This window comes from Paenibacillus sp. sg306046, from assembly GCF_059821225.1.
This window is the reverse complement of the sequence record NZ_JCAMRT010000002.1, coordinates 1-115,343: the sequence shown is the minus strand read 5'-3', so window position 1 is coordinate 115,343 and position 115,343 is coordinate 1. Positions and strand designations below refer to the sequence as shown.

General features: G+C 55.9%; 90 protein-coding genes, 1 tRNA gene, 5 pseudogenes and 1 riboswitch (1 of these 97 running past the window's edge). Of the genes and pseudogenes, 25 read left to right on the top strand and 71 right to left on the bottom strand.

All coding sequences use genetic code 11. The annotated features are described in order from the left end of the window. Positions 1-1,006, bottom strand: partial view of an ABC transporter ATP-binding protein gene (locus tag AC6ROY_RS02515; protein WP_500098385.1) — the 5' portion only. 626 nt of this gene lie to the left of the window's left edge; 1,006 of the gene's 1,632 nt are visible here — the first part of the coding sequence; it begins with the start codon at positions 1,004-1,006; the stop codon falls past the left edge of the window. 98 nt (positions 1,007-1,104) lie between these two features. Next, positions 1,105-2,148 (bottom strand): BMP family lipoprotein, encoded by a 1,044-nt coding sequence (locus AC6ROY_RS02510; protein ID WP_500098384.1) that lies wholly within the window; start codon positions 2,146-2,148, stop codon positions 1,105-1,107. Between the two features lie 353 nt (positions 2,149-2,501). Here AC6ROY_RS02510 and AC6ROY_RS02505 point away from each other — a divergent pair, with 353 nt between their 5' ends. Next, the gene (locus tag AC6ROY_RS02505) at positions 2,502-4,076 is read left to right on the top strand and encodes a flagellar assembly protein A (protein WP_500098383.1); all 1,575 of its coding nucleotides are present in this window, start codon (positions 2,502-2,504) and stop codon (positions 4,074-4,076) included. A gap of 32 nt (positions 4,077-4,108) precedes the next feature. Further along, positions 4,109-6,004, top strand: a complete 1,896-nt coding sequence (locus tag AC6ROY_RS02500; protein WP_500098382.1) for a GAF domain-containing protein — start codon at positions 4,109-4,111, stop codon at positions 6,002-6,004. Between the two features lie 127 nt (positions 6,005-6,131). Here AC6ROY_RS02500 and AC6ROY_RS02495 read toward each other — a convergent pair whose 3' ends face one another. Together AC6ROY_RS02495 and AC6ROY_RS02490 are read right to left on the bottom strand one after the other, a co-directional pair. After that, positions 6,132-6,698 (bottom strand): nitroreductase family protein, encoded by a 567-nt coding sequence (locus AC6ROY_RS02495; protein ID WP_500098381.1) that lies wholly within the window; start codon positions 6,696-6,698, stop codon positions 6,132-6,134. Between the two features lie 27 nt (positions 6,699-6,725). Beyond that, complete coding sequence (locus tag AC6ROY_RS02490) at positions 6,726-7,178, bottom strand: FecCD family ABC transporter permease (RefSeq protein ID WP_500098380.1); 453 nt, start codon at positions 7,176-7,178, stop codon at positions 6,726-6,728. Here AC6ROY_RS02490 and AC6ROY_RS02485 point away from each other — a divergent pair. Both AC6ROY_RS02485 and AC6ROY_RS02480 read left to right on the top strand, forming a co-directional pair. Beyond that, the gene (locus AC6ROY_RS02485) at positions 7,143-7,625 is read left to right on the top strand and encodes a helix-turn-helix domain-containing protein (RefSeq protein ID WP_500098378.1); all 483 of its coding nucleotides are present in this window, start codon (positions 7,143-7,145) and stop codon (positions 7,623-7,625) included. The genes AC6ROY_RS02490 and AC6ROY_RS02485 overlap by 36 nt on opposite strands. Then, on the top strand, positions 7,597-8,241 hold the full coding sequence (locus AC6ROY_RS02480; RefSeq protein ID WP_500098377.1) for an ABC transporter substrate-binding protein: 645 nt from the start codon (positions 7,597-7,599) through the stop codon (positions 8,239-8,241). Before AC6ROY_RS02485 ends, AC6ROY_RS02480 begins: the two co-directional genes overlap by 29 nt. Positions 8,242-8,340: 99 nt before the next feature. Here the strand turns inward: AC6ROY_RS02480 and AC6ROY_RS02475 are convergent, their stop codons facing one another. The 10 genes from AC6ROY_RS02475 to AC6ROY_RS02430 all read right to left on the bottom strand — a co-directional run bounded on the left by AC6ROY_RS02475 (position 8,341) and on the right by AC6ROY_RS02430 (position 20,092). Beyond that, positions 8,341-9,381, bottom strand: coding sequence for a glycoside hydrolase family 88/105 protein (locus AC6ROY_RS02475; RefSeq protein WP_500098376.1), 1,041 nt, complete (start codon positions 9,379-9,381; stop codon positions 8,341-8,343). 331 nt (positions 9,382-9,712) lie between these two features. Further along, complete coding sequence (locus AC6ROY_RS02470) at positions 9,713-10,597, bottom strand: C40 family peptidase (RefSeq protein ID WP_500098375.1); 885 nt, start codon at positions 10,595-10,597, stop codon at positions 9,713-9,715. Continuing rightward, positions 10,598-10,739: riboswitch (cyclic di-AMP (ydaO/yuaA leader) on the bottom strand. Positions 10,740-10,948: 209 nt separating this feature from the next. Continuing rightward, positions 10,949-11,098 (bottom strand): 50S ribosomal protein L33, encoded by a 150-nt coding sequence (rpmG, locus tag AC6ROY_RS02465; protein WP_500098373.1) that lies wholly within the window; start codon positions 11,096-11,098, stop codon positions 10,949-10,951. Then, positions 11,095-12,309 carry a GTP-binding protein gene (locus AC6ROY_RS02460; RefSeq protein WP_500098372.1) on the bottom strand — a complete coding sequence of 405 codons (1,215 nt, stop codon included), beginning with the start codon at positions 12,307-12,309 and terminating at the stop codon, positions 11,095-11,097. The genes rpmG and AC6ROY_RS02460 overlap by 4 nt, the downstream gene beginning before the upstream one ends. 188 nt (positions 12,310-12,497) lie before the next feature. Then, the gene (locus tag AC6ROY_RS02455) at positions 12,498-14,126 is read right to left on the bottom strand and encodes a response regulator (protein ID WP_500098371.1); all 1,629 of its coding nucleotides are present in this window, start codon (positions 14,124-14,126) and stop codon (positions 12,498-12,500) included. Next, positions 14,123-15,937 (bottom strand): cache domain-containing sensor histidine kinase, encoded by a 1,815-nt coding sequence (locus tag AC6ROY_RS02450; RefSeq protein ID WP_500098647.1) that lies wholly within the window; start codon positions 15,935-15,937, stop codon positions 14,123-14,125. The genes AC6ROY_RS02455 and AC6ROY_RS02450 overlap by 4 nt, the downstream gene beginning before the upstream one ends. Positions 15,938-15,973: 36 nt before the next feature. Beyond that, positions 15,974-16,816, bottom strand: coding sequence for a carbohydrate ABC transporter permease (locus AC6ROY_RS02445; RefSeq protein WP_500098370.1), 843 nt, complete (start codon positions 16,814-16,816; stop codon positions 15,974-15,976). Positions 16,817-16,819: 3 nt separating this feature from the next. Further along, positions 16,820-17,770: a carbohydrate ABC transporter permease gene (locus tag AC6ROY_RS02440; RefSeq protein WP_500098368.1), complete on the bottom strand. Its 951-nt coding sequence runs from the start codon at positions 17,768-17,770 to the stop codon at positions 16,820-16,822. Positions 17,771-17,862: 92 nt separating this feature from the next. Then, entirely contained in the window at positions 17,863-19,203 is a 1,341-nt protein-coding gene (locus AC6ROY_RS02435) for an ABC transporter substrate-binding protein (protein WP_500098367.1), read from the bottom strand. Between the two features lie 202 nt (positions 19,204-19,405). Next, positions 19,406-20,092, bottom strand: a complete 687-nt coding sequence (locus AC6ROY_RS02430; RefSeq protein WP_500098366.1) for a queuosine precursor transporter — start codon at positions 20,090-20,092, stop codon at positions 19,406-19,408. A 267-nt stretch (positions 20,093-20,359) separates the two neighbouring features. On the opposite strand from AC6ROY_RS02430, the gene AC6ROY_RS02425 reads away from it, so the two are divergent. After that, positions 20,360-20,992 (top strand): TetR/AcrR family transcriptional regulator, encoded by a 633-nt coding sequence (locus tag AC6ROY_RS02425; RefSeq protein ID WP_500098365.1) that lies wholly within the window; start codon positions 20,360-20,362, stop codon positions 20,990-20,992. 43 nt (positions 20,993-21,035) lie between these two features. On the opposite strand, the gene AC6ROY_RS02420 is transcribed toward AC6ROY_RS02425, so the two are convergent. Continuing rightward, positions 21,036-21,155: a YjcZ family sporulation protein gene (locus tag AC6ROY_RS02420; protein WP_500098363.1), complete on the bottom strand. Its 120-nt coding sequence runs from the start codon at positions 21,153-21,155 to the stop codon at positions 21,036-21,038. A 150-nt stretch (positions 21,156-21,305) separates the two neighbouring features. On the opposite strand from AC6ROY_RS02420, the gene AC6ROY_RS02415 reads away from it, so the two are divergent. Beyond that, positions 21,306-21,803, top strand: a complete 498-nt coding sequence (locus AC6ROY_RS02415) for a CBO0543 family protein (protein ID WP_500098362.1) — start codon at positions 21,306-21,308, stop codon at positions 21,801-21,803. 138 nt (positions 21,804-21,941) lie between these two features. Here the strand turns inward: AC6ROY_RS02415 and rbsK are convergent, their stop codons facing one another. Next, a complete protein-coding gene (gene rbsK / locus AC6ROY_RS02410; protein WP_500098361.1) occupies positions 21,942-22,838 on the bottom strand; it encodes a ribokinase in 897 nt (298 codons plus the stop codon). 230 nt (positions 22,839-23,068) lie between these two features. Here rbsK and AC6ROY_RS02405 point away from each other — a divergent pair, with 230 nt between their 5' ends. Beyond that, on the top strand, positions 23,069-23,431 hold the full coding sequence (locus AC6ROY_RS02405) for a c-type cytochrome (RefSeq protein WP_500098360.1): 363 nt from the start codon (positions 23,069-23,071) through the stop codon (positions 23,429-23,431). An 80-nt stretch (positions 23,432-23,511) separates the two neighbouring features. Here AC6ROY_RS02405 and AC6ROY_RS02400 read toward each other — a convergent pair whose 3' ends face one another. Then, complete coding sequence (locus AC6ROY_RS02400) at positions 23,512-24,156, bottom strand: hypothetical protein (RefSeq protein WP_500098359.1); 645 nt, start codon at positions 24,154-24,156, stop codon at positions 23,512-23,514. Positions 24,157-24,291: 135 nt separating this feature from the next. After that, on the bottom strand, positions 24,292-24,627 hold the full coding sequence (locus tag AC6ROY_RS02395; RefSeq protein ID WP_500098358.1) for a DUF6262 family protein: 336 nt from the start codon (positions 24,625-24,627) through the stop codon (positions 24,292-24,294). A 239-nt stretch (positions 24,628-24,866) separates the two neighbouring features. Here AC6ROY_RS02395 and AC6ROY_RS02390 point away from each other — a divergent pair, with 239 nt between their 5' ends. Further along, positions 24,867-25,484, top strand: coding sequence for an SCO family protein (locus AC6ROY_RS02390; RefSeq protein WP_500098357.1), 618 nt, complete (start codon positions 24,867-24,869; stop codon positions 25,482-25,484). On the opposite strand, the gene AC6ROY_RS02385 is transcribed toward AC6ROY_RS02390, so the two are convergent. Then, positions 25,481-26,332, bottom strand: a complete 852-nt coding sequence (locus AC6ROY_RS02385; protein WP_500098356.1) for a cytochrome c oxidase assembly protein — start codon at positions 26,330-26,332, stop codon at positions 25,481-25,483. The two genes, AC6ROY_RS02390 and AC6ROY_RS02385, sit on opposite strands and share 4 nt — an antisense overlap. 276 nt (positions 26,333-26,608) lie before the next feature. Here AC6ROY_RS02385 and AC6ROY_RS02380 point away from each other — a divergent pair, with 276 nt between their 5' ends. After that, positions 26,609-27,988: a PepSY-associated TM helix domain-containing protein gene (locus AC6ROY_RS02380; protein WP_500098355.1), complete on the top strand. Its 1,380-nt coding sequence runs from the start codon at positions 26,609-26,611 to the stop codon at positions 27,986-27,988. A 14-nt stretch (positions 27,989-28,002) separates the two neighbouring features. After that, the gene (locus AC6ROY_RS02375; protein WP_500098354.1) at positions 28,003-28,491 is read left to right on the top strand and encodes a FixH family protein; all 489 of its coding nucleotides are present in this window, start codon (positions 28,003-28,005) and stop codon (positions 28,489-28,491) included. A 167-nt stretch (positions 28,492-28,658) separates the two neighbouring features. Here AC6ROY_RS02375 and AC6ROY_RS02370 read toward each other — a convergent pair whose 3' ends face one another. After that, on the bottom strand, positions 28,659-30,239 hold the full coding sequence (locus tag AC6ROY_RS02370) for a glycoside hydrolase family 43 protein (protein ID WP_500098353.1): 1,581 nt from the start codon (positions 30,237-30,239) through the stop codon (positions 28,659-28,661). Between the two features lie 145 nt (positions 30,240-30,384). Beyond that, positions 30,385-31,977 (bottom strand): glycoside hydrolase family 28 protein, encoded by a 1,593-nt coding sequence (locus AC6ROY_RS02365; protein WP_500098352.1) that lies wholly within the window; start codon positions 31,975-31,977, stop codon positions 30,385-30,387. A 333-nt stretch (positions 31,978-32,310) separates the two neighbouring features. Here AC6ROY_RS02365 and AC6ROY_RS02360 point away from each other — a divergent pair. Next, positions 32,311-32,382: transfer RNA gene (locus AC6ROY_RS02360), tRNA-Lys, on the top strand. 46 nt (positions 32,383-32,428) lie between these two features. Here AC6ROY_RS02360 and AC6ROY_RS02355 read toward each other — a convergent pair. Then, on the bottom strand, positions 32,429-33,544 hold the full coding sequence (locus tag AC6ROY_RS02355; protein ID WP_500098351.1) for a saccharopine dehydrogenase family protein: 1,116 nt from the start codon (positions 33,542-33,544) through the stop codon (positions 32,429-32,431). Between the two features lie 146 nt (positions 33,545-33,690). Then, positions 33,691-34,569 (bottom strand): class I SAM-dependent methyltransferase, encoded by an 879-nt coding sequence (locus AC6ROY_RS02350; RefSeq protein ID WP_500098350.1) that lies wholly within the window; start codon positions 34,567-34,569, stop codon positions 33,691-33,693. Positions 34,570-34,791: 222 nt separating this feature from the next. Between AC6ROY_RS02350 and AC6ROY_RS02345 the strand changes: the two genes are divergently transcribed. After that, positions 34,792-36,066, top strand: coding sequence for a helix-turn-helix domain-containing protein (locus AC6ROY_RS02345; RefSeq protein WP_500098349.1), 1,275 nt, complete (start codon positions 34,792-34,794; stop codon positions 36,064-36,066). Between the two features lie 106 nt (positions 36,067-36,172). On the opposite strand, the gene AC6ROY_RS02340 is transcribed toward AC6ROY_RS02345, so the two are convergent. Together AC6ROY_RS02340 and AC6ROY_RS02335 are read right to left on the bottom strand one after the other, a co-directional pair. Next, the gene (locus AC6ROY_RS02340; protein WP_500098348.1) at positions 36,173-36,448 is read right to left on the bottom strand and encodes a hypothetical protein; all 276 of its coding nucleotides are present in this window, start codon (positions 36,446-36,448) and stop codon (positions 36,173-36,175) included. A 10-nt stretch (positions 36,449-36,458) separates the two neighbouring features. Beyond that, a pseudogene (locus tag AC6ROY_RS02335) lies at positions 36,459-37,123 on the bottom strand (ATP-binding cassette domain-containing protein); the annotation flags it as partial. Here AC6ROY_RS02335 and AC6ROY_RS02330 point away from each other — a divergent pair. Further along, positions 37,119-38,039, top strand: a pseudogene (locus tag AC6ROY_RS02330) (ABC transporter substrate-binding protein); the annotation flags it as partial. The pseudogenes AC6ROY_RS02335 and AC6ROY_RS02330 overlap by 5 nt on opposite strands. Positions 38,040-38,394: 355 nt before the next feature. Here the strand turns inward: AC6ROY_RS02330 and AC6ROY_RS02325 are convergent. Next, the gene (locus AC6ROY_RS02325; protein ID WP_500098346.1) at positions 38,395-39,207 is read right to left on the bottom strand and encodes a squalene/phytoene synthase family protein; all 813 of its coding nucleotides are present in this window, start codon (positions 39,205-39,207) and stop codon (positions 38,395-38,397) included. Between the two features lie 236 nt (positions 39,208-39,443). Further along, complete coding sequence (locus AC6ROY_RS02320; protein WP_500098345.1) at positions 39,444-40,496, bottom strand: CotH kinase family protein; 1,053 nt, start codon at positions 40,494-40,496, stop codon at positions 39,444-39,446. A 639-nt stretch (positions 40,497-41,135) separates the two neighbouring features. Here AC6ROY_RS02320 and AC6ROY_RS02315 point away from each other — a divergent pair. The 6 genes and pseudogenes from AC6ROY_RS02315 to AC6ROY_RS02290 all read left to right on the top strand — a co-directional run bounded on the left by AC6ROY_RS02315 (position 41,136) and on the right by AC6ROY_RS02290 (position 45,473). After that, on the top strand, positions 41,136-41,561 hold the full coding sequence (locus AC6ROY_RS02315; RefSeq protein ID WP_500098646.1) for a YwrJ family protein: 426 nt from the start codon (positions 41,136-41,138) through the stop codon (positions 41,559-41,561). 119 nt (positions 41,562-41,680) lie between these two features. Further along, positions 41,681-41,833: a hypothetical protein gene (locus AC6ROY_RS02310; RefSeq protein WP_500098344.1), complete on the top strand. Its 153-nt coding sequence runs from the start codon at positions 41,681-41,683 to the stop codon at positions 41,831-41,833. 38 nt (positions 41,834-41,871) lie between these two features. Continuing rightward, positions 41,872-43,244 (top strand): annotated as a pseudogene (locus tag AC6ROY_RS02305) (arsenic transporter). A gap of 169 nt (positions 43,245-43,413) precedes the next feature. After that, a complete protein-coding gene (locus AC6ROY_RS02300) occupies positions 43,414-44,001 on the top strand; it encodes a hypothetical protein (RefSeq protein ID WP_500098343.1) in 588 nt (195 codons plus the stop codon). Positions 44,002-44,343: 342 nt separating this feature from the next. Beyond that, entirely contained in the window at positions 44,344-45,084 is a 741-nt protein-coding gene (locus AC6ROY_RS02295) for a hypothetical protein (protein WP_500098342.1), read from the top strand. A gap of 104 nt (positions 45,085-45,188) precedes the next feature. Further along, on the top strand, positions 45,189-45,473 hold the full coding sequence (locus AC6ROY_RS02290; RefSeq protein ID WP_500098341.1) for a hypothetical protein: 285 nt from the start codon (positions 45,189-45,191) through the stop codon (positions 45,471-45,473). A gap of 230 nt (positions 45,474-45,703) precedes the next feature. Here the strand turns inward: AC6ROY_RS02290 and AC6ROY_RS02285 are convergent, their stop codons facing one another. The 20 genes from AC6ROY_RS02285 to AC6ROY_RS02190 form a co-directional block, all read right to left on the bottom strand. Then, entirely contained in the window at positions 45,704-46,771 is a 1,068-nt protein-coding gene (locus tag AC6ROY_RS02285) for an RCC1 domain-containing protein (protein WP_500098340.1), read from the bottom strand. 170 nt (positions 46,772-46,941) lie between these two features. After that, entirely contained in the window at positions 46,942-49,071 is a 2,130-nt protein-coding gene (locus AC6ROY_RS02280; RefSeq protein ID WP_500098339.1) for an S-layer homology domain-containing protein, read from the bottom strand. After that, a complete protein-coding gene (locus AC6ROY_RS02275; RefSeq protein WP_500098338.1) occupies positions 49,055-50,911 on the bottom strand; it encodes a glycosyltransferase family 2 protein in 1,857 nt (618 codons plus the stop codon). Before AC6ROY_RS02275 ends, AC6ROY_RS02280 begins: the two co-directional genes overlap by 17 nt. Positions 50,912-51,784: 873 nt before the next feature. After that, positions 51,785-52,807: a LacI family DNA-binding transcriptional regulator gene (locus AC6ROY_RS02270; protein ID WP_500098337.1), complete on the bottom strand. Its 1,023-nt coding sequence runs from the start codon at positions 52,805-52,807 to the stop codon at positions 51,785-51,787. 87 nt (positions 52,808-52,894) lie between these two features. Then, positions 52,895-53,710 carry a 5-deoxy-glucuronate isomerase gene (gene iolB, locus AC6ROY_RS02265; RefSeq protein WP_500098336.1) on the bottom strand — a complete coding sequence of 272 codons (816 nt, stop codon included), beginning with the start codon at positions 53,708-53,710 and terminating at the stop codon, positions 52,895-52,897. A gap of 32 nt (positions 53,711-53,742) precedes the next feature. Continuing rightward, complete coding sequence (gene iolG / locus AC6ROY_RS02260; RefSeq protein WP_500098335.1) at positions 53,743-54,789, bottom strand: inositol 2-dehydrogenase; 1,047 nt, start codon at positions 54,787-54,789, stop codon at positions 53,743-53,745. 22 nt (positions 54,790-54,811) lie between these two features. Further along, positions 54,812-55,675: a class II fructose-1,6-bisphosphate aldolase gene (gene fba, locus AC6ROY_RS02255; protein ID WP_500098334.1), complete on the bottom strand. Its 864-nt coding sequence runs from the start codon at positions 55,673-55,675 to the stop codon at positions 54,812-54,814. A 57-nt stretch (positions 55,676-55,732) separates the two neighbouring features. Further along, on the bottom strand, positions 55,733-57,178 hold the full coding sequence (locus AC6ROY_RS02250; RefSeq protein WP_500098332.1) for a CoA-acylating methylmalonate-semialdehyde dehydrogenase: 1,446 nt from the start codon (positions 57,176-57,178) through the stop codon (positions 55,733-55,735). 77 nt (positions 57,179-57,255) lie between these two features. Next, on the bottom strand, positions 57,256-58,266 hold the full coding sequence (iolC, locus tag AC6ROY_RS02245) for a 5-dehydro-2-deoxygluconokinase (RefSeq protein ID WP_500098331.1): 1,011 nt from the start codon (positions 58,264-58,266) through the stop codon (positions 57,256-57,258). A 5-nt stretch (positions 58,267-58,271) separates the two neighbouring features. Then, positions 58,272-59,186: a myo-inosose-2 dehydratase gene (iolE, locus tag AC6ROY_RS02240; protein ID WP_500098330.1), complete on the bottom strand. Its 915-nt coding sequence runs from the start codon at positions 59,184-59,186 to the stop codon at positions 58,272-58,274. Between the two features lie 67 nt (positions 59,187-59,253). Next, positions 59,254-61,113, bottom strand: coding sequence for a 3D-(3,5/4)-trihydroxycyclohexane-1,2-dione acylhydrolase (decyclizing) (iolD, locus tag AC6ROY_RS02235; protein WP_500098329.1), 1,860 nt, complete (start codon positions 61,111-61,113; stop codon positions 59,254-59,256). A 160-nt stretch (positions 61,114-61,273) separates the two neighbouring features. Beyond that, positions 61,274-61,951, bottom strand: coding sequence for a hypothetical protein (locus tag AC6ROY_RS02230; RefSeq protein ID WP_500098328.1), 678 nt, complete (start codon positions 61,949-61,951; stop codon positions 61,274-61,276). Between the two features lie 262 nt (positions 61,952-62,213). After that, complete coding sequence (locus AC6ROY_RS02225; protein ID WP_500098327.1) at positions 62,214-63,404, bottom strand: MFS transporter; 1,191 nt, start codon at positions 63,402-63,404, stop codon at positions 62,214-62,216. A 1-nt stretch (position 63,405) separates the two neighbouring features. Beyond that, positions 63,406-65,703, bottom strand: a complete 2,298-nt coding sequence (locus AC6ROY_RS02220; RefSeq protein WP_500098326.1) for a glycoside hydrolase family 88/105 protein — start codon at positions 65,701-65,703, stop codon at positions 63,406-63,408. Then, positions 65,704-67,464 (bottom strand): hypothetical protein, encoded by a 1,761-nt coding sequence (locus AC6ROY_RS02215; RefSeq protein WP_500098325.1) that lies wholly within the window; start codon positions 67,462-67,464, stop codon positions 65,704-65,706. Further along, positions 67,461-68,435: a sugar phosphate isomerase/epimerase family protein gene (locus tag AC6ROY_RS02210; RefSeq protein ID WP_500098324.1), complete on the bottom strand. Its 975-nt coding sequence runs from the start codon at positions 68,433-68,435 to the stop codon at positions 67,461-67,463. Before AC6ROY_RS02210 ends, AC6ROY_RS02215 begins: the two co-directional genes overlap by 4 nt. A 91-nt stretch (positions 68,436-68,526) precedes the next feature. After that, entirely contained in the window at positions 68,527-69,399 is an 873-nt protein-coding gene (locus tag AC6ROY_RS02205) for a carbohydrate ABC transporter permease (RefSeq protein WP_500098323.1), read from the bottom strand. A gap of 24 nt (positions 69,400-69,423) precedes the next feature. Continuing rightward, entirely contained in the window at positions 69,424-70,353 is a 930-nt protein-coding gene (locus AC6ROY_RS02200; RefSeq protein WP_500098645.1) for an ABC transporter permease, read from the bottom strand. A gap of 130 nt (positions 70,354-70,483) precedes the next feature. Then, positions 70,484-72,148 carry an extracellular solute-binding protein gene (locus AC6ROY_RS02195; RefSeq protein ID WP_500098322.1) on the bottom strand — a complete coding sequence of 555 codons (1,665 nt, stop codon included), beginning with the start codon at positions 72,146-72,148 and terminating at the stop codon, positions 70,484-70,486. 530 nt (positions 72,149-72,678) lie between these two features. Continuing rightward, positions 72,679-74,910, bottom strand: coding sequence for a helix-turn-helix domain-containing protein (locus tag AC6ROY_RS02190; RefSeq protein ID WP_500098321.1), 2,232 nt, complete (start codon positions 74,908-74,910; stop codon positions 72,679-72,681). Between the two features lie 195 nt (positions 74,911-75,105). Here AC6ROY_RS02190 and AC6ROY_RS02185 point away from each other — a divergent pair, with 195 nt between their 5' ends. Further along, positions 75,106-75,219, top strand: a complete 114-nt coding sequence (locus AC6ROY_RS02185; RefSeq protein WP_500098320.1) for a YjcZ family sporulation protein — start codon at positions 75,106-75,108, stop codon at positions 75,217-75,219. 375 nt (positions 75,220-75,594) lie between these two features. Then, positions 75,595-75,972, top strand: a complete 378-nt coding sequence (locus tag AC6ROY_RS02180; RefSeq protein ID WP_500098319.1) for a hypothetical protein — start codon at positions 75,595-75,597, stop codon at positions 75,970-75,972. Between the two features lie 170 nt (positions 75,973-76,142). Here AC6ROY_RS02180 and AC6ROY_RS02175 read toward each other — a convergent pair whose 3' ends face one another. From AC6ROY_RS02175 to AC6ROY_RS02135, 9 genes are all read right to left on the bottom strand, one after another. After that, entirely contained in the window at positions 76,143-77,258 is a 1,116-nt protein-coding gene (locus tag AC6ROY_RS02175) for a glycoside hydrolase family 88/105 protein (protein WP_500098318.1), read from the bottom strand. Between the two features lie 12 nt (positions 77,259-77,270). Further along, the gene (locus tag AC6ROY_RS02170; RefSeq protein ID WP_500098317.1) at positions 77,271-78,248 is read right to left on the bottom strand and encodes a pectinesterase family protein; all 978 of its coding nucleotides are present in this window, start codon (positions 78,246-78,248) and stop codon (positions 77,271-77,273) included. Then, positions 78,245-79,324 (bottom strand): alpha/beta hydrolase family protein, encoded by a 1,080-nt coding sequence (locus tag AC6ROY_RS02165; protein ID WP_500098316.1) that lies wholly within the window; start codon positions 79,322-79,324, stop codon positions 78,245-78,247. The genes AC6ROY_RS02170 and AC6ROY_RS02165 overlap by 4 nt, the downstream gene beginning before the upstream one ends. A 47-nt stretch (positions 79,325-79,371) precedes the next feature. After that, on the bottom strand, positions 79,372-80,193 hold the full coding sequence (locus AC6ROY_RS02160; protein ID WP_500098315.1) for a carbohydrate ABC transporter permease: 822 nt from the start codon (positions 80,191-80,193) through the stop codon (positions 79,372-79,374). Beyond that, the gene (locus AC6ROY_RS02155) at positions 80,193-81,089 is read right to left on the bottom strand and encodes a carbohydrate ABC transporter permease (protein WP_500098314.1); all 897 of its coding nucleotides are present in this window, start codon (positions 81,087-81,089) and stop codon (positions 80,193-80,195) included. The genes AC6ROY_RS02160 and AC6ROY_RS02155 overlap by 1 nt, the downstream gene beginning before the upstream one ends. A 114-nt stretch (positions 81,090-81,203) precedes the next feature. Further along, positions 81,204-82,481, bottom strand: coding sequence for an ABC transporter substrate-binding protein (locus AC6ROY_RS02150; RefSeq protein WP_500098313.1), 1,278 nt, complete (start codon positions 82,479-82,481; stop codon positions 81,204-81,206). Positions 82,482-82,641: 160 nt separating this feature from the next. Continuing rightward, a complete protein-coding gene (locus AC6ROY_RS02145) occupies positions 82,642-84,261 on the bottom strand; it encodes a response regulator transcription factor (protein WP_500098312.1) in 1,620 nt (539 codons plus the stop codon). After that, the gene (locus AC6ROY_RS02140; RefSeq protein ID WP_500098311.1) at positions 84,258-86,135 is read right to left on the bottom strand and encodes a cache domain-containing sensor histidine kinase; all 1,878 of its coding nucleotides are present in this window, start codon (positions 86,133-86,135) and stop codon (positions 84,258-84,260) included. The genes AC6ROY_RS02145 and AC6ROY_RS02140 overlap by 4 nt, the downstream gene beginning before the upstream one ends. Positions 86,136-86,288: 153 nt before the next feature. Next, positions 86,289-86,486: an ATP-binding cassette domain-containing protein gene (locus AC6ROY_RS02135; protein WP_500098310.1), complete on the bottom strand. Its 198-nt coding sequence runs from the start codon at positions 86,484-86,486 to the stop codon at positions 86,289-86,291. 53 nt (positions 86,487-86,539) lie between these two features. Here AC6ROY_RS02135 and AC6ROY_RS02130 point away from each other — a divergent pair, with 53 nt between their 5' ends. Then, a complete protein-coding gene (locus AC6ROY_RS02130) occupies positions 86,540-87,151 on the top strand; it encodes a Crp/Fnr family transcriptional regulator (protein ID WP_500098309.1) in 612 nt (203 codons plus the stop codon). A gap of 140 nt (positions 87,152-87,291) precedes the next feature. Here AC6ROY_RS02130 and AC6ROY_RS02125 read toward each other — a convergent pair whose 3' ends face one another. Continuing rightward, positions 87,292-95,355, bottom strand: a complete 8,064-nt coding sequence (locus AC6ROY_RS02125; protein ID WP_500098308.1) for an S-layer homology domain-containing protein — start codon at positions 95,353-95,355, stop codon at positions 87,292-87,294. Then, entirely contained in the window at positions 95,352-95,930 is a 579-nt protein-coding gene (locus tag AC6ROY_RS02120) for a hypothetical protein (RefSeq protein WP_500098307.1), read from the bottom strand. Before AC6ROY_RS02120 ends, AC6ROY_RS02125 begins: the two co-directional genes overlap by 4 nt. A gap of 238 nt (positions 95,931-96,168) precedes the next feature. Here AC6ROY_RS02120 and AC6ROY_RS02115 point away from each other — a divergent pair, with 238 nt between their 5' ends. Both AC6ROY_RS02115 and AC6ROY_RS02110 read left to right on the top strand, forming a co-directional pair. Further along, positions 96,169-98,331 carry an ATP-binding protein gene (locus AC6ROY_RS02115; RefSeq protein WP_500098306.1) on the top strand — a complete coding sequence of 721 codons (2,163 nt, stop codon included), beginning with the start codon at positions 96,169-96,171 and terminating at the stop codon, positions 98,329-98,331. An 18-nt stretch (positions 98,332-98,349) separates the two neighbouring features. Continuing rightward, positions 98,350-99,018: a response regulator gene (locus AC6ROY_RS02110; RefSeq protein WP_500098305.1), complete on the top strand. Its 669-nt coding sequence runs from the start codon at positions 98,350-98,352 to the stop codon at positions 99,016-99,018. Positions 99,019-99,127: 109 nt separating this feature from the next. On the opposite strand, the gene AC6ROY_RS02105 is transcribed toward AC6ROY_RS02110, so the two are convergent. The 9 genes and pseudogenes from AC6ROY_RS02105 to sigK all read right to left on the bottom strand — a co-directional run bounded on the left by AC6ROY_RS02105 (position 99,128) and on the right by sigK (position 106,890). After that, complete coding sequence (locus AC6ROY_RS02105; RefSeq protein WP_500098304.1) at positions 99,128-100,282, bottom strand: glycoside hydrolase family 88 protein; 1,155 nt, start codon at positions 100,280-100,282, stop codon at positions 99,128-99,130. Positions 100,283-100,667: 385 nt separating this feature from the next. After that, positions 100,668-100,886, bottom strand: a complete 219-nt coding sequence (locus AC6ROY_RS02100) for a hypothetical protein (RefSeq protein WP_500098303.1) — start codon at positions 100,884-100,886, stop codon at positions 100,668-100,670. Between the two features lie 27 nt (positions 100,887-100,913). After that, positions 100,914-102,344 (bottom strand): PH domain-containing protein, encoded by a 1,431-nt coding sequence (locus tag AC6ROY_RS02095; RefSeq protein ID WP_500098302.1) that lies wholly within the window; start codon positions 102,342-102,344, stop codon positions 100,914-100,916. Then, positions 102,337-102,828 carry a PH domain-containing protein gene (locus tag AC6ROY_RS02090; RefSeq protein WP_500098301.1) on the bottom strand — a complete coding sequence of 164 codons (492 nt, stop codon included), beginning with the start codon at positions 102,826-102,828 and terminating at the stop codon, positions 102,337-102,339. Before AC6ROY_RS02090 ends, AC6ROY_RS02095 begins: the two co-directional genes overlap by 8 nt. A 280-nt stretch (positions 102,829-103,108) precedes the next feature. Continuing rightward, positions 103,109-103,477, bottom strand: a pseudogene (locus AC6ROY_RS02085) (transposase); the annotation flags it as partial. A gap of 76 nt (positions 103,478-103,553) precedes the next feature. Next, positions 103,554-105,200 (bottom strand): IS1634 family transposase, encoded by a 1,647-nt coding sequence (locus AC6ROY_RS02080; RefSeq protein ID WP_500098300.1) that lies wholly within the window; start codon positions 105,198-105,200, stop codon positions 103,554-103,556. A 159-nt stretch (positions 105,201-105,359) separates the two neighbouring features. After that, entirely contained in the window at positions 105,360-105,587 is a 228-nt protein-coding gene (locus AC6ROY_RS02075; RefSeq protein ID WP_500098661.1) for a hypothetical protein, read from the bottom strand. After that, positions 105,548-105,940: a transposase family protein gene (locus AC6ROY_RS02070; protein ID WP_500098644.1), complete on the bottom strand. Its 393-nt coding sequence runs from the start codon at positions 105,938-105,940 to the stop codon at positions 105,548-105,550. Before AC6ROY_RS02070 ends, AC6ROY_RS02075 begins: the two co-directional genes overlap by 40 nt. Before the next feature lie 251 nt (positions 105,941-106,191). After that, positions 106,192-106,890 (bottom strand): RNA polymerase sporulation sigma factor SigK, encoded by a 699-nt coding sequence (gene sigK / locus AC6ROY_RS02065; RefSeq protein ID WP_500098299.1) that lies wholly within the window; start codon positions 106,888-106,890, stop codon positions 106,192-106,194. Between the two features lie 370 nt (positions 106,891-107,260). On the opposite strand from sigK, the gene AC6ROY_RS02060 reads away from it, so the two are divergent. Beyond that, positions 107,261-108,283, top strand: coding sequence for an S-layer homology domain-containing protein (locus AC6ROY_RS02060; RefSeq protein ID WP_500098298.1), 1,023 nt, complete (start codon positions 107,261-107,263; stop codon positions 108,281-108,283). An 88-nt stretch (positions 108,284-108,371) separates the two neighbouring features. Here AC6ROY_RS02060 and AC6ROY_RS02055 read toward each other — a convergent pair whose 3' ends face one another. The 4 genes and pseudogenes from AC6ROY_RS02055 to AC6ROY_RS02040 form a co-directional block, all read right to left on the bottom strand. Beyond that, entirely contained in the window at positions 108,372-110,435 is a 2,064-nt protein-coding gene (locus AC6ROY_RS02055) for an alpha-glucuronidase family glycosyl hydrolase (RefSeq protein WP_500098297.1), read from the bottom strand. Between the two features lie 181 nt (positions 110,436-110,616). Further along, a complete protein-coding gene (locus tag AC6ROY_RS02050) occupies positions 110,617-111,963 on the bottom strand; it encodes an Ig-like domain-containing protein (protein WP_500098296.1) in 1,347 nt (448 codons plus the stop codon). Positions 111,964-112,781: 818 nt separating this feature from the next. Then, a pseudogene (locus AC6ROY_RS02045) lies at positions 112,782-114,356 on the bottom strand (glycoside hydrolase family 43 protein); the annotation flags it as partial. Between the two features lie 369 nt (positions 114,357-114,725). Next, positions 114,726-115,343: dockerin type I domain-containing protein (locus tag AC6ROY_RS02040; protein WP_500098295.1), on the bottom strand; the 618-nt coding region annotated here is incomplete at its 5' end.

Below are 115,343 nucleotides of genomic sequence, written 5' to 3'. Positions count from 1 at the left end.
CGTTGCCGGAAATGCCTGCGACGCCAACGATTTCGCCGGCCCGCACCTGCAGGCTGACGCCGTTCAGCAACGGCTTCCCGGCCGCGCCCGGCTGCTTCGAGCCGTGCGGCTTGGCTTGGGCTTGCGGCGATCCCGCGCCGGACAGCCTTGCCTCCGGCGGCTTGGCCGCCGCGCGCCGCGCGGTCGCCGCCTTTCTGCGCGTCCCGCTCCGGCCGCCGCCATGCAGCGTGGCCTCGTAGACGTCCAGCACAACCTGGCCCGGCTGCGACTGCGGCTTGACGTTATCTGCCAGCTCGCGGCCGACCATCAGCCGCGACAGCTCCTCAACCGTCGTGGCTGCGGTGTCCACGGTGCCGGTCACCCGGCCGTCGCGCAGCACCGTCACGCGGTCGGCCACCTCCATCACCTCGTGCAGCTTGTGGGTGATGATGATAAAGCTTTTGCCGCGGGCGGCCAACGCCTTCATCGTCGCCAGCAGCTCGCGGGCTTCCAGCGGCGTCAGCACGCCGGTCGGCTCATCGAGAATGATCAGGTCCGCGCCCTGGTACAGCACCTTCAAAATTTCTACCCGCTGCTGCAGACCAAGCGGGCAATTCGCCACCTTCAGCAGCGGATCAATCGGCATCCGGTAGTCGGCGCACAGCTGCTCCACCAGCCGCGCCGCCTGCTTGCGGTTGAAGGAGGGTCCGCGGGAAGGCTCGCGGCCGATCACGATATTTTCCGCCACGGTGAACGACGGGAACAGCATGAAGTGCTGATGCACCATCCCGACGCCTGCGGCAATCGCATCAACCGGCGAGGCAAAGGACACCGTCTGTCCGCGCAGGCGGATCGTGCCTGAGGTCGGCTGCTCCATGCCGTACAGCATCCGCATCAGCGTCGTCTTGCCCGCCCCGTTTTCACCGACCAGCGCATGAATCTCGCCTTCCCGCAGCGTGAATTCGACCCCCGCATTTGCCGTTATCGTTCCATAGGTTTTTGTGATTTGACTCATCTGTAGCAGCATGCAGGCTCCCAGGCTCCTCTCCCCGGACATGCGGAAACTGCCTACGTCGCCGTAAACAGTTTCCGTTGTCGCGTTATGCAGTTGCAATCGTTTGACCGTTATTTCAACGGATCACGCACTGTAATTTTACCCGCTACGATATCGTCGCGGATCGCCTTCACTTTGTTCACAACGTCCTGGCCGATGAACGGGCTAAGCGGCGACTTGCTGTCCTTCGTTACGAAGGTCAAGCCTACGCCGTCCTCCTTCAAGCCGTAATCAACAGCGCCGAATTTAAAGGTGCCGGCGGCAAAATCCTTCACCGTCTGATATGCAGCCGTATCCGTGCCCTTCAGCTGGGACAATACGATATGCTCCGGATCGGTAACCGTCCGGTCGATATCTTGTCCGGAGGTGTAGAAGCCCTTCTCCTTGGCAGCTTCGAATACGCCGAGATCGCCCACGGCCGCCGCGCCTGCGATAAAGTCAGCGCCTTGCGCGAACTGGGTCAGCGCCAGCTCCTTCGCTTTCGCCGGGTCAGAGAAGCCGCCGACGTAATTCACGATGAACTTCGCGTTCGGGTTCGTCGATTTCAGCCCTTCCTGGAAGCCGACGGTATATTTTTTGATCAATGGAATATCAACGGCCGCGACCATGCCGACAACATTTTTCTTCGTCGCCAGGCCAGCCGCTGCGCCGAGCAAATACGCGGCTTCATATTCACGGAATACAACGCTGCGCACATTCGGCAAATCAACGACGGTGTCGATAATCGCAAACGATTTTTTCGGATTTTCCGCAGCCACCTTCTTCAGCGCATCCTCCGACTCGAAGGAGCTGGTCATGATCAGATCGTAGTTGTCGGCGACAGCGGCGCGCAAATTTTGCTCAATCGCACTGTGATCGGCCGATTCAACCGTCTTCACTTCAACGCCGAACTCCTTGCCCGCTTTTTTCGCTCCTTCATCCTGCTGGGCGAAAAACGGGTTCAAGCCGATTTTCTCCGGTGTGATCAAAATAATTTTTTTGGCCGACTTCGTGTCCGGCGCTTTGGTTTCAGTTTGTGTGCCAGCCGCAGCGCCTTCGGGCGCAGCAGGCTTGGCCGACGAGCAGCCGGTCACCAGCAAGGCAACGGCGAACATGGACAGTATTGCTTTTTTCATCTTGGTTTCTCTCCCCGGTCCGATATAGAATGGTTGCTTTCATATAACCTAGCAAATAACTCGGATATAGTCAACGGATATTTATATCAATCGACAAATTCAGACAAGCAACCTCTCTACCATACCATAACTGAACGTCAAGCTCCAGCTTTTGTCCTGCCGTGAACAAAGGCGCCCGGACCCTTTCGGACCTTTTTCTTACCTTTGTTTACGATCCCTTTACCATATATAGGGTTAACATCCTGATTATCTCGCGATTCTAAAATTTTTTTGATATTTACGTTTTTTTTGTGTGACAAAGTACCCCCTGATGATGGAAAATAAAAGTATGATATCCGAATTGGAGGAACACCATGGAGTTGTTTCGCAATGACTGCTTCACTCTGCAGGCCCAGAATCAACAAGTGTTTATGACCGTGTTTGCCGCGGGCTTCCCGATCAAGGATTTCGAGCTTGTGCTCAAGCAGCAGCCCCGTGTGCAGATGACCAGCTTCGCCAAGCTGCGCGATGCGCTGCTGCAGGCTGCCTCCGTTCCCGTCGAGATCGGCGTGCTTCGTCCGCAGATCGAGGTCCAGATTAGCCGCGACTGGATGGAAGCAACGCTCAAGCTGAACATGACCGCCGAGGAGCTGGAACAGCAGCAGGCCAGCATCGTCGATCAAGCCGCAGCCGAGCTGAAGCGGCAGCATATTACGGAAGGCATTTTGTTTGACGCGCTGCATGATCTGCCGGTTCAGCAGCCCGTTGTTATTGCCCGGGGCATCGAGCCGGAGGCCGGACAGGATGCGGTGCTGACCTATTACAGCTTATCCGACCGCAAGCCCGCACTGCGCCAGGACGGGAGCGCCGACTATTATGAGATGAGTTTTATTGACGAGGTGCAGCCGGGCGAATGGCTCGGCGAGAAAATACCCGCTACGGACGGAATCGACGGCCGCAATCTCAAGGGGGACCGGCTGCCCGCCGCCAAGGGCATGGACAAGCCGCTCCAATACGACAAGCAATATATTAGCGAGCAGTGGGAAGAAGACCGGTTTGTTCTCCGTTCCCAGGTGGTCGGCTCGGTGTACAAGGTCGGCACGCAGCTCAAGGTCGAGGAGCTGCTGCTGGTGCAGGGGGATGTCGGTCCGGAAACCGGCAATCTGGAATATGACGGGGCCATTAAAATAACCGGCACGGTGCATGACGGCTACTCGGTTAAGGCCACGAAGGATATCAGCATTTTAGGCGAATCCGGCATCGGGGCGGTTGACCTGATTTTGTCGGAAGCCGGCGATATTTACATCAAGGGCGGCTGCTTCGGCAAGGAACGCGCTGTACTGCGCGCTGCGCGCCATGTGTATATCAAGCACGCCAAGGACTGTACGATCGAAGCCGAGGACCATATTCACATCGGGCTGTACGCGATCGGCTGCCAGCTGAAGGCCAAGCATATTTTGCTGGATAAAAAACGCGGCAAGCTGATCGGCGGCCATGTGCATGCCCGGGTTCAGCTGACGACCGGCTACATCGGCAATGAATTCGAACGGCCGACCAAGGTACAGGTCGAAGGCTTCGACCGCAGCAGCATCGTCAAGCAGATCGACGAGGTGCTGGCCGAATACAAGCGGCTGTTGCAGGAGCTGGAGCATTGCCGCCGGGAGGTTGTCATGTACGAAGGCTACGCCGAGCTGCTTACCGAGGAGCAGCAGCAGGAGTTTGCCGACTACAGCAAGCGGTACGAGCAGACGGCATCTGACCTGCAATATTTGGAGGAGCGGCGGCTCAGCCTGATGGCTTATATGAACGCGAAGGGCGACGGCGAGGTTGCCGTCTTTCAGAAGGCGTACCCGCGAACGATGCTGCAGATCAAGGAAATCGAAAAGCTGATTTTGGACAGCACAGGCGGCTTTTTCTACGTTGACAAGGACAAGTTTGTTCAGGAATAAGGAACAGCCACTGCGAGGAGGGCTCAGCACTTATGGAACAGCAAAGCATGTCGTACCGGTTCGAAGGACTCTTGCACGCCATCGAGTTTTTTACCCAGCGCTTTGATACGGAACAGCTTTCGAACTATTCCTTTGAATTCGTCAATGAAATTTTGACGCTGAACGCCTCTGCCCTGTTTGTGCATGACGGCTACAAATTTGCGCTGCGGCAAAAACGGCTGTACGCGCAGATCGGCAGCAGCTATGTCATTCCGGATACGGATAAAATGAAGCAGCTCGTACTGTTCCGCGGGCATACGATGACCCGGGGCTTCGAGCATTTTCTGGAGCCGGGCGACATCGAACGGCTGCAGATCAAATGGCTGATGCCGCTGATGGTCGACGAACGGCTGCACGGCTTTATCGTGTCCAACGGCAACATTTCCGGCCACTTCTCCGACAACGATCTGGTTATGTCCAATACGCTGATGCGGCTGATCAGTAACTCGCTGGAAAACAGCTGTCACCTGGCGCAGCTGCAAGCCTCCAATACCAAGCTTGATCAAAAAAACTTCAATCTGTTCGCCATCAATCAAAGCACCAAGGTGCTGCTGTCGGAAATGTCGCTGGACAACCTGTACGCCATCGCCACCGATGTATTCAGCGAAGTGACGGCCAGTCAGGTAACCTCGTTTGGCATTGTCGACCCGCTAACCGGCAAATTAAAGATTACCGGCTTCCGGGACGTGTTATCCTACAACCGTTACTACGGCGAATTCGAGCTGCGGTCGAGCCAGTATACGGGGCCGGTTGTGCTGCACACCGGGCAGGACCGCGACCGGCTGACTGACTTGTTTGCCGATCCGCAGCAGCTAAACGAGCTTCAGGCGGAATACGTCATCCTGATTGTCCAGCAGCGCCTTGTAGGCATGGTGACGCTCAGCAAGCCTGTCAATGACGAACGAAGCTACGACGAAGCGACCTTCGAGCTGATCGAGTCGCTCGCCAATTCCAGCCTGATTGCCTTATCCAACGCTAATCTGTTCGCCGAAGCGAATCTGCAGCGCAACCGCGCCGAAAGCAAGCTCCGCCTGCTGATGCAGTTAAACCGGCTGGTCGGCAATGTGAACGAATCGGACAACCCGGAGGAGCTGTGTTACTTCACGCTCAAGACGCTGCGCCTCGCCTTTGGCGTCCGGAAGGCGCTGATCTGTCTGCGCGAGGGCGAGGTGTACCGGGTAGCCGAGCACATCGGCTTCACGCCCTCTGCCGAGCCATTCGCCAGCTCAGGCGCTGCTCTGAAGGGACAAGCCGTGCTGCGGCTTGACGAGCTGTCGCCTTCGCTGCTGGACGGGCAGCTGCTGTGCGACTATACGAGCCGCGGAGCCGACCGTTACCTGCCTGCGTTCGCTGCGGATTGGCTGACCGCCGATGCGTCCAATTGCTGTGTCATCGCTCCGCTGCGGGTGGCGAACGAACGCGTTCGCCGGGAAAATCCGCATCCGCTTGGCTTGCTGCTTATTTTGGAAACCGATAACAGTCTCCAGGAGGAAGACACGCTGCTGCTCGATACGGTCGCCAAAAATATTTCCCCCATTCTGCATCAGATGCTGGCTGCCCGTGCCGTCCAGCAGTCGCACAAGCGCGACGACCGGCAGGCGCTGCTCGGCGCGCTCAAGCAGCGGATCGCCGATTGGGAGGCGCTCGGACTGGATTACTACTTGTACTATAAGCCCTATCGGCTGCATCCGTTTGCCCCGGACAGCTGGCTGGAGCAGGAGCAGGACGAGCTGAGCGCGCAAACGATTGACGCCAGCGGCCGGGAGCCGGAGCTGTACGCCTTCGACGGGCATTTGTTTGCCATCACCTATGCCCCCGCGCTGGACGGCCGCTGGCAGGAAATTGCCGGCAAGCGCGAGCTGGATCAGGTGCAGGCTTTTGCCTATTAAGCCTACTAAAAAACCAGCCCTGTCCGCGTTCAGCGAACAAGGGCTGGTTTCAAGTTTTACGTTTTAAATCCTGCGTTTTGCGTTCTACGTTTTTTCGTTCTACGCTTTTCGTCCCACATTCCGCCAACTACGCGTCAATCACGGTCAGCTTTTCCTCCGCAGCCGTACGCAGGCGCGGGGCCGGGACCACATCGGGATAGCCGATATGCAGCACGCCGATCACCTTTTCGCCAGGTCCGATGCCGACCGCCTCCCGAAAGGCCGGAGCGTGGATATACGTGTTCGTTTTCCAGACGACGCCAAGCCCCCGCTCACAGGCAGCCAGCTGAAAGCATTGAATCCAGCTGCACACGGCGCCGAAATCCTCTTCCCGCTGCTTCTGCCGGGGGTCCTCCTGCATCGTCACGATGAGATGGACCGGAATAAGCTGAAAATCGCGCAGCCGCTGCTCGGCGTACTTGTCCTTTTCTTCCGCCGACATCGCCCCGATCACAGCGCTGGCGAGCCGGTCGCGCCCCGCCCCGACATATTGCACAAACCTCCACGGCTCGCGCAACCCGTGATTCGGAGCCCAGTTGGCGATGTTCAGCAGTTCCAGCAGCAGCTCCTGCGGCACAGGGTCTCCTTTAAACTGCCGAATCGTTCGCCGCTCCTGAATAAGCCGGGCCATCGCCGGCAGTTGAGCTGTTTCCATAGCGCCTCCTCCTTCATCCGTTCTGCTTTAATCATTACGTCGCTTGTACAGCAAATACAACATATATGGAGCGCCGATGACGGCAATCATGATGCCGCACGGAATTTCCGCCGGCGCAAACAACGTGCGGTCGAGCAGGTCAGCCAGCATAACCAGCAACCCGCCTATCAAGGCGGCAGCCGGCAGCAAGCGCTTCGATGAAGCACCGGCCATGTAACGGGACAAATGCGGAGCCATCAGGCCAACAAATCCGACGGTGCCCGCCATCGCCACGGAAGCGCCGGCCAGCCCGACGCTGATCAAAAGCAGCAGCAGACGGACGCGCTCCAGCCGGGTTCCAAGTCCGACCGCAATCGCGTCGCCGAGCCGGATCACCTCAAGCTGTCTCGCCAGCAGCATGCATACCGGGAACAGCACAGCCAGCCACGGCAGCAGCGGCCATACATGCTCCCAGCTCCGGCCGTACACGCTGCCGCTCATCCGAAGCTTCAGCTGCCCTCCGGCTCCGACTGGTCCGGACAGCTCGCTGCCCTGCATCAGACGTACCAGCAGGAGCCAGTCGGTTCATTGGCGTTAAACGCCCATTTCCAGCAGCTTGTTCATCAGCTCATGAACCAGACCGAGCCTGCGGACGACAGCCAGAACGCCGGGATCGAACGTTCTCTGGACTACATCCACCTGCATTACGCCCGGAAAATCAGACTGGACATCTTGGCTGACCTGGCAGGGTTCAGCAATACCGGCTATTCCCGGGAATTTAAAAAAATACTTGGCGTATCGCCCGTTGAATATGTGAACCGTTACCGACTGCGCCAGGTCCAGCATATGCTGGCAAGCCAGGCTTATTCAGTCAAAGAAGTGGCGGCAGCGAATCGCCAGCCCGCAGGAGCAGCAGAATTTGCTGGCCGAAGCGATCACCAAGCTTGAGCAAGCCCGACCGGACCTGATTTTGTGCGATGAGCGGCACCATGGCTTTGAAGAGCAGCTGAGCCGGATCGCTCCCGTCTTTTTGATTCCTTCCCAGACGATGAACTGGCGGCTTGTCCACCAGAGGCTGGCCGAAGCTGTCGGCCGGGAACGGAAAGCGGAGCTGCACTTCCGCAGTCTGGACAACAGGCTCAGGCGCGCGCGAACGCTGCTGCAGCGCAGCTTCGGCAGCGAGACGGTCACCGTGATGCGGGTCGTCAACCGGCTGATCCGGATTCAAGGCTTGCGCAACCATCCGTTAAATGAATTGCTGTGCGAGCAGCTCGGGCTGCGGCCCGGCTATTATGTGCATCCGAGTTTGATGAATTTGGAGTTTTCGCCTGACCAATACCAGGACCTTGGAACCGATTATCTGTTTATTTTTGAGCCGGAAGCCGGAACGCCAAATGCTTCGGTATGGCGGCAGCTGCAAACAACGCCCGAATGGCACGCCAGCCTCGCGGTTTCCCGCAGCCGGACCCGGTTTACCTCCAACTGGGCGATGCTCAGCTGGTCCCCGCAGGGCAGAGCGCAGATCGTAAATGAGCTTCTCGCCTTGAGCGCCGTCGCCCGCTAAAGCAAGCACGGGCGGCGTGTTTGTCAGGCCGGTGCTATCGCCTTTCCTCAATGTAAAAAACACATGCTCCGGCACTGGCTCCGAAGCATGTGTTTTAGGTTAGCGGCCGAGCTGCTCGGCCAGCAGCATCAGCACAAGACCTTGCCCGTACAACGTCGGGTACTGCGCGATTTCCTGATAAGCCTCCACGGTCTCCATCACCGGCGTCCCGCCGGATACGCCGGTTACCTCTCCCGAGGGCAGCGCCTTCGTCAGCACCGCCGACAGCGCCCGATCAGCCGCCTCCAGACATCCCGGGTCCAGCATATTCAGCTTGACCGCCTTCAGGATGCCGCAGGCGATGCCTGCGCTGCCGGACGTTTCCGGGTAAAAGTCGGCCCGGTCCATCACCGTCGCCCACAGCCCATCCGCCTGCTGGAAGCGAATCAGCCCCTGCATCAGCCTTGTGTAGCGTGCTGTCACCGCAGCGGGAATCGGGGCAAGCTCCCCGACCATCATCGGCGTCGCAACCGCAATCCAGGCGTTGGCGCGCGTCCATCTTGCTCCGGACATAAAATGGCGCTCGCTGCAGTTCCAGCCGTGAAACAGCACCCCGGTGTCCGGGTCCTGCAGCAGCTCCAGGTGCAGCTCCAGCTGGCGCAGCGCCTCGGCGATATAAGTCGGGTCTCCCGTCAGCCGTCCCATCCGGGCCATAAACAGCCCCGCCATAAATACCGTATCGGCCCACACCTGCTCCGGAAAGCTCACGTCCTCCGTCACCGTGTGCTCCCATGCGCCCTCCCTTGTCCGTGGCGCCTCATGGATCATCCAATCCGCCACCCGCCTAGCCGTCTGCAGCAGCACAGGGTCCCCTGTATGACGGTACAGCTCAGGGAAAATGGCAAACGGCGCCATCGAGTTGATCACCTTGTTTGCTTCCGCCTGCTGCAAATGGTCCGTGGTCCATCGAATCAGCGTGTCCAGAATGTGCGGCTCCCCAAGCTGCTCGTAATAAGCCAGCATCGCAATGACGCCAACCCCCGGTACCCAATCCCAATGATGAATATCAAGTCCCCAGTTCCCCCGGTGATCGGCCAGCATATACGCGTACACCCGTTCGGCGGTTTGCCGCCATTGTTCATGCTCTGCGAGCTTGACCATTGCGTCGTCCTCCCTGGTTCAAAGGCTACACTATATGTATGAGCGGCGACGCGTTCAGATGAGTCGCAAATATACAACAACTTTTCCCACTCCTGTCATACGTTCAATGGCCTGTTCCTTGCGCCCGGTCGTTTTCGTTGCCCTCTGCTGCTTGTCCATTGCCAGTTGTCGCTTCGTTTAAGCAAGCTGCCAGCCGGGTAAACCTAAAATAAACCCGCCATCAGGCGGGTTCAGGCAGTCCTCCGGCTGCGAAAGCCGGGGACGGTGTATGTTTGTTCGAAAAGCAATCGTCATCCATTTCAAAAGGCCAGGCCGGACAATGTTCAGGGGGTCAGGCGCCGGCTGCAACCCGCTTGGCTCCCACATACCGTTTGCCCCAATAGCCGCCCGTCAAGCTGGCGAAGGAAACGCCCGCCGAGGACACGGAGGAAATAAACTGGCCGTTCCCTGCATAAATGCCGACGTGAAACACTTTGTTTTTTTCAGCGAAAAAGACCAGATCGCCTTCCTGCAGGTCCGTCACCGTTTGATCAAGATCCGCATACATGTCGGCAGAGGTACGGGGCAGCGAAACGCCCTTCTGTTGAAAAATGTAGCCGACAAATCCCGAGCAATCGAAGCCATTCAGCGTTTGTCCGCCATACACGTAAGGGGTGCCCACATATTGCGCAGCCGTTTGAATAAGCGACGGCGCCGGAGGGGCAGCCGCAGCCGGGGCTGGATTGGCTGACTTATACCAGGCTGGCGCATGGTAGTTGCCGTCTTCATTAATGATGGCGATCCGGTTGCTCGCATCCCACTGAACACGGTAGCCGAACGTTTCCGACACAAACCGCAGCGGCAGAAACACGCGCCCCTGCTCAAATCGGGCCGGCGTATCCATGGCTACCGGTTTGCCGTTGACGATCGCTTGCTTGTCTCCCGTTTGCAGCTGGATGGTTTGCTTGTCGCTCGTCAGCGTCACCTTGACCCGATCGGCCTCCTTGCTCCACTCCAGCTTGTAGCCGAGGTTTTCGACCAGCAGGCGCAGCGGAATTTGCAGCGTATTGGCCGTGTCAATAAACGGCTGCGCATCCGGAAAGTTAACCAGACTGTCATTGACCTGCACCTTGACTTCCGTTGAAGCGGCATGCGCCGACGTAGCGGCATAGCCGGAGACGAGCCCGGCAGCCGTCAGTGCGCATGAGAAAACAAGCGTTTTGTAAAAACGGTTCAAACGTATTCCTCCTGTAGCCTTCGAGGTTAGTTGACGGATTCGGAAGAGGTCGCTCCCTAGCTCGCTGGCGCAAGCATTCACCCCAAGTAAATCATCCCCCGTACCAGCCCTTCTGCTGAGCTGGATTCGGCCGTTTAATGTTGCTTGCTGTGCGGCAGCAAGGTTTGGACACAGAAATAAGCTCGATATGCAGCAGGCACATTGCCGCAGGCTCCCATTCAAGATCAGGAATTCCCACGCTTTCCCGCTTGCATACAGGGCTTATTCATGCAAGTCCCATTATAGAGGCCCGTACGGTAAAGTTCAACTAACCTGCGACCTATCCTGCAGGGCCCCCTTGTGCCGACAACCCTATCTCGTCTCGCGGTGCAAGGTCACACGTTTGAGGCGAGGGCAATACTTTTTAAGCTCCATCCGGCCTGGATGTGTTTTTTTGTTCTTGCTCGTCGTATAATTGCGGTCGCCCGTCTCGGTGCAAGCCAACGTCACAACAACTCTCATCTTGCATTCACCTCCCCCAGCTCCGCAACGGCTCCTGGGAACGGGTCTGCAAACCGGCTCCAAGGCTGCCCCAGCTCTTCGTCCGTCAGCAGCGCCGCATCCAGCGTTGCGGTAATCGCTTCTCGATCCATGCCGATCCCGATCAGCACCAGCTTGTTGATCCGATCCCCATATACCGGATGCCACGACTTCGCCAGCTCGGGGTCCTCCTGCAGCAGGCTCACCCGTTCCGCCTCCGGCAGCGCCGCAACCCAGTAGCCCGCCGGGCCAAATTGAATCGACGGTCCGGCCTGACTGAGGCTTTGTCCCATCTCGTTGCGGCTGGCGAGCCATGCCATCCCTTTGGCCCGGACGACCTCGGCGGGCCATTCCACCATCCAGCCCATCAGGCGCTGCGGATGAAACGGCTTGACCCGCTCGTAGACAAAGGAGGTGATCCCGTATTCCTCCGTTTCCGGCGTATGCTCCGGCTTCTCCAGCTCCTGCATCCAACCGGCCGATGCGCTCACGGCTTCAAAATCAAACAGCCCGGTGTTTAAAATGTCCGACGGCTGCACAACGCCCTGCTCAGCCCGGATCAGACGGGCGCGAGGCTGCAGCTTGCGCAGCACCGCCTCCAGCTCATCCAGCTCGTCCGCATCGACCTTGTCGCATTTATTCAGAATCAGGACGTCGCAAAATTCGATCTGATCAATCAGCAAGTCCACCACATCTCGCGTATCGTCCTCGCCGACCGCCTCGCCGCGCTCCAGCAGCGTTTCGCCGGAGGCATAGTCATGCCAGAACCGATACGCATCGACGACGGTCACCATCGTATCAAGCCGGCAATATTGGGACAGGTCAATGCCGCTCTCCTCATTCACATACGTAAAGGTTTGCGCAACCGGCAACGGCTCGCCAACTCCGGTCGATTCGATCAGCACATAATCAAAGCGGTCGGCTTTGGCCAGTCGCTCGACCTCGCGCAGCAAGTCCTCCCGCAGCGTACAGCAAATACAGCCGTTGGACATCTCGACAAGCGTTTCACTGGTGCGGGACAAGCCCCCTCCGTCGCGAATCAGCCCGGCATCTATATTCACCTCGCTCAAATCATTCACGATTACCGCTACCTTCAACCCGTCGCGGTTATGTAGCACGTGATTGAGAATTGTCGTCTTGCCCGCTCCCAGATAGCCGCTCAGCACCGTCACCGGAATTTGCTTTGTTGTCATCCTGTTGCTCAGCTCCAATTTGTAATTTTTACGAATAAATGTATTGTACAAACAAACGCCGGCTCTGTCAACCGGCAGGGGAAAAATCGGTATCGAGCGGTCGCGCTCCTTGCTACAAGCAAAAAGGCAGCCCTCAGGCTGCCCGCATACTCGATCCTCATTCGGTCTATACGTCACACCTGCATCGGCTAGACGCGGAAAAAATCGGACGGACTTTTGCCCGTCACCATCTTGAACACTTGGCTGAAATACGCGGCATTGCTAAAGCCGACCATCTCGCCGACCTCATACACCATATGCTGGCCGGACTGCAAATAAGCAATCGCCTTCTGGATGCGGAATTGATTGAGATAATGGACAAAGTTTTGTCCGGTCACCCGCTTGAACAGCTGGCTCAAATATTTCGGATGCACGTACAGCTCCTTGGCCAACGCTGCAAAGCTGATCTCTTCGTTGTAGTGCAGCTCCACATGCTGCTTCACATTGTCCACCAGCCGGTTGCCCTTGCGGCCCGACTGCTCCTGCTGCACGATCAGCAGCCATTCGCCTACCAGCTCGTTCATCCAGCGGACGAGGTCCTTGAGCGTGTACCACTGTTGAATTTCCCGCAAAAACTGCGACATGGTGCGCGGCGGAGCCTGCTGCGCCAGCCCGTCATGCCAGGCGAGCATCATGGAGCTGAAGAGGCCGACGCAGATCGTCTGGATATCGGCCAATGAGCCGCTAACCTCCGCCTCCAGCCGCGCGTGAATTTGCGCCCACTGTGCCTTGGCCTGATCGAGTGCTTTGCCGGACAAAGCTTCGTTCCATTCCTTGAGCAGCGGGGCATACTGGTCAAAGGTTGTATCCAGCCGCTCCAGCTCGCGGTACGGGTATACTTGGCCGGAGCCCTGGTATTCCGCCGCCTCCAGCGCCTTCCGGCTCTCCAGGTAGGAGTCGATCAGCTCATGCAGGCCATGCTTCACAGAGCCGATGCCGGCGAGCGCTTCAATTTTGAGCAGCGTGCTGATTTTCTCCGTCGCCAGCCGTCCGAGCTGCTCGCAGAACCGCGACAGCTTCTCCTCGCCGCCTGTTCCTCCCTCGGCGGACAACAGCAGCAGGACAAACACATTGTCGGAATAATCAATCACCCCGCCATGTACCGTCCCACCGCTCAGCTCCGCCTCCAGCAGCTCCCGAATCACATTGTCCGCCCCGAATCGCAGCAGCTGCCAATCCCGCTCCTCCAGCCGCGTCAGAAACGCCGGTCTTGCGATCCGCACGCTGACCGCCGCCGCCCGGCGCGGACGAGGCAGGCCGAGATACGCAAGCCGCTCGTCGTGAATCTCATGCGCCAAAAAGCGGGTCGTCAACAGCTCATGGAAAAACTTCTCGCGCAAATACGGCAGCAGCCTACCGATTTCCTGACGGTAATGCTCGTCCAGCCGCCGCTTCTGCTCTGCATGATCCAGCTCCTGCAGCAGTTCGGCAACCACGGACTCGATTTCGGATACGCTGGCCGGCTTGAGCAGAAAATGGTTGACGCCCCAGCGCATTGCCTGCCGCGCATTTTCGAATTCCTCGAAGCCGCTCAGGATCACAATCGGCAGCTCCAGGCTCTCCTGGCGAAGCGCCTCGACCAGCTCGATTCCGTTCATCTCAGGCATATAGACATCCGTCATAACCAGATCCGGCTTCAATTCCCGGTAGCGGGCCAGCGCCTCCAAGCCATTCGTCGCTGTGGCCGCAACCGTCAGCCCGAGCTTCGACCAGCCGATATGCTGGGACAAAGCCTGCAAAATATGCGCCTCATCGTCCACAAGCAAAATCGTTCTCATCCGTTTTCACCGTCCAGCCAACATTTTAGTTGCTCCTCCGTTTCGATCAGCGGCAGCCGCACGGTCACCTCGACGCCGCCCTCCTCGCGGTTTGCAAGCTGCAAGCCGTAAGCAGGTCCGCAGTACAGCCCGATGCGCTGATGCACATTGCGAATGCCGATACCGGTCGTCTGCTCCAGCTCCCAGCCCGGCGGCAGCCCGCGGCCGTTGTCGGTCAGACGCAGCTCCAGAAATCGCGTCTGGCCCTCCGTCTGCCGCTCCCGGATTTGAATGCCGAGCTGCAGCACTTGATCCGATTGCTCCGGCTTGCCGTGCATGACGGCATTTTCGATCAGCGGCTGCAAAATAATTTTCGGAATAAAGCAGCTGCGCACCTGAGGCTCGACCTGCTCGGTGCACAGGATTGAAAACGGCAGCCGCTCCTGCTGAATGCCGATATAGCAGCGGGCATGCTCCAGCTCGTCGCGCACGCGGATAAACAGCTTGCCTCCGCTTAGTCCGATCCGCAGCAGCTTGCCGAGCTGTGTAATCATCCGGCTAATGTCATGCGCCTGGTAATCCATCGCCCGCCAGTGAATCATGTCAAGCGTGTTGTACAGGAAATGCGGCTTGATCTGCGCTTCCAGCAGGCTCGTCTGCGCCTCGCGCTTCAGCTTGCTTTCCTTCTGCACGCTGTCCATCAGCTCCTTCAGCCTGGACACCATATGGTTGAAGCTGAAGGAAAGCTGCACGTATTCCTCTGTATACGAAGCGATCGCCTTCGCCTGAAAGTCGCCGCGCTCGACCCGCTTCATCTCCATCATCAGCCGCCGAAGCGGCTTGACGGTGCTCCGCACCAGCGCATAAGCAAGCAGCGCCGAGAGGATCAGCCCCAGTCCGCCGATTACCAGCACATACCAGCCAGCCCGCTCCGTCGAAGCGAGCAGCGCACGGGTCGGAATAATTTGCACGAGCCGCCACTGCACCGGATTCGGCTTGGAGAACACGACCAGATACGACTGGTCATCCTTGCGGAACAGCTCATAGCCGTCATCCAGCGTGTGCGAATGCCGGGTGAGCCAGTCGGCATCGAGCACCGGCTGCTCGCCCGCGCGATGCGGATCATTGACCTGAACGATCACTTTGCCGCCCGTATCGACGACCAGCACCTGGCCCTCCAGCACCATCGGCACATCCGCGAACTTGCGCAGCACGTCCTGCTGCGACATTCGGATGACCAGATAGCCGTTCGTCTCGCCGCGGCTGTTGAACATATGCTGGGCGTAGCCGATCAGCGAAGCCGAGGCATCGCCCTCACTCGCCGCAATCCACACGGAATCCGCCTGCTTGAGCGCAGCAAACCACGGCTCTCCGGCAATACGCGACACCGGATAGACGAGGTCCGTCGAGCTGTACGGCACATCATTAAACAGATCGGAATAAATCTCAATGGAGCCGATGCCGGTGTTGATCACCAGCATATGGTGCAGCATATCGGAGATTTCCCGGCGGCGCAGCAGCATTGCGTATTTTGTTTCCGCCTTGTCGCCAAGCCTGTCCGTAATGTCCTTATGACTGGCAACCGAATAGGCCGTGCTGGTCATCTGGGTCATAAAGTCAAAGCCGCGACGGGTGCTCTCGTTGAGCAGCGCCAGCCGCGCCTTGCTGATTTCCGTGAACGTCACATCCGAGAAGGAGCGGTAAGCAAGCCCGATGACGGCCAGCAGTACAAACAAATTCAGCCCGATAAAGCAGACCGCCATCAAGGTGGACAACCGACTGCGCTGCAGCAAGGATCGCAAGGAAGCCATAAGGGAGCCGGGATTGCGCATCACATCATCCTACTTCCGGTTTCAAGTACCCTGATCTTATCCTTTAATCCCGGACGTTGCAATGCCTTCCACAAAGTACTTCTGACACACGATGAAAATAATAAAGCAAGGGAGCAGCGACAGCACCGACATCGCAAACATCGGTCCCCAGTCGGATTGGGAGCTGGAATCCAGGAACAGCCGCAAGCCAAGCGGCACCGTAAATTTATCCGTATCGCTCAAATAAATGAGCTGGCTGAAAAAGTCGTCCCATGTCCACAGGAACGTAAAGATTGTGGTCGTGATCAGCGCAGGCAGCGCGAGCGGCACGATGACCCGCCAGAAAATTTGCACCGGGCCGCAGCCGTCAATTGTCGCCGCCTCATCCAGCTCCCGAGGCAAGCCGCGAATAAACTGCACCGTCAGAAAAATAAAAAAGGCGTCGGTGGCCAGCCACTTCGGAACGATCAGCGGCAAATACGTATTTACCCAACCAAGCTGGTTAAACAAAATGTATTGCGGAATCAGCGTCACATGATGCGGCAGCATAATCGTCAGCAGCATCAGTCCGAAGCCGATGGCTTTGAAGCGGAAGCTTAGGCGGGCGAACGCGTAGGCGGCCATGGAGCAGGAAATGACATTACCAAGCACGGCCCCCAGCGACACAATCAGCGAGTTGCCCAAAAAACGGGAAAACGGATTGCCTTGCACGCCCTCCCAGCCTCGCGCATAATTTTCCCATATCCATTGCTGCGGCCACAGCCCGATTTCCGAAAAAATTTGATTGGCCGGTTTGAAGGAGCTCGCGAGCATCCAAAGCACGGGGTATAGCATCACGAAGGCCAGCGCAATCGTAGTGAGGTGCTTGAGCCATTCCGTTTTTCTCGTCACAGTATCCATTGGTTATTTCCCCCCGTCTTCGTAATGCACCCAGGATTTGCTGGAACGGAATACCAGGAAGGTGAATAAGCCGATCAGCAGCACCAGCACCCAGGCCATCGCCGAAGCATAGCCCATTTGGAAAAATGCAAAGCCCTTCTTGTACAAATACAGCGAATACATCAAGGTCGAGTTCACAGGCCCGCCTGAGCCGTTGCTGATGACGAACGCCTGCGTAAACGATTGGAACGACGTAATAATTTGCATGACCAGATTAAAGAAAATGACGGGTGAAAGCACCGGAATCGTGATCATAAAAAACTGGCGAACTTTGCCTGCGCCGTCAACCGACGAGGCTTCATAATATTCCGACGGAATTTGCTTGAGTCCGGCCAGAAAAATAATCATTGACGAGCCGAACTGCCAGACGGACAGCAACACAATCGAATACAGCGCATACTTCGGATTGGCTACCCAGTCCGGGGCCTGAATGCCCACATACGCCAGCAGCTGGTTCAGCAAGCCGTCGCCGCCGAACATTTTGCGCCACAGCATCGCAATGGCGACGCTGCCGCCGAGCAGAGACGGGATGTAATACACGGTGCGGTAGATGCCAAGCCCGCGAATGCCTTTGTTCAGCCATAGCGCGACCAGCAGCGCGAAGGCCAGCTTGAGCGGCACTGACGCAAACACGTATTGGAACGTAACCTTCAGGGAAACCAGAAACAGCTTGTCATCCGTAAACATCGTGATGTAATTGTCCAGACCGACCCAAGCGGGGGAAGCCAGAATGCTGTAGTCCGTCAGAGAAAAATACAAGGAAGCAGCCATCGGTCCAAGCGTGAGCGCAACCAGACCGACCAGCCACGGGGCCAGAAACAGCAGGGCAATGCTATTATGCGGATAGCGGACCTTTGCTTTTCGCTTGGCCTTGCTTGGCGCGAGAACTGCGCTTTGGGTTGTTTGGTTATTCATGGAAGCCTCCACATCCCCTTCATGGAGCAGCGGGCCGCTCGTTGATGCCGGGCAGCCCGCCGCTTCTCTCTAAGATATTGATTGGTTCTCGTTTACTTGGTTTTGCTCAGCGACTGGTTCGCGCTTGTGATGAACGAATCGATGACGCTGTCTACCTTGCCTTGTCCGAACGAAATTTGCTCGCTGGACGTTTTGAAGTTTTTGTCCACCTCGGCAAAGCCCTGCGGGTATGGCGGATCAATGTCGCTGGAATGCTTGGATACGAGGTCTACGAAATTGAAGATCATCTGCTCGGTTTCATTGAGCGTCGACTTGAGCTGATCCCGCATTTGCGAGTTCACAGGCACGCCGCGCTCCGAGCCGAGAATTTTGGCCGCATCCGGGTCATTGGTCAGGAAGTCGATCACCATTGCAACCTCCTGCGGATGCGCCGACTTCGCGGAGCCGGAAATAAACTGGCCCGGCTTCAAATATTCGCCGCTTTTCTTCTCGCCCTCCGTATGCGGAATGACCTGAATTTTCAGCACGTCCTTCTGATTTTTCAACGCTTTCTGATAAGCGATAATTTGATTCGACCAGGCGAAGTCCATCGCGGCCGAGCCGGTAGCAAGCGAGCGCGTCTCCAGTGCATTGGTCATCGCAGCTGTCACCTCCGGCGAGGTGGCTCCGCCGTTTTTACGCAAGGCATCCCACATGCCGAACCAGGCCGCCATGTCCTCCTTCGTTGCAGTCAGCTTGCCGGCTCCGAACAAGGAGCGGCCTTGCTGACGCACCATCACCTCGAAAATGTTAAACACACCGGAGCCGTCAATCGCTCCATAGAAGCCTTTGCCCTTCGCCTGGGAAATTTTCGTGGCCGTTTCGCTGAAATCTTTCCAGGTCCAGCTTTCCTTCGGCTCCTCAATACCCAGCTCCTTGAACAGCGTCGAGTTGTAGACAACGCCAGGCGCGTTGACGCCGAGTGTGATCGCATACAGCTTGTTGTCTACCGATCCGGCCTTCAGCATGCTCGGATCATGGTTTTCCGTCCGCAGCACCTTGCTCTGCGTATAGGTGCCGAGGTCGAGCAGCGCCCCGCGCTTCGCGTAGTCGGTCAGAAACGCATAATCCATCTGGATCAGGTCAGGCGCATTGGAGCCCGCCACTTGGGTGGACAGCTTGTCGAAATAGCCGTCCCAGCCAGAATATTCGGGCTTGATTGTAATGCCGGGATGCTTTTCTTCGAACAGCTTAAGCGCTTTAGTTGTCAGATCATGACGGGTTTGCGAGCCCCACCAGGTCATGCGCAACTCGACTTTTTTCGTGCCGCCCGCCGCCGCCGGGCTGGCCGCTCCGTCCGCCGGCTTGCTCGCTTCCTTCGGCGCACCGGCCGAGCATCCGCTGATGACTAATGCAATGGAGACAGGTATGAGGGCTAATGTTCTTTTTTTCACCGTAAAATCCCCTTTTAGATCCGTTTTGTTTGTAAGCGATTACAGGTTTTATTGTACCGGAATCGACGCTCGCCGGGAATTAAGAAAAGTAAGGTATATCATTGAAAAGGTAATTTCACAGGCAAAGCGGCCGATGCAGGAAAAAACCTTCAGCGCCACCGTCCAGGTGTGAGTTGAAGGCTCCGTGATGCGCCAGCCGCGGCTATGGCGTTTCCTCCCGAAACTTGAAGCCCCGGGCGATATACAAAAATGGCGTCGAAGCCATCGAAACGACAAACTTGATGAGATAGGTGGTGATCAAAATTTGTAGCCATACGTCCAGCGTATATTCGCCTAAAAACGCAATCGAGCAAAAAATAAGCGTATCGACCATTTGGCTGACCGCCGTACTGCCGTTGTTGCGCAGCCAGAGCTGTCCCGGCTTCGGAAAGATCCGTTTCAGATACGAATAAATTTTGACGTCCAGAAGCTGGCTGACCAGAAAGGCCGTTAAGCTGCCCAGTGCGAGCTTCGGCAGCAGCCCGAAAATCGTCTCCAGCGAGCTTTGCGCGAGATCCGTCTCCTGCGGCGTAAACATCAGCGTCATCTTCATCGTCACCATCGTCACCAGCATGACGAAGAAGCCAAACCACACCGCCTTGCGCGCTTCCTTCTCACTGTACTTCTCGTTCAACAGGTCGCTGGTCAAATAAATCGACGCGTACATCGTATTGCCCAGCGTCATGACGAACCCGAGCATCTCGATCGTCTTCGTCACCTGAATGTTCGCCAAAATTGTAGCGATGCCGACCCAGGCGTATAACCCGCTACGCCCGAATAACCGGTAACAAAGCAAAAAGCAGCCAAAATGAACAAGGACGAATAAAGCGCCCCATGCCAAGTGAAACATGTCTTCCCATCCTCCTAGTTTTGGTAACGCGGGAGTTCTCGAACCGCGGCCCGATCTACCGGGCGGGCTATCCCGGATGTCCGCGCGACGAAGCGGACTTGTTTCATTATACGGGGTTGCCGGCCGATTTCAAGCGAAATGTTTGGCGTCGGACAAAGGCTCTGTGAAATGAGCCGAAATTTCGGTTATAATTAACTTTACATGATATAATACAATTATATATACCGGAAGGTTAATTAATTGCTTTGTGAAAGAAGGTAAACTCCGATGACCAAAACAAAGAAGGGCCGCGCGCCCGGACGGCCCAAGTTTTCGGACCAGGCCAAACCGATGCGCGACACCATTTTGAGCGTCGCCTCCAGAATGTTTATGGAATACGGCTACGAGCCGGTTTCCTTGAACCAAATCGCTGAGCAGGCCGGGGTAACGAAGGCGTCCATCTATTATTATTTCTTCAATAAAGCGCAGCTGTTCACGGATGCCGTGAGCGAGATGATGCATCGAATCAGCCACTACTCGCATGTGATCTTAACCAAACCCGGCAGCACCCGGGCGCGGCTTGAGCACATCGCGGCCGTCAAGATGGCTTCGACTCACGTGGAATTCGAAACGCTTTTGCGCGAAGCGATGCCGTCGTTAGCGGACGAGCAGCTCCAGCAAATTCGCACCGCCGAGCATAGCATTCACCAGGTGCTGGCCGAATTTTTTGCAACCGCGATCCAGGCTGGCGATATCAAGCCCGGCAGCGATCCGATGCTGCTGTCGCATGCCTTCTCCTCCCTGCTCATGCTGGGCAATCGGGAGTCGGAGCTGCGGGAACGGCTGTCGCTCGACGATCTGCCCAAGCAAATCGTCGATTTGTTCTGGCGCGGAATTGGTCAGGACGACGCCAAGGCATAGGCGGGCGTTGTCCGGTCGGCGCCTGCCCGCCCGTTCTTTAACCTTAGAAGAAAACCTGGCTGATGATCACCAGCAAAATGAACAAAACCAAAATCGCCAACACGGCCTGAGCCAGAGCCGCCCCGTCAAATCCCCCGACGCCTGCGCCGCCAACCACACCCATCGCCACAACCTCCTTACCAAGATACCGTAGTCTATGAGCGCCGCCGGGCTGCCGCCTGTGCATCCGCCCTGTTGTTGATGACAACTGCCTAAGCATGGAATTCCCCTTAATTGGAACAATAAGTGATATCCAAACGAAGGAGCGCGGCTTATGCATCTGGTTCTCACCTTGTTCAGCATCTTCGCTACCTGGAGATGGGCCGACTGGAAGCACTGGAAAAACTACCACCCGACGATGCTCTACATTGCGACCGGCGGGCTGCTGTATGAATATATCACGCATGGCCGCAATCTGTGGATGTTCGCCCCGGATTTTTTGTGCAGCCAGGAAATGACCGTGATGGTCTACGCGCTGCTGACGCTACCGCTTAACGTGCTGATCTTCCTCTCGACCATGCCTGAGCAAGGCACGCTGAGCATGGCGCTGCATATTTTGCTGTGGATTTGCATCTATGCGGGGTGCGAGTGGGTGCTGCACGGTTTGGGCCTTATTCAGTATGCGTACGGCTGGTCCTTCTGGCATTCCGTGCTGTTTGACCTGCTCATGTTCCCGATGCTTCTGCTCCATCATAAAAAACCGTTGGCCGCTTACCTGCTATCCGTGCCGATTACGATCGGGATGACGCTCTGGTTCGAAATGCAAGCCTAACTACGTAGGGACTGACGCCGGATCTGCTGCCCGCATGTGCAGGGGCACTGGGTCGCGGCCGGTTCAATCTGCCTGACATACATCGCGAACGGCCCGCATACCGGCTGCCGAATCCCTTTCGCTGCCCGACAGCTTGGCTTATCCCCGCAGCACCTCCGCCAGCGTCGGGATCGACTCCTGCGCGCCGCGCCGCGTAACCGCAATCGCGGCCGCCCGCTGTGCAAGCGCCACAGCCTCATCCATCCTGCGTCCCTCCGTCATGAGCGCAGCCAGCGTGCCGGAAAACGTATCCCCGGCCGCCGTCGTATCAACGGCTTTGACCGGCTGCGCAGGCAGGTGGCGGCTTGCTGTGCCGTTAAAGTACACAACGCCCTGCTCGCCAAGCGTGATCAGCGGATATTTTACCCCCTTGGCCCGCAGACACTCCAATGCCAGCAGCGCATCGCCGGGAGAGCTGATGTCGACGCCGGTGTAGTGGCGGCATTCGATTTCATTGGGCGTGAAATAATCCAGCCCCTGCAGCAGCGCATCGTCCAGCGGCGCAGCCGGAGCCGGATTCAAATAAACCGGCACCTTCCCCTTGAGCAGCTCCACCGTCCAGACGACTGTCTCCAGCGGAATTTCCAGCTGCAGCATGACCGCCGACGCCGCCAGCAATTGACGTTCGAACCGGCTCACATCGTCCGGTATCACTCGCTCATTTGCCCCGCCATTCAAAATAATGCTGTTATTGCCAGCCATCACCGTAATCGCCGCCACGCCGGTCGATACGCCCTTCTCGCGGCCCACATAATCGGTGTGCACGCCAAAATCCGTCAGCTTGTCAATCAGCGATCCACCGAATAAATCATCGCCGACCTTGCCCAGCATCCACGTTTCCGCCCCCATCCGGACGCAGGCAACGGCCTGGTTTGCCCCTTTGCCACCGGGTGACAGAAAAAATCCGCTGCCCCGAATCGTCTCGCCCCGGTCGGGCAGCCGGGATGTTTCCATCACCATATCCATATTCAGACTGCCAATGACGATCACTGCCATCTGTACGAATCCCCCCCTTGTTCCTCGCCATTCTTCTCATCGCGACTGCCTGATCAGTTGGCTCATGCAGCTGTCCTGCAACTTTCGTTACCGTATATGCTAGCGCTCCGCGCATTGACTTGCAAGCCCGGGAAGCGACCTCATCCGGCCAGATATGCTTAGCTCCATAGAGCTATATACAAACAGGGAAACAAAGTGTAGGATGTTGGGGAATTCAGGAGGTGTTACACATGTACAAATGGACAATGGCTGTACTTGGCGGAATTGCCTGTATCCTGGGCATTGCGGTCTTGTTTATGCAGGTGGAAAATCGGCAAAATGAGCCCAAGCAGGCGGCGGCGGCGGCACTTCCAGCTACGCCAGTGAATGCGCAAGCTGCTGAAGCAATCTACAAGCAGTCCTGCCTCGGCTGCCACGGCGGCAACCTGGAGGGCAAGATGGGGCCGAATCTGCAGAAGGTTGGCAGCAAGCTGAGTGACCAGCAATTGTACAAGCTCTTGCAAAACGGCCGGGGCGGCATGCCCGCCTTTAAAAGCAGTCTCAAGGATGAAGAGCTTGTCAATCTGGCCAAATGGCTGGCAGAGAAAAAATAACGCGCTGATCGTAAAGGGGCCCTCCTTCTGCTGAAGTGAGGGCCTCTTTACGTGTTCACACATCTTGCAGCCTGACTGCTTTAACTGCCGAAATTGCGCGGCGCTTGCTCCATATACGGCTGCAAATGAATGTCCCGAACCTCGTGTCGAATCCAGCTCATCAGCGACAATACGACAAGCAGCAGCGCAACAGACGTAAGGAACAGCTTGCGGCTATCCTGACGCACCAGCTTCACCAGCGTCACACACAAAACAATTGCCAGTGCAATCGCCACCGCAAGCAAGCCTGTATGAAATCTGGAGCCTCCCATAAAAGCGTGACGAACGGCATCGCTCATGCTGAGCAGCAGAAGAGGGCCAGCCAGCAGCAGAATGACCTCCGACACAAAAACAAGCCATTCGGTAAACCAGGCCCAGTGGAAGATGCGCAGCAGCGAGCCGATGGCATCCGGTAAAATAACCGTCGTCGTAAACCAGATGCCGACCCCTGTCATCGCGCCGACGGTCGTCGTAATGATCAGAATCCACTTGCTCAGCCACTTGGCATACTGCTCCAGACGAGCATTGCCTGTGCGTACAGCCACATGCTCAATAGACACCATCAGAATTGAGCCTCCGATGGCGACGGCGTGATTGATCATCACATGAAGAACGGCCATCATGCCGATCAGATTGCCGTTGCCCAGCCAACCGAAGTCAATCGTCGGAAATTGCAAAGCCTTCACTTCCCTTCGCTCATAAAAAATAATCCTTGCCCTGAAACAAGGATTATTATATCCAAGCCATTTATGAGCAAAATGACCCGAAATAGCTAATATTTTGTCATTTGGTTGAACAAACAGCTTGTTTACTTTAAATAATCAAGCATTCTTCAAGCTTTGGAGCATTCTCTCAAGCTTGCGAATTCTTCGCTTCAGAGATTCATTCTCCCGTTCCAGCAGATGCACATCATTGTACTCCGGCATCAACTCCCCCTGGAGCTCCGTCCGCGTTCGCAGCTCCTCAATCCGTTTTCTCAGCTCGGGCTGAGCATACAGGAACGGCTTGGACACCTCGGCCTCCAGCGACACGGTATTGAAGTTTACGCTCAGCTTGCGGCTAAGCAGCCGTTCAATGGCTTGCTCCGCCTTTCTGATCGCTGTGCTGGATTTGAGCCTGCTGAACTCCTTGATGCCATCCACATTACGTTGCTGCATCATTTTTCCTCCCTCTCGACTTCGATTATGCCCCTAATTATAGGCGAACTGTCGCGCGGTGAAATGACCCCGAGGAGTCAATTCAAGAGGAGATTTATGAAAACTCTGTGAGCATTTTCGCTGTGCGGAGGCAGCAGCACGGATCACATAGCTCTTTCGAGTTATGGGTTAGCGGGACTCGCCATGCTATACTAAATTTTGTGTTAACAATGAATTTGATGTAAGGGAGGGCTTGCAAGTTGAACGAAATCCTCAAGCGCCATGGCTTCAAGGCGGTGGTCTGCTTGCTGCTCGTCGCACTGGCTTACAGCCTGTACAGTTGGGTCAGCCAGGAGGGGCCTCCGCTGCCCACGATCAAGCAAGCTCCGGAGTTTTCACTGCACGATCTGCAAGGCAACCCGGTGCGGCTGGAGCAAACGGCTGGCAAGGTGCGGCTGGTTGAGTTTTTGTTTACAAGCTGTCCGGACATTTGCCCGATGACGACCTACAATATGGTGAAGTTGCAAGCTCAACTAAAGCAGCAAGGCTTGTGGGGTGACAAGGTTCAGTTTCTCTCGATCACCTTCGATCCGCAGCGCGATACGCCGGAGGTGTTCAAGCGCTACGGGGAAAAGATGAGCATGGACTTCAGCGCCTGGACGCTGCTGACAGGCACCGAGAAGGACACAGCCGATGTAGCGCGAAGCTTCGGGGTACTTGTCCAAAAAATGCCCGACGGCTCCTTCGTCCATACGGTCACTTCGTTGTTTCTGATCGACCAGCAAGGCAAAATCCGCAAAGTATTTCCGATGGGAGAAGCAATGAACAACGACGAAATCTACAACATGATCCGGCAGTTAGCCGGATCAACGGGTTAGCTGGCTTGGCCTGACAGCGGCTCCTCCGGATCCGCTGCCCTTTCCTTTCGAAACCAGGCAAAAAATACGGAGCCAAGCACGCAGCCATACGAAATTTCCTGCATAATTTTCATGATGACCCCGCCGAGCTGCTGGTCAGCCAGCTGCGTAAGCCAAGCTAACTCAAAGGGCGGCTTCTCGACCGTCAAGGAGTAGAAGGGCAAGCACAGCAAGTGCGTATCACCTGCATAAAGGCCGTACAGCGGCTCCCGAGCGAAAATGATGAGCGCGCACGCCGGGGTCAGCATGAGGCCGTTCAGAAAAATATACCCCATCTTTTTCAGCGGACTCATCGGATAAGGACCAGCCAGTGAATAAACCGGCCACCACAGTCCGCAGGCCGTTATGAACAAGAGCAGATGCAGCACATTGTGCAGGGCATAGTTCGACATGGCCGCTTCGAAAATAACAGGAGCATGATAGAAGGAAAACGCCCCGTTAAATAAAAATAACGCCAGAATCGGATGCCCGATCACGGCGATCACCTGACGAATAGCCAGAAGCTTGAGCACGTAATCGTAAAACTTGACCGGCAGCCCTGCGAGCAGCAGCGGAGGCACAATCAGGTAAAGAATCGACTGCTGCAGCATATGCATGCTGAACCAGAAATGGCCCAGCACATTCAGAGGTCCCCCCAGCGCAGCATACCACAGCAGCAGTCCTGCTGCAAAGCTGGCTGTTTGCCTCCAAGAAACATGCTTTCCTCTATATCGCCAGTAACATAGGCCTATCAGCAGTGAAATCAGCAGCAGCTCCGGACTGAACACGGTTCGAAATCCGTAGGCCATAACCAACGCCTCAATACCCATCCTATTCATCCCCCTTCTCCCCCGAAAGCAGCAACCTTCAGAATAAACCCATCTTGTCCTTATCAAAGCATACTGCTCTGGCCGCTGACCATGACTCGAAAGAGTCATTTGAACGGGCAAATTTGGACAATACGTGACATGAGCCGGCTTACGCTACAGCACGTGAGTTTGGTCACAACAATAGCTCGAAAGAGTCATTTCCTGATCGTACCCCCTTGCGATATAGTTAAACAGGAATCAGAACTTAGTAATGAAAGTTGAGGTTACTTCCCAGACATGAATGACAACAAAACAAACCGTAGCGCCCGAAGCTTGCGTCAAGCCGTCTACCAGTCCGTTTGGAGGTGGCACTTTTACGCCGGCATTCTCTTCGCCCCGCTCCTGATCGTACTGGCTGTCAGCGGGTCTGTCTATCTGTTCAAGCCGCAGATTGAAGGCTACCTGTACAAGGACATGCTGACTGTCCGCGAGGTCGGCAACGCTCCGCTGTCGGCAGCGGCTGCAATTGCTCAAGTCCAGAAAGATAATCCCGGACTGAAGGTTTCCTCTCTGACGCTGCCCGACACGAAGGAGGAGAGCTACAAGCTGTCAGTGATCATGAACGGAACGCCCACGACCCTGTACATGAACCCGTACAACGGACAAACGCTCGGCACATTGGACAGTAATAAGACCTTCTCCGCCTTCTTCAAAAAGCTGCACAGCGAGCTGGTTATCGGCGGAACATTCGCCAATCGCCTTGTCGAGCTGGCTGCGTGCTGGGCCGTCATTTTGCTGCTAACCGGTCTGTACCTGTGGTGGCCGCGTACAAAAGCGTCCATCTGGGGAACAATTATTCCCAGGCTCAGCAAGCCAGGCAGCCGGCTGTTCTGGCGCGACCTGCACGCCGTACCGGCCTTTTGGCTGTCACTCACTCTTCTAGTCATCATTGGAAGCGGCTTGCCTTGGTCCGGTGTGCTAGGGAAGCAGATCGACAAGCTGGCCAACTCCACGCAGACAAATGCGCCACCGTTCGCCTACAGCTTCGGCGCCAAGCCGAATTCGGTCACGGTAGCCAAGGATATCGCAGCGGATTTGCCTTGGGCGGCGGAAAATCTGCCGGTTCCGCTGTCGTCCGGCGGATATGTTGCACTCGGTATAGATGAGATCGTCAGCATCGCTGACAGCAAGCAGGTAGCCAAGCCTTACACGGTGACGCTGCCGAAGGGCGCTGAAGGCGTATTCACCGTTTCGACCGCTCATGTGAAGCCCGGCAATAACGCAACGCTCCATCTCGACCAATACAGCGGAGCTGTGCTGACCGACGTTCGCTTCGCCGATTACGGCGTGATGGCCAAAGCGATCTCGTACGGCATCGCCTTCCACGAGGGCAGATTATTCGGCCTCCCGAATCAACTGCTCGGATTGGCCGCCTGCCTGGGATTGATCCTTACAGCCGCCAGCTCCTACGTGCTGTGGCGCAAGCGAAAACCGGAAGGGACGCTCGGCGCTCCGGGCAAGCCAGATCAGGCCAAGGTCACCATCGGCGTGCTGATTATCATGCTCGCATGCGGAGCGCTGATGCCATTGCTTGGCCTCTCCATTCTGATCGTGCTCGCGCTCGATCTGCTCATCATTCGCCGCATCCAGCCATTACGCCGCTGGTTTTCGGCATAGGGGGAATGACAAGGATGAATACCAACAAGCTGATTCATTTTGCGGCTGGCTGCGTCCTGCTGCTGCTTGCGGCGGCCTTGTCCGGCTGCACAGCCCATATACAGCCGACCGACGAAAGCGGACTGCCCCCGCATATGAGCATTGAGCTGAAGCTGCCTGATCGTATCGAGCTCGGCCAAAGCAGCAGTTTTGCAGCCGAAGTGGTGAACAGCAAGCAGCCTTTGCAGCATGCGGACACTGCGGAGTTCAAATTCTGGCCGGAAGGCAAGCCTGAAGCAGCCGTGACGGTCAAGGCCAGCGAATCGGCACCCGGCGTCTACACGGCCTCGCACGCGATTGCCAACGAGGGCATCTATTTCGTTCAATCCCGAATCAGCTCCGACGCAGGACAGGTTATGCCGATCAAACGGTTTGCCGTCGGGAGGCAGGCTGTTGAACAGCTGGCCAAGCTGAAAGCCCCGGCCCCGATAAGCGACTCGACCACTCCGGCTCTGCATCACTAGGGGGATCTTATTGAGTCACGCACGACCCCAGCACTGGCATAACCATAAAAAAAGCAGCCTTCCGCTCCGATGTTCCGGAGGTGAAGGCTGTTTCTCGATCCAGCTTGCTCTTTTATTGGATAACCTTGATGAATTTCAACCCGATTTCCCGCATGTCGCCGCTGGAGCTACAAGCTCGCCCGCTCCACCCGGAACCAGTCGATATCGGCCCAGCCTTCCGCCGCCTGCCCATGCGGTCCGAAGCAGAACAGCCCCAGCTTGGCGCCGACCCAGCCGCCGGGCACTGCCGTAAACGGCTCGCCGATCGGCGTAAACCGCTCCCCGTCCGTGCTGTAGGCAAACGAGCACACAGCCTCCAGCGCAACCGTAGCGCGGATGTAGACAACAGGCGCCTCTGCCGTCCACGGCAGCGACTCGCTGATGCGCTCGACCGCCGGCGCTTCCTTGCTGCCGCGGCCTTCGGCCCATACAAGCTCGCAGCCGTTTGCCGTCTGCCGCAGCGCCACGTACCGGTAAGCATGTCCGAACAATGTCAGCCCTGCCTGCACGCCCGGCGTCTTCGTTTGCAGCGACAGCTTGACCGTGGCGGTCAGCGCGGGAGCCATCAGCTTCTGCGTCAGCACGTTCGGCGCACGGTAGAGCGCCGAATCGGCGGCCGGCAGCGGCTGCGCATACAAGCGAAGCTGGCCGGGCCGCTCCGTCAGCGAATACCACGACGGCTGCCAGTTGGCCTGCCACTGCCATTGCAGACCCAGCTCGGGGGAGGTGAACTCATCCCCGGCTGCAATCGCTGTCGCCGGCCATTCACGCCCGACATCGGGCTTTTTGTGCGTCAGCACAGGCTCACCGATCCCGTCGCCGTTCGTGTCGACGCCCATCACCGGCCAATCGTTCTCCCAGCTCATCGGCTGCAAATGCGCGATCCGGCCGTAAGCCTCGCGGTCCTGGAAATGCACAAACCACGACTCGCCCGACGCCAGCTCGACATAGCCGCCCTGGTGCGGACCGTTCACGAGCGAGTTGCCTTGATGCAGCACGATTTTCTCCTCATACGGCCCGTAGACGCTCTTGGAGCGGAGAATCAGCTGCCAGCCGGTCGGCACGCCGCCGGCGGGTGCAAATATATAGTAATAGCCGTTGCGTTTGTAAAACTTCGGGCCTTCTGTCGTCGGATGATCCTGCTCCCCGTCGAAGACGATTTGGCCTTCATCCAGCAGTTCGGTTCCATCCGGCTTCATCCGGCAAATTTGCAGCTTATGCTTGATCCCGGAACGGCTTTTCGCAAAAGCGTGCACGAGATAAGCCTGACCGTCCTCATCCCACAGCGGGCAAGGGTCAATCCAGCCCTTGACCTCCTTGACCAAGTGCATAGGCGTCCACGGACCGGCAGGGTCAGTCGCTGTCGTCATATAGATGCCCTCATCCGGCATGCTGACAAAAATCCACAGCTTCCCGTCATGAAACCGGATGCTCGGAGCCCAGACGCCGTCGCCGTGGCGAACCTGATCGAAGTTGCCGGGCAGCCGGTCCACCGCATACGTCAACAAGGTCCAATTAACCAAGTCCTTTGAATGCAAAATAGGCAAGCCCGGCGAGCTGTTGAAGCTGGAGGCGGTCATATAAAAATCATCGCCCACCCGAACAATATCCGGGTCGGAATAGTCTGCATATAAAATCGGGTTCCGGTACCATCCCCCGCCCAAATCCGCTTGCCAAGCTGGCTGTGTATGATCGACCTTTGCCTTCATAAGATGATTGAGCCCCCCTTGAAATCCAATATTTTCCACAACAGCATCACAAGGACGGTGCGCCGGAGAGTTGCTGCAGGCTTCCATTCCTTCCACGCTACACGAGGCACACGCTGCCTTTGCTGGACGCTCGCCACGCGCTACTTTACTGCACGCTCACGGCGTCCGCCGGCACCTCCGGCGAAATGCTCACGCCACGCAGCGTCTTGGCCGTATTTACGTCTGTGCAGACGATGCGGGCCGATCTGCCGCCGGTAACCGCCAGCAGCGTCGTTTCCTCCGGCGCAGCGGAGCCGGCCAGACCGGAGATGCGCACATCGTCGCCTTGATGCAGACGAATCAGCGGACCTTGCTTCACATGAAGCTGGAGCTGTTCAAGTACAAGCTGCTTGACCTGGTGGCAAACGACCCCCTGATCCGCCGAAGCCGTGTAATTGCGGATTGTCACTGCTTCCAGCGGCATTTCCGCCAAGCCGTTCACCAGCAGCGCCTTGGACGCTCCGGTGCAATCCACATCCCGGATGTGGATATCACGGAAAACCGGCGTCTCCTCTGTAACCGGGATGAACTGCTCCTGGGCTGAGCCCGAGCCTTCGACCCCGGCATAAAACAGATGGAACGAAATCGCTTCGCCCGCAATGTCCACCATCCGGACACGCTCGATCTCAATATGCTCGACAACGCCTCCGCGTCCGCGGGCGCTTTTGAACCGCAGTCCGATATCCGTTCCCATAAATGTGCAATCCGACAGCCGGACATGACGAACGCCGCCGGACATCTCACTGCCGATGACGAAGCCTCCGTGACCGTGATACACCGTGCAGCGGCGAATCGTCACGTATTCGCAAGGCAAGCCGATCTCCCGCCCTGCGGCATCCTTGCCCGACTTCAGGCAAATCGCATCATCGCCTACGTCAAAGGTGGAATCCTCGACCAGCACGTACCGGCACGACTCCACATCAAGCCCGTCGCCGTTCTGGGCAAACCACGGATTGCGCACCTGTACCCGGCGGATCGTCATATGCTCGCAGCCCCACGGATGCAAATTCCACGCCGCCGAGTTCTGGAACGTCGGCCCGTCCAGCAGCACCCGGCTGCAGCGGCGGAAGCTGAGCAAGTTCGGGCGCAAAAACGCCCGCGCCGCTGCGTACGCTTCCAGCGACTCGTTCCCCTCCTGCTGCAGCGCCGCCACAACAGCGGCCCCGTTCATCGCTTCCTCGGACGGCCACCACACTCCAGCGCCCTGCTCGACAACTCCGCCTCCTTCGGTCAGCTTGCTCCATTGCTTCGATGTCATCTTCCAGTCCTTCACCGGACGCCAGGCTTCGCCGCCGCCGTCAAATATCCCTTCGCCGGTAATCGCCAGATGCTCCAGACCTTCGGCATCCAGCGGCGACTGGCAGCGGATCGACGGCTTGCCCTCGAAGGTCGAAGCAATGATCGGGTAATCCGTAAACTGCCTGCTGAACAGCACCGTTGCTCCTGCCTCTGCATGCAGCTCCAGCCGACTGACCAGCTTGAGCGGACCCGTCCTCCACAATCCGGGCGGAATGATAAGCTTGCCCCCGCCCTGCTCGTCCAGCGCGCTGATCGCCTTATGAAACGCCGCTGTATTATCGGTCTGCCCGTCGCCAACGCCGCCACATTCATCCAGCCGCACCACCCGCGCCGGGATTTCCGGCAGCAGCACCTCCGGCATTTGTTGTTTATCTTCAGAAATCGTGTTCACTCTCGTCATATCCTGTTTCCCTCTTTCTGCTCCATCTTTAGCTTGCTTGGCCTTGCCCTGTATTCATTATAACGCAGCTATTTTCTCATTTTCTTGGCTCATTATTGTTCGAATTATAGATAATTGGTTATTCTTGTCCTCCCTTGGTACACCTCATTGCGTGTATCCAGCTAATCCATCTACAGCTACACATAAGCCGAACCTGGCAAGTCGCCTTATCCTTGTCATAATATCGTCACAAGGCTTGCCCGTCTCCACAAAAACTTAAAAAATCTGTTGCATTTTGACGATTCCTGTGATAAATTAAATGAGGTCAGCGAGACAAGCAAGCATTTATCCCGTAGATCTGTAGCTCAATGGCAGAGCAACCGGCTCTTAACCGGTAGGTTGTGGGTTCGACCCCCACCGGGTCTATTTTAAACCAGCGAAAAGCATCTGTGAATTTCACAGATGCTTTTCGCTATTCCAGGCGGCCGAAGCCGACCTCTTTGCCGTCCATCCGGCAACACCAGGATACGGCCGGCTGCAGCATGCTTGCCATCTGACCCCAGCTCATCAGCTGGTGAATATGGTGTACGCCATGCTTCTGCGGCGAACGAACCATCAGCTCGGCCACCGCTACGGCCACCCGGCCTGTCAGCTCCGCCTCACGCTCGCCATGCAGCGAGCATTCCACCGTCTGCGACCGCCCTTGTTGCTCGCCGGCTGCATCAATTTTTACGGCAAATTGTGCAGAGCCAAACTTCACCCGGCTGAGCAGCCGGACAGCTCCATCCCGGAGCGGCTTCAGCCGCAGCAGCCCGGACAAGCCCGTCGCCCGCAGCGCCGCCGCCAGCCCGGTCATCACCCGCGAATCCAGACATAACCTGGTCGTCACTGAAATTGGCCCCTGACCCGGCACTCCCAGTGTCCGGCCCAAGGCATGCTGATCTGCAAAATTAAAACGGTAAGCGGTACGCACGCCCAGGCCGCCGCCAAAATCCGTCCGCCGTCCATCGGTGAAGCTGGACACCTGCCGTTCGCCCTGCGGCCCATTCATCCGATACACCGTGCTCATATTGTCTACGGTCCATTCCAGCGCCGCCTGGCCGTGCTGATCTCCTAATCCCAGCATAATTGAAATGTCAATCGCCGTTGTCCGATCCAGCAAGCTGGCCGCATGAGCGGCAAGCAAGTTCGTCAGTCCCGGAGCCAGTCCGATGCTTAGCACAGCCGCTGCTCCGTTCTGCACCGCCTCGTCATGCAGCCCTTCGATCTGCGACAGCAGGCTGTCGTCCGCCGTAATGTCCAAATAATCGACCCCGGCGCGCAAGCAAGCCCGGACAAAGGACGGCCCCGCCTGATCCACACACATGATCAACAATCCGATCCCGGCCAATACAGACGGATCAGGCGTGCTGCCAATATCCAGCTGCAGCGGCTTGACTCTCCCTCCGGTTGCGCGGCTGAACTGCTCGGCCCGCTCCAGGCTGCGGCCTGCCGCATACACTTGACCGGGAACCCGCTCGGCCAGCTCCCGGCAAATCGTTTGCCCGACATGTCCGTATCCGCCGACGACTACGATGTGTTTCTTCATTATATATGCCCCCTGAAACTTGCTGTATTGCGTTTTCATTCCCATAAATCAGAGCCTTTCGCAGACCCTGTCTCTTCGTCCTCGTTAGCGGTTCCTCGGGTTGCTTGCCCTCGCATGATGCTTCACTGTGCCGCCTCCTGCCGCTGTCACTTGTCCGGCAACTTGTCCGGCAACTTGTCCGGCAGTCTTGTCGCCATATACCCTTCGATCAGAAACGAACCAAAAAATCGCGATAGGTGTGTGAAACCGGAAGCCTCCAGCAGCTGCTGCAGCGCTTCCGGAGCGACCGGGTCGGATTCGTTGCCAATCGAGTCAGCAAACCGCTCCCAATCCGCCAGCGGGATGCCGTTGTCCAGCATATGGCTGCGCCAAGCGCGCATTTGCACCGCGAAAGCCGGACTGTTCGGAACACCGTTAATCGCGGCGATAAATAACGGGGCTCCAGGCTTCAACCGTTCCGCGATGCCACGCAGCAGCGCCAGCTTGTTGTCCATGCCCTTTACAAAATGCAGCACGAGCAAGCAAGTTGCGCCATCGAAGCGTTCTGGGCCTGTGGCCTGAGACAATTGATCTACCGTGCCCGGCAGCAGCGTCACCCGACTCTCCAGTTGGCAAGCTGCAGCTTTCCGCTGAGCCGCTTGCAGCATCGGAACAGACGGGTCTATGCCCGTCAGCAGCCAATCCGGATGCCGCATCCCTAACGTAACCAGCTCCTGCCCGCCACCTGCGCCCACAATCAGCAGCCTTGCTTTGGACGCTGTGGCGCTCGCTTCGCTTACATCCATCGCATCTGCGGCTGCGCTCGTAGTCCCCGGCTCTAAATGCGCCGCCATCAGGCGATCCATCTGATCATACAGCCGCTCGTAGCCGGGAATTTTCCGGGCAATCGTTTGCTCGTAGCCGCCTGCATGCAAACTGTCCCAGCTCATGCTGCCAAGGCGAGGGCGGCCAGCCGTCCTGTCCCTGTCGGCCGTCTCTCCGATTCCATCCATTGCAGCTTGATTCCGTTCAACATGACCCGACATCCTTGCAGCTCCTCTCTGCCGATATTCCGCGACCTGAACCGGAAAACCCAGAGATATCGTGAAGCCTGCGCATCGTTATCCACATCTCTGGCTTCCCATCTCCCCGCTCATCCTGTACACTTGCAGTAAGAATTATTCTCAATTATATACAGGTTACGGGAGAGAACAATCCCACATTATTGGGATATCGAGCCTGGCCGCAGCCGAAAGGAGCCGCCCATCATGAGCCAATCGTTGTATGAATCCGTCCGGAAAAAAATCACGTCCGCCGCAGCCGGATCGGCTTCCTCCCAGGATTACCGGCTGGCGCTGATTGAACAGCTGCGCCGAGCCGTTCCTTTCGATGCTGCATGCTGCACCGTCGTTGATCCGGCCACCCTGTTATCGACCGGAGCCGCCACCGAAGACAGCATCGAAGCGATTCACGGCCTGCTGTTCGAAAATGAATATATGCAGCACGATGTCAATAAATATGCGAGGCTGGCGGCTGGACTTGAGCATGCTGCCACCCTTAGCGGCACAACCGAGGGACGGTTGAACCAAAGCATGCGGTTTCGCGACATTCTCCGTCCGGCAGGCTTCGGCGACGAGCTGCGGGCAGCGCTTGTTGTGGAGGGAGCGTGTTGGGGATTTCTGACCTTGTTCCGGCGGCAAGAGCAGCCGCTGTTTCAGGAGGAGGAGCGGGCGTACATCAGCTCGCTGATCGCGGTCATGGCTGACGGGCTGCGGCAGCACAGCGTATCCTTGACGACCACAGGCGACGGAGAGCCGGCGCTGGAGACGGGGATGCTTGTGTTGTCGGCCAGCATGGAGCTGCTGCTGTCCAATGAAGCCGCCGACCACTGGCTCGCCCGGCTGCGCCACTGGGAACGGATCGGGCCGGACCTATTGCCCCGCCCGATCCGAGCCGTCGCGACCCAGGCCAAATCGGCCTGGCAGATCCGTTCCGGCGTGCCGCAAGCCATGCCGGATGCGACGAGCGCGGCTGCTGCGTCATCCGACTCCCCGGACGCCACCGACCAAGCAGCCGGCCCAACAGCGGCCTCCGCTCCCCCGCTTGCAGACAGCCGTGCGCCTGAGCAGACCGTCCTTCCGTCCAAAGTATGCCTGCGGACGCCGGACGATCAGTTTCTGACGATCCGCGCCAGCGTGCTGAACGGAGCCGGCGGCTCCAGCCAGCTCGGCGTCTGGCTGGAGCGGGCCAAGCCCGGCGATATATTGCCGCTGCTGGCGGAAGGCTACGGCTTGTCAGCACGCGAGAAGCAAATTATCGGCAAGCTGCTGCAAGGCTTATCCACGAAGGAGCTGGCCAAAGCGCTGCATATTTCAGCCTACACGGTACAGGATCATCTGAAGTCGATTTTCGCCAAAACGGGCGCCGCCAGCCGCCGTGAGCTGGTCTGGCAGCTGCTGTCCCGCTACAGCCTGCCGGATGAAGCGGAGCCAATTGCCGGAACGCAGCAGACTTACTCTCCACATTCATTTCGAGCGTTCTAATTTTGAATGCTCTCCAAGTGGAATAAATAATCACAAACACTATAATTCCATTTTATGTTATTATTCAATAACAGGTGATATAAATGAAAAAAATAAGAATAATTGACTATTTAGCCACTTTCATTGTTGTCGGCATCTTCTTAATCGTTAATGTGATCAACGATACCTCAATGTCAGGAGCCATGATATGGTCTATCCTGATGGCGTTAGTAGCCAGCCTTATCGTAGGGACAATTACCAATTTCATATTTAAAACAAACGCCAAAAAGCCGGAGCTGTGACGGTCATCCATCATCGGCTCCGACCTTGCTTTTCTTATGCTGCCTGCTGCGCTTCGAGCCTGCCGCAGGATCCGGCCGGGCAGTTCCTCGCTGGTCGGCACTAGACTGCCCCTACTCCGCCAGCGCCACCCAATGGCCAGCGGACACCTCAACCAGCTTCGAATTGGCCACGATATATTTGTCCCGGTCTACATCGCCGTATTCCTCCGGCTTCATCCGCTTTTTCCTGGACTCGACTTTAGGGTCAGGCACCGAAATCGCCGCCAGCAGCGATTTCGTATACGCATGCTGCGGGTTCGTATACAGTTCCTCGCTTTCGGCCATCTCGACGATTCTGCCATTATACATGACCGCGATCCGATCGCTGATATGCTTGACCATCGACAGATCATGGCAATAAACAAATACGTCAGCCCAAGCCGCTGCTGCTGCTCCTCCATCAGCTTGACAATTTGCGCCTGAATGGACATGTCCAGCGCAGACAGCGGCTCGTCGCACACGATAAACTTCGACTCCACCGCCCGCGCCCGGGCAATGCCGATCCGCTGGCGCTGCCCGCCGGAAAATTCATGCGGGTACCGCAGCGCATGCATCGGGTCCAGCCCGACCAGATCAAGCAGCTCCTCAACCCGCCGCTTTCGCTGCTGCTTGCTGGAGCTCAGACCATGAATGTCCAGCGCTTCTCCGATAATATCGAGAATTTTTTGCCGGGGGTTCAGCGAGGCGTACGGGTCCTGGAAAATCATGCTGATATCGCGGCCGCGAATGGCTTCCATGTTGAACTCGAATCTGTATGTGCGTCTGATCAACATGACCGACGATGACAAAATTACGTCCGAAGGCTCGCTGTTGCTGAACCATGTCATCGCGGAAGGCAACTCCGAGTACTACTTCCTGCTGCGCGACGATATCAACTTCGCCAAAATCGACAACAAAAAAGCGGTCGATTCCGGTGAGCGCGTAGGCGCAGACGACCTTCTGTTTACACTCGACCGGGCGAAAAACAAAAACTCGGTGCCGAACCACCGCACCTATACGCTGCATGAGCATATCAAGACAGCTGAAGTCGTGACCGACCTGAGCGCGCTGGACCAAGTGAAGCAATCCGGCACTGGCAAATCGGTTAAAGAAGTGCTCAAAAAGATATTGCTTACGGCGATCAAAACACCGTCACGGAAGCCGCTCAATACAACAACACGCTGTACACAAGCGGCCCTTACATCCTGTCGGTGAAAAACGACTACGACGGCACGTTCCTGAAAAAAACGGCCTACATGAAGGGAACGGCCAATGAGCCTAAAATTGACACCGTGAAGGTTCGTTTCATCAAGGATGCGGACAGCACGCTGTCGGCGCTGCGCAGCGGCGAAATCCACCTGTTCTACTCGGTGCCTGAAACGAAATACGATACCGTCAAAGGCGACAGCAAGCTGGCGCTGCAAACGATGGAAAGCAACGCCGTCTCTTACTTGCAGTTTAACACCAAAAACCGCGAGGTAGCGAAAAGCGACGACCTGCGTAAAGCCGTCTTGTATTCGATCAATCAGGATGACTTCATCCAAATATTACAAAAACAATAAATTCAAAGCTTTCTCGACACTCAGTCCGCTGGTGAAAACCGGAAACGAGCTGAAGGCTGACCGCGCCAAAGTCACCGAGTTCCTCGGCAAATACCAAGCTCCGAAAAAATAAAGCCGCAGGCGCCGCGTTTCCTGCGGAGCCAGCAAAATGACAAAGCAAAAACCACGCCTCCTTAACTGAACTACACCTCATTTGTTAGACACAACTAACAGGCGGGGTGCAATTCATTCCTTAACGGAAGGCGTGGTTTTTGCTTTTGGTTCCCACAATCGGGCAGCCCGCGGAGCATGGGGCTGGTGGCTGTTCTTGCTGGCTTGTTCTTACCGCTTGCCCAAGCCGCTGCCGATTAGCCACTGTCTTGTGCCGCTAGTCGGCACCAACTGCTGCAACTGCAGCGCGTGCAGCGTACCGTGATCCGACGCGACGCTTGACCGGCTAACCGCCTTGCAGCGTGACTAACTCGCCGCTATCCTGTCGCCCGGTTTACAATGCTGAGCACATCCGCGCGGCTCAGCTTGCTGCCGCCTGCGCGGATCAGCTTGGCCGTCGCATGGGCGAGTGCAAGCGGCAGCTTGCAAAATTGCAGCGCCGGACCCGGCTTCATGTCGGCAATGTACTCATCAGCCAGCTTCAGGTTGCGCTGCGTGTAGGTGAGCATTTCCTCCTGCCCCCACCCGCTCGGGTAGAAGCTGACACCGCGCTCCTGATCTTCCTTGCGGTTGCGCAAAATGTTGACCGCTTGCAGCCCGCGGCCGAAAGCAACGGCCTTCGTGCGGTCTGTCTTCACCTCAGGATCATCCCACTCCCACAGCTCCGACAGCATCTCCCCTACCAAGCCCGCGACACTGTACGTGTAGCCGTCCAGATCCTGCTCGGTTTCGATCCGCCACTGCTTGTCCACCCAGCTGGCCATATCGCCGGACATCAAGGCGGTATACCGGTATACCATCTCCCGCGTACCGGCCGGACACAGCTCCATCCAGTCATTCAGCCGCTGCGAAACTTCCGGCAGCACGCCCTTGTACGGCTCCAGCAGCTCCCCGACCCGCGCAATTGGATTGCCTGTCTGCAGAGCGTCGCGAATGGCGTTCAGCACCTTGATTTTCGTCGGGTCGTCCAATTCCGACCCGTCTTCAATCTCGTCAATTGCCCGCATGCACAAGTAGGCGGCGGTTACAGCTTCTTTCAACCCCGGCTTGAGTCGGGAGATCGGGATGTAGAAGGTACGGCTTGTCTGCTTCAGCATCTTCATAGCTTCATTCATAGCTTTAATGATCATTCACTCCATTTAAAAATCATGATGTAAGCTGAACGTTTCTTATCTTCCATTTTCCTACGAATAGCACGACAATGCAAATATATTTATCGGCAGGCCGGGGCAATCGCTTCGCCAGGGCAGACTCACCAGCTTCTCCCCGCTGCGATGGACCGCTCATGCGATTGCCTTGATAGGCCCGCGTCCCTTATGATTGCGAATGACTTGCTTGTTCGGCCGATGATTTCGGCTGCTCTTGTCTAAAGCTTCGGCAATTGTTCCAGCAGATATGCCCGCCGCTCCCGTATATAGCGAAAAAAAACGTGCAGATCGGACATGATCTCATAAGCGCTGTGCCTGCGGCTTCCGTCTGCAAGCAGCTCCGGCAGCAGCTGTGTGTGCAGCCCGACGATTGCCGGCTCCAACTCCTCCAATGTAAACAGCTTGCGCAGCATGCCGTCGAGCAATTGACGATAGCCGGCCCGCAGCCCAGGGAAGGATAGCAGCTTCTCTGTCAGTCCGTTATACCCGGTAATACGTACGCTTTCGGCGGCATGCAGCCCTCCGTAGCAGTCGCGCCCCCAGGTTCCCTCGTAATCCCACGGGCTCATGCAGTAACGCGAGCTGCCAATGGTGCGGTACAGCGCATAATTTTGATCGAAGCCGTCGTAGTTGCCCGTACACACCGCACCGGCCAGCCAGCGCAAATATTGGGGAATATGCAGATTCGTCTTCAAATAAGCAAGCAGCGCGGCTCCCTTAAGCGTCTGGATGCGGCTCACAAACCGTGCGATCCGCTCCAGCTCCCGTGTCCCGCCGAGCACCGGCTCATAGCCGGATGAAAGCGACTGCTTGCGCTGGCCATCTTCGTCCGTAAGCCGGAAATTGGCATTATTGTTGCTCGCATAAAGCAGCGCCTGCGCCTTCACCCGCCGCTTCGCGAAAAATGACCGGTCCACCCCTTCAATCTCCAAATACATCCCCTGCGGCACTCCGTTCAGCATCAGCTGCACATGCCGGGTTCGCGGGCTCGGCACCCCCAGCTTTTCAAAAAAAGCAAAAGACAACGCATTCCGCATCATCGACGGATCGTCCAGCTCGGCATTGTAATGGATGCTGCGGCTCCCAACCTGAATTTCATACGATTTCTTCGGGTAGTAGCGTGTATGTCCGCCCCGGTACCGGATACCGATCCGCTGCTTCCGTTTATCTGCCATCAAGGTAGCCTGGGCAAATTTGGCATGGGTATTACTTTGCTGCAGCCGCTGTTCCTCCGCCTCGCTGACCGCAATCGCCCGCATCGGAATGTTCATCTGACTCACCTCACCTCTGCATGAACCCTTTTTCCGGCTTCATACGCTATGTGCGCACGCTCCAGCATATGCAGCAGCCGTGTAGAAAGAGCCCATCCCAGCAGCAATCCTGACCGGTCAATTGCCCTTGCCCTATGAATCTAGATCATTAAACCCCGTATAAGTATGAAAATTGATAGGGTATAGATATACGGCTAGTACAAAGGCCATGCCAATTACATAATTTGTATAAATTATTCTGAAAGAGGAAGGTAGAAAAGGAGGCGGTTCCGACAGTCCCGCCAGAGCTCGTCCCAGGGTTCTGCAGGCGGTGCAGCCAGGGCAGCAAGCAGGCTAACGACGCAACCCGGCAGGCCAGCCGAGGCAAGCATCCTGTAGACAAGCAAGTCCAGCAGCGGCCGTAAAAACGCAAAAAACGGCGGGCAAATGAACAACGTCCTCGTAGCCGGTGCAGGCACTCGTCAGCACAGCGTCAGAGGCCGGGCAGCGGCGGCGACCATCCGTCGGACAGCACGCACACGTACAGCTGTACGCAAATCATCCAAGTGGGACCCGTTCCTGTAAGCTGATCCAGTGATTGGACACTTCGGATAAAGCGTCGCTTTATCCTGATCCGGGAGAGGAGGAATTGCTTTGTCTATGTTGCAGGCCTGGGTCGGTCAAAAGGTTGAATTTGTCCTTTCCGGCAAATCCTTGCCGAATATCGGCCGGCTCGATGATGTCGGCGACGACATCATCGTATATATAAGCGCCAATCGCTATTACTATGTACCGATTATTCATCTGCACAGCATGAAGCTGGCGCCGCAAGAGGAACGGCCCGGAGAGGCAACCGCCGACAAGCAGCAGCTTGCCTTCAAGCCGCCCCAGCTCACGCTGGCCCGCAGCTTCGAGCAGCAGCTCAAAAAAATGGAGGGCCGTATGGTTGTGCTTGACCTGGGCGATGCGCCCGACAAAATCGGCTTTGTCCAATCCGTCGGACGCGGACTGCTCACGCTGCAGACAGCCGGGGGCGAATCCGTTACGTGGAATGTCAGTCATATTAAATCAGCTCATACGCCGTAAGTCTCGCCCGACAGGCTGATCCATTCGATCCACCGGCCGCCCTCTCGGCTGACCCAGAGGCCGAAGGGCTGACGTGTTGAAGAAGCGGCCATGTTGCCGGAATAAAGGAGGGAAAACCGATGGTTATTCTTGCGATTATAACGCTCACCGGCTGGGGGGTATACGCCTTGCTGAATCATCCCGATGAAGCGGCATCCGATTACAATGCCAAACCCGTCGTCGAGCGTATGCCCCAAGAGCGTGAAGCGCTCGCCCGCATGTCCAGTCCTTAACCGGGCCGCACGCATAACCAGGAAATGGAGGTGGATTTATGTCTAATCCCACTGTGACCGCACTGACGCTCACCGTCTTCTTGCTGAGCATGACTTTGATCCTGTGGCGTCCCACAGGACTTCATGAGGCTATACCGGCAGCCGGAGGGGCCTTGCTTGTATTCGGAATCGGCAGTGTCTCCTTGTCCGACCTGCTTGTTATTGGCGAAACCGTCAGGGGCGCGGCCATTACGATTATGGCAACCATTGTGATGGCCATCGTAATGGAAAGCTTCGGCTTCTTCCGCTGGGCGGCCGAAGGGCTTGCCTACCGCGCCCGCGGGTCGGGTATCCGCTTGTACTGGTATGTGAATTTGCTTTGCTTTCTAATGACCTTATTTTTCAACAATGACGGCAGCATTCTCATTACGACGCCGATTTTGCTGCTGCTGGCTTAAAAAACCATCAAAAGCTGCCCTTTCTGCTCTCCGGCGCATTAATTGCAACCGCCTCCAGCGCCCCGATCGGGGTGAGCAATCTCGTCAACATGGTCGCCTTGAAAATTGTCCACATGGACCTGTACACGCATTCCCTGATGATGTTTGTTCCCGCAACGCTTGGCGTGCTGCTGATGTCCGGATTGATGTTTCTGTGCTTCTACCGTCAGCTGCCCAAGGAACTGCCGCGCAGGCTGCCCGGACAGGCGCTGCCTCACCTGACGCCTCATCCGCACGGTTTAAAACAGCATCCTTTCATGAACCCTCCGATGGGACAAGTCGATACCATCAGCAACCGCTCGGCTTTTATGCTGCGGCTGCTCTGCTTTGTGTTCCTGGTCAGAGTCGGCTTGTTTGTCGCTTCGTTCTTCAGCATCCCCGTGGAGCTCGTTGCGGTCGTCGGTTCCCTGCTGCTGCTGCTCGGCTGGCGCTGGGTCCGCTTGAAGATGCCACCCGCGGACATGCTCAAGAAGGTGCCGTGGCATATTTTAATTTTTGCCCTTGGGATGTACATCATGATCTACGGCTTGAACAATATCGGGCTGATTGCTCTGCTTGTGTCGGTCATCGAGCCGATAGCGTCAGGCGATCTACTGAATGCAAGCTTGCTGATGGGCGGCTTCATGTCCGTCATGTCCTTTTTGTTCAACAACCATCCGGCGCTGATGGTCGGCACCTTATCGCTGACCCAGATGCAGCTTGATCCGGTCACGCTGAAAATCATGTATCTCGCCAGTGTAGTCGGCAGCGATATCGGCTCCCTGTTTTTGCCGATCGGCACGCTCGCTTCCCTCATCTGGATGGATATTCTCAAAAAGCACCATGTAAAGGTCACCTGGGACGACTACGTCAAAGTCACCGCGCTTGTCATCCCGCCTACCGTCATTTTCACCCTGATCTGTCTCGCCGTATGGGTGCAATGGTTGTTTGGATAATCGTTGGCTTCACCTTCAAAGCGGCAGCCTATGCACAAGGTCGCCCGAATCGGGGCGGCTTTTTGTTAATTAGTTAGTTTCATAATTTTAATATTTTAGATAGATATTATTCACATTTTCCTCTTTGATATATATAATTTTGTAAACCTATTTCAGAGGTCACACTACAATGATGAAGCAAATATGGCTTGGTTTGATCAAAACCGAGAGTTCAGCTGAACGAAAAGCTCTTTATCGCACAATTAAAAATGATTCTGATTTTCAAATTCTTGAGGATTATGGAAATGAGTCATTTTCCTACACCATCTCCGAGCACAACGAATCATCCGAGTATAAGGAAAAGGTCCGGCAAAAAGCCAACAAGCTCAGAAGCGCTCAGCCCATTGAAAAAAACAATCAGATCGCTTACTACTGTGGATACATGGAAACATGGTTCGCCGATAAACTAACGACGCATACCGAGCTTACCAACAGCGTGACGGTACAAGGTGAACGAATTCATCAGTGGATGAAAGGGACTTCAAGCTATCAAGATTGGGATTCCGTGTACGACGTAACCGATGTGTTCGTCATCGCTTTTGACCATGTAGCCGATCCGTCTACCGAGGTTCGGCTCATTGAAGCTGGCACTGGTGATCCGCGTGAAGCCATTATTACCGCAACCTCTGTAACACTTCCTGTTGCCTGGAAATCTGGGGAAGCAACTTCATGGAGCAAGTTATGGACCGATCTCTGTCGCTGCTCCCCATCTGACTAGCTACAGTCATACTTCATCTGCCAAAGCGTCAATTGCTGGTTATCAAATATCAAAACCTGTACACAGCTGTATAAGCAAGATTCTTTCTTTGACGAACAAGATTTGATTTCGTCTGTTACCTCCGGGGGTACGATTATTTCGATTCTCCAGCTTCTGGAGCAAGACTTTCATACGCTGAACAAGTTGAGTGCTTAAAATTCCCGAGCCAGTTGGCTAACCCTTCTTAATACAACGTTGGCAAATTCCATTGATCGTGAACATCCAGGTTATTTTTTGTATCTTAAAACACTCATCCATATAAACAAATTTTATGGCGCCGACTTCAAGGTAACGAATGACATCTTGGATCAAGCCGCCATTTCCATGTATCACCAACATTCCGCTGGAGCCTCTATTTTTAAGCGCTCTTGCCGAGGTATATCGCTCATTTGGTTATCAACATGTCCAGATCCTTCAAGAAATTCGCGACGATGTAGAGATGCTGTACGAAGTGATTGCGATAAAATCGGACAAATTGATGAAAATATGGAAGATAACTTTTATGGGTTGGCGCTTGCCAAGCTGGTTCACTTTACCTACGATGAGTCCAGCATGAAGGAAATGCTCTCGGCACGCTATCGCATCCTTGTTGAAGATGATACGACTATTCATAGTCCCGAGAACATGAGTGATCTTTATTACCTGCTGCTCAGCTACAAAGCCTTTAAGATGGAAATTAAGCAGCCTGCAGCAATTGCACACAGCATAACAGCGTACATGAAAAACCAATTCGTAGGCGAACAACGCCTGTCCGAAGAGAACTTGCTAAAATTATTAAAGCGTTTGGAGGTAGCAGCAACAGCGCTGCAAGTAATCGGATACCCGATTCCCAAGGAGCTGTACAATCCAATCAGCGAGCTTGCTTCAAAGTTAGACCAGCAACCTGATTTTTATACGCGGATCGACATGACTTCCCTATACAAGCTTCTGCTTCTCGCTGATTTTGCCACAACGTCAAAGGAAGCTGAGATTTCGCAAAAAATTGTAAAAAATTTTGATTCGTTAAAATTTCAAAATGGTTTCAGATCAAATACGATGAGTTGAGAGGACTGTATAGTCCGTATAAACGCCGGGGCTTGGGGATTTATACGAGGCTGTGCTGCTCAGCGCTATGTATGAGGAGTAGCATGAAGAAGCTCTGTCGATCTATGAAAATAATCCTCGTCATGAGCCATTTCGTTCTTCTTGGGGTGTCAGCTATAAAACCATATCCGCATATTAGCGCCCAAGGCTTGGACATACGAACGTATATCGGATTAGAAACTCGTCAATTTAAACAACGTGCAGGAAAAAATGTAACTATTGCCATTGTTGATTCTGGCATAGCGCCGCATCAAGATATTCAGCAAAACAAAATTTTAGCATTTTTCAACAAACTCAAACAATTCCGTGGGATCGCAACACGCTTTGATAAGCTTTCCCGGACTTTTTGAGCTTACCTTTCCTGCTTCGGTGATGATTTGTCGAAATAACCCCATTAAGATGAGTATTCAGACACGCTCTAGAAAGTACGAGATGGAATGCCTGAATACAGGTAGATAGCGTGGATATCGAGAGGAATCGGATCGAGGAGTGCCGTTGAGGCAGGCAAGCTGGAGGCTGTCCCTCAGTCGTTATGACTTTGGAGACAACCTCTTCAGCAAGCCGATCAGTTACATGCTCATTATTCTACAGGCTTCAGAAGCAAGTCAGCCCTTATCGGGAGCCCTTGCTGGGTAACCAGTCGGGAGGAGACCAAGTCTGAACCCCATGTATATACATGTCCGTCAGAGTCTGTAGCAGCTGCTCCGTAGTAGCCTGCAGCCACTTGCTCCGCTAGTAGGCCTTCGATTCTCCCAGGAAGGGCGCGATGCTCACCGATGCTCTCTCCAAGCTGCCCCTGTGCGTTAGAGCCCCACGACCACACCGTCCCATCCTCTAGAAGAGCTAGGCTGTAGTAGGCTCCGGCAGCTGCCTGGGACACGTTCTCCAACCCCTTTACAGGCGTCGGGGAAGTTTGGAGTACCAGAGATCCGTCTCCAAGTTCGCCGAACGCATTGGAGCCCCACGCCATAACATGGCCATCCTCCAAAACAGCCAGGCTGTGGTAATAACCGGCCGATACCGATTTTACTTTAGGAATCGAAGCAATCTTAACCGGTACAGAGGAATTGGTTAGCTCACCCGTTCCCAACTGGCCAAAGGCATTGTTGCCCCATGCCCACAGACTGCCGTCGCGGTCAACAGCCAGGTTGTGGCCGGAGCCGGCAGAAATCGCGACGATATCCTGCAACCCGCTGATCGGCCTCGGGACTGGCCGTGCCGTATACGAGCCGTCACCCAGCTCGCCATTTCCGTTGCTCCCCCAGCTCCAGACGGTGCCGTCCTTCATAAGGGCCAAGCTATGACTAGCTCCTGCCGCTACCTTTTGAACTCCTCCGAGCCCATATACGAGAGCGGGCATCACAAGGTCGCCTTCACCGTCGGTACCAAGCAGCCCGTTGCGGCTGCTGCCCCAAGCCCATACCTTCCCTTCACGGGACAGGGCCAGTACATGACCACCGACCGAAGCCGCCGCTATGTCCTCTAGAATAGGCGATCCGGGCATAGCTTCATCGCTCTTCCAATACCAGAGTCGGCCATCGGCGGCCAGTGCCAGCTTCCGGTCAAAGCCGACTCCGATCGAGGGTTGAACTGCATACGTAGCCTCTGCAATCGTCATGGCTGCAGTCGTATACACCGCTTGCGTCACGGAAGCAGAATAGCCTGATTCTGCAGGGGCGTATTGACTGACTCCGTTAACAGCATGCGCCGGGATTGAACTTGCAATAAAGGCTCCCAACACAGTGCAGGTCATGAGATAGTTTCGTTGCGTAGGGGTCAACAGCTTCCTCTCCTTTCTCGTGCAGATTCGTTTCATATTTATACCTCAGGAACTTGAAGCTTGACGATCGTCATAGAAGCACTTACTGAAGGAGCCAAGGCTGAAGTCAGGGCAACTGCTGAATCGTTGCGCAGCGTAATAACATCCCCGGCGGCCAATGACAAAATAGTCGAGTTGCTGACCTGACCTGTTGCCGTCAGAACAGGAATCACGGTGCTTGGACTGACCGATCCGTTTACAGCAATCGCAAGGGCGGCTCCAATCCCCGCCGTCATCGAGACTCCGTATTGGATTTCATAAAATCCTGACTCAGGCACGATGAATACAGCTGTTCCGGCCGTGTGTGAGATCTTGCTTGTTCCGAGGCTCGGACCATTGTTGGAAAACGAAAAGTCGGAGCCGCCTAATACTGTTGCGTTTACAAGCGTTGCTAACTGATACGAATAAATAGCAGTTTGTGCCGCGCTGCCTCCACCGGATCCGGCAGCTCCGGTAGCTCCAGCTGACCCGGTAGCTCCTTTGGAGACCAGCAAGGTGTAGCTTGGTGAAGTTCCCGGCGTTCCGCTCGGCGAAGCAACTGTTGCCATATATAAGCTGCCGTCATAAGTCACGACCTGAAAAGCTGGATAGCTCAGAGCTGCAACGGAGTCAAACGCTTGCACTCCTGCAAGACCGGCTCCCGTTGCTCCCGTTGCTCCTGTTGCTCCTGTCGGACCCGTAAGTCCCGTCGCTCCCGTTGCTCCTGTCGGACCCGTAAGTCCCGTCGCTCCCGTCGCGCCGATGGCTCCCGTTGCTCCTGTCGGACCCGTAAGTCCCGTCGCTCCCGTTGCGCCGATGGCTCCCGTTGCTCCTGGCGGACCCGTAAGTCCCGTCGCTCCCGTTGCGCCGATGGCTCCCGTTGCTCCTGGCGGACCCGTAAGTCCCGTCGCTCCCGTTGCGCCGATGGCTCCCGTTGCTCCTGGCGGACCCGTAAGTCCCGTCGCTCCCGTTGCGCCGATGGCTCCCGTTGCTCCTGGCGGACCCGTAAGTCCCGTCGCTCCCGTCGCGCCGATGGCTCCCGTTGCTCCTGTCGGACCCGTAAGTCCCGTCGCTCCCACAGCGCCGATGGCTCCCGTTGCTCCTGTCGGGCCCGTAAGTCCCGTCGCTCCCACAGCGCCATCCGAACCATTATCTCCCTTAGGTCCTGCTTCACCTTGATCGCCCTTCTCGCCCTTCTCGCCCTGAGGACCAACTGGACCCACGGCTCCAGCAAGCGGAGCACCTCCGAGCACCTCAACGAAACTGGCCGTGCTTCCGTTATGTATGACGGTAACAAGCTGACCCGGCAAAATATTGGATGAGCCTCCCGCGCCGTAGAGCACGGTTTCCGTATTAAGCGCAAATCTTGCCTGTTGACCCTGGCTACTCAGCAGCTCCAGCGTGTCTCCAGTTGACGAAATGACAGATCCGCGGGTAATACGATCGGAAGGCGAGTCCGTCAAAACCTCAGCGTTGGACAGAATGACCGCAAGCTGTGCGCGTGTCGTCACTTGCTTCGGCTTAAAGGTATTGTCGGGAAATCCGGAAATCACTCTGCGATTAATGCCCGCATTGATGTATCCCTTAGCCCAGTCGGATACGTCGGCAGCATCGGCAAAATTGATCGTCGAGCTTTGGAGAAGCTTGGCCTCGTTCTCTTTGCCTACGCCTCTAAGCACGAGGCGGGTAATCCATTCACGGCTTGCCTGCTCTTTTCCCCATACGACCCCATTGGGCTTTGCTTCCTCGCCCGGTATTACAAGACCGAGCTCCAGCGCCTTCTGTACCCAGCCCTCAGCCCAAGCATCTACGGTAAAGGGAAGATTCTGGCCGCCAGCCTGGGCTTGCTCATAACCCATGAAGCGAAGCACCATCATGACCGCTTCTTGGTTCGTGATCGGGGCATCCGGATTAAACTTGCCAGACTCATCTCCGATCGCTACACCAAGCGCAGTAATTTTGGAAATGTAGCGGTACGCCCACGAAGAATTGTCGATATCGCTGAAGGAAGCCGCATGAACGCTTGAGCTTGCTATGCTTGGCAAAATTGGCGTCAGAAACTGACTCATCAGAACAAGCGCCATCGATCCCTTATAAATCATCTTCGTACGATCAGCCTTGCTTTTTTTCCTGTCATTTCGAATGTTCACTAGTTGTTTCCCCCTGTATATGTGAAGTAAAGTGTTGCTTCAAATAATCTCGGTTAGCCAATACACTCGGATGCTCAGGCACATAGGTCCCGGCAATCTCATTATGCCGGTGAGCCAGCTCGTATTGTCCGAGCCGATCATAGCAGACACACAGCTGCAAATGGGGAAGCCACGTCCACGCAGCGTGATCGAGCCTTGCATTGGACTCTGTCGGTTTAGGAGACTCCGCAGCCAGCTTGTACCAGTTCAGCGCATGCTCAAGCCTACGATCGGCTAACTCCAGCTCGCCCATTTTACAGCAGGCCTCCGCCCGGGGCGGAGCGTAAGCGAACGACTGAACGATCCGCTGCCTGGCCTCCCGCGGTCGCTCCTTCAGGAGCAGCGCTTCCGCAGACCGTAGGCAGGCGAGTATGCAATCCTCCTCCCAGCCGTCCGGCATAGCGAGGAAGAGGTCGTACTGCTCAACCGCTTGCTCCAAGCGACCGTGGTCAAACAGTTCATTCGCATAGTAGAACCGGTCACGCGCGGAGAGATTCCGGCCTTCTTGTAGCATTCCTTCATAAATATGCAGATTGCGCGACGACTGTTGATGCTTTCGGTCGTGTGTAACCGCTATATCGGCGTACAGGACAGTTCCGGACACCTCCAGATACTCATGCACCGCGCCGATCCAGTGGAAGCCGCACGCTCGCTTCACAAGCCGATTACGCCTCAAGCTTGACGTGACCTGGCCGTATGCATCCCGCTCAAGATGATAATGCATTGATACTGCATGAACATGCCAGGGCAGCTGAGATACCACAGCTCGAAGCTTCTCGGCATCCTCAACAAGCAAACAATCGTCTGCATCAAGCCATAGGATATACTCCTTGGCTGCAAGACTAAACGCATAATTTCTGGCCCTTGAGAAGTCATTCACCCAAGCAAAGTCGTAAATGCGATCCGTATATCTCGCAGCAACTTCCTTCGTCCGATCCTCCGAGCCTGTGTCTACAATGACAATCTCATCCACAAGATCCCTTACGCTCGATAAGCAACGATCGAGCGTCGATTCTTCATTTTTGACAATCATGCAGAGACTGATCGTAATCTTGCGAGATGAGCCATACAAGGCTGCCGTAAGGTCCTTTCCCCATTTGGCGATCGCTTTGGCTCGATTCAACGTAAGCCGGTGCGTGTACCAGTCGGGGTCAGAAGGATACAGCGAAGGCGACTCCTGGCGAAACACAAAGCTCCCTTCGGCCAACAGTAAATCATATTGATTTATCAACGCACGGTAGCATAAATCTTCGTCCTCGTAACTCTCGACTTCAAACCGTTCGTCAAATGCCCCCAACTGTTCAAACACACTGCGGCGCACCATCATCAAGTGACTGACCAGCCTTGGAACCCTCGTCCAGCTTCCCGATTTGCCCACCGTAATAGCTTCGGCAAGGTTATCCAGCTGCTTCGGATCATTACTGCAAACAGGAACATGCTGCTCGCCGCTTACGCCATTTAACAAAGGACCGACGATTCCCGCGTTAGGATTCATTTCCATGCATGTCTGCATCTGCGAAAGCCAACCCTTGGTAACCATGACTTGATCGCGAATAAACACCAGCAATTCTCCCGATGACTCAGCCGCTCCCAAATTGTAACCAGCCGCCACACCTTTGCCCTGCTTACTGACCAGCGTACGAACTTCGTAAGCACTGGATATGTAGCTGGGCAATTCATCGGTATCATGCTCCACGACGACGAGTAGCTCATAAGGTATTGTGGTGTATAACCGTATGCGTTCGATGCATGCCACTGTCAGCTTGAAGTGCTGGGCAAGCAGAACAATGCTGATCTTCATTGGCAATCTACCCTTCCAGCGGTTCGTAACTTTTTGTGATCCTTAAGATCTAAATGAGGGGATTTTTCTAATGTTTCAAATGAGTTAAACAGGACCTTTGAACCTACATCACTTAAATATATTAGCAGATTTTGTCGATATTCAGTTACAATCTACAACAAAAAAATCTAAAAAAAAAGTCAAAAAAATTTAATGTTCCGACAACCGTCACAGCATGAAATCCGCTAACCATTCTCACCAGCTGGAAGTACAACGAATCGTCTGAGCATAAGGAAAAGAGCCGGCAAAAGGCCAACAAGCTCAAAAGCGCTCAGCCCATTGAAAAAAACAATCAGATTGCTTGCTCGGGCGGATATTTGAAAACATGGTTTGCCGATAAACTGAGGCGTGTCTTAAAACTCGCTCAAGGGCATCTTTCACCGCCTTTTCGCCCCCTGCTGCGTTACTTTTCCTTGACTTCCCCCCCGTAAGCCTGCGAAAAAGCGCCTTGCATGGAACGAAAATTCGGCAACATCTGCTCCCTGCGGAGTTTTAAGACACACCCTAATCATGCATACCGACCTTACCGACAGCGTGACGGTACAAGGTGAACGAATTCACCAGTGGAGAAAGGGGACTTCAAGCTATCAGGATTGGGATTCCGTGTACGACGTAACCGTTGTATTCGTCATCGCTTTTGACCATGTAGCCGCTAGCTGACAAACCTAACATTTATGTAATTAACCCATTATCACTCTCAAGAAATAGCTCTTTATTTTTAAGAAAAGAGCCTGTAACAAACAGGCCTCTCTCATTGAGCGGCCTGTTTGTTACGATCAGAACGTATAAGTACTTAGCGACGCGCCATAATTCTGAACTTGCATGCTGTCCCTTCTAAGGACTGGAAGCCAGCCGCGCGGTCGATTGTCTGACGATCAGACAGGGCTGCAGCACCGAGCGCAGCGGCTGACTTGGCTCCTCTTCCTTCTTCAGCAGCGCAATCAGCCGGTCGATGGCCAGGCGGCCCATCGTTTCGGTCGGCTGCGAGACGGTCGTCAGCATCGGCGTCGTGACGGTCGCCAAAATCGTATTGTCGAAGCCGACGACCGACAAGTCCTCCGGCACCGACAGCCCCAGCTCCTTCGCGGCCTGCAGCACGCCGATGGCGAGCAGGTCGTTGCAGCAAAACACAGCGGTCGGCCGATCGACACCGTCCAGCAGTAGCCGCGCATGGCGGTCGCCCTCGGCGACGAGATTTTCGCCGCAGGTCATCACCTGCAGTTCCGGCAGCTCCAGCCCGGATTGCTGCATCGCATGGCGGAAGCCGCGAATTCGCTCACGGCTGCTGCTGACCTTCGGATGCTCGGCAAAAATCGCCAGCCGCCGATGGCCCAGCTCCAGCAGATGCTCGGCCGCCAGCGAGCCGCCGGCGAAGTCGTCCACGATGACGGTTCGCAGCTCCAGGTCCTTCAGATGCCGGGCAATCATCAAAAACGGCACCGACTTCGCCAGCAGCGGCTCCAGCACACGCGTATCGTCAACGCCGGTGGCGATAATCATCCCGTCTACCTGCTTCTGCTGCAGCAGATTCAGATAACGCTCGACGCGCTCATCCTTGTTGTCCGTGCTGCACATGACCATGCTGTAGCCGCGCTGATGCCCTTGATCCTCAACCGCCCGCGCCAGCTCGGCGAAAAACGGATTGGAAATATCCGGCACGAGCAAGCCGAGCGTATACGTTTTCTTGCCAGTCAGCGCGGCGGCAATGACGCTTGGCTGGTAGTCCAGCCGCTCCATCACCTGCATAATTTCGTGCCGCCGCTCCTCGCTGATTTTTCCCTTGCCATTAATTACTTGCGACACGGCGGCGATCGAAACGCCCGCCTCGCGCGCAACATCATAAATTGTAGCCCTCATTGGATTCACCGCTTGCCGTTTCTTCCCCTCGTCAGGGAGATGTCTCTCTATTATGGGGAATGAAGAAGCATCATGCAACTGCCAATGTTACGTGCGGGGCGGGGTCATCACCCAGGCATGGTCCGGATCGTTATGGAATTTCCATGTCCGCACCGGACCGGCCATCACGTTCAGGTAATACACCTCGTAGCCCGGAGGAGCGGAAACCGGGTGATACCCCTTTGGCACCAGCACCGTTTCCCCGTTTTGCACGATCAACGTTTCATCAAGCGAACGGTCATCGGTGTACACGCGCTGCACCGCAAAGCCCTGCTCCGGCTGCACGCGGTAGAAATACGTCTCCTCCAGAAACGACTCCTCCGGCAGCGCATCCCGGTCATGCTTGTGCGGCGGGTAGCTGGACCAATGTCCGCTCGGCGTAAATACTTCCACGACCAGCAAGCTGTCCGCAGGCGCCTGCTCCGGCAAAATGTTTTGCACCTGACGCTCCAGGTTGCCGTAGCCGCGCTTCTCCACCCCGACATCGGCCGGGCGGATCAATCGCGCCGGGTACGTGCCTTGGCCGGGCGCCGTGCAAATGCCCAGCTCCAGCTCGGTCAACGCGGTAATTTCGTAGACGTCATCGTTCGGCACATAGACGGAATACGGCGGCGTCTTTTCGAACACACTCATGCGCTCGCCGATTCCGGACCAGCTCTCCTGCTTCGTACGCGCATCCGCCTTGCCGCTGATCAGAACGATGCATACTTCCTGCGTCCCCGTCTCGCGGCGCAGCGTCTGGCCGGCTGCCAGCTTCACGCTCTGGAAGCCGACATACGTCCAGCCTGCCGATTCCGGCGTGACGCTGAGCAGCACGCCTTCCGCATCAGGCTGAGGCGCGGGCTTGATAATAAGCTCGGACATACGGTTTCCTCCTTTTCCTCGTACCTGCTAACTTACACAGCTGCAGTTGAGCCGGCCGCAGACGCCCCGCTCACTTCGCTCAGCCGGACTGGACGTCCCTCGCGCAGCGACAGCTTGGCGGCGCTGGCGATCCGTTCAGCCTGCAGGCCGTCGAAGCCGGTCACCGGCAGCGGCGCTCCGTTCAACAGCGCGTCGATGAAGCAGCGCGCCTCATCCACATAAGCGTCGTTGTAGCGCTCCAGGAAGAAATGCAGCGGTTTGTCGCGCACAACGCCGGCAGCCGTGCTGATTTCAGCCGAGTTCGGATAATCGTTGACGACGGACACATTGCCCTTGGAGCCAAACACCTCGACCCGCTGATCGTAGCCATATACCGCCTGGCGGCTGTTGTCGATCACGCCGAGCGCGCCGTTTGCAAACCGCAGCGTCACAATGGCCGTATCCACATCGCCGTACTCGGCAAACACCGGATTGATCAGCACATGGCCTTGCGCATACACTTCTTCAACCTCGCTGCCAGTCAAATAACGGGCCATATCGAAATCATGAATCATCATATCTATGAAAATGCCGCCGGACACTTTGATATACTCCGCTGGCGGCGGGCTCGGGTCGCGCGAGGTAATCTTGATCAGATGCGGATTGCCGATCGTACCCTGCGCCACATGCTCGCGGACGCGTTTGAAGTTATGATCGAACCGGCGGTTGAAGCCGATCTGCAGTTGAACACCGGCGGCGTCGGCCGCCGCGATCGCCGCTTCCGTCTGGCTCAAGTCCAGACTGACCGGCTTCTCGCAAAAAATATGCTTGCCAGCTTGCGCCGCCGCCTGAATAAGCGGCACATGCGTATCGGTCGACGAGCAGATCAGCACCGCGTCGATGTCCGGGTGTCCGATGACCTGCTGGCTGTCCCGCGTGACTTCCGCGATGCCTCTCGCCTCCGCCCACGCTTCCAGCTCCGGGCCTGCGAACAGGTCGCTGATCGCGACAATCTCAACCTGGGGATGGCGGAGCAAATTGTCCGCATGAATTTTTCCGATCCGGCCTGCGCCGATGATGCCGACTTTCACTGTTTTCATGAAGTCTTCCCTTCCCCTTCTGTTATACCTTGCCGACGCAGCCGAACAGCTCCATTTTGGACCGAACCGCCGCACGGATCGCATCCTTGGCCGGATTCAGATAGTGACGCGGATCGTAAGCGTCCGGATGCTCGTTCAAGTAGCTGCGAATCGCAGTCGTGCAAGCGATCTGGTTGTCGGTGTTGACATTGATTTTGCAGGTGCCCTTGGCGATGGCCAGCAAAATTTCTTCGCGCGGCAAGCCGCTGCCGCCATGCAGCACAAGCGGCAAACCGGTCAGACGCTGAATTTCCTCCATCCGGTCGAAGCCAAGCTTCGGCTGGCCCCGGTAAGGGCCGTGGACCGAGCCAAGCGCGGGCGCCAGACAGTCGATGCCCGTTTCCCGCACGAGACGGACACACTCCTCCGGCACCGCGTACATGCCTTCGGCTTCATCAACGACGATATCGTCCTCGCGTCCGGTGATGCGTCCCAGCTCCGACTCGACGGTCGCGCCGAGCGCATGCGCCGCCTGTACGACCCGCTGCGTGACGGCAATGTTGCTTTCCAGATCCTGATGCGAAGCGTCGATCATCACCGAAGTAAAGCCCGCGTTCAGCGCGCGAATGCAAACCTCATAGCTGGTGCCATGATCAAGATGAAGCGCCACCGGCACGGTGATGCCGTAATAGTCAATCAGCGAGCGGACCATGCCAGCAATGCACGGCAATCCGCCCATATAAGGGATATAAGGCTCGCTGACGCCGAGAATGACCGGCGCCTGCGCTTCCTGGGCTGTCTGCAAAATCGACTGGGTAAATTCCAGGTTGTTCAAGTTAAACTGCCCGACGGCATAGCCGCCCTCCAATGCCTGGAGCAGCATGTCTTTCATGGAAACAAGCTTCATGGGGTTACGTTCAGCTCCTTCAAGCTTCATGGATCGCTGCGGACGACGGGCGGCCGCCTACCAGCGTACCGTCATCATTTTCTTGCGCGTATAGAACTCCACGCCGTCCGTGCCGTTGGCATGCAGATCGCCGAAGAACGACTTCTTCCAGCCCGAGAACGGGAAGAAGGCCATCGGCGCCGGGACGCCGAGATTGACGCCGAGCATACCCGCATCAATCGTTTCGCGGAACTGGCGTGCGTTGGCGCCGCTGCGCGTAAACAGGCAAGCTCCGTTTGCGTACTCCGACTTGTTCGTAAACGCAATCGCTTCCTCCAGCGAATCGACGCGAACGATGGACAGCACCGGCGCAAAAATTTCGTCCTCCCAGATTTTCATGGTGTTCGACACCTGATCGAAAATCGTCGGGCCCACGAAGAAGCCTTCGCCGCCGGTCGCCGCATCCCGGCGTCCGTCGCGAATGAGGATCGCGCCTTCTTTTTCGCCGGTTTCGATGTAGCTCAGCGTCCGCTCCTTGTGCGGTCCGCGAATGACCGGTCCGAGGAACACGCCGTCCTCCATCCCGTTGCCGATCCGCAGCTGATCAGCCGCCTTGACGAGGCGGTTTACCAGCTCATCGCCGATACCGTCAACCGCGACGACAACCGAGCACGCCATGCAGCGCTCGCCCGCCGAGCCGAAGGCCGCGCTAATAATTTCCTTCACCGTCAAGTCGAGGTCAGCGTCCGGCATGACGATCGAGTGGTTTTTCGCGCCGGCCAGCGCTTGTACCCGCTTGCCGTGCGAGCTTGCTTTCGTGTGTACATATTCGGCAACCGCCTTGGAGCCAACGAAGGAAATGGCCTGCACATCCGGATTTTCCAGCAGCCCGTTCACCACATCATGCGCGCCGTGGACAATGTTAAACACGCCGTCCGGCAGCCCGGCTTCCTTCAACAGCTCGGCCAACCGGCCTGCCAGCAGCGGCGTCCGCTCCGACGGCTTCAGCACGAACGTATTGCCGCACGCAATCGCCAGCGGGAACATCCAGCACGGCACCATCATCGGGAAGTTAAACGGCGTGATGCCGCCGACAACGCCGACCGGATACCGGTACATGCCGGACTCCAGGTTGGTTGCAATGTCCGGAAGCTGCTTGCCCATCATCAGCGATGGCGCGCCGGCGGCGAACTCTACGCATTCGATGCCGCGCTGCACTTCGCCGTACGCCTCGGCGTAGCTTTTACCGTTTTCCAGCGTGACAAGCCGCGCCAGCTCCTCCCAATGCTCGACCAGCAGCTGCTGGTATTTGAACATAATGCGCGCGCGGCGAGGTACGGCTACACGGCTCCACGAAGCAAAAGCCTTCTTCGCGACTTCAACAGCGTGATCCACATCCTGGCGGGTCGAATGCGGGACAAGCGCCAGCACTTCCTCCGTCGCCGGGTTGAATACAGGCTCGCTTTGCTCAGATGTGGACGCGATCCATTCGCCGCCCACCCAGTTTTTTAATAAAGTCGTCATGTTGACTTCTCCTCTCCGGGCTTCAAGTTTGCGTTGACAAGTTGCGATCAAGTTGCGGTTAAATGAGGATGCGCGAATCAGGAAGCCGTAATTTCGCCGCGGTTGCAGCGTTCAATATAATCATTCACCTGCTCAGTCGTCGGCATCGCGTCAGAGCAGCTGTGGCTGGAAATGACGATACACGCCGCAGCGCTGCCGTACTCCATGCTTTGCTCCAGGCTCCAGCCCTGCATAACCCCGTACAGGAAGCCGGCCGCGTAGGAATCGCCTGCGCCGAACGTCTTGACGACCTTCGCCGGGAAGCTTTGCGCCCGATGGCCTTCGCCGTCCTGCGTATACGCAATCGAGCCTTCCTTGCCGTGCTTGATGATGACGATTTTAGCCGAGTAGCTGAACCATTTGGACGCGGTCACCCGGTCGCTACGCTCCGGATTTTGCTCAAAGCGCTCCATCATATCGAATTCCTCGCGCGTGCCGAGGATAATGTCGCATTTCTCTGCCGCCAGATTGTAATAAACGGCTGTTTCTTCCGCCGAGGTCCAGGTGTACGGACGGTAGTCAAGGTCAAATACAACAACCGCGCCATGCTTGCGGGCGAAGTCCAGCGCCTGGAACACCGCTTCGCGCGACGGGCTTTGCGCCAGCGCCGTACCGGAGATCAGCAGCACCTTCGCCTGGCTGATCAGCTCCTCCTGCACCTCGCTTGGCTTGAGCTTGAGGTCGGCCACGTTGTCGCGGTACATCAGGATACTGCAATCGGTCGGGCTTTTGATTTCTGTAAAGGCAAGTCCCGTCACCGCGCCCGTATCATCGGTCACAACGTTGCGCGTGTCGATGCTGTTGCGCTGCAAGTAATCGGTGATAAACCGTCCCATCTGGTCGTTCGCCACCTTGCCGATAAAGGCCGTGCTCAGTCCGAGACGCGACATGCCGATCGTAATGTTGGCAGGCGAGCCGCCGACATACTTGGTGAAGGTCATGGTTTGCTCCATCGGGCGGTTGATTTCATTGGCGTTCAGGTCGATGCACAGCCGTCCGATGGCGACGAAGTCAAGCGGCTTAGCCGCGTTAAAGGAAACGTAAGTCATGCGATTCATACCCCTTTCTCGGATGAGCTTGCCAGCTCGTTCAAATACGCGATGGATTTGGCGGCATATTCGCGGGCCGGATGCAGTCCAGGGTCCTGCTCGCCCTCCAGCGTCGCCCAGCCGCTGTAGCCGCGGCTGATCAGCTCGGCGATAATCGGCCCGAACGACAGGCAGCCGTCGCCGGGAACGGTGAACACGCCTTTGCGGATGCAGGTGACAAAGTCCACGCCCTCGGCTCTCGCCGCGTCCAGTACCTCTTGACGAATATCCTTGAGATGCACGTAAGCAATCCGGTCATAATGCTTGCGCAGCATCGTCAGCGGGTCCGCCCCGCCGTAGTAGGCATGGCCGGTGTCAAACAGCAGGTATACAAGCTCCGGATCGGTCAGCTCCATCAGCCGGTCCACTTCCTCCGGCGATTCAATCGCCGTCCCGCCATGGTGATGGTACGTCAGCTTCAGCCCGTATTCGCGCGCAATCGCACCTGCCGCATTCAGCCCTTCGGCTACATGCTTCCAGCCGTCCGCATCGAGCCGCTCGACAGTCTTCTCATGCGGCGTGCGGCGCGGATCGAAATGCAGCGACCCGCCAACCTCGCAGGTGCTGATGACCGTCGCGCCCATCCCGTGCAGAAACTGCACATGCTTGCGGTACGCCTCCAGCTCCTGCTCGCGGTAAGCCGGATCGGAGAACAAGACCGATTTCCACTGGGATACAAGGGCGATTCCCCGTTTATCCAATTCCGCCTTCAGCACGGCGGGGTCCGTCGGATATTTGCGGCCCATCTCCGTCCCCTTCAGTCCGAGCGCCGCGATATCATCTACAATTTGCTCAAAGGTTGTGTCGTCGCCATGCTCCTTCACGTCCTCGCCTACCCAGTTGATCGGATGCACCGCCAATGGAAAAGGAAGCTTGCTCATGCTCATATCCCCTTTGCTTATGTCCTCGGTATGTGCTAAGTCCTCGCTATCAGCGATATCAACGATATCAGATCAGCTTGACGCCGTCCTTGCGCGCCTGCATCTCGCCGTGCGCCGCAAGCACCCGCTCGCTGGCCGACACCTCGGCCACGCCGACATGCCACCAGGACTCGTATCCGCCGGCCTGCGTGCCAGGCACGACCGAGATGCAGATCAGCGTCGTGCCTGGCTCCTGCTTGGCTTGCGCCAGCGCCTCGCGCAGCTCGTCTGCCGTCTTCGCCTCGTAAGCCTGCGCGCCCATGCTGCGTGCATGCGCGGCGAAGTCTACCGGCATATAGTCGCCGTTTAACCGCCCCGTCTGCGAGCTGCGATAGCGGAATTCATTGCCGAAGCCTTGGCTGCCGTGTCCCTTCTGAAGCGAGTGGATGCACTGGAAGCCATGATTGTCGAACAGCAGCACGGTCAGCTTGCGCCCTTCCTGCAGGCTCGTCAGCAGCTCGGAGTGCAGCATCAGATAGCTGCCGTCGCCGACAAGCGCATACACGTCGCGCTCCGGCTCGGCAAGCGCTGCGCCGAACGCGCCGCTTACCTCATAGCCCATGCAGGAGAAGCCGTATTCCATATGGTACGTCTTCGGCTCTACCGCCCGCCACAGCCGGTGCAGATCGCCAGGCAAGCTGCCTGCGGCGCAGACGATAATCGAAGACGGATCAATCGTTTCATTGATGATGCCAAGCGCATGCGTCTGGGCAAATCCAGCCTCATGCTCCAGCGTATACAGCCGGTCAACCTCTGCGTCCCACTGCCGCTTCAATCCGGCAATTTCGCCGTCCGCATAACCGCTGCGGTAGCCTTGCGCCGCCGCTTGCAGCGCCTGCAGCCCGAGCCGGGCATCCGCCGTGACGGCCACGCCATTCAGCTTCGAGGAGTCAAACGCGTTCACGTTCAGATTAATAAACTGAACCTCTGCGTGGCTGAACGCCGATTTCGACGCCGTTGTGAAATCGGAGTAACGCGTGCCGACGCCGATAATGAGATCGGCCTCCGCCGCCAGCCGATTGGCCGCCAATGTGCCGGTTACGCCAACCGCGCCGACGGACAGCGGATGGTTCCAGGCGATGGAGCTTTTACCTGCTTGCGTCTCCGCGACCGGAATATGAAACGCTTCCGCGAAAGCGCGCAGCTCCTGCACCGCGGACGCGTACAGCACGCCGCCGCCCGCGATCAGCAGCGGACGCTTCTTGCCCTGCAGCAGCTTCGCCGCCCGCGCCACCGCATCGCCCGCTGGCGGACGGCGGTCAATATAATGGACCTGCTTGTCGAAGAAGGATGCCGGGTAATCGTACGCCTCGGCCTGCACATCCTGCGGCAGCGCCAGCGTAACGGCTCCGGTATTCTCCGGATCGGTCAATACGCGGATCGCCTGGGTCGCCGCCGTCATCAGCTGCTCCGGCCGGACGATGCGGTCCCAATATTTGCTGACCGGCTTGAAGGCATCGGTTGCGGCTATTGTATAATCAGAGCGGACCTCCAGCTGCTGCAGCACCGGATCAGGCTGTCTGGACGCAAACTCGTCGCCCGGCAGCAGCAGCACCGGAATATGATTCACCGTCGCGGTGGCCGCAGCGGTAACCATATTTAACGCGCCCGGTCCGATGGACGAGGTGCAAGCATAGATTTGCAGCCGATTGCTTTGCTTGGCAAACGCCGCCGCCGCATGCACCATACCCTGCTCATTTTTACCTTGAATAAATTCGAGTCCCTCGGAGCTGTATTCCAGCGCTTCTCCGAGCCCGGTCACATTCCCGTGACCGAAAATCCCCATAACACCCTTAATGAATTTCGTTTCCACTCCATCCCTGCTAACATATTGATTGTTCAAAAAACGAAGCAGGGCTTGAGCCACCGTAAGCCGGATCGTGCTCATAAGCAGAACGCTCTCCTTTCAAAGATAAGCTTAGATTAAGCGCTTAACTGATGTAAGCAGCAAGCGCTTCCTTCGTAGAGGATTAAGCGCTTAATCCGATGTTACTACAGAATTAAATTTGCGGCAATCTTTTTTTCCGCAAGCCGTGCCGAGGGCGCGTTTAGGCGCGCCCTTCCGCTGTCAGCCGGTCCAGCAGCGCATTCATGCGCTGCGGAATTTCCGCCTGAAGCTGCGGCCACGGGACGAAAGCTCCGTCGCTCCAGCTATAAGGCTCGTACCGGTAGGACGGCGCAAAGCGGAACGTCTGCAGATGCGCCTCCGCCAGCCGATCGTGCACCTCCGTGCCGGGATATTGCCCGCTGAACATGTCCGGCACCAGCACGCCTTCGCTGCCGGCCTGCTCCTGGCAGCAGGCCGGCACGTTCGGCAGCAGCCGGAACAGCTCCGGCAGCGGCGAAAACGCATGCTTGCCCGCCTGAACAAGCAGCCGCACATGGGTAGTCTGCTCCAGATTGCTGCGGTCGGGCAGCAGGCTCAGCAAATATTTGCCGTGGAAGCTCGCCTCCGCCCGAACAACCTGCCCGTCATGACCGATAAATATCCACACATGCTCCAGATCATACAAATGCTGAATATCGTAATCCCAGTACACCGCATACTCCAGTACGCCCCGCACCGTCGTCGGGTCAAATTCGATGCGGCGGCGAAAGGACGGCGAAGCGCCCGGCTGCTCCAAAAACGAAACCCCTGCCCGAATCGGCTCAAACGGCTCCTCGGTATCCAGACTCATCGCCGGGGCATAGCGCCATGCCAGCTCCAGCAGCTCGGCTTGTGTCATGCCGGTTCAGCTCCCTTTCTGCGTGATGTCGTCAGCAGCCTCGTGCGGCACAGAAAAAATGCCACTGCTTACTGTGCCTGTGCCTGTGCCGCCAACGGCAGCACACCCATTTCCTTGTTCATTTCAGGAACGGGCGTCTATTCCATGGCATACATTTCCACGACCTCTCACTCGGCATCCATTCGTCCACTTATCCGCCTGTCTCCTGCTACCTGTCCAGTTGTCCACTTATCCACCTGTTCAGCGGTCAGCCCCCGGCGGATTACATGCCCGTTTCATGCGGCAGCGCAGCCGACCTGCGGCGCACTCGCATCAGCAGCATGAAGCCGAGCGCGCTCAGCAAGGACAAGCATGCGGTAAAGCGGTACATCGCCGCGAACCCGTAGCTGTCGATCAGCCAGCCTCCCGCATTGCTCGCGGCCAGCATCGCCAGATTCGAGCTGACGACGGCAAATAACGTCTGCGCGGTCGTCCCCTGCTCCGGCGGGCTTGCCTTGTGCATATAAGCAATGCCCGTTGCGACCAGCAGGGCAAAGGTTACGCCGTGCAGCAGCTGCGCGGCGGCCAGCCAGCCAAACGACGGCGCCACGGACAGCAGCCCCCAGCGGAGCGCAGCCGCTGCGCCGACCGCAGCCAGCAGAGGAAAGGGGCCGAACCGCTTGAGCAGCCGCCCCGCCAGCCAAAACAGCGGCAGCTCCGACAAAGCTGCAATCGTGTTGAGCAGACCGATCCGGGCCGACGCTCCTTCCCCCATGCCCCCGACATAAACGGAGAAAAAGACGTTGTTGGCCGCCGAGCCAAACGACATGATAAAAATAAGCGCCAGAAACACCAGCATGCCGCGATCGCCCAGAAAAGACTTCAGCCCGGCCAGCAGCGGGCGGCCCTGCTGCTTCAGCGGAGCCGTCCCCTTCTCGATCAGCAGCAGCGAGCCAAACAACAGCGCCATCAGCACCGCATACGCCGTAAACATATGCTGGATGCCCGCGCTCGCGTAATACAAGCCAAGCAGTGTGGAGGCGATTCCGAAGCTGATCGAGCCAAGCAGCCGGATGCCTCCGTAGCTGAGCGCATGCTTCTCGGCATGGCGCACCGTCAGCGCTTCACTGATCGGCCCCATGGCTGAATAGGTCAGCGAAAGTCCGAGTGCAGCAAGCATGTAAACAGCGAAATACGTCCCTGCGATCAGGTAGCCGAAGGCAAACAGCGGCGCCAGCACGGCCGAAAGCAGCAAAATGGCCCGTTCCGCCCGGTAACGGTCGCACAGCATGCCCCACAAGGGCTGAATGAACAACCCGACGATCGGCCCGATGGAAAACAGCAGCCCGATCTGGCGGTTGTCCAAGCCCTGCTCAGCGAACCAGAAGCTGAGATACGGCCCGAACGCCCCCTGCGTCATATAAAACACAAAGATAAATAAATGCATGGAATATTTGCCTTGTGAGGCGCTCATGTTACTCCCCGGCTTTCCGCAGCTGCTCCTGCAGCTTGCAAACCTCCACACCGGCAAGCAGCATAATGCCGATGCCGTGATTGTCATTCAGAACCGTGCGCAAATCGTCCTTGTAGTACTCCGCATGGAACGCGTAACGCGAGCCGCTGCACACGCGATGCACATTGCCCTGCTGGTCAATCGCCTGACGTGTCAGCCCTTCCCAGCCCAGCAGCGCCTGCCGGTAAAACGATTCCGGATGGTCGTACCAGCCGAACCGCACTCCGCGCGCAAAGGCATACGTAAACATCGCCGTGCAGGATGCCTCCTCATAAGCGTCAGCCTCGTTCAGCACTTGACGCCACAAGCCGCTGTCCGCCTGCAGACGGGCTACGCCGGCGCACATCTCGTTGAAAAACCGGAGTATCGCCGGACGGTCCGGATGGTCCTCCGGCAGCGCGGCGAGCAGCTCCGACATGGAGAACAGACACCAGCCGTTGCCGCGTCCCCATGGAATGCCGGTCTGCACGTTGTATTTGAAGTCGAAAACATGCGACACCAGCGCATGCTCGGGCATGTACAAGTAATTTTTGAACAGCAGGAACTGCCTGGCCGCTTCATCCAGCGCCTCCCGCTTGCCGGTAATCCGCGCATACCGGATCAGGAACGGCGTGCTCATATACAGGTCGTCGGCCCACATCGTGTCGGCCGCATATTCGCCCGGACATTTCCGGTAAAACGCCCCGTCCTCCCGACGCTCCAGCTTGTTCAGAATAAAGTCGGCGATCACATCCGCCACTTCAAGGAAGCCCGGATTTTGCCATTCGGCGTACGCCTCCAGCATCGCTGAGCCGAAGGAGCCGCAGTTGTCCAGCATTTTGATCAGCACCAGCTGATGGTTAATTCCCGGAAACCCGTAGGTATCGCGGTCCCAGCGGGAATACGCATACATATCGGTGCAGGCGGCGATGTGCGCCAGCGCGTAGCCGATCAGATCGCCACGCTCCAGCAGCCGTCCGGTCTGCAGCAGGCCGTACATCGTGACGCCCAGCGGATAATCCCAGCGGGCAAAGTTTGAGCCGCCGCCGGTCGTCCATTTGCTGCTGAGCATCGCATTTTCATAAAAGGGCCGAGGGCGCAAGCCCGGCGAATCCAGCCGCCAGTAGGTGACGCCGGCGCCAGACGATTCTGCCGCACTGCCGCCTTCCAGCGGGAACAGCGCCTGCATCGTCTGCAGCTGCGCAGGGGCAAGCTCCGCTCCCGGCGCAAACGGTCCGGCATACAGCCACGCGGCCGTTGTGCCGTGAATCGCGACCGGCTGCGCCCAGGCGCAAGCTCCCGTCTCGCTTGCGGCGGCCTCCAGCCGGAAGCCCCAGCCGTCCGCCCCGCATGCCGTGCGGACCAGCACATCGTGCTTGCCCGGCGGCAGCGGACGGGACAGCTCATGGGCGAACTCGCCCGGCGCGTCCAGCGTCAGCTCCGGCTCGCCGTTAATCCACAGCTGCAGCGGCCCGGCAGTGAAGCCGGTCAGCTGCAGCCTTTGCGCGCCGCCGCCCGCGGCGAGCGGCACAACCAGCTTCGACCAGGCTGCCGCATGCCGTCCCGGCTGCCGTCCGTACAAGCGTTCGGCGGCCAGCTTCGTCAGCTCAGCCTGCGGCCAGGCTTGCCGCGGCAGCCAGCCCAGCCCGCTGTCCTGCTCGCTCGCGAGCAGCCGCTCGGCGCGGCCGTCCAGCAGCCGGCCCTCCGCGTCCTCCGGCCAGCAGTCCGCGTCCATCGGCGCGGAATACACCCAGCCCGCCTGCCCGCTGCGCTCGGCGAACGGCGTCAGCACGTGCAGGATACGCACCTTCCCCTCCTCGGCGCCGAGGTGGCAGCCGAAGCCGGAGGTCGTTTTGCGCAGCTTCACGATCAGGCTGTTCCAGCCCTTTTGCAGATCAATCGGCACCTTCACAACTTCATCGGGCTTGATCTCCTGCACGACCGTCGAGCGGAAAATACGCTGTCCATTCAAATACACCGTCACCGGACCGAAGCAATCGACAAGCAGCTCGACCGAGCGCTCCGACGCTTCGCGCAGCAAGCCGCACGCATACGCGTATTGTCCGGGCTTGGCCTCCGGCAGCCGCTGCGCCAGATCGAGATCGTACAGCCCGTCTGCCGTCTGCAGCACGCCATCCTCGCGGAAGGCGCGGTACACAAACGGAATAGCCGGACTTGCGCCTACGTAGCGGTTGGCGATCGTGGCGACCATGCCGCGCTCATCCGTACCGAGCGCAGCGCGGACGCTGTTTTCTTCTTCCCAGGCGATTGAAGCTGCCATCTAGCCTTCCTCCCCGTCCCGCTCCAAACGCAGCGTAAATGTATGATCAAGCGGCGTCACCAGATTGACGAGCACCGTCTGCACGCCCGGCAGCGCCGGATCGACGCGCAGCACCGGCGCCGTATGCTCCTGCGCGCCCGCCGTCAGCACCAGCCGGTCCGCACCCGCCTGCACGCGAATTTCGCCGCCGGTCCAGAAGTGCGCTTCGTCGCTGATCCGCACCAGCCCTTCACCCTCCAGCCTTGCTTCCTTCGCGAATGTAAACGCAACCTGCGTCAGCACATCCGGCAGATCCTGGGCTTTAACCTGCAGCTTCCATGTATCGGAGACGGAGGCGACATCAATCGCCAGGCGATGCTTCTGCAGATGCGTCACCGGACGCAGGTGATGCGGCAGCAAATACCATGGGCTGATCGGCTGACTGGCCGACGCAGGCAGCGCTGCCTTGGGCACCGGTCCTGCATAGCCCTTCTCCAGCTCAACCCCGAGCCGGTAGCCGTCCTCGGTCCGCTCCAGCTCCTCCAGCTCGACGAGTCCAGGCGAGAAGGATGTAAACAGCCGCGTACCGAGCAGATGAGCCGCCCCGTGCCGCAGCGAGAAAAACGACGGGCCGCGCGTCACAATCGTCGCGCTTAATTCCCCCTCGCGCCGCCGGATGACGGATGAGCCGAAGGACAGATGCATCGAGCTGTGCTCGATTTTATCGTGGTGGCCGACCGCAGCGCGGGCTGCCAAATCCGCTTCGATCGGATGATGCTCATTGATCCATTTCGTATAGGAGACCGGCAGCGGAGCGCGCTCCAGCCCGCTGAGCCGCGTTTGCGGAAACAGCAGATAACCAAGCATCGCATGGTTATTGACAGGCCCCAGACGCGACAAATGTTCGCTTGCCAAATCAGACATGGCCGCGAACAACGCGTCCTGATCGAGTGCCGCCATCAGATGGTAGATCAGGTAATATTCAGATAAATCCGCCCGCTGGCCGAAGTCCTGGCGACCCGAATATTCGGTGACGATGTCGCCGTTCGGATGCACCAGATACATCATCATGCGCAAATTGCGCCGCACCGGCTCCAGCAGCTCCGGCTTATTCAGCAGCGTTGCTGTATGATACAGCATAATATCGTTGACCGTATTGTAGATGCCGTGGCTCCGCTCCGTCCACTCGCCGTCCTCCGAGCAGTCCATCCCTTCGGCCAGCCATTCCTCTACCCGCCCGGTCAACGCTTCGCCGCCGAAAATATCATGCAGCCAGGCCAGCGCCGAGGTCAGCACCCAGCGGTGATTCGGCGTATGACAGCCGCCTGTCAGCATCGCAGGAATGGTGCGCTCCAGAAACAGCTTGACCTTCAGTCGCGCATTGTCCGCCTGCGCCCCGCCGTCCCGCTCCAGCAGCCGGTACAGCTGGCCGAGGCCGGTGACGACGAAGCCGGTGTCCGGCGGCGAATGATAGTTGGTCCATCTGGGAGAAATCGTCCCATCCTCATGCTGGCGCTCCAGCATGTAATCGGCGGCCAGCTCCAGCCCGGCGGCCAGCCCGGCATCCCGATAAAACGCGGAATCCGGGTTGACCAGCGCGCAGCCCATCGCGGCCATCCAGCCAGCGGTGCCCATATGGGTCGGACTCGGCAAGCCGGTCGCTTCCTCCACGACGCCGCCGAAATGGCGGCTGTCCGGGTCCATGACCTGCCTTTGCAGCGCAGTACGCACGGCATTATCGTTCATCGCAAGCAGACTGGCGTAATACGGATCAAGACTCATGCAGTTGTCCCCTCTTCGCGCGGCAGCGCCGCAATTTTCTGCTTCAGCAGTTGGTGGCTCCGCTCAATTTCCTCCGGGGTGCAGACTGCCTTCAATTCGTACACCTTCAGCGGAGCATCGCGCACAATTTCAACGAAGTCATCGAAGTCATCCGTCCCGCTGTGGACATAAGGGCAATAATGGTCGGACAATCCGACCGTTTCATGAATGTGAATGCCATAGATATAGCGCTTAACCTCCTGCAAATCCTTCACGCTATCATACAAGCCCATCCGATCCATCATCATCGCGTGGCCGAAATCGTACCACAAATAAACAGGCGCGCCCTTCAGCTCGTCAATGATAGTCTTCGCCTCATGCGGCGTCGGCATCTGATAGCAGCGCGAGCGGGTTTCGATCCCGACGGCCATCTTGTACCCTTTCCGGGCAATATGGTCGCACACTTCTTCCAGACTTTCACGAATGCGTCTCGCATAATACGGACTCAAGCGTTCACGGCGCTCCAGCATCTCGGCCCACAACGTCCGGTAAGCTTCGGACTCCCTGCCTTGTTCATGATACAACCGCTTCAGCCGGGCGTCAATATTGTCCTCGAACGGCACTTCGCCGGGATGAACGACAACCGCCTCCGCTCCATAGCGGGCCGCATAATCTATGGAACGGTTCAGCAGCTCAATCGACCGCTTCCGCTTTGCTTCGTCCTCGAAGCCAAGCAGCACGGAATCTGTGCCGTAATCCGGATCAGGATCATGCGGGAACGTGTTGTGTACGCTGGAGATGCCGATTTCCCCGCGCTCAATCATCGGCTCAATCGTCGCCAGCAGCTCATCGGTCACATTATAGTTCAGCTCAACCCGGCGGAAGCCAAGCGCCTTGATTTCCTCAATCATCCCGCTTCCGGTCTGATGGCGCTTGATATTCCAGCAGGTGGAGAACGAATATTCTTCTTTATCGGTAAACAGTTGGCTCATCGCGTCTCAAGTCCTCTCTGTCTCGTCAAGTCGTCCTAGTCGTTGTCACGGCTCGGCCGGGCATGCGCGTAGCGAAGCGTTCGCCGCTCGTTTATCCCTTCACCGCACCCAGCATAATGCCCGATACGAAGTAACGCTGCAGCCACGGATAGATGAGCAAAATCGGAAGTGTCGCAAACATAACGCTTGCAGCCTTGAGGCTTTCCGGCAAAAACTGGACAAGCTGCGTACCTTCGAGCTGCATCAGGTCGTTCAACGTATTGTTCATAATGAGTTGATACAGCTTGAGCTGAAGCGGGTACATCTTCGGATCGGTAATATAAAACAAGGAATCCATAAATCCGTTCCAGCGGTTCACCGCGTAAAACAAGCTCAGGGTGGCAATAACCGGCATCGACAGCGGCAGCACAATTTGCGTCAGTACCCGGATATGACCGGCGCCATCCATCTCGGCCGACTCATGCAGGCTCGAAGGAATAGATTGGAAAAAGTTAATAAGAATAATCAGATTAAACGGACTGATCAGCAGCGGCAAAATCAACGCCCACATGGAGTTGACCAGATGCAGCTCTTTCATCAAAATATATTCGGGAATGATACCGCCGCTGAAAAACATCGTAATGACGATCAACAGCATAAAAAATTTCTTGCCCTTCAGATAATCCTTGGTCAACGGATAAGCGGCCATCGCCGTCATCGCCATACACGACACGGTAAAAATCAACGTCAGCATCACTGTAAAGCCCATCGACTTGATCATCGAAACGTCGCTCAGCACCTTGCGGTAGGCTTCAAAGCTGACTTCAATCGGGAAAACCGTGACAAGACCTGACATAATCGCCCGATTGGAGCTAAGCGAAATCGAGAAAATGTGCAGAAACGGGATCAAGCATAACGCAAGCGTAATAAAAATAAGCAGGTTGATCGTCCAGTCAATCACGCGGTCATTTGTTTTGGTCGGCATAGATGCGCTCCTTTCTCAGCGGGGCTAAAGAATCCCTTGGTCCGTTGTTTTCTTGGCAAAGTAATTCGCACTCAAAATAAACACAAGTCCGACAACAGCCTGGAAAAATCCGACCCCGGTCGCCAGCGAATACTGGCCGGACTGCAAGCCCATCTTGTATACGAACGTACTCAGCACCTCGGAATACTCGCTAACCGACACGTTGCCCAGCACGTACGGACGTTCAAACCCAATTTGCACCAGTTCGCCCAGCTTCAAAATGAGCAGCACGACAATTGTCGGCTTGATGCCCGGAATCGTAATGTAGCGAATTTTAGTGAATCTGCCTGCGCCATCCACATCCGCAGCCTCATACAGCTCCTTGTTAATGCCTGTCATCGCGGCCAAATAAATGATCGTCCCCCAGCCTGCGCTATTCCATACACCGGTCGCTAGGTAAGTTAAAACCCAATAGTTCTTATCGGACAACCAAGGAATTGACTCCAGACCGATGTTATTCAGCAGACCGTTGGCCATTCCCGACTTGGTAGCGAATACTTGGTACACGATCCCTCCGACAATTACCCAGGAAATGAAATGAGGCAAATACAAAATCGTTTGCGACAGCTTCTTGTACATCGCATTTTTCAGTTCATTCAGCAAAATTGCCAAAATAATGGGAGCCGGAAACGAAACGAGCAGATCAAGCAGGTTCAGCGCCAGCGTGTTGCGCAGTGCGACATAAAATTCACGCATTTTGAAAATGGACTTAAACGTTTCAAAGCCAATCCAGGGGCTGGCATTGATGCCTTGAAACAAGTTAAATTTCTTGAAAGCAATCGTCACGCCATACATCGGGCCATATTTAAATACCAGGAAGTACGCGATCGGCAGCATCAGCAGCGCATAAAGCTGCCAGTTCCGCCGCATATATACTTTGAAAGCGCCTTGCCGGGTACGAGTATGCTTATTCATCGGTACAGTCGTTTCTGCATCCATCTCCATACTGCTCTCCTCCTTCCCCCCGTTTGCGCGGCGGAGACGAGCAGACCTGCTGACCGCAAGTGTGCGCGTCCCCGCCAAGCGCGTAACTCGGGGTTCGGCTTTATTTTTTCTTCATTTCCTGGTAAGCGGCTTTCCGCTCATTGAGAATTTCCTGACCGCCGCTGTTCATGTAATCCTTCAATACTTGTTCATACGTTTTGTCGAAATCAGCCGGCTTCGCCAGCACGGACTTTACAATCAGTTCATCATATTTATCGCGCAAGCTTGATCCATACTTCACTTCTGCCTGAATCGGACGAGAGAAGCGCAGCTGCGGCTCCGTATCGGTCATCGCGATTTTACGAGCCAGCTCGCCATCCTTCACATATTCCGGCGGCAAATGCTTGACGCTGAGCAATGTGTTTTTAGCTTGGTCGCCAAGATCCTGACCGTTCGAGATGATCATGAAGTCTCCGCCAATGAACATTTTTTCCTTCACCTGCTGGCTGTCAATCCGGACCGGCACGCCATCCTCGAGCTTGTAATCGACGCCCTCGTCACCGTTAAAGATTTTGAAGTAGTTGTCCTTTTGCGCCATAAAGTCAAGATATTGAATCGCTTCCTTCACGTGCTTGCTCGCCTTCGGAATCATCACGTACATCCCCGCCGGCAAATACATCGGCTTCGTATGCTTGCCGTCCGCGCTTGCAAATGGATCAACCGGCAGCAGCTTCGCGCCCTTCACGTTGGTTTGCAGCACCTTGTAAACGCCTGGAGTGGTTTGCAGCGGGTTGATGGAATCCTCGCTGAACATGCCGACCTTGCCGGTCATAATGTCCTGATTCATCTTTTTCTTGTCTTTATCCAGTGAGAAGTCGGCGCTCATCAGCCCTTCGTTGTACAGCTTGTTCATAAACTGGACGGCTTCCTTGTGACCAGAGGTCAGAACCGGGTAGTCGTTGGAGCCGAGCTGCATACGCTGCGTGTACTTCTCTTCCTCGGTCAGGTCCTTCTTGATGAACGGCCAGATGATCGGCTCGAAGGAGGCTGGAGCCAGCGCCATACCGAGCGGAATCAGATCCTTGCCTACCTTGCCAGGGTCTTTTTCTTTGAACGCCTTGAGCGTCGCATACACTTCCTCCGTCGTTTTCGGAACCGGCAAACCGAGCGCGTCCAGCCAGTCTTGACGAATATATGAGGCGTATTTGCCAACCTCTACCCGGCGCGCCGGAATTGCATACTGAACGCCATCAAACTGGCCGAACTTGAGTGTGTCCGCTCCCAGAAACGCCTTCAAATTTTTGCCGTGCTCATCAAGCGCCGCGCCGATATCGGCCAAACCGCCCTGTTGCACATAGTTGTAAACGAGGTTGCTGTCGTACGTGAACACGATGTCCGGAGCGTCGCCGCCGCTGGCCATCAGCACGTTCAGCTTCTGTACTTCCTGGGCGCGCGGCACCGGCACATATTCCAGCTTGATGTTATTAGGTGTCGCAAACTTCTCCTGCATCCACTTGGTCCAATAGTTGTCAGTCGCCGATTGGCCTGCTGGCGCATTGCCGCGGTCGAACATTTCCACGCGCAGCGTTACCTGCTCTTTCTTTTCCGCGGCTCCGCCGGAGCTGCCCCCTGCATTCGGCTCACTGGACGAGCAGCCGGCGAGCACCGTGCCGCAAGCAAGTACGGAGCTGACCGACAGAAGCGTAAGCTTGTTCCATTTTTTTTGTTTGTTCAACGTAAACCCCTCCTTGTTTAGGATGTAGCCTTGGACTACCAGAGCTTGCATGGACCGGGCTTCGCGGATCAGCGGCTTCCCTATTTATTAGGACAGAGCAGCCTGATCCGCCTTCCGGCATGTTGCGCTTGCCGGTGTGACGGTCGTCGCTCGGGGCGGCTGTTGTCTGCCGTCCGAGCACAATTTGGTTATACCGTACGTCCGGGAATCCCGGCAACCAACAAGATTCTACCCGCCCAACTAAATGCCGGATTCCAGTCCGGCGGCCCGCTTAACCCGATTCTGTGAAGCCAACCGGAACCCCAAACGCGGTGAATTTCCGTCAATTTCGCCCGGTTAACCGTTTCCCGCCCGCTAACCAAATTCCGAAAACACTGCAGGGACGGGCTTTTTCGCATGCGAAGCGCCAAAAACACAAATAGACCGCCCTCCGTCAAGGCAGCGGCCCATTTGCGCCGTATATCCTGAATTCAAGCCGCTGCGCCTGCGCAGCGGCAATGGCTTGAGTAGACCTCAAGCGGGATTGACCTGCGTGACCCGTAGTATACGCCATAACGCCTGAACGTATACGATACGGCAGCCTACATCAGCTTGCGGTAATCGCCCGGTGTCGCGCCGGTCACCTTTTTGAAGGACCGGCCAAACGAAATGCTGTGCGTATACCCGACCTTGGTTGCAATTTCCTGGATCGAAGCGTCGCTTTGAATCAGCAGCTTTTTCGCCTCCTCCATCCGCAGCTGGACAAGGAAATCGACGAATTTCATTCCGAATCGTTCTTTGAACAGCTGGCTTGCATACTTCGGATTGATGCCGAACTTCTCGCTGAGATGGTTCAACGACAAATCCGGATCGGCAAAATTCTCCTCGATATAGCGCTTCATCTCGCTCAGCATGGACGTCTGGCTTTTCGAATCGCGCAGCTCGGCATACAGATGCTCCTGCTCCAGCAGACGGCTGAGCAGCGCCTCCAGCATCATCTCCACCGATTGTGCCTGCTCCAGCTCCTCGCTGAGCTGCGGAAGCGACGCCTCCCAGCTCGCCCGTAGCTCGGACGGCATCTCATCCAGCTCCCGCTGGAACATATGCAGCGTGTAGTCAATCAGTTCCCCGATCTCACGGTCGCTCAAGCGCTCGCCGCTCATATGGGTGAACATATGGCGCAGCATCTCCTGCCATTTCGGATTCGCCATCCGGAAATATTGAAAGGCAAGCGGCACCTGCTGGTAGTAATGAAAGCTGCCCGGCGGCTTCTCCCTTCCTTGCTCCGAGGGGAGGAATACGGCGTTGCGACCGAGCGTCAGCTTGTGCTCCAGCGGAAATAACGCCTGCTGACAGGACACACGCAGCTCCGACGGCTTCGCGACCGCAGTCCCCAGGCCAACCGACACGGAGAAGCGCAAGCTTGCCTCCACCCATACCCGGAACGATTCCCCAAGCCGCTTGAGGAGCTGCTCCACCGTCTCATCTCCCTCCTGCTCCCCGAACAGCACAAGGATGCCCATACGCCTGCTCGTCAGCCACTCTGTCCAGATGGTCAGCCGTTCGCCTTCGGCAAATTCATGAATCACATTGTTAAGCGCAAACTTGAGCAGCTGCTGGTCGCGTTCCGAATACTGCAGCTGAAATCCGGCATAGTCATCAATTTCGGTCACGACAGCCGCCAGCCTCCGAAACGTCTGGGGCAAATGCAGCCGCTTCGTTCGCGCCTGCCATTCCTCCAGTCCGATGCTTCGGTCACCGCTGATCAAATCGTGGAAAAATTGACGCCGGTGAATAAGCAAATCCTCCTGAAACTGCTTCTCGAACTGGCTCGTCTGGTCCATCAAGCTTTCCAGCGCCTTGTCGATAAACGCAAACTCATCCCCGCCCGGCTTGCCCGGCGGCAAGTGCCGCGCCTGATAATCCTCGATTCTGGCCATAATCAGCTCGATCGGCTTATAGTTGCGCTTCGTAATATAGACGAGGTACACGATACACAGGATAAGAATGGCGACCCCGATCCCTATCCATACATACGACACGACCGATACCCAGCCGAACAACTGACCGGCCTTCAGACCGCTCGTAAACGTCCAGTCCAAATAACGCGAGTGAACCTCACTCATCACCTTGGCGTTGCTCTCCGAGGAATTCGGCGCCGAAGCCCGGTTCGGATAAATCCGCTTGTCCTGATCATAAATATTCATAAAGGTTAGTTGGCCTGCTGTCCATTCATCGACCGTACGCAGCAGTTCGCCCAGCCGAACGTTGATAATGACAATCCCTTGATTGCCGAACGGCAGCAGCATCCGCTTGCTCATCGTAATGACGGTTTCCTCCGAATCGCTGACGTACCCGCGCAGCAGCCGCGGGGACGACCAGCGCATGCGCGGCGAAGCGTCCCGCTCCTGCTGAAGAAACGCCTTGTCCTCAAACCGCTGGATCGGCTCGGCGGAGCTTTGCGTAAGCACCAGATTGTCGCTATACCGGTAGAAGTAAATCGAGTGAATCAAATAATGCTTGGTCATCAGATTTTTGGCATCGCCTGATAGCTGGTATTGCAGCAGCCTTGTATCGGCGCCGGACTGGTTGGTGAAAAAATCACGGACATTCCCGTTTACCTCCAGCTCCTTCAGCACGGATTGCTCCACATCGCGCAGCGATGTTTCGACGGTTTCGATCACATAACGGGACGAGATGCCGTTTGCCTTCTCCGCCTCCTTCTTGGACACCTCGGTCACAAGCAGAAACGAGATAAACAACACGGATGAGATCGCTACCAGAAATACGGGGAAATACGAAAGGATTAACTTTTTGTACCATTTATTTGTCATAGGGACACCATCCTGCCCTCATTGTACCGCTATTTTACTATAAACGCACAGCAAAATACTACCGGGAGCGCTTAACTTCCGATTTCGGCTTTCCGCCGCTCTGCGACAGCTGCACCTTTTTTTTGCCGAACGCCCACGCCAGCGGCCCGCCGCGCTCATACCATACATAAGCTCACTCGGGAGGAGGCAGAAACGATGGGTTATGTAGGTGGAGTTGGCGCAAGCTGCGGAGGCGTTGGGACGACAACTGGCGTTATTCTGGTTCTGTTCATCCTGCTTGTGATCATTACTAAAACATTCTTTATCTAAGACAAACGGCGCGTCAGACCGTGGAGCACACGGGGACCAGGTACCAGGTTGCCGCATGACGTACGGGGGCTTCCCCCGTATGTCTGGTTCTGCTTTGGCAAGCGCGGGCGATGAGATGGTGTTTGGGCGATCCGTTTTTATTGAGAGGAACCCTCACGGGGAAGCTGCTTTAGAAAAGCTTCGATCTGATCCATGTAACCGGGGGGCGTTAATTGTCTAGGGGCAAAAAGACTGATCGCTACCGCTCGAACATATCCTGCTTTCAAGTGCAGAGACAGGCAGGAATACCCTGTGATATAATGTTGATGATGTAACGTCAGCAACATTCGTGATCATCATAGGGATGAATACTTTAGGGAAAAGAAGGTAATGAGCATGTCTAGTGCCAGAGTCATTGACGCCGAAAGACACATTCTTGAGATCAGATGGCTGCCCTCTGCAACATCTGCAGACATTGAACGAGTTACGTCTGAAATTTCTGCCTACGTTAAAAAAAATAACTCGCCTTTTTTTGATTTGATCGTCGACATGCGATCTGTCAAAGCGTTTTTAGCCGAATCTCAGCAGACGCTGGTCAAGCATCAAAAGGACTGCAAGGCTCTTGGACTGCGCAAAGCCGCTGTCGTCGTTGAGTCGACCATTGCCAAAATCCAGCTTAAGCGTTCAGCCAAGCAAGCCGAGAATGACAACGAGACGCATTGGGACAACTACGACGAAGCGCTGCGCTTCTTGAGAAATGGCGGTACGCTTTAAAGCATGCAGATTTGAAAGCGCTATCTCGAATATAAGAGGGGCTTCCCTCTTTGCTCGCCCGCCCTCAACCTGTATAAGCATGTGTGGAAACGCGAAAAGACGCCCCTGGCTCAGGCTACTGGAACCAAGGGCGTCTATTTTTCTTACACAAGTGATGGAGTCTTCGGAAGCTAAGCTTGCCGCTTCTCGATTTCCAGGCATGCGAGCACAAACGGCGCAAAGCCCTTTGGATCGTCGCGGCGCGTCGGCTCGCTGATGTAGTATTCGAAGGAGCCGTCGCGGTATGGCGTATTGCCAAGTCCGGCCACGCTGCAGATGCCGTTCAGATGCAAGGAGCCGTCCTCGTCATTCTCGACATAACGATTCAGCAGCCCTTCATAACCGCGAACAGCGGCGTTATACGCCCAGCCGTCCAAATACCCGAGATTGGCGCCCTTCGCAAGCGCGTAAGTGAACATCGCCGAGCCGGACGCTTCCAAATAGTTGCCCCTCCGGTCGCCATGGTCCATCACCTGGTACCAGAGACCGCTCTCCTCGTCCTGGAAGCGGACAACCGCCTTGGACAAGCGGTAAAAGATGCCGATGATCTGGCCGCGCTGCGGATGATCCTCCGGCAGGTCGTCCAGCACATCCACGACAGCCATCATATACCAGCCGATTGCGCGGGCCCAGAAGTGCGGCGAGCAGCCGGTTTCCGGATTCGACCACCGCTCTTCTCTGCTTTCGTCCCAGCCATGGTACAGCAAGCCGGTCTGCGGGCTGCGCGAGACGCGCTCCATCAGCAAAATTTCGTTGGCGATGTCATCGAACCATTCAGCCTCGTCGAACGCCTTCGCGAACTGCGACAAAAACGGGGACGTCATATACACGCCGTCCAGCCACATCTGGAACGGATAAATTTTCTTATGCCACAAGCCGCCCTCGCTGGTGCGGGGATGCCCCTTCAGCTGAGCCGCCAGCTTCTCGGCAGCCTTGCGGTATTTCTCTTGGCCGGTTTGCTCGTACAGCAGAAACAACGATTTGCCCTGGTTGATCATATCGACGTTATATTCATTGAGCGAATAGGTGTCGATGCTGCCGTCCTCTTTAATGAACAAGTCCATATTTTCCTGGATGTAGCGGAAATATTTCTCGTCGCCCGTCTTGCGCCATACTTGCTGCAGCGCCGTCAGGATGCATCCATTCTCATAATTCCAGCATCTGCGTTTTTGAAACGGCATATCCGAAACAAGCGGGTATTGCTGCATAAAGGAATCCGACATCGCGACTGACCAAACTGTACTCAAGGTGTACCCTCCTTAATCGTTTAACGGCTTCCAGCCATCCTGCCCGGCCAGCACGGACGCCGCCGTATATTCGGCCGCCTCGTTCCCGCACAGCCGGGTGGCCCAGGGCACCCGGCCTTCGGCGACCGCGCCCGGCCCGCAGCTGCCCGCTTCTGCGTAGAAGGCAGTCCGCTCGGCTTCGGACTTGCCCCAGTTATCCCAGCCCTCCGCCTTAATATGCGGGCCAAGCCAGCAATCGACAAACACCGTCTTGGCATAAGCCCGCCATGGCCGCCCCAGGTAAACGCTGTCAGGCGGGGCATCGCCGGTCAGCAGGCAATTCAGGAACACGTAGCCGTACGGCGAGTCGGCCGGCGTCGAAGCGGCGGTCACCCAGCCGTGTGCGCCGTCCGCCGACGGCCGCTGCCTGGAGAAAATCTCGCAGCCGTGAAACACCGCGATGGCCGAGCCGAAAATAAAATCAATATCGCCCTCGATGTAACAATGCTCGTAATAGTGGCGGCCGACGACACGCGGCGCACCCTCCCTCGGTCCGCCGAAGGTCGGCCGGTCGAAGGGAATTTCAGGGAGCGGCCCGGTAAACAGCGTATCCTGATGCCCGTGAAAGTGGCAGTTGCGGAACACAGCCCGGTCGCCGTCCACATACGCCGCAATTGCTTGTCCGACAAGCTCGCCGGGCCCCGCACTGTTTTCAAAGGTCAGGTGCTCGGCAGTAAAATCATCCGCTCCGATAAAAATCGTATAGGAATGAAACGTATGATACAGCTCGCCGTCGCTGAACGTTTTACGGGCGTGATCATCATAAGTCAGAATCGTGCTGGAAGCGTTATCTCCTCTAAGAGTAATACAGCGCTTCTGGATATTCAACTTTTCTTTGTAAATGCCAGGCTTGATTTCAATAATCACCCTTTCCCGGTTGTCCTCGGGAATCTGGTCAATCGCGTCCTGAATGCGGGTAAAATCCCCGCTCCCGTCTGCCGCTACGATCATCCCCGCTGCGCCTCCCGTCCTGCTGCCCCCTCCTCGGAAAGCTGCTGCGTGAGCCAGTCAAATGACCGGCGTCCGTTAATTTCATGTCCGCCCGGAGCGATATCGAAGTCCAGCCGCCCAGCCCCACCGGCTTGTCCGTACATCGCGATCAGTCGGCGAATCGCCTCCTTCGCCGGCTGAACCGGGAACACCGCATCCTGCTCCCCGGCCTCGATAAACAGCGGCCGCGGAGCAAGCAGTCCGAGCAGCTCCGGCTGCTCCGCCAGCTGCAGCAGGCCGGGCACATAATTATCGACGCAATGCGGCTCGCGCAAAATGCTGCCCTTGAACGTGCTCGCATAGCCGCACAGCACGGCCGCGCGCACCCGTTCATCCAGCGCAGCCGTCAGCGACGCGATCAGCCCGCCGCCGGAGAAGCCGAAGGCGCCGATCCGCGCCGGGTCAACCTCCGGCCGGCCGGCGATCAGATCCAGCCCGCGCATCGCTTCGTACACGCGGAACCCGGCGATCGTCATGCCGCACATGAGCAGCTGCAAGGCAATCGGCAGGCAGCTGTAGTCTGCTGCGGATGAGCCGGCCTCCACCTGCTTGCGCAGCCTGCGGTCGCCGAAGCCGATGATTTCCGGCACGAGCACAAACATCCCGCGCCGGGCCAGCTCCACTGCAAACCGGTTATGAATGCCCGGCTCATCAGCGAAGGTACCGTCCGGGTTCATGCCCAGCGCCGCGCGCTGGCCGATGCCGTGTCCGTGACAGGCGAGCACGGCAGGCAGCCGCACCCCGTCCGACCGCTGCTGCGGATACAGCGCATACGCTGGAACCCGAAGGCCCGCATACGTCGTATAAGCCAGCTTCTCGATCACCAGTCCGCCATGATCGAACTGCTCCAGCAGCTCCGGCTGCAGCGGCTCCCGCTGCGCGGGAAACGCGCCGAGCGCATCCGCCAGCCGCGTCCTAAGCTGCTGCTGGCGGTCCGCAAACGGCAGCAGCTTGCCCGTCTGCTCCAGGCTGTCCGCCCACGTCGCCGCATACAGCCCGGCCAAATAGTTGTCAGGACTCCACATCTGCATATACATGCTCCTTCTCCTCACGGATCGCTTCACCGCGGCGCGGCGCGCCATGTTTAGCCTTTCACAGCGCCTGCCGCAACGCCGCTGATAATGTACTTTTGCAGCGCCATATACAGCACCACAATCGGCAGCGACGATAACATCAGGCTTGCCGTAATAATATCCCAGTCGCTGCCGAACTTGCCGAACAGCTTGTAGATGTTGATCGTCAGCGTGGCGGCTTCTTTATCCGTCAGCACCAGAAACGGCAGCAGGAAATCATTCCACGTCCAGAGCGCGTACAAAATCGCCACACTGCTGACCGCCGGCTTGAGCAGCGGAAATATAATTTTAAAGAAAAATCCGACCTCGGAGCAGCCGTCCATATAAGCCGACTCGTCAATTTCACGCGGAATGCTTTTCACAAACGCATGAAACAGGAAAACGGCAAAGCTGCCGGTCGACATATAAATAAGCGAAAGTCCCAGCGGGTTATTCGTAATATGCAGCGTTTTGGACAGCTGGACGAGCGGAATCATATACGTGTAGAACGGTATCAGAAACGGGAACGTGCACAGCAAGTAAATAAACCAGCTCAGCTTGCTTCGGTCGCGGGACAGCTTGTACCCGGCCAGCGCCGCGACGAGAATGACGCCGACGACGGACGCAGCTGTAATGATCACATTATTTTTAAACGCCGTCGCGAAATTGGTGGACGCCCACGCCTTCACATAGCTGTCAAAGTACAGCGTCTTCGGAAACGCGAGAAACGACTCAAATATTTCCCGGAACGGCTTAAACGAGTTCAAAGCAATCAAATACACCGGGAACAAATACAGCACCAGCAGCACGAGCAGGAAAATAGCCAGCAGAGGGTTCGATCTGGACTGCCGCATTACGCCTCAACCTCCCTGGACTTGAAAAATTTCAGCTGGAAGTACGAAATGATCAGAACGATGATGCCAAGCACGACGGATTTGGCCATTCCGTAGCCGAAGCGGTTCGCCGAACCAAATGCTTCATAGTAAATGTTTAGCGCAATCGACTCGGTCGCGTAGCCCGGACCCCCGCCCGTCAGCACGAAGATGGCATCGAAAATTTTCAGCGAGCTGGTAATGCTGGTGAAGACGCAGATGGAAATCGAAGGCATCAGCAGCGGCACGGTAATGGACTTGAACCGGGTCCAGCCGGTTGCGCCGTCAAGCGAAGCCGCCTCCATCACGCTGCTGTCGATGGTCTGAATGCCTGCCAAATAAATAATCAAATAATAGCCGACGCCAAACCAGATGTTCATCACAATAACCGAATACAACGCCAGATGCGGGTTGCCGATATAATCCAGATTCAGAAACTCCAGCACAGGCGCAAGCTTGGCGATATCGGGAATGATTTCGATGTACATAATTTTCCACGTAAAACCAACTACGACGAGACTGAACACATAGGGCAGGAAAAACAACGTGCGCAGCGTGTTTTTAAACCGCGCGCCGCTTTCGATCAGCACCGCCAGCACAAGCGATACGAAATTCGAGACAACGACTGTACATGCTGTAAAAACAAATGTGATCCACAAGGAGTGAAGAAACCGGCTGTCGTCCGTAAACAGCTCGATGTAATTATGCAGACCGTTAAAAACAGCCTCCCGCTCGATGCCGTTCCAGTCCGTGAAGGACAAGACGACGCCGCGGGCCAGCGGGTACAGGAAAAACAACGCAAAAACAATGAGAAAAGGGGCGGTGAACAATAACAGGGATCTGACCTGTCTGCCATTCCGGTTCATGCTGCTTTCCATATGGGTTTCTCTCCTTAAACCAAACGGCTTGGGCAGTCCGGGGAGACAGGGGCAGCCCTGCTTCGCCGGACCGTTTCAGCCGCGTCGTTTTCTCTAGGTTTCATTCAGACCGGTTTATTGCTTGGACAGCTTCTTCCACGAGGCGTCGATATTTTCAAACAGCTGATCCTTCGTCTTGCCCTTGGCGATGTAGTCCTGCATTTCCTTGCCGATAATATCGGCCAGGCCGCTCGGCCAGAAGTTGATGACGAAGCCGCGTGTTTTTTTGCCGTCCGCGATATATTTGGCTACATCGGCGCTGAGTACGTTCAGTTCGGCCTTCGGATTTGCGGCGGACGTGGACTGCTGCTTGAGAATGCCGCCTACCGTAGCCTCCGCGCCTTCCTTGGATACCATCCACTTGAGGAATTGCTTCGCTTCCTCCGGATGCTTGCTATCCTTCGAGATAAAGATGAAGCCGTCGCCGTCCGCCAGCATCGTCGCATCCTTCGGATCGTCGGAGACCGGAATCGGCGCCAATCCAAGCTCTACCTTCGGATCAAGCTTGACCAGCTCTTCATACGACCAGACGCCCTGAATCGCCATCGCGGCCTTTTTCGTGCCGACCAGATGACTCATATTGGAGAAGTCGCTCGACAGCGGATTTTGACCGTCATTGGCATTGTAGATGTCGAACAGCTCGAACGCCTTCACGAGCCGGTCCGTTTTCGTCGTCACCTTGCCTGTATTCATGTCATCGTAAAATTGCGGGAAGTTGTCCAGCGTCGCGCCCTGCATCGCCCAGAACATATGGTAGCTGAGCCACACATCCTTGAAGCCGGAGGCAAACGGGGTAATGCCGACCTTTTTCAGCTTCTCTACCGCGTCCTTCATTTCGGTCAACGTTTGCGGCGGCGCGCTGATGCCCGCTTCCTTAAACGCCTGCTTGTTGTAAATCAGACCGTAGCCGAGCACCTGGGTCGAGATGGCGAACGTTTTGCCGTTATATTTGCCGCCGTCCCGGAAGCCGGGCAAAATGCCTTCTTCAATTTTGTCGCCTGTCAGGTCCAGCAGCTGGTCGGCGTCCACAAACGGCTTCATGGCCAGGTAACCGGCGTAGTTAAACAGATCGGGCGCATCCTTGGTTGCGATTTTCGTCTTCAGCACCGAGTCGTAGTTATCGAACACATGGTCGAATTCAACGGTAATGTTCGGATGCGTTTTATGCAGCGCTTCGTTGATCTGATCCTGGTATTTCGGGTAATCGACGACCTGGGTCAGAAATTTCAGCTTAACCGGCTTGGTCGCCGGGGCCGCTCCGCTGTTGTCCGCCGCAGGCTGGCCGGAGCTGCAGGCTGCGAGCATCAGACATGCTGCGGAAGCGATCAGTAACGTTTTGAAGCTCTTTTTCATGTAGATAAACCCCTCTCTAGTGGATGATGATCTTAGTTTAAGAGGAATAGCGGAAAATAAACATGTACACGCTTGCGGTACACTTGTACTTCCTTGAACAAAACGGCAAAAAAGCTCCGGCGGCCGGAGCTTGACTTGCTGCGCATCCCTATTCAGCTGCTTATTTGAACTGGTCCCGGTAAGCGCGGGGCGAATGGCCGGTATGCTTCTTGAACGCCTTGCTGAAGTGACTTTCATCATTGAAGCCCAGCTCATCGACAATTTCCCGCAGCTTCGCATCGCCCGAGGTCAGCAGCAGCTTGGCCCGCTCGATCTTCAGCGACGCGATAAATTCGAACAGGTTGGTGCCGAATTCTTCCTTGAACATTTTGGAGATGTACTCCTTGCTGAGAAAAAAGGTGTCCGACAGCTCCTTCAGCGAATGCTTGCGGGCATAGTTTTGCTCCAGATAGTCGCGGATGTCGTAGATGACCTTCCGCTCCTTGCGCTGCTTCATCTCCTGCCCGGAGACGGCATCCATGAAGGCCAGCACGCAGCTCTGGACGAACTGCAAATTCAGCTCGCTTGCAATCTTGTGCCGCAGCGACGTCAGCTCGCTGATGAAGGCCGGCTTGTCCTCCATCGTATCGACCAGCCGCTCCAGCTGGTACAGCAAATCGGCGTTCAGCTTGCGCACATGCGTAATGCTCCGGTAATCGGATTGACCCAGCTCCTGGTAAACCTGCTCGACCGTCTGGCGAATAAACGCCATGTTGCCGGTATCCATCGCCGCTCCAAGCTGCTTCTCCCTGCTGCCCGGCTGCAGCTGCGGGGATCGGGTCTGCAGCTGCAGCTTGTCGTAAAACGATACCCGCTGCCGCTCCTCCATCGCATTCAGTTGGGACAGCGCCGCGCGGGCTTCATTCAGCGAATGCCGCACGTCCTGCGGCGCCGGATACGAGCCGCCGACGCCGACGAGCACCGCCACGTCCAGCAGCCGCCTTAGCTGGTCGCTCATGTCGGCCAGCAGCCGGGCGAACGCCTCCTGCGCCAGCGGCTTGTAGAAAATAAGCAGCAGCTCGCTGTCCTGCTGCCGGCTGCGGAATGATTTGCCGAGACCGGCCATAAGCTCGTCGGCGATATTTACCACGGCAAACAGCAGCAAATACGGATTGGAGCGAAACCGCCGGTCTGCGACAGCCTGAAAATTTTCGATCACAAGCACCATCACGGTGAAGCTCGGCTCGGACTCCAGCCCTTGCGGCATGTCCAGGCAGCGAACGAACGCTTCCTCGCTGGCTCGCGAGCCGGTCAAAAACTGATTTAAAATATTTTCATTCAGCAGCGGCAAGCTTTCATTCAGCTTTTGCTGCACCATCAGGCTGGTCTGCTGCTCGTCCTTGCGGGCGGCGATTTCTTTGACCGCATTCCGCAGCGCGTCGTTTAACGCATCGCGATGAACCGGCTTCAGCAAGTAATCGACAACCCGCGAGGAGATCGCCTGCTTCATGTAGGCAAAATCGTCATAGCCGCTGATCACGATCAGCTTCACGGCCGGGTACGCCTCGCTCAGCCTGCGGATCAGCTCAGCCCCGCTTAATCCCGGCATGCGCATATCGGTCAGCACCAGATCCGGCGGCTCCGCCTCAACGGCTGCCCACAGCTCGTCCCCGTCCTGTACTTCCAGAACGATCCGGATGCCAAGCTGCTCCCAGTCTCCCTGCTTGCGGATTGCGCTGCGCACTCTGCGTTCATCATCTGCCAATATAGCTGTATGCATGACGGACATCCTTTCGTTCATGAGCCTGAGCCTGCTGCTGTCGGTGTTGCTGCGGTCGGCGTTGCTGCGGTCGATGCTGGTTTCGGTACGGCTGGCGCTATCGGTATGGAAATTTCGACGGTTGTTCCTTCGCCCGGCTTGCTCTGTATCCGCATGCGGCAGTCGGGGCCGAACTTCAAGTACAGCCGCTGACGCACATTCAGGATGCCGATGCTGTCCCGCTTGTCCAGCTCCAGCAGGTCCGGGGAATCGAGACTGTCCTGCAGCGCGGCCAGCACGTCCGGAGCGATGCCAACGCCGTTATCGCGGATGCGCAGCCACAGCTCCCCTTGCTCCAGCCCGGCCTGCAGCACAATGTCGCCGTTATGCTTCGCCGGCTCCAGACCGTGAATAATCGCATTTTCCACCAGTGGCTGAAGCAGCAGCTTCGGCAGCTGCAAATGACGAATCGTCTCGGGCACGTCAATCCTGCTCGTTAGCCGGTCCTCGAAGCGGCACGTCTGGATAAATAAATAGTCGCTGACATTCCGCAGCTCATCGTCCAGCGTCGCCAGCTCGCCCGGCTTGAGACTGTACCGCAGCATATCGGACAACGACTGGGTCATCCTGACCAGCTCGTCGATGCCCTCATCCAGCGCCACACTGCTGATCGTCTGCAGCGTATTGTACATGAAATGCGGATTAATTTGCGCCTGCAGCGCCTTCCACTGCGATTCCTGGTTAATCAGCTTCATCTTGTATTTCTCGGTAATCAACGTATCAATCTGCTGAATCATCCGGTTATACGCATGCGAGATTTGTCCGATCTCATCGGTTTGGCTGACCGCAATCGGCATCTGGAAGTTTCCCTCCCCGGCCTTCACCATAAACCGCCTGAGCTTGAGCAGCGGCCGCGTCAGCCGGAAGGAAATATAGGTGGTCGTCCCGATCAAAATAAGAATGATCGCCAAGCCGAGCAGCAGGTTAATCGCCCGCGTTTTCTCCGCCTGCTCGACAATGACATGCACCGGAATCAGCTTGCACAGCAAATTGCCGTTATGCTCGGACCGGGCGTAAACCATCAGCTTAGCTTCACCGCTGCCCGCCTCCGTGAACTGGAAAAAGCCTGCCGGCTGCGTTTCCGCCTGGAGGCGGGCCAGCAGGCCGGGGTCAAGCTCCGCGATCTGCGGATTCGAGCTGTAGATCAGCTTGCCCTGCGGATTCCACAGGCTGACCTCCTCATCGGGATTCAGGATGCCCTCGCTGCTGATCCGCTCCAGCCGCGTCAGCTCGTAGTTGATGGTCAGCACGCCGATTTCAGGCGAATAACCTTTGATCAGCCGGGTGAGCGAAAAAACGGGCGTTCCGGCGTTAATCCGGTATTCCGCCGGATAACCCTCCAGCCGGTGAGCCGGCTCCAGTACCAGATTGTCCTGGGACGAGATGGCGTGCCGGTACCAGTCCTTGTTTTCCATCGCCTGCGCATTCAGGAAAGACGTATTCAGCGCCCTATTGATGACATACAGCTCCTGGATGGACGGCGTGTAAAACAGCACCGAGTTGGTTTCCTTGCTGGCCAGGTACAAGCTCATCAGCTTCCGCAGCTTCAGGTTATGCTGGATGAAGGCATTGTCCGCCATCTGGTATTCCTGAGAAAACAGCAGATCGGAATAAAAGGTCAGCCCGATCTGTTCAAGCTGGATCAAGTAATCGTCCAGCCGGCTGTTGAGCTGCTTCAAAATAACCGTGTTGTTGGCAATATAGCTTTGCTCCAGCTCGTGGGCAAAGTTGCGGTACGAAATATAGATCAGCAGCATCAGCGGCAGCAAAATGACGCCGATAAAGCTGACGATCAGCTTGGTCCGGATGCTGCGCATCATCCAATTGAGCATGCCCATCGTGTCTCCTTGGTTCATCGTTGCCTGTTGGCTCCAAGTATACGAGTGGTTACGTAAATTGACAAGTCGGCGCTCGTTTGGCACAAGCTCTATGGGCGGACAGAACGCAAAAATTCCCCGTCCAGCCCGGACGGGGGAATGCGGCTGCCGCTATTCCGACTCCAAAATAAATTAATTCAGCACAATCGTTTTGCGGCCCGCCAGCGCATAAATGACATCCATAATTTTCTGCTCGCTCTCCACATCAACATTTGAAGTCGCTTCGTCGAACACGTACAGATCGCTGTCATGCAGCAGCGCCCGGGCCAAAGCGAGCCGCAGCCGCTGGCCGCCCGACAAATTCGCACCCTGCGGAGTTTTAAGACACACCCTCGTCAAAAAGCACGATCAAGTCGGTTGTATTTACAACGGAGTGGATAACGATGCAAAGATTTCACACACTTCTCGCCGATCCCCCCTTGCTCGAAAATATTACCTTCGAGGAGCTGGGCTTGCTGTTCAGCTGCCTTGGCGCGATCGTCAAGCCTTACGGCAAAGATGAAACGATCGCACAGCCGGATGATGACCTCGGTTATGTCGGGGTCGTGCTGGCCGGCAAGGTGCAAGCGATGACGACCGACCTGCACGGGCAGCGCAATATTTTGTCCTGCCTGCTGCCGTCCGAGCTGTTCGGGGAAGCATTCATCAGCGCCCCGGCTGCAGGCAGCCCGTTGACGCTGACGGCAGGCGCGCGAACCGTTGTGCTGCTGCTGGAATTCAGAAGCATCTTCACAGACGGCACCTCCAGCTGCCCGTTGCAAACGAGACTGATGAAAAACATGCTACGGGTCATCAGCCGCAAAACGCTGCTGCTGCATGAGAAGCTAAGCTGTATCGGCTACCGGACGACGCGGGAGAAGGTCGAAGCGTTTCTGCATACGCAGATGCGGCATGCCGGGCAAAACCCGTTCGATATCCCCTTTTCCCGCGCCGAAATGGCCGACTATTTGTGCGTGGACCGCAGCACTTGCGACGAAGCTTCATGCATGCTTTAAGCGGGAGCTAAGTCTTGCGATGCATTGAATCCCTCAGCTTCGCTGAGCACTCGAACATGCCGTAAACTAAAAAAGCTGCGCCGCCAGCCAGTCTGGCGGGGCGCAGCTTTTCAAAGTATGACTTTTTTCATTGCCTTGTCTCAGCCTTGCTTTCCTGATCCTCCGAGCTTGCTCATCACCCGCAGCATAAGCGCCGCACCCTGGGCTCGGGTAGCAGGCAAGACAGGGCCGAAGCGCCCCTCGCCAATGCCGTCCATAAAGCCGTTGCTGCTGGCGATGTCTACATAATCGGCTGCCCATGAGGCAATCTCCCCAGCGTCCAGATAGGCAATGCCCACGCTGGCAACGGTTCCGGCTGCGCTGTCAGCCCCGGTACCGTGTCCGGCCTCCGCCTTGCCAAGCAGCTTGCTCGGCTCGCTTCCAGTACGGCTGTCGCCCGGCTCCAAGCCGGCAGCGCGCACGATCAGTACGGCAAGCTCCTGCCGGGTAAGCGCATCATCGGGACGGAAGCTGCCGTCCGAGCCTTGAACCAGCCCTGCTTGCTTCGCATAAGCGATATACGGCGCGTACCAGGACGTCGGAGCGACGTCATGGAACGGAGCATCCGCAGCGGGCGCCACGGCAAAGGCCGCAGGAGCTGACACAGCACCATCAGCTGCAGCCGCCGCAGACGCAGAGCTAGCTGGCTGCTCCCGAGAGGCTTCGCGTCTCCAAGCCATTTCGACAAGCAGCTTCGTAAACTGCGCGCGGGTCAGCGGCTGATCCGGCCCAAAGGCATGCTCGGTCATCCCGTCCACCCAATGTCGGGCGATCAGCACCTGCACGTCACGCTCGGACCAATGCCCGCGCAAGTCGTCAAATTCATGCGCGTATACCATCACCCTGTACGTTCCCAGCTGTGTGATATCGGCCGTCAACGCGCCTTCCCCGGCTTCGGCCTCACCGCCAACATACACCCAGCGGTTAGCATCGGCGGTATCCTGGCGGTACATCGCCAGCTGCCGCACATCCAAATTCGGGTTCTGGCTCCGAGCATACCGGACCGTGAGCTTCAGCGGCTTCGCAGGGCCGCCGGAGGCGGCAGCGGCCTGAATCGCAAACGCTTCGCTGAACGGCTTATAGCGTGCCGGCAGCGTGGACACCTGGGCAGGCTTGACAAGCAGACGGTCTCCCGCCTTGAATGTGCCGGCCTCGTAAGCAAGACGAACCCGCTGCTCGTAGCCGCTCCATGCTCCGGCCGTCGGGCCAACCTCAGCGTATGCTTCCGCTTCGGTTACTGGCGGCGGCGTGCTGACCGCTGATCCGCCGCCCGACCCGCCTCCCGACGAGCCGCCCCCGCCTGATCCATGCCCGCCTCCCGACGAGCCTCCGCCTCCGCCGTTGTCCGTCCCGGCCCCGGCTGTACGCGCCTGCAGCAGGACGCCGCCCGATACATTCCAGATTCGATCGGCCGTCATCAGGCGAATATCGTAATCCGTAGACGGCTCCAGACCGTCAATCCGCAGCTGCTGGACGCCGGGCTCCATATACAACGGCATCGTGAACGTTTTTTCGCCATGCTTTTTCCAGGATACAAGCACCTTCCGCAGATCGGAATCGACGGGGTCCGTCCAGCGTACTTGCAGGGCGTTTTTCTCCGCAGTCGCTGCCGGAGCCGTCACGTCCCCCGCCGGTACGGTATCTACTACTAAGGCTGCTTCCTCGACGGTTGCACCTTCCGCCATAATTCCTGCCGATTCTCCCGTGGTATCGCTGGAAACGGATGTAAGCTGCACTTCATAGGCGGTACCGGAAGCTAATCCGCTCAACACATAGTCACGGGAAGCACCCGCCAGTTCAATCGGCCCCTGAAACGCGGCCCCGCTGTGTTTCACCCGCCAGTACAGCTTAAACTGCTCCGGCTCCAATCCCTTTCCAACCGCCCAATGCACGCCAAGCTGCTTGCGACCGGTTGTGACCTTCACGGCTTCAGCGGCGTCCGCAGCCGGAGAATCGCCCGGCTTCAACGTGACGGCAGCCGAATAATCGTCCTGCATCGGCACTCCGCTGTAGCTGCTGAGCCAGCGGGCTACTGTAATGGTATACGAGCTGCCGACCGTGACTTCCGCTTCCGGCCAGAAGCGGATTTGCTTGGCAAGCAGCGCGCCCTCAGCAGCCTGCTTGACGTTAACGGCTTCCATCCGTCCGGCCAAGCGCCTTCCGTCCGCCGTTTCCATCACGATAGCGCCGTTCAGCAACGAATCGACACGCATATAGGTGCTGAAGGTCACCAGGACCCCTTTGCCATACACCGCATCCACGACCGTCACCCGAGGCGGAACGACCGAAATCATCGGAATATTAACGTCCAGATGCGGCGGAAGCACAGTAAGCTCGCGGCTTCGGGCAGGCAAATAGCCGTCCTTCTCATATAAAACCCGCCACTTGCCTTCAGGCACATCCCAGCCGTACCGGCCATTCGCATCGGTGATGAGTGGATTGCGCTGTCCGTACCATTCGGAGTCCCACATGTCCCAAGCGCCGGTTTCTTCATTTTGTTTCAAAAGCGTGGCGGTTACGCCCTCCAGCCTGTTGTCCTCCAACGCTTCGTACGTGTAGCCGCTTGGGTCCCAAATCCAGACCGGATCGGCAACCTTCCCTTCATCGTCCTCACGCTTCGGCTCCGGGCGCTCCTCCCGGTCCTCGTCGTCGTCCTGTTTGTCGCACCGTTCGATCGCACCCGCATCGGCCATGTCGTCGCGCCACTTCTTCTCCTTTTCAAACTCCGCCTTCAAATGATCCAGCTCTTCTTTCCAGTTCCGCTTAACCATCTCGCCCGCAGCCGCAAGTCCCAGACCGATCAGGACGCCGCCAACCGGCGGAATAACAAGCGTTAGCGTGCCTGCTACGAGCGCCAGGCCGGTAGTCGCATTTTTCAGCAGCAAATTGGTTTTGGCTCGCTCATACAGCCTTTCCGTGGAATTCAGGTAAGCATTGACCGTCGGCAAGTGGCATTCGCTGTTGATGACATAGTCCTGAAATTCATTCAGCTGATCCGCGTATTCCGCGAAATCCAAGCCGTCAGTCACGTATTTGCGCAAATTATTAAATGTGCCCGCTACTTTAAACGTACCCTTGATCGTAATCCCGCCGACTTCCCCGGCAACCGTCGTACCCGCCAGCGCCTTGAGCAAGGCGGTCGATTCGCCCGTCAGCATGGACACCGGCACCGTGCCTTCAAATTCAATCCTGCCGGCCGCTTCATCCACCTGAACCCGAACGTCGCGAAACGACTTGCCGGTTCCTCCAGCAGCGCTGGCCGCCTTGGCAGACAGCCGGAAATACGCCGTTTCCTTCACACGCTCATCCATCCTGATTTTTACCGTCGGGGAATGGATAAACCCGTCATCAGCCAGCGACTGAACGGAGGGAAACGGATTTTCAGCCGAATCATCCGGCAGCAGCTCATACGACGCGGTACGCCAGATGTCCGGCATTCGGGACTTCTCTGCCTCCCAATCCTCCGCCGACGGCAGCCCGGGCTTATATTCACGGGGGTCCGGCAGCAGCGTATAGGTCACATACAGCCCCGTGCCGAGATTCGCGCCGGTCTGGAGCATCGCATGGAACTTGCCGTCGCTTGGCTCAAAGACAGCAGGAGCCTCCAGCTCGCCGATCCGTACCTTCATGTTCGTAAAGCGCTGCGGCTCCTTGGCCTCCAGTTCTACGAAGATCGGCAGGCCCGGCACGACAACATAAGGAAACCGTGCCATGCCATCGGACGGGTTAAGCGTGACAGAGCCGCCTTCTGATTGCCGCATCGTCAGCTTGGTGATCATCGGCTGATCCGGGTCAACTGTTACGGTGACCGAATTGGACACAAGCTCTCCGTCCGCCGAATCCGTCTTGGCCAGCAGCGTATACGCCGAAGTCTCGTTCCATACCCCCGCGCCCGGCTTCTCCGGCAAGGTGACCGAGGTGTGCCACAAGCCCCCCGGCGTCGCCTGAATGCGGCCAACGAGCTGATCCTGGGCATAAATCGCTACCGTCTGGTTCGCTGCGGCCCGGCCGCTAACCTGAATCGTACGCGCCAGCGAGCGCTGCGGCGCTTCCAGCGTCAGCTGCGGCAAGCGAATCCAGGAGCTGCCCAGCAGCTCCTCCCGGTTCCCCTGCAAATCGCCGTACCCAATCCGCACCTTGGCCAATACATCGGCGGCTGCGTCCGCGCCAAGCCTCAATCGGTAGCTGAACGCCGCCGCTGGCTCGAATGACGAAATGGTTCCTATCGGAACTTTGTATAGCAGACCGCCGTCGGCGCTCTGGCTGACCGCAGGCTCAACAGCGCTGCCCTTGAGCAGCACGCTGCCCGGCACAAGCTCGGTCCCGAGCGGCGGCTCGATGCCGATATAACCGCCTTCCACCTTGCTGCGGGAGCGAGGAAGCTTGTAGGTGCCGCGCAGCGTCACCGTGCTGCCTCTGGCGGCTGTAAGCTCCTGGACGTTCAGACCGTTATCCGGCTGACCGTAGAACAGCTCGCCTCCCGGAAGCGTCAGGTCCGGCAGCTCCAGCAATTGTCCATCCGCGACCTCCACCCGCTGCGAATACGTTTTGGAGCTGCCGGGCAGCCAGGAATCGCGGGCGATTCGCAGCTCCACCCGGCCGCTTTGCGGCAGCGAGATCGAGAAGCGGCCTGACGCATCCACCAGCACTCCGCGCACATAGCCGGCCTGCTGACCGTTGATTTTGCTGGCATACACGCGGAATCCGTTATAGCTCGGCTCGCCTGTCAGCTTCCCCGTAATTCTGGCCTTCTCTTCCAAACGAAGCTCGACGGTACCGCTGCGGTATTCATCAAGCGTGACCTCCGAGCAAGCGGATTGAAGTCCGGCCTCGGTTCCGTTCATACAAACCTGCAGCCGCTCCCCCGGCGTTCCGGTCAAGGGCAGCACATTATGCCGAAGCTCTGACGTGCGGTACACCAGACTGTTCCCTGTTCCTGTCGCTGTCAAGTCATAATGAACCGCTGTCCGCCAATCCGGAATTTCGATCCGCTTCCAGTCCTCATCCAGCAGCTTCATCCAGGCATGAATCGTCAGATTCCCCGGTCCCCGGCGCACAAGCGATACATTCGCGTCGACGGTTTGCCCGGCTTGGAGCTGCACCCAGATCGGACTTTCCGTCCGGATCAAAGGAGGCCGGTTCCGCTCCGCCTGGAGGAGGTGGGCGCCGGCGCTGGCACGGAGGCTGTACCGGCCCTGCGCATCGGTCACCGTTTCCCTCAGCGAGCCTCCCCACGGCTCGGTCAGGACGACGCGGACCCCCGCTTCAGGCGTACCGTCAGGCCCTGTGGCAACCCCTTGGAGACTGCCGAAGCTCGTTGTCTCCAGCTCCAGCGAAAACCGGTTCACGCCGGGAACCAGCGTGTACGTCCTAATCGGCGGGCTGATGAACGGCGGCGGAGCGGTGATGCGGACCTGCAGCTGACGGCCTGCCGAATAAGCTCCGAGAAAATGCGCCTCGCCCGAATAGCTGCTTTGAGCTGTGCTGAGCAGGAAGCCGTCAAGATCAAGCAAATCGACCTTGGCTCCGCGAACAAACCCCACGCCGTCCTCGCTTTTAACAAGCACAGCTACTCCTGCGGACGGATTTACCCGAAGCTCAAGCGCCGTCTCCGTCGCGCTCGCCAGGATGATCGGTTCGGGGTATTCGAGCAGCAATCTCCCGGCGGCGTCGAGCACCTTCAGCTTGTAATCCGAAGCTGCGCCTGCCGCGAGGCTGACTTCCAGCTCCTCCTTGAGCATGACGCTGCTGCCGTAGCCGTTCGCTTCGCTCCACAGCATCAGCCAGGAGCCGCGCAGCTCAGCCGCGTAGTCCGAATGCACCTTCACCTGAAGCTGCCCCGCGACGGCCGCGGGCAAGAAATCGGCGTCCTTCGACACGGCGGGGTTTGTGACGCTGCGTACCCGGATCGCAGTCAGCTCTACAGCCTCCTGCGGCAGCAGAGCCGATCCGCTATACTCCGCTGGAAAGCCGACCGACGCGGCAAGCTCCACTTGTTTCTCCTTCGGCGCGCCGGAACGGTCCTTATATTGCAGCATGGCCTGCAGACGCTGACCCTTCGTTCCGAACGCCTGTATCACGATCCGGCTGCCCGGCAGCGGCAAGCCATGGACGGACGGCTCCGGGTACCAGCCGACCTGATGAATCGAGCCTTCCGGCTCAGGCTCCTGCTGTCCGCAGCGCTCGAAGCATTGGACGTACAGCGCCGCTCCGTTTTGCAGAAAAACCGCCTGATTCCCTGTGGCGCTCAAATCAACGCCGGTCGTCGCCAGCGCTCGGTTGCCGATTTGCCGCCATGCCTGACTTTCGCGATCGAAGCGCATCGCCCCCTGTCTGGAATCAAACGGCTCCGAAGCCGCGTTGCCGAATTGATTGAAGTTTTCGTACTCCAGGGTGACGTACCTGCCATCGGCGCTCAGCTCGGGATGCTTCTGCCAGATGCCGAGGCTGCTCGGGAAATCGCGGAGCAATTGATGAATGCCCGTTTGCAGATCCAGCACGAAGACACGGCCTTCTCCCGTTGGCTTTGCTGCCATGTAGGCCATCAAGTCGCCGTCGCGCGACAAGCTCGGATAGCTCGCATGCTGCTCGGAGCCGCTGCCATCCTTGACAGGGATCAGCTCCAATTGCCCGGTAGCCGTAGCATACCTGTACAAGCGGCTGATTTCGCTCGGCATCGCTTCACCTGTAAGGTTGGAGGCGTCCGATCTGAACGCGATATAGCGGCCGTTGCCGCTAATGACAGGCTGATCGCTCGCGCCGTTGGCCTGCATGCCCCCCGCCCCCGCGCTGATCCGTCTGACCTGCTTCGTTGCGTCATCGTATTCAAATACATCCAGGGTACCCTTTGTGTCCCCGCTCACCACGTTGTCAGCGGCGCTCGCAAACACAATCCGACTCGCATCATCGCTTAACGAGATCGACTCCGCCGCTCCGTTCAGCTCGATGATCGTCTCCGATTCCCCGGTTTGCAGATCCGTTCGCAGGAGCGCGGTATGGCCTTCACTGTCCTGCGGGGGAGCATAGACGATATAGCGGCCGTCAGCGCTCAAGCCGATCAGATCAACCAGCTCGCTGGAGCTGTACCGGTCCGGCGCTTCGCCAACCCGGATGATTTGCCCGGTAGCGGTCCATATGGCATACAAGCCATGAGGCTGCTCCTCATTAGCGCCCGGCAGTGCGGCATCATTGGATAGAAACGCAATCGTTGAGCCGTCCTCGCTGATGACCGTTCGCCAGAACGACTCCCGGTTTTCAAACGTATCCTGTGCCTGCACAAGCAGCTTCGCATGCGGATGCTGAGTTGCCGTAAGCAGCTCCATATACGCTTCCGACCGGTTGCCCGCCTTATCGAGGGAATAAATTTCATAACGGAAATAAGTCATCGGAGCCGCTTCCGTTTCCAGATGATAAGGAAGCTTCGTTTCCTTGAGCGGCTGTCCGTTGCGGACGACCAGGTAGCGGTCAATGTCCGGATCGGGGATATACGTGCCTGAGCCGTCAGGATTGGGAATCGTCCGCGGCTGCCATTTCAGCTCAATTTGATCATAGGCGGGATTGGACCAGGAAATCTCCCACGGGCCGCTAGGAACCGTCCGGTCAACGTCAAGCTTCAGCTCATTCGATCGGTCGCTCGTCAAGCCTCCCAGCGCTGCCGTGGCGGCTATGACGTAGCTCCCTTCCGACGGCAGCGGAACCGTCAGACGAAAGGACCCCGTCTCGCTGCCGGCTGTACCGTCAGCCATCACCGTTCCTGCTGTCACTTCAGCCCCGCCGTCCATGCTGTACACGACGGTTACAGCTGCATGAAGCGGAGCGGTTCCCGCCACTTGTACGGATAATTCATTGGTCAACGCCGGAATCGGGTCCAGCTGAGGCGGGACCGGCTTGGCGAGCGCCGCCTTCAGCGGATCAAGCCCCCCATAAACCGGCGGCTCCGGCGAATAAGTCGCAGCTGTCACCTGCGCCAGCTGCTCGGTTATGACCTGCGCTTCCTCGCGCGCTCCGCCCAAAGCGCCAACGGAAGAGGCAGGCAGATCAGCGAAGGCATACGTCCGGCTGGCCGGAAGCAGCGGCAGCGGCGTGATCACGCCTGTCAAAAAGCTGAGCATGACCAGCGAAACGGTTGCTTTCCTGCGAATGGCTTTCACTCGGCCTGCTTTCATCCCAGCTCGTTCACCGCCCTTCGGCTCGAATAACTCATCCGGTTCAGCTTGTTGGCCCAGATCGCATACCCCATCCCTACGTAAGTGAGTCCCCAGAACAAGGCGAAATATTTATTGTCTTCAATCGGCAGCACCATGGAGCCCATCATCAGTACAAATAAAACGGGAACCCAACGCGGAAATACATGGGCTCTGTAAGTGAGTATGGCAAAAAGCAGCGTCCCGCCAGTAAAGCCGACCAATGAAAAAACACGCGAGAAGGTGAACAGCGGACTGTCCGGGGTTACAAGCGGCTCTGCCGAAGCCAAAGCGGCCCACACCATGCAGGTCGTGAACAAGTTGCCGAAAATAATAGCCATGGTCGTCACAAAGCCCGTAACTCCAGTCTCCTTCGATTGAACCATATACGTAACAATCGTACCTGCCGACATCAGCATACAAGCGATCAAACCGCAAATAAGCTCTTGCGTGCTGTCCGTTCCCCAGATCAAGGCGGCCGGCGTCATCCCCATACGTGTAATACCGGCCAGCAAGCACATCATGCCCAGCCACCTGATGATTTTCTTTTCATTCATGTATCCCTCATCCTCTCTGTGCTTCAGCGACAGCTTTGATTATAGGATAAGGGAAATCATGGAAAACAGAGTACCCTTTCCCGATTGCCCGGGAAGATAAGCCGCCATGCTCGGGAACATTCGGGAAGCGGTTCGGGAGATGGTTCGGGAAACGGAGGAAAAGGGAAGGAATCTATATCCAATCCGCGAGCGGATCGCTATAATTAAGGGTAACTTTAAGGCAGGGAGAGCTTCGCTGATGAGGCTTGTAGCTCAAGCTTATAACGGTACGGAACAGCCGCCATCGCCCCGCGTGAAGTGGTTCCTTGCGGGCCTGCAGCTGTTCGGGGTTGCTTTTACATGTATTACGATGGCGTTGTATGTCATGAGCATTCCAGCTTACTACCAGGAGCTGGTCGGCACCTGCATCGCGCACGGCTGCGATCCCTGGGTTCCAGCCATGCCGCTTGAGAATGCCGGCGGGGTCCGCATATCGCTGGAAGCTTATGCGGTTTTATTCGTGATGATCGACTGCGTGTTCACCTTCACGTATTACGCGGCGGCGCTTATTTTATTGTGGAAAGGCTTCCGTGAGCCGATGGGGCTATTGGCCGCCATTGCGATGGTTGCGTTCGGCACCTCCTTTCCTTCGCTGGCATCCGTTGCCTCCCAGTATACCGTTCTGCCGCATATCTGGTTTATGATTGTAGGCATGCTCGGGTGGGTCGGATTGTCCCTGCTGTTTCTGCTGTTTCCGAACGGCTCCTTTGTGCCCCGATGGACATCGTATGTATTTGTGGTCATCGTCCTCGTTGACAGCCTGATTTTATATTACGGAGGCGGGATGTGGAGCAAGCTAAATATTCCGGTCTTCTGGCAGTTTATCTGGTATGTGTCGAGCACGATGATTTTGCTTTATGCGCAAATTTACCGGTTTCGCAACGTGTCCTCCCCTTCCCAGCGGCAGCAGACCAAATGGGTCGTGTACGGCGTGTCCATCGGAATGACGGGCTTTGTCGGGATGAGCCTTTTATTCAGTCCAGGCTTAAATGACGGCACCGCGTTAACCCATGTTTATTTAAACGCCATCTTAAACCTGTCGCTGCTCGCGATTCCGCTTACGCTCACGATCGCCATTTCGCGCCGCCGCCTATGGGATATCGACCCTTTGGTCAGGCGAACGCTTGTCTATCTCGCTTTATCCGTCAGCGTGGCCGCGATTTATATAGGCTCCGTGCTTTATTTAAGCCGGCTGTTTGCCACAAAGGAAAACTTGCTGATTTCGCTCGTAGCGACGGCTGTGGTAGCCGTAGCCTTCGCCCCGCTCAAGGAATGGCTGCAAAGAGCGATTAATCGTCTCATGAAAGGCCGTCACGATGATCCTTACGCCGTTCTGCTGGAGCTGGGCAACCAGCTGATTCAGCCGATGGCGCCGGAGGCGATGCTTGTTGCCGTTGCGGCGACGATCAAGGACTCGCTGCGCTTGCCGTATGCTGGCATTTCCATCGGCGTCGGTAGCCAGGAGACACTCGTTGCTGCGGTCGGCGAGCGTGCCGAGGCGGTGATTTCCTTTCCGATCCTTCACGGCGGGCAAAGCCTTGGAACGCTGCATCTGTGCAGCCGGCAGCCGGGCGAAGCTTTTTCTTCCGAGGACGGCAAATTTCTGGAGGTGCTGCTGCGCCAGGCCGGACCCATCGTGGAAAATGTGACGATGACGCTGGGCATGAAGCTGCTGGCCCAGGATCTGCAGGAATCGCGCGAAAAGCTCGTGCTGGCCCGTGAGGAGGAACGTCGCCATATCCGCAATAATTTGCATGATGATCTCGCGCCCCGCCTGGCGGCCTTGGCGCTCAATGCGGCGACAGCGGAGAAATATGTCGAGAAGCAGCCCGCCATCGCCATTGAAATGCTCGCCGATCTTCGTCAGATGATTCGTTCCACCATCCGCGAAATCCGTACGCTTGTCCACGACCTGCGTCCGCCCTCGCTGGATGAGCTGGGACTGATCGGCGCAATCCGGGAGCGGATCACCGAGTTAAACAAGCCGGTACAGCTGCTGTCCGGACAGCTCGGGACCGAACCGCTGCATATCCGGATGGAGGAGCCGCCGGTGCTGCCCCCATTGCCCGCAGCGGTCGAAGTCGCCGCGTACCGGATTGTGACGGAGTCTCTGGTCAATGTGATCAAGCATACGGCGGCCACCTCCTGTACGGTACGGCTGGAGGTGACGCCGATGCAGCAGCTGATCGTGGAAGTGATGGATAACGGGCAAGGCGTGCAGCCCGGCGCTCCGTTCCCTTCCGGGAGCGGAGGCATCGGCCTCGTTTCCCTGCGTGAGCGCGCCGCCGAGCTGGGCGGACAATGTACGATTGAACGAATGGAGCAAGGGGGCACACAGGTTAAGGCTGTGCTGCCTCTGTAAGCGAGGAGAGGTTGTTTGTTGAACATCTTAATTGCCGATGATCATCCGATGTTTCGGAGCGGTGTGCGCAACCTGCTGCAAACGACCGATGATCTGATCGTTGTCGGGGAAGCCGCTACAGGCGACAAAGTGCTGGAGCTGGCGGCGCAATTACAGCCGGATCTCATTTTGATGGATATTCGGATGCCGGGCCTAAACGGGATTGAAGCGACTCGCCTGATCAAGCAGCAATATCCGGCCATCGAGGTGCTGATCTTGACGATGTTTCAGGAGGATCAGTCCGTGCTGACCGCTATGCAGGCAGGGGCCAAAGGATACGTGCTGAAGGATGCCGACGAGGAGCTGCTGCTGCGCTCCATTCGCATGGTCGGCAGCGGCAGCGCTGTGTTCAGCGCCGATATTGCGGGACGAATGATGCATTACTTCACTCCGGCCTCGGCCCCGGCCTCAGCCACGGCTGCGTCTAAGCTGCTCGCGTTCGACCCGTCGCCCTACGAGCTCACCAAACGCGAGCTTGACATTTTGGAGCTGCTGCTCGACGATGCGAGCAACGCGCAAATTGCGGCCCGTCTGCAAATCAGCGCCAAAACCGTCGCCAACTACGTCTCCCTGATCTTGAACAAGCTTCGAGTCACCGACCGTCATGCGGCCAAGCGTCTGCTGCTGACAAATTCACGCGAGCTTTAGATCGAGCGGTTACCCCCCATTCACGGGAGCTTTAAGCCTGAAACAGACAAGCGCCGCTTCATTTCGGAAGCTTAACCGAAAAGCGGCGCTTGCCTGCTTGTGCTCACCCTTACCAAAAATAAAAATCATTGCCCTTCAGCTTAAAAATCGCTTCCATAAAGTAATAATCGCCATAAATAATCGGCGTGTGATGCTCTTTATTGTGGTACGAGGCCGAGCCGCCCAGCAGCAGGCAATCCGAATCGGCGGACCAGTCCGTACGCGCGGCATCGAGCGTTTTCAGCAGCTTCAGCGCAGCCTGCACATACAGGTCCCGCTCGTACGGGCCGACGGCCTTGGCAATTTCGATCAGTCCGCAGGCGGCAATCGCAGCGGCCGTCGAATCCTCGTAAGCCTGCTCCTTCGGCTGCCGGAAGTCCACCGGAATGATGCCGCTCTCCGGGATATTCGCCATGAAATAATGGGCGATTCGCTTCGCCGTGTCCAGGTACGGCTCATGCTGCGTATGCTTGTAGCTCATCATAAAGCCGTACAAGGCCCACGTCTGCCCGCGCGTCCACGACGAGCCCTCCTCGTAGCCTTGCCCGCCGTACGTTTTCACCACGCCGCCATGGAACGGATCGAATTCCACAATATGATTTACCGAGCCGTCCGGCCGAACAAACGCCGACATCGTCGTATCTGCGTGCTTGACCGCAATTTGCTTAAAGCGCGGATCGCCCGACTCCTCACTCGCCCAATACAGCAGCGGGATGTTAAACATACAATCAATGATTGCCCAGCCCCGGGTGTCTCCCTCGCTCAGATCATTCCAGGCACGGATAAATCCGCCCGCCAAATTAAATCGTCCGGCCAGCAGGTTGGCCGCGTGCATCGCCCGTTTGCGGGATTCCGGATTTCCGGTCACCCGATAGTTGGCCACGCTGGTCGGCAGCCACATGAATCCGACATCATGATGCAGTCCGTAAAACTGCTCAAAGCACGCATCCAGCTTCGCTTCGGACACATTGGCAATGTCCTTGTATTTCTCTTCGCCGGTTTCGTGGTACATCAGCCACATCATCCCGCCCCAGAAGCCGTTCGTCCACCAGTTGATGCCATTGTCAATCGAACCCGTCGGATTGTCCACGGAGCGGTCGTCATGAACGCCGTTTTGGGCCGTGTAAGGAATTTTTGCCCGCGACCGTGTACTGACCTGATCCATCTTGGCCGTTATTTTTTCAATGACGCCAGCTACCCAGAGCTGGTCCCTTGCTTGCAGCATCGCAATTTCCCCGCTTTCTCAAGTTAGCGCTGGCTAAGCGCCTCTCACGCCCCTAGTGCCAAGGCCAGGCGCATCGGCTGCTTGCCGTCCATGTCCTGATTATAAGCGACGGTTTTCCGGAGAAATGACGCTAGATGATGAAAAAATGTTGAGATTTTGTCCGATCCGGCAAAATGGCGCGAAGATCGGAGATTAGAGCCCATTCCCCTGCCCGCTGGCTAGCGCTTTTCTGAGACGATGTACTTGACAATTCTGAGACCACTGCCTTACGATATCGCGGGTTTCTGCGAAAAATAGCTGTTAACTTCAAGCTAACTTTAAGTATTAAAGTATGGTTATTAACTTGAAGGAGTGATCCTAGTGTCTCAACAAAAAGTATGGTTCATTATAGGATGTTCAACCATTCTTCTGCCGGTTTTTGCAATAATTGAATTAGCGAAGGCAACTCGATAGGCTCTTTTTTTCCCTCCAACATCAGTAGGCGAACCAACTGCATATGCCCTTTACGCAACAGAGCCAGCGGCTCACCGAGTTCATTCCCCCATTGTTCCAACCCAGCGATTAAATTTAGTAGACAATCTCTTATGGCTTGATCCTTTTCCATTTGAACACCACCTCAAATAAACTAATATCACTTATTCTTATACCATCTTAGAATCTCGTCGCAGTATTGTTTCGTCATCCCGGCTATACGGTATTCCCGTACGTTCGCAGGGGAATCGATGTCCATTTCCAGCTGATAAACACGAAATAATCTCTGCCACCATGATTGTCTGAAACTTATGGATTCTATGGATTCACGCAAGAGGTACACAGTCGTCTGATTGAAGCCTGCTTTGCGTAATATGAACAAGTTCTCGGCTATTTCCCATTTTGTATTAACATAGACGTAAGTCATGTATTTGTAGACGATGTAAAGAAGCGGAACGATTGTCAAATACAATAAGGTGAAGTAACAACCAACACTGATGCCTAAAACTAGCAACGAGATAACAGGAATAGCTGTAGTAAATTTCGCGTTTCGGTGTAAAGCTCGCTCGGGAGTTTGGAGTTGAAACTCGGGAAGCAACCGACCCAGCACTTCGACCAGTTCCGATGTACGGATGGAAGGAACGAGCAATTTGACTCTCCGCTCCCCTGAATATCCGACGCAATCCATGCATACGGAGGCATATCCGTACAAACGCCCAATCATCAGCTCCTTGATTCGAATGGATTGGATACGTTCCACCTGAATCTGTACCGATTTACGTTCCATCCAACCATGATGAATAGAAATCACATCTCCAGCTCTTGTGAGATGCCAACCTTTATAACGAAATTGTGCCATCCCTATAGAGAAAAGCCAAGTAACGATTACGCATATCCCCAAGAAAGCTACCAAATACAGTGCCACTTCTATACTGTCATCTAAGGTTATCCGGCTCCAAGTCTCTTTCTTGAATAGTTCCATGAAGCTGACTTGTTCCTCTTCCGGTGCAGGGAATAACCAACTCCACAAATGTTGAATGACAGCGATTGTGACAGGAAGTCCTAGCCAGAATGTATTCGAGCTCATGGACAGCATCATAATTTCTTTTCTGGTCACATGATGTTCTATGGTTAAAGGGATCACACTTTGGTTTTCGATAAGCCTTATTGATTTCTTGAGCAACTCCGCCATCTTTTGGGATGTAACCAGGCGAGCATCGGCATCAGCATTGGAATCACTCGTTTGAAGTTCAACATTGGCGATCCCGAGCAGCCGATACAACCAGCTTTGCTCGATTCTTATGTTATTGATTTTCATGAGCGGGATCGTTCTTTGTGTTACAGTAAATACACCTCTGGTAATATGTAGCACCTTGGAATCCAACTGATAGGTTTCTCTAAACCAAGAAAAGATCGACCAACAACCTATCACAACGCCGTAAATCGTGGCTGCGAGATATACCCAATCAGGCTGTTGCCCGGTACCTGCCCGAATCTCGTTATATAGAAACGCGGCAAGAGGAATAATCGAATACCGGATTTGATTGTATAACTTATAGAAGACGGTAATTGGGTGATGCCGTTTAATCATAATAAGCATCCTCGTTGTCTAATTTAGAAAGTTCTATGATTTGTCTGCGCAACCGAACAGCATCCTCTTCAGTCAGTCCCACAATAAAGTGATGGTCCCCTGCCGTTGTAATGGTTAGCTCGGATAGGCCCAGCCGCTTGGCAAGCATGTCTTGTTCTTGATCCACATGCTGCACCCGGCTAAGCGGAATAATGGAGGAGTTATCCGACCAGACATTCCCCCATCGGATCATCAGCTCGTCGTCACCTAAGAGATAGCTTCTTCGAGAGTATTTTCTATAGGCACCGAAACAAATGAAGGTAAATCCCTTGATGAAGAAAAATGATATCGACAGACAGGAAATTAGGGTTAACCAGCCCCAGGCGGGTAACCAAAATGTCCGGATTATTAACGGGATGCAACTGATTAAGATCCATTTGAACGTATATAAGCCGTAATTAATTTGCCAATATCGAATGACATTCGGGTGAAGTTTTTGTTCCACTTGATCAACTCCTATGGCAACTCTAATAATACTATATCAAAGAACATTGATAATAGATTGTCAGCGAACAAATGTTTGAAATTCAAAAAAAATGACTAATCGAACATAGTCGTTTTCATCTCTTGCTTGTTAGACGGATTATGGTGCTGCAAGATGTCAAGACAGTTATTTTAACATCTTAAGGTGTAAAACTCACATTCCGCACCTCTGGCACGTGGTGGAGAAAGGACCACACCCGATTCGGCTCCGTCATGTTTAGCTTGCGCAGCAAATAGGAATAGATCCGGTGCTTGAGGCGTATCTCCTCCGAGGAGGGAGGGACTGGTTGGTAGTAAAAGGAGCTTCTATTCAGGCTGAGGAGATCGGCTTGCAGGGCAATCTCCAGCTTTAATCGATACGCGCGGCCTGTCTGCAGATGGCTATCTTTCAACCGCGTCAGCGTTTCCTTCTGCTCGGCGATTCGCACATCATCCACGGCTTCGTTCACCAACTTCATGACGTGGAATTTATCAAAGGTGGTCTCGGCTTCGGGAACGTATTCTTCAATCCCCCCAATAAACGCCGACCACATATCGCAGCAAACTTCTTCGATTTGTTCGGCATGGCGCCGTTGGTGATGACCCAGCTTCGACAGTTGGTAGATACACAAACCGCCGCAACCCCATGGCTAGCAAGGGATTGGGCGGCCTGTGAATAACTGCGTGTATGCCTACTGTTTTCGGGCTCTAACTTAGCGAAATGTCCCATATTTTCTGGGGTTCGGGCAAACCCAACTGCGAAAGAATACCCCTATGTTCGTCCGTAAGTTCCGTTCGTTGCAGTATGGTTCCGTCAACGGAACGGCTCTCGATGAGATGAACGCGCTGAAGCAGGTTGCGTACGTCCCGCCAGGTGCGGCCTGTCTTTTGTTCCACGATTCGAATGAGCATAAGACCCAACCAGCAGAGCAACACATGAGAGCGGATGCGCTCATCCTTGCGGTGGTAAACCGGGCGAAGCTCGAGCGATTGCTTCAGCGTTCGAAACGCGGCTTCGACCTTGAGCAATTGTTTGTAGCCAAGTGCAACATCTTCGGAGGAGAGCGTATCGTCGGAAGTATGAATCAGATATTTTCCATCGAGATGCTCCATGGCTTTAACGGCATCCTTATCAATCCGCAGGTTGCCGCGCTTGTCCATTTTTAAATAGCGTTTGTAGGTGACATGGCTGTGAAGGCGACAATGAGCCTTGGAATGCGCTTCTTTGTCCAGTTCTTTCAGACCGTCTAGCGCCTCTTGCAAATCCTTCAAGTGCTTCTCTCGCTGAGCCGCATCCCGCTTGGCTTCTTCCGGGTTACGTACCAGCACGTAGCGTTTGCGGGCTTCGCCATCGCCAATCGTAATGTCTTTGACCTCCAGGTTGTCGCGTACGGTCTTGAAGCGACCCGGATGAGCAAGTGCGGCTTCCACGGAGACTTTGCCGGAAGACATTTTCTCGCCAATGATGAAGTGACCGCCGGATTGTTGCAAGATTCGCAAGTTGGCCTCGGAAGAGAATCCGCGGTCCGCCACGGAAATGACGCGCCCCAGCTTCCATCCGATCAGGTCTTTCTTGACCTCAGGTACGACGGACAGATCGGCGGTGTTGCCCGGACATACCCAACAACGGATGGGAATCCCGTCTCGCGTAACCGCAAACCCGATGACCACCTGCGGCAGGCCCGGTCGATGGTCTTTGGAATAGCCGCGCTGACGTAAGGAGTCCTCCTCGGTTTCCTCCGTCTCGAAGTAAGTAGACGTCGTATCGAAGAAGAGGAGATCGACTTCGAGGTTCAGCAAATCCGCGACGGAATGGAACACTTCTTTCTGTATTGCTTCATCGGTATCGGCAAGGAAATCCATAGCGCGATACCCCTGCTGGACATCGAATTCCGGCAGACCAGGAATCCCAACATCATGTCCCACCCAGTCTTCTGCAGCAAACTTACTCGAAGGATCAAGCGCGCGATTCGCCACCATGGCAAAAATCGTCCGCTCCACAGGTGTCGCGAACTTACGCTCTGCCAAACTGGACTGAAGCGCCTCATCAATCTTCAACTTCTTCCAGAGCGAGTCAAGAAGCCACGCTCCACCGATGGACCTGCTGCTGATGTGTTCTAGCGGCGCGACAGAGGGTTGTGCTCCATTCACAACAGGTTCGTCACCGAGCAAGCGACTGATGCTTTGGGCAAGGCCGCGTAGCTTCTCTTTATTCAGATCGTCAGCCCTACCAAAGCTGTACAACACCTTGGCTTGAGATTGGCCGGTCGTCGGATGGCGTTCATTATGAGCAAGTTGAAGGTACTGGACAGTGGAGCCGTCCTTATTCTTACGGGAAGTGGTCCGAATGTACATGAGGTTAATGTTACCACGATATAAAGGAATACTCAATACAAGTTATGACTTACACACAGAAATCGTGTGCCTACAACTCTTTGGTTTTTACGAAGTTGTGCACCTGTGGAAAACTCGAAAAACCCTTGATTTACAAGGGTTTAAATTATCAACAGATGCCTACAATTGGGGAGTAACTGTCGAACCCGGGGATGAGTCGTTCCTTGAATCGACCCAGCGTGTCCCCCCTTTGCCTTCGGTCGCAAACCGGACCGTTTTCGTGTCAGCGTCAACAAACAGCGTGGTGTATCTGTGGCCACGGCGGGAAAACGTTTCGTCGATCGCAATGCGTTTTACATGCGTCAAATCTAGCTCGGACATCGCTTTCTCCACGTAGTGATGGAACATCCTCCACATCCGCGTGTCCTGTTCCCGTAGCTCGCGCGCAGCGGTACCGGCATTTCCGCCATCAGCCGCATGGCCCAGGCATCAAACTGCAACGTAACATGCGATTTCGTTCGTACCCAGGGTACCGGCACTTGGGCGACCTTCTCACAGGCAAGACAGTCTGTTCTCGGCACACGCGCATGCATGTACGTTTTCCAATCCCAGAAGTCGAGATGGCGCCACTTCTTCGTTTCCGTATCGTGAGCGGTACACTCGGCTCCGCAAACCGACAGGCAAACCTTGATCTGCGTTCGAAGTCGATAAACAAGTGCGAAGTGCGAGGCGTCTTCCTTGTCGTCGAATTCCGCGTGCATTAATTTCCACGGTTCTTCAATCTGGAGCGCTACTTTAAACATTTCGCAAATCAGGTTATCCTTGCTGCTTAATGAGGTCCACATTATTCATCCCGCCCTAGTCATGCTCTTACTCGGCAGTATGGACATTTCCTCTATTAAGCAGACCTCAGCCATGGACTATAGTGACGAAGCAATTGAAGTGACCTCTATCGGCTTAGCCAGGAACGCATCCATTAGCTTTCCCTTGTGCGTTCCTGGCTCTGTCTCCTCTATCTTCTCACCTTATAAAACTCGTGATAAAGCTTCATCAAAGCCCTTTTCTCTATCCTTGAAACATAACTCCGCGAAATACCCAGCTCCTTCGCAATTTCCCGCTGCGTCCGCTCCTCTCCGCCCTGCTCCAATCCGAAACGGCCCACGACCACCTCGCGCTCCCGTTCATCCAAGATATCGAGATTGCGGTAAATTTTCGACTTCTCGATTTTCAGTTGTACCTTCTCCACGACATCGTCGGCTTCGGAACTGAGAATATCTATAAGAGTTATTTCATTTCCTTCTTTGTCGCTTCCGATCGGGTCGTGCAAGGACACGTCTTTGCGCGTTTTTTTCAACGAACGCAAATGCATCAAAATTTCATTTTCAATACACCTCGCCGCAAAGGTGGCCAGCTTCGTGCCCTTGTCGGGTGAAAACGACTCGATCGCTTTGATCAGACCGATGGTGCCGATGGAAATCAGATCCTCCAGGTCCTCGCCGGTGTTATCGAATTTTTTCACAATATGCGCGACCAGGCGAAGGTTATGCTCAATCAGCATATTGCGGGAATGTTGATTACCCTCCGCAAACAGCTGCAGATGCCGGGCTTCTTCCTCATCCCGTAGCGGCTGCGGAAACGCATTGTTTTTCACATAAGAAACAAGCAGTGACAGCTGTTTGATAAATAAAGCGATTGCAGCAAATAATCCCATCGTGAAGGCACCCCCAAGCTGGTTGGCCGGACTTGTTAGCAAACCCGGCGTGAACGAATATTAGCTTTATATTGTATGTGGGCTATGGCCCAACCGTGCTTGGCCTAGCGAAATTCAGCAATTATTTTTACGCCCAATCTTCCCGGCCATTTCATACGAAATAAAGCCGAATAATTTATTCGAAAGTTTTGTTATTTTAACATGGCTCAAAATTAAGGAATAAAAATTTATAGTTTTTGAAACGTAATACTTAATCGATTCTAGTTATGACGCAGGTTTATAATAGAAACACGTTAGGAAAACGCTTACGTTGCTGCAATCTCATATTTCGAGTTTTGGTACATTTCCGTGCTACGAGAGGATGGTAGACATGCTTAAACGTAAATTGATTCTAACGACTCTATGCTGCAATCTGTGTTTAACTTTGGCTGCGGCAACGCAGGCCATTGCGGCGGACGACTCCAAATTCGAGATGACTGCTCCCGTGACCGAGGCTGACAACGGAGAATTTACAGTTACCTTGAAAGGACAAAATATCCAGGATTTATTCGCATATGAAGTAAAACTTGGCATCAATGCCAACAATGTCGAGATTGTTAAAGCGACCACCGCTATTAACGGATTTTCCGTTCCACCTAAAGTGAAAAACAATGAAATGACTTTTGCTCATACGAAAGTTGGGAAAGTGGAGGGCGAGAAGGGGAACGTGGACATCGGCACGATCACCTTCAAGGCAAAAAAGGCAGGAGCAACAACGATTAACTGGACAAGCATCAAAATCGTAGACTCGAATTTGGATAGCAAGACATTTACGCCAAATGCGTCAACAAATTTTATTAAAATATTTGGCGACCTTGCGGGCCACTGGGCCAAATCCGATATTATGCAGATGGTCGATAAAAAAATCGTGGAAGGTATGGACGACGATCATTTTGCGCCTGATCGGCAGGTAACGCGAGCCCAATTTGCAACGCTGCTTTCCAAGGCGTTAGGCCTGCAGGATGACACCGGGGAAAATCCTTTTGCTGATGTAGCCGCAGGAGCCTGGTTTGAGAGCAGTGTGAAAAGGGCTTATGCGGCCGGACTTATCAACGGCGTAACGGATGATGCATTTGCCCCGGAGCAAAATATAACCCGCGAAGAAATGACAGCGATGCTATTGCGAGCTAAAGCCTATGCAACAGGATTGAATATTGAAGCGATGCCCGTCAATGCATCCATCACATTCAGCGACGAGACGGCTATCAACGCCTGGGCCAAAAAAGTAGTCGCTCTCGCTGTCGAATCCGGCCTCATGAACGGAAGAACAGAACGAGAATTTGCTCCACAAGAGCATGCCAGTCGAGCTGAATCCGTTGTCGTGCTGAAAAGGCTTCTCGCAGAGCTGGAATAAAAAACTTCCCTTTCCGCTTAGGCCGCGGGAAGGGAAGCTTTTTGAATGATCGGGAGCACAATGTATTCCTAAACTCGTAACAGCTCGATTACACGTGAATGACTCGCTGATCTTGATCGACAATTCCAGACTTCCGGTAAAAATACGTGTTAATGACGTCCCGCCACTGTTTGGCATTGTCCAACTGCAAAGCAAGTCGGCGGGCGATATGAGCGTAGCGCTCCGCATCCATCATGCCCTCAAGGCGCTGCCAGCGTTCGATCCACTGTTCCACCTGTTCCACACCGGCAAAGTGTGTATCGTAAATATGCTGGATGACGGTTTTGCCCGTCTGAAGGCGATGCGTGTAAGGCACATGGTGAAAAAACAGCAGCAGCTTGTCCGGGCAAGTGTCAAGTCCTTCGTACAGTTCAGCGTTCTCCCTGCCATATTGTCCCGTATAGCCAGTGCCGGTTCCAGTCGTCCGGTCCACGCCTATTCCTGCATGATCGGCAAAATGATACGTTCCCCACTTGGAATACTCGTAACCGTCTACGTCAACCCCATAATGAAGATGCGGGCGCACCATCCATCCTACGCCAAGCGGGGCGGTATAGCTCTCATAGGTCGGCCATGATGCCATCAGGATATCCGTTATGGCGGCTGCAACATCGGGATTATCGCCGAACGTGAGGAGTACCCATTCCTTGGCAATTTCCTCGGCCGTAAGCTCCGGATTCCAGATCAGCCTCCCGTAGCCGTATAAATTCGCCTGAGCCAAATGATGCCCGGTCCAATTCGCGTCGTCTCCGACATTGGTCACGGCTGTAATTCCGCAATGGACATATGGATGTACAGTACCGGCCGCGATTTCCTTGATCGTACTGCCTTTGCCCTTAAGACAGGTATCGAATTCAAGTACCTCTTTCCATTGTGGAACTAAGTAGCACACATCGAGCTGGTGGCCGGTATATTCTTGGGTAATTTGAAATTCCATGATTTGATTTGTCCGCTTCATGGCACCGAACAGCGGCGACACAGGCTCACGTACTTGGAAATCCATAGGCCCGTTCTTAATCTGCAGCACGACATTATCCATAAATCGGCCGTCCAGCGGCTTAAAGTGATCGTAGGCGGCACGGGCTCTGTCGGTCGAACGGTCTCTCCAATCCTGGTGACAATTATAAACGAAGCATCTCCACATCACGAGTCCGCCATATGGCTTCAGCGCTTCGGCCAGCATATTGGCTCCATCTGCATGGTCTCTTCCATAAGTGAACGGACCCGGTCTGTTCTCCGAATCGGCCTTCACAACGAAACCTCCGAAATCCGGGATATGCCGGTATACGTTCTCTGCTGTCATCCTCCACCATGCCGCAACGCCTGCGTCAAGCGGATCGGCAGTCACAGTCTCCCCCAGTTCCATCGGACTGGCATAATTCACGCTGAGGAACAGTCGAATGCCGTACTCGCGAAATACATCGGCCACAGCTGCGACATGAGGTAAATATGGCTCCGTCACCAGCAGTGTTTCGTGCTTATGGACGTTGACATTATTGATGGCAATGCCGTTGATGCCGATGCTGGCCATTAAACGCGCATAGTCCCGTATTCGTTGTGAACCGGCATTCACCTCATTGTTCCGAAACAGAAACGAGCGCCCGGCATAACCACGCTCAATGGAGCCGTCCATATTGTCCCAATGATTGACCATACGCAGCTTGTATTTGGGTTGTTCCGTAATGTCGAGGCGCTCAAGGTCTGCCCCCGTCGACAACAACCGCAGCAAGTGAAACACCGCATACAAGCAGCCCTGTTCCGAACCGCCTGCCAGCACGATCGCTTCTCTATTCGCTGTATGAACGGTTTTGATCCGGTACCCTTCCGAGCCAATTCCCTCCCATTCGTTTTCAGTCAACCTCTGCGCGACCAGCGGGGAACGTGATGTGCCGAGTACAAGTTGTCGAGGGTAACCAGGCTCCCTTACGATAGCCGGACGCTGGCCAAGCAGCGCTTCAAGACCTGTTGCCAGCTCATCTGCGGCGGTTTGCAGCGGCCCCTGTTTAGAAGGCTCGTCCATGATGATTTCCCTTGCCCACTCCCTGGCGGATTCTATCACTGCCCTTGACGCGAGCTCGTACTGCAGCCAACAAGCATAGCCTTGATTGCTCATCCGAATAATCCTCCTAAGTATTGGGGATGCATACCATTGATTTCGATTATATTAAATAGCCTATTATTAAACCATAGAAGAACCCGCGATGATTTGTAATTATTTCTGTTTGTTGATCGTAAAGTTTTCCCTCCTCCTGGCAGCAAAGAAGCCGCTCCTTGGGAGCGGCTTCTTTGCTCAACTATTCAAGAACCTTGGACGCAATATACGCAATATCAACAATGTCGATCAACTGATCTCCATTCATATCGGCGATCTTCGCAGTTGCCCAGTCTGCACTTGTTGAATTTTTACCATAATGGTAAGCAGCAATTGCAAGGTCACCTACATCAATACTTCCATTTTTGTTCAAATCTGCAGACACGATCTTAATAACCGCCGCTTTGAAAATAGCCTCAGCGATGCCCAACGCTTCTACTGCACTGTCAACTTGAAGCTGCGTGGCGCTTGTATTGTCTTTCACTGCTCTTGCTGCGCTGATCGCTGTGCCGAATGCATCTTTAGCTGCTTGCGGATATTGTCCAGGCTGTGTGCCAGCCACTGCAGCTTCATATAAGCTCTGAGCCTGATTAACGGCTGCAATCAACGCTGCCTTGTCTACAACCACTGCTGTATCGCCGATTGAAATAATTTTACTGCTAAGGGCCGCTTCAACTACAGTCCCCTGCGGAGCTACACCAAGCTTGGCCTGCGTAACCGCGATCGTTCCGCCAGTATTCAGAACGCCGGCCTTTACTTTAAACGTTGTATTCAGAACAGGCGTGTCGCCCCCTGATATCCCTCCTATATTAGCCGCGATAAGTCTAACTTTGCCGGCTGTACTTTTATCCTCTGTGACAAGTTGAATGTTATTGCTTGCACCCGAAGCGCTAACATACTCAAATACGTTGGCATCATAGGCTAAGGTGATGTCCTCAGCATATACATTTTGTATCACATTGGCCAGGCTAACGCCAACAGTAAAGCGGCTTCCAGGCTTCACACTGTTGTCTGCGGAAAGTACAGCCGCAGGCCCCGACGGTTGAGCAGATGAAACGACCACAATGTGGAATACGGCCGTTTTTTGACCATCCGCTGTAGTCGCGCTAATGACTGCCTTTCCTTCTGCTACTGCGTTTACCTTTATGCTAGTAGCTCCTGTAGCAGGATTGTAAAACGCATCCGTAACTGTTGCCACTTCGGTATCACTTGATGAGAAGGTTACCGTCTTGTTTGAAGCATTAGCAGGAGATATTGTTGCAAGCAGGGTTGCCGTTGACCCCTGGATCATGCTTAACGCAGTTGTCACATCGGTGACAGGCACACTCCCGTCCACACCCGTATCTCGGGCAATGGCGTTGACATGCGTCCCGTTGAAACCGTTACCAGAAGAATCCAGCCCTGTAGCTCCGCTTACCTCGTCAAATTTATACCAGAGTTTGAGGTTTGTCCCGGTTGAAGCTTTAACGGCAGGCGGCAACCCGATAAACAGGCTCGCCGATAAAGCCACAGCCATAACCAGGGAGACCATTTTTTTTAATTTGCTCATCTTCTGAACTCCTTTTTAAAAAAGGGTGGCCTCTAAACGAACCGTTAGTGATTCGAGTTATGCCCTGTCCCGTCAGAAATGAACGTAGTGAGAGAGGGCATAACTCGCATTTCAACTCGTTATTTATTCAATTATTCGAGTATCTTGGAGGCCACAAACGCAAGATCCAGNGTATGGCCGTTGGCAACACCCTGTACGTAAGCAGTGGCTGAGTTTTCCGCAGCTGTTTCTGCTTCGATGGCCACTACGGCAGGTGTATTGACGCTTACACGAATTTGCGTTGTTGCGGCCTCGCCCAAGGCTCCTTTATAGCTTACCGTCACATCGGCCGTTCCGCTGGCTTTGGCCGTAATTGTACCGTTTGCGACATCTGCAACTTCTGCATTCGGATTCGTATAGGCCGCTAATTTCGTGACATCCTCCGTGTGGCCGTCCATATACGCTGCCGTTACTTTAAAGGCGGCGGTTTGACCAGCATCCAGCGCGAAGGAAGCCTGATCAACGGTAATTTGCTTCACTGTCAGCTCACTGTTCAAGTCTTTTACTTGTACATGGAGCGTATCTGTTTTACCGCCATAGCTTACATGGATGGTTGCCGTGCCGTAGCCAATGCCGGTTACAACTCCGTTGCTCACACTTACGATGCCGCTTGGCGACGATGATGCAGCCGCTTGCGCAGTCACATCTTCACTCGTTCCATCGGAGTATACGGCTGTAACCTTCATCGTTGCCTGGTTCGTTCCCGAAACCGTATCGATCTTTGGTTTATCCATGAAAGCATGGACAGCAGCCAGCTCGCGAACTGCACTCTTGGGCTCGAACTGCCAATAATCTACTTTGAAGAGATTGCCTGCCGAGGCGCCCCGATACACCATGTAAAGATCATGAACGCCTGCCGCACCCGAAACATTTGTTGTTTTGGTTTGCCATACAGAGTCTCCGCCTGTGTTGGAAATCGGAAGGGTCCCAATCAATGCGCCGTCGGCACGGTCAAGACGCAATTCGATCGCTCCGCCAGCTGAACCACTTGCAACATTAGCCTTAAACAGGCCTGCTCCTGTGGCGCCAAAGTCGACTTTGGAAACGGCTGTCCAGTCTCCATCACTAATGTTGCTGACAGCCAGGTTCAGGCCGCTTACCAATCCTCCGGGCTCGGTAGTGGTTTCCGTAGATATGCCTCCGTTCCAACCGATCGTTTCAGCCTCAACTCTTGTATAGGGATCGAAATTTTTTAACTGCGGGACCCCTTTATAATCCCCGGTAATATTTTCTATAACTCCGTTTGCATCAATAGTTACCTCATTAATGTGTGCGTTCCGATATCCACGCGGCTGTCCCCCCATTTGAGGCACCGTCCCGCTTTCAGCCAATGCCTTGGCAAGGGTTTGAGCATGGTAGACGATATACCATTGGTCGTTGAACTCAAAGACCGCATGATGGTTGTTGCCTCCGACACCGAAGAAGGTCGTTGGATTAGGCAGTATAGTTTTAACATACGTAAATGGCCCCATCGGATTATCGCTTACCATATAAGCAATTGTTCCAGTCGGAATATCTGCCGGATGTCCGCTTGAGAAATTAGTACAATAGGAGTAATAGTATTTTCCATTGTATTTATGGATTCCTGAATCCTCAAACAACCAAGGCGGATTGAGGCGTCCCAGCGTTCCTCCACTCGCGGTCAGATCCAAGCTAATCATGTCCGCGCCAAGCTTTGCGACTCGCGCTGTCCCCGGGTCTGACTCCTTACCCGCCGGAACCCCGCCGCCAAAATAGATATACCCGCTTCCATCATCGTCAACCAGCACCGCCGGATCAAACAGCCATGTAACATCACTAGCTCCCGGCGTATTTCTATTAATCAAAGCCCTTCCAATCGGATCTGTAAAGGGACCAATCGGACTGTCCGCTGTGAGCACGCCTATTCCGTTTGCACTATCTGCAAAGTAAAGGAAAAACTTCTCCTTGCCATCTATCGTTTTATGTGCAGCCGCCGGCGCCCAGGAATTATTGGCCCATTTGGCCGCACCTTGCGAACCGGCTACAGGTATTTCACCGTGGTCGGTCCAGTTGATCATATCGTCAGATGAAACAACCGTAATTTTGTTAATCTTACTATATCCGTTATCCTTAATTGTCCCGTCTGCATTGTATTCAAATATATCGTTTGTCATATAAATATAGACTCTACCGTTGTATACCATCGCATAGGGATCAGCACCAAACTTTTGCGTAAATAACGGATTCGCGTTGCCAGGAGTTTTGGCGATTGCTGGCGTGACCGCAGCCGCGGCAGCTGTCGCAGCCTCTGCCCGCTCTGTAAGGACTGGGCTTGATGTGAAAGCAACAGTTAAAGCCATGGTCACCCCAAGCATTTTCTTCCACTTTGTCATAGAACAACCTCCACCATCATGAATTGTTTTCTGTTACGTTGGACATCACATTTCTTGTTGCACGCTGCTGCTCGCTTTTACCTAAGACACCTCCTTTCACTCCAAAAACGCCAACATAAATAAAGCGCTTTCATTAAGTCTGACACCGAATAAATGCCCTAGCTCTTTCTGCTTCCTCGTACGCAAACAACGCTCATGACTGCAATGGCCCTTCTGACTGCTTTAATTATAACGTTGCGATTTGGAAACCACGATGTAATTTCTTTTTTTAAAAGTTTAAATTTTAGCCTAGTAAGCTCTATCCCCATGATGCATTTATTTGTTTAGGAATAGAGCTTACTAAAATTCAGCTTTTGTTAGCGTTACGGCTTATTCAAGCATTTGGGAGGCCACAAACGCAAGATCCAAAATGTCGATCTTATGATCGCCATTCAGATCCGCTGCTTTGGCAGTCGCCCAATCCGCGCTTGTGGAATCCTTGCCATAGTGGTAAGCAACCAGCGCCAAATCTCCCACATCGATGCTTCCGTCATTGTTCACATCCGCAGACTTGATCGCCGCTGCCTTGAAGCTATCCACGGCGCTGCCCAGTGCCGCTGCCGCACTGTCAACCTGAGACTGCGTCGCGCCTGCATGGTCATGTACCGCCTTTGCTGCCTGGATGGCAGCGCCAAGCGCATCTTTCGCCGCCTGCGGATATTGACCTGCTTGTGTTCCAACCACTGCAGCGTCAAACAGACCTTGTGCCTGCGTGATCGCGGCTGCCAGCACGGCTTTATCTACCACAACGTCCACGCTGCCTACGGCAATCGTTGTGCGGCCCAGAGCTCCCTGAATCACGCTTCCCTCTGGACCCGCGCCGAATTTTGCCTCGGTAGCCGCAATCGCTCCCGTCGTATCCTGAACACCCGCCCTGACCTTGAAGGTCAAATTCAGCACCGGTGTGCTGGCTCCAGTAACTCCTCCGATATGTGCGGCAAGGAGTCT

What these genes read in the sequence shown, in the direction of transcription:
- AC6ROY_RS02510 (WP_500098384.1), bottom strand. Translation starts at nt 2,148, where the DNA reads ATGAAAAAAGCAATACTGTCCATGTTCGCCGTTGCCTTGCTGGTGACC.
- AC6ROY_RS02505 (WP_500098383.1), top strand. Translation starts at nt 2,502, where the DNA reads ATGGAGTTGTTTCGCAATGACTGCTTCACTCTGCAGGCCCAGAATCAA.
- AC6ROY_RS02500 (WP_500098382.1), top strand. Translation starts at nt 4,109, where the DNA reads ATGGAACAGCAAAGCATGTCGTACCGGTTCGAAGGACTCTTGCACGCC.
- AC6ROY_RS02495 (WP_500098381.1), bottom strand. Translation starts at nt 6,698, where the DNA reads ATGGAAACAGCTCAACTGCCGGCGATGGCCCGGCTTATTCAGGAGCGG.
- AC6ROY_RS02485 (WP_500098378.1), top strand. Translation starts at nt 7,143, where the DNA reads ATGCTCCCAGCTCCGGCCGTACACGCTGCCGCTCATCCGAAGCTTCAG.
- AC6ROY_RS02490 (WP_500098380.1), bottom strand. Translation starts at nt 7,178, where the DNA reads ATGAGCGGCAGCGTGTACGGCCGGAGCTGGGAGCATGTATGGCCGCTG.
- AC6ROY_RS02475 (WP_500098376.1), bottom strand. Translation starts at nt 9,381, where the DNA reads ATGGTCAAGCTCGCAGAGCATGAACAATGGCGGCAAACCGCCGAACGG.
- rpmG (WP_500098373.1), bottom strand. Translation starts at nt 11,098, where the DNA reads ATGAGAGTTGTTGTGACGTTGGCTTGCACCGAGACGGGCGACCGCAAT.
- AC6ROY_RS02460 (WP_500098372.1), bottom strand. Translation starts at nt 12,309, where the DNA reads ATGACAACAAAGCAAATTCCGGTGACGGTGCTGAGCGGCTATCTGGGA.
- AC6ROY_RS02455 (WP_500098371.1), bottom strand. Translation starts at nt 14,126, where the DNA reads ATGAGAACGATTTTGCTTGTGGACGATGAGGCGCATATTTTGCAGGCT.
- AC6ROY_RS02450 (WP_500098647.1), bottom strand. Translation starts at nt 15,937, where the DNA reads ATGCGCAATCCCGGCTCCCTTATGGCTTCCTTGCGATCCTTGCTGCAG.
- AC6ROY_RS02445 (WP_500098370.1), bottom strand. Translation starts at nt 16,816, where the DNA reads ATGGATACTGTGACGAGAAAAACGGAATGGCTCAAGCACCTCACTACG.
- AC6ROY_RS02440 (WP_500098368.1), bottom strand. Translation starts at nt 17,770, where the DNA reads ATGAATAACCAAACAACCCAAAGCGCAGTTCTCGCGCCAAGCAAGGCC.
- AC6ROY_RS02430 (WP_500098366.1), bottom strand. Translation starts at nt 20,092, where the DNA reads ATGTTTCACTTGGCATGGGGCGCTTTATTCGTCCTTGTTCATTTTGGC.
- AC6ROY_RS02425 (WP_500098365.1), top strand. Translation starts at nt 20,360, where the DNA reads ATGACCAAAACAAAGAAGGGCCGCGCGCCCGGACGGCCCAAGTTTTCG.
- AC6ROY_RS02420 (WP_500098363.1), bottom strand. Translation starts at nt 21,155, where the DNA reads ATGGGTGTGGTTGGCGGCGCAGGCGTCGGGGGATTTGACGGGGCGGCT.
- AC6ROY_RS02415 (WP_500098362.1), top strand. Translation starts at nt 21,306, where the DNA reads ATGCATCTGGTTCTCACCTTGTTCAGCATCTTCGCTACCTGGAGATGG.
- rbsK (WP_500098361.1), bottom strand. Translation starts at nt 22,838, where the DNA reads ATGGCAGTGATCGTCATTGGCAGTCTGAATATGGATATGGTGATGGAA.
- AC6ROY_RS02405 (WP_500098360.1), top strand. Translation starts at nt 23,069, where the DNA reads ATGTACAAATGGACAATGGCTGTACTTGGCGGAATTGCCTGTATCCTG.
- AC6ROY_RS02395 (WP_500098358.1), bottom strand. Translation starts at nt 24,627, where the DNA reads ATGCAGCAACGTAATGTGGATGGCATCAAGGAGTTCAGCAGGCTCAAA.
- AC6ROY_RS02385 (WP_500098356.1), bottom strand. Translation starts at nt 26,332, where the DNA reads ATGGGTATTGAGGCGTTGGTTATGGCCTACGGATTTCGAACCGTGTTC.
- AC6ROY_RS02380 (WP_500098355.1), top strand. Translation starts at nt 26,609, where the DNA reads ATGAATGACAACAAAACAAACCGTAGCGCCCGAAGCTTGCGTCAAGCC.
- AC6ROY_RS02375 (WP_500098354.1), top strand. Translation starts at nt 28,003, where the DNA reads ATGAATACCAACAAGCTGATTCATTTTGCGGCTGGCTGCGTCCTGCTG.
- AC6ROY_RS02370 (WP_500098353.1), bottom strand. Translation starts at nt 30,239, where the DNA reads ATGAAGGCAAAGGTCGATCATACACAGCCAGCTTGGCAAGCGGATTTG.
- AC6ROY_RS02365 (WP_500098352.1), bottom strand. Translation starts at nt 31,977, where the DNA reads ATGACGAGAGTGAACACGATTTCTGAAGATAAACAACAAATGCCGGAG.
- AC6ROY_RS02355 (WP_500098351.1), bottom strand. Translation starts at nt 33,544, where the DNA reads ATGAAGAAACACATCGTAGTCGTCGGCGGATACGGACATGTCGGGCAA.
- AC6ROY_RS02350 (WP_500098350.1), bottom strand. Translation starts at nt 34,569, where the DNA reads ATGTCGGGTCATGTTGAACGGAATCAAGCTGCAATGGATGGAATCGGA.
- AC6ROY_RS02345 (WP_500098349.1), top strand. Translation starts at nt 34,792, where the DNA reads ATGAGCCAATCGTTGTATGAATCCGTCCGGAAAAAAATCACGTCCGCC.
- AC6ROY_RS02325 (WP_500098346.1), bottom strand. Translation starts at nt 39,207, where the DNA reads ATGATCATTAAAGCTATGAATGAAGCTATGAAGATGCTGAAGCAGACA.
- AC6ROY_RS02320 (WP_500098345.1), bottom strand. Translation starts at nt 40,496, where the DNA reads ATGAACATTCCGATGCGGGCGATTGCGGTCAGCGAGGCGGAGGAACAG.
- AC6ROY_RS02315 (WP_500098646.1), top strand. Translation starts at nt 41,136, where the DNA reads ATGTTGCAGGCCTGGGTCGGTCAAAAGGTTGAATTTGTCCTTTCCGGC.
- AC6ROY_RS02310 (WP_500098344.1), top strand. Translation starts at nt 41,681, where the DNA reads ATGGTTATTCTTGCGATTATAACGCTCACCGGCTGGGGGGTATACGCC.
- AC6ROY_RS02300 (WP_500098343.1), top strand. Translation starts at nt 43,414, where the DNA reads ATGATGAAGCAAATATGGCTTGGTTTGATCAAAACCGAGAGTTCAGCT.
- AC6ROY_RS02290 (WP_500098341.1), top strand. Translation starts at nt 45,189, where the DNA reads ATGAAAATAATCCTCGTCATGAGCCATTTCGTTCTTCTTGGGGTGTCA.
- AC6ROY_RS02275 (WP_500098338.1), bottom strand. Translation starts at nt 50,911, where the DNA reads ATGAAGATCAGCATTGTTCTGCTTGCCCAGCACTTCAAGCTGACAGTG.
- AC6ROY_RS02270 (WP_500098337.1), bottom strand. Translation starts at nt 52,807, where the DNA reads ATGAGGGCTACAATTTATGATGTTGCGCGCGAGGCGGGCGTTTCGATC.
- iolB (WP_500098336.1), bottom strand. Translation starts at nt 53,710, where the DNA reads ATGTCCGAGCTTATTATCAAGCCCGCGCCTCAGCCTGATGCGGAAGGC.
- iolG (WP_500098335.1), bottom strand. Translation starts at nt 54,789, where the DNA reads ATGAAAACAGTGAAAGTCGGCATCATCGGCGCAGGCCGGATCGGAAAA.
- fba (WP_500098334.1), bottom strand. Translation starts at nt 55,675, where the DNA reads ATGAAGCTTGTTTCCATGAAAGACATGCTGCTCCAGGCATTGGAGGGC.
- AC6ROY_RS02250 (WP_500098332.1), bottom strand. Translation starts at nt 57,178, where the DNA reads ATGACGACTTTATTAAAAAACTGGGTGGGCGGCGAATGGATCGCGTCC.
- iolC (WP_500098331.1), bottom strand. Translation starts at nt 58,266, where the DNA reads ATGACTTACGTTTCCTTTAACGCGGCTAAGCCGCTTGACTTCGTCGCC.
- iolE (WP_500098330.1), bottom strand. Translation starts at nt 59,186, where the DNA reads ATGAGCAAGCTTCCTTTTCCATTGGCGGTGCATCCGATCAACTGGGTA.
- iolD (WP_500098329.1), bottom strand. Translation starts at nt 61,113, where the DNA reads ATGAGCACGATCCGGCTTACGGTGGCTCAAGCCCTGCTTCGTTTTTTG.
- AC6ROY_RS02230 (WP_500098328.1), bottom strand. Translation starts at nt 61,951, where the DNA reads ATGACACAAGCCGAGCTGCTGGAGCTGGCATGGCGCTATGCCCCGGCG.
- AC6ROY_RS02225 (WP_500098327.1), bottom strand. Translation starts at nt 63,404, where the DNA reads ATGAGCGCCTCACAAGGCAAATATTCCATGCATTTATTTATCTTTGTG.
- AC6ROY_RS02220 (WP_500098326.1), bottom strand. Translation starts at nt 65,703, where the DNA reads ATGGCAGCTTCAATCGCCTGGGAAGAAGAAAACAGCGTCCGCGCTGCG.
- AC6ROY_RS02215 (WP_500098325.1), bottom strand. Translation starts at nt 67,464, where the DNA reads ATGAGTCTTGATCCGTATTACGCCAGTCTGCTTGCGATGAACGATAAT.
- AC6ROY_RS02210 (WP_500098324.1), bottom strand. Translation starts at nt 68,435, where the DNA reads ATGAGCCAACTGTTTACCGATAAAGAAGAATATTCGTTCTCCACCTGC.
- AC6ROY_RS02205 (WP_500098323.1), bottom strand. Translation starts at nt 69,399, where the DNA reads ATGCCGACCAAAACAAATGACCGCGTGATTGACTGGACGATCAACCTG.
- AC6ROY_RS02200 (WP_500098645.1), bottom strand. Translation starts at nt 70,353, where the DNA reads ATGAATAAGCATACTCGTACCCGGCAAGGCGCTTTCAAAGTATATATG.
- AC6ROY_RS02195 (WP_500098322.1), bottom strand. Translation starts at nt 72,148, where the DNA reads ATGCAAGCTCTGGTAGTCCAAGGCTACATCCTAAACAAGGAGGGGTTT.
- AC6ROY_RS02190 (WP_500098321.1), bottom strand. Translation starts at nt 74,910, where the DNA reads ATGACAAATAAATGGTACAAAAAGTTAATCCTTTCGTATTTCCCCGTA.
- AC6ROY_RS02185 (WP_500098320.1), top strand. Translation starts at nt 75,106, where the DNA reads ATGGGTTATGTAGGTGGAGTTGGCGCAAGCTGCGGAGGCGTTGGGACG.
- AC6ROY_RS02180 (WP_500098319.1), top strand. Translation starts at nt 75,595, where the DNA reads ATGTCTAGTGCCAGAGTCATTGACGCCGAAAGACACATTCTTGAGATC.
- AC6ROY_RS02170 (WP_500098317.1), bottom strand. Translation starts at nt 78,248, where the DNA reads ATGATCGTAGCGGCAGACGGGAGCGGGGATTTTACCCGCATTCAGGAC.
- AC6ROY_RS02165 (WP_500098316.1), bottom strand. Translation starts at nt 79,324, where the DNA reads ATGTATATGCAGATGTGGAGTCCTGACAACTATTTGGCCGGGCTGTAT.
- AC6ROY_RS02160 (WP_500098315.1), bottom strand. Translation starts at nt 80,193, where the DNA reads ATGCGGCAGTCCAGATCGAACCCTCTGCTGGCTATTTTCCTGCTCGTG.
- AC6ROY_RS02155 (WP_500098314.1), bottom strand. Translation starts at nt 81,089, where the DNA reads ATGGAAAGCAGCATGAACCGGAATGGCAGACAGGTCAGATCCCTGTTA.
- AC6ROY_RS02150 (WP_500098313.1), bottom strand. Translation starts at nt 82,481, where the DNA reads ATGAAAAAGAGCTTCAAAACGTTACTGATCGCTTCCGCAGCATGTCTG.
- AC6ROY_RS02145 (WP_500098312.1), bottom strand. Translation starts at nt 84,261, where the DNA reads ATGAACGAAAGGATGTCCGTCATGCATACAGCTATATTGGCAGATGAT.
- AC6ROY_RS02140 (WP_500098311.1), bottom strand. Translation starts at nt 86,135, where the DNA reads ATGAACCAAGGAGACACGATGGGCATGCTCAATTGGATGATGCGCAGC.
- AC6ROY_RS02130 (WP_500098309.1), top strand. Translation starts at nt 86,540, where the DNA reads ATGCAAAGATTTCACACACTTCTCGCCGATCCCCCCTTGCTCGAAAAT.
- AC6ROY_RS02125 (WP_500098308.1), bottom strand. Translation starts at nt 95,355, where the DNA reads ATGAAAGCAGGCCGAGTGAAAGCCATTCGCAGGAAAGCAACCGTTTCG.
- AC6ROY_RS02120 (WP_500098307.1), bottom strand. Translation starts at nt 95,930, where the DNA reads ATGAATGAAAAGAAAATCATCAGGTGGCTGGGCATGATGTGCTTGCTG.
- AC6ROY_RS02115 (WP_500098306.1), top strand. Translation starts at nt 96,169, where the DNA reads ATGAGGCTTGTAGCTCAAGCTTATAACGGTACGGAACAGCCGCCATCG.
- AC6ROY_RS02105 (WP_500098304.1), bottom strand. Translation starts at nt 100,282, where the DNA reads ATGCTGCAAGCAAGGGACCAGCTCTGGGTAGCTGGCGTCATTGAAAAA.
- AC6ROY_RS02100 (WP_500098303.1), bottom strand. Translation starts at nt 100,886, where the DNA reads ATGGAAAAGGATCAAGCCATAAGAGATTGTCTACTAAATTTAATCGCT.
- AC6ROY_RS02095 (WP_500098302.1), bottom strand. Translation starts at nt 102,344, where the DNA reads ATGATTAAACGGCATCACCCAATTACCGTCTTCTATAAGTTATACAAT.
- AC6ROY_RS02080 (WP_500098300.1), bottom strand. Translation starts at nt 105,200, where the DNA reads ATGTACATTCGGACCACTTCCCGTAAGAATAAGGACGGCTCCACTGTC.
- AC6ROY_RS02075 (WP_500098661.1), bottom strand. Translation starts at nt 105,587, where the DNA reads ATGTTCCATCACTACGTGGAGAAAGCGATGTCCGAGCTAGATTTGACG.
- AC6ROY_RS02070 (WP_500098644.1), bottom strand. Translation starts at nt 105,940, where the DNA reads ATGCACGCGGAATTCGACGACAAGGAAGACGCCTCGCACTTCGCACTT.
- sigK (WP_500098299.1), bottom strand. Translation starts at nt 106,890, where the DNA reads ATGGGATTATTTGCTGCAATCGCTTTATTTATCAAACAGCTGTCACTG.
- AC6ROY_RS02060 (WP_500098298.1), top strand. Translation starts at nt 107,261, where the DNA reads ATGCTTAAACGTAAATTGATTCTAACGACTCTATGCTGCAATCTGTGT.
- AC6ROY_RS02055 (WP_500098297.1), bottom strand. Translation starts at nt 110,435, where the DNA reads ATGAGCAATCAAGGCTATGCTTGTTGGCTGCAGTACGAGCTCGCGTCA.
- AC6ROY_RS02050 (WP_500098296.1), bottom strand. Translation starts at nt 111,963, where the DNA reads ATGAGCAAATTAAAAAAAATGGTCTCCCTGGTTATGGCTGTGGCTTTA.